This window comes from uncultured Virgibacillus sp., from assembly GCF_947495635.1.
GTDB classification, from domain to species: Bacteria; Bacillota; Bacilli; order Bacillales; family Amphibacillaceae; genus Virgibacillus; species Virgibacillus salarius.
This window is the reverse complement of the sequence record NZ_CANMAB010000003.1, coordinates 1-97,922: the sequence shown is the minus strand read 5'-3', so window position 1 is coordinate 97,922 and position 97,922 is coordinate 1. Positions and strand designations below refer to the sequence as shown.

Below are 97,922 nucleotides of genomic sequence, written 5' to 3'. Positions count from 1 at the left end.
GCCAATATACATCAAACATTTCAAAATAACTACTTGGCTTAACGCAGTCATTGCACTGATTTTATACTTTCTTAACTAAGAACAAAAGCGCAAGTGCCCGATTAGAAACGTAGCTACTGGAGCAAGTCAACGGAGATAAAGAAATCATGGTGTGCTTGCGAGCCGATGGTGACTTATCGTGTAGGGAAATTCGTGAAGTCGCCTCATTTCTGGGCGTTGGAGTTGGACACGGCTCAACAACCCCCTATTTATCCACATGGGCATTTCCTAGACTATAAAAAAGCTATTGCTTTACTACAACAGCTTTTATTTCATTTATTTAGTTGTTTTAATCTGTATCCACTATAATTTCCAATAGTTGATCCTCTATTACCTTTCCTTCCTCTTCATCAATTAGATTGTTAATCATAATGGAGAATATTAGCTTTTCTTTATTGCTTTTTTCAGCATAGCCCGATAATGTACTAACACCGTAAATTGTCCCTGTTTTAGCTTGCACAACTAAATCAGGCATTCGATAACGTAACGTCCCTCCTATTTGCCGATCAGAATCCCCAGCTACTGGAAGTGACTTTATAAAGCTTGGAAACCACGCTTCTTTTTGAACAGCGTATAATAATTGGGTAATTGCGGTTGGTGGTATTAATGTTACATGTGATATTCCTGAACCATCACGAATAAGTAGTTTTTCTTGATTCAAACCAAACCGCTTTAATTGTCTCTTTAGCGCCTCGATTCCTTGCTCCCAGCTTCCTTCTCCGTATACTTTTTTTCCCATTTCCTTTACTAAAATCTCTCCAAGACTGTTGTTACTATGTTTCATAAATGGAATAAGCAGCTCTGCTAACGTCATAGATGAATGCGTGAAAAGCAATTTCGATTCTATAGGTGCCTCGCCACTTTTCACTACTCCATGCCATGTTATATTCTGCTTGACTAAAGCCTGCTTAAGTAAGTCCAGTGCATAGCCAGTGGGTTCCCAGACAGCTATCCACTCTTTGATCGGCTCTTTGGCTTTAGGGATTATTCCTGACACTGATACGATATTTGTCCCGTGCTCACGTTCTATGATGAGGTCTTCTTCTTGCTCAGCTTTTACCGTTATTGCTTCATTTTTTATTTCTATATAATTGTTTTTTGGTGACATGGATACTTGTGGCTTTTCACCAATTCCACCTGATTGTATTTCTAAACGGACAGTTCCCGCGTCATAATCCTTGTCTGGAGAAACTGTTAATGCAGATACTTGTGCACCATAATAATAATGCTCATCACTCCAAATCATATCTGGTGAGAGGCGAACTGCATCATACCATGTATCGTCACCGATTATATCTCCAGAAATATGATCAATATCCATTGCTTTTAACTTTGCTGCGAACATGTCAAAGGTTTCTGGCAACAAGGTAGGGTCCCCTTTTCCAACTAAATACAGATTTCCATTCAACCTCCCCTGCTTTATCGTCCCATTAGTACGTAATTCTGTAGAAAATTGATAATCCTTTCCCAACACGGATATACTCGTCGCTGCAGTTAACAACTTCATATTAGAGGCAGGTCGAAACCGAGTATTTCCCATATGCTCATAAATTATTTTGCCTGTATCCGCTTGTCGAATACTTACCCCAATTAATCCGCCCTTTAATTTTGGTTCTTTATAGATATATGAATCTAGCTCTTGCTTCATACTATAGCTCTCTCCTTTTCCATTAGCCGCTGTTGCAGTGCAAGACACAGAAGAAGCTATACATACAGTAACGATCAATCCTAAAATAACCAGCCACCCTATACCCTTAGGATGTACAAACATAAGAACACACCTCAAAATAGCTTAAGTTTATGGCCTTATTCATTATTTCCACAAGACTGTCTTTCATTCCTGTTTTTTTAAGATTTCGCGCTTCTATATATACAACCTATCCACTCATTTCCTTTATAGCAAACTACAGCATAGTAAATAACGGATGCAAACATTACTCCACCTTTCTCTCAAGTTGTGGTAGATGCTTATGTTCAATACGATAATTAATATGTAAAAATGGTATAGAGAACAGCCACATTCGATGTCTGGCTTTAAGTAAACCTTCCTCTACTTCTTCTACATCAAAGGTTTCTTCAATCGGCAACCTAAATAACCGATTTCTAATCACTAAATAAATACCCGAATCCGCTTTAGTTGTACGTACTTTTTTGCTGGTTAACTGCAAATGCTCTCCTTGTTGATTTAATTCCAAAATTCCAATCATGGATGTACGAGGCAATGGTAAAGCAATATTCATATAAGTACGCTCCCCACTTTGGTGATGGGAATATAACGCTACAAAAACAGTCTCTTGACTGATTTTTCTGACCCATGCTCTTGTATTGCTTCGGCCATCTATATGATCGGCGATCCCGTGTATATCTCCTGTCATTTCGTTATATCTACTGGATAAAGGTAAATTCAATTGCTTTATAAAGCGGCTTATTTGTCGATAGATAATTGCCAGGGGTAGAAACCAGTGATGCCAATATACTTCGGCAAATAATCGATAACTTTTTGTATTTTCATAGAAATCGATAATCGTATTGGATAACGTCTCTGTATCGATATCATATGCAAATTGTTTCATAGAGTCTATAAGCCCGTTATAACTTTGTTCATCCGTCTTTCCATTTAGAATTGCTTCGTCTACTACGACTGATCCTCTGATCTTACTAATTGGAAAGACTATCTCCCTTTGCTTACTTAATGGTGGAGCAACTAACCAGCCTATTGTACCTATTCCTGCAAACAGTATGATATTTATCAAGCCATGAAACAGTATCATGAAGTCAATGGAAATAAAGAATCGCTCTGAAAGATTCCCAAGTGCATATATAAGTGAGAAAAGTATTGAAATTCCTAATGCACTGTATGAAATACGGACAAACCATTTTTGGAACGTGTTTTGGAACGAAGTTTGAAATGATAAGCCAATTAAACCATATATTCCAATGATATAAAGTATGACAGACACGAATTCCAAAATAACCGAGAACGTAATTCCTAACGCGACAACCATAGGTGAAATGATAATAATGGTTGCGACTAATGGATACCATTTCGATTGATGGACTCTTCCTAAAAGCCCGACAGAAACAGGTAATAGAAATGCAGAATAGTGAAAATGATTTGCTGTTAACCATGTAATAATAGGTGAAAAGCCTGTATCAATCTGTGCTTCATGCGCCACAAACCAAGCTCCACCTATAACCATATAAATAAGTCCAATATCAATTAAAAACTCCTCGACATGTACAAAACCTCTATGTAGAAAACGGTTGACCCCAAGGATTGCCAACATGATTGTAAACATGAAATAGATGGTTGCCAGTATTGTATCAATTGGAGAATCTTGTGTTATTTGCAGTACAAAAATGGCTATAGATGCGACAATTCCAAAATATGGATAAAAAGTGGGGATCCAGCCTCTTTGTTCTTTTAAAATGATGTGCAGCATGTATGGCACAAAAATTAATTGTGCTGCAGATAATATTAATAAGTACCAAGAATCTTCTCCATACAAGATAATCAGAATGAATAAGACACTATTCATACAGGCTACTTTAAAAAATGTCATTGCTTTTAAACTCCCCTTCATATGAGAAAACCGTTCCAATTATAGGATTTTTAACCTGAACCTGTATATAGTACACCGCTTTCGTTTCCATATATGTTTCCGTTACAGTAGCCAATCCCTGAAATATTTTGGGTAATGGAATTTCTATAAATGGTAATACGAGTCTCTGTTTTTTAGAATCAATTCGCAATCCTCCTTCTTTCGTTATTGACAGTGCTAAATCGGAATAAAACTTAGCAGGTTCACCTAGATAATCTTGGATAAGGTTTTGTTCGGAATTTAGATACATACGTGCATTAAAAAAGCGCTTTTTATGATTAAAATAAAATACTCTTTCCCAGTGAACCTGTTCGGTTCCATCGCTTGCTATTATTTGCGAATTTACAATTTCAAATGGAATATTCTTTCCAGATTCAGGAAAGAATAATTTATACTTTTTACCTAGCCAAAAGATAGGAAATAACCACATTGGTCCCCCTCTTACACATTTCATCACTCCCGTTGCTTTAAAGATACTATTTCTTTTAAATTCATATCGTCTTTGTAACATAGGGTGAAGATCATAAAATTGGTTTTCTAATACCTTTTTATAAATAGACATTTGCAACTCCTTCTTACTTACGCTTACAGCTTCTTGCTGTAGGAATATTCTTAGTAGTGTGTAACCCTACGATAGAAACCACTAGCAAAGCCAAATTAAACGTTACGGGATTAAATGGATGAAAGAGCTGATCTGGAGTTGTTAAACTGGCTATGATTCCTAATAACGGAAAAATTGCAATTTGTATTATGTATAACCATCTTCTATTTTCGTAGAATAGCCACATCAACCCAAACATAACTTCTATCGCTCCAGTGATCATAATTAGCACAGATGCTTGTTTTACATTGATTGAAAGTGCCGTTTGTACCATTGATAATTCAACAGGATGTTGGTGTATCAACTTAGAAGCTAATCCATGATAGAGCCAAATAAAGCTAAATAACAAGGTGAATAACCAACTACTAAAGAAACGTAAATACTGTGTTGTTGGCATCTCTCCTTCTTCTATCCACCTTTTTAACACAGCAAAACTGATTGCTGTGGCCCATCCCATCAATGGACGAAAAATGAAAAAATCAAACAGTTTACCTAAGTACCCAAACCTTGTTTTATAGTTATATTTTGTAAGAAACAGTGTAGAATCTTGTTGCGGTATGTATTTCCAATACCCTCCACCTTCCTTAATAATGGATACTGTCTGATCTGAACCAAACTGCAGGGAGGATACCTTAGATCCATCCTTTGTATTGGAGCTTCCGGAACTTCTCCCCCAGCCTTTTATTTGTAAACCAAAGCCAATTCTCGTTTTATACGAGAATTTTTGTTGCTGCTTCACTTCATCCTTTGGTAAATACGAGATAGATGAAAAACGTAAATCCCACTTTTCATGTAAGTCCGGTGTTTGTGTGAATTTCCATATTGTTTCTGTATCCGATTGAATGGGTATTTCTACATAAATTGGTTTGTTCTTCATAGTATCACCTCCTCTTATTCTTCCAATATAACATATATTTTTAGGGAATAATCACAATTATCCGGCAAGCATACGATTCGTTTGATAATAAGTACCTATATGTGCATATATTTCCATTGAATAAAATAGGGCTATCAGCATACAATAAGAACAAACGTTCTTTTTTCGGAGGTGGATTAATATGAACTATGCTTCTTATCCACGCAACGATGTACTTTGCATTGATATGCGCTCCTTTTATGCAAGTGTCGAAGCAATTAAATTAGGAAAAGATCCAATGAAGGTCCTGCTTGCAGTTGTAGGGGATCCGAACCGATCAGGAAGTATTGTACTGGCAGCATCGCCAGCTTTAAAGAAAAAATATGGAATTAGCAATGTCAGCCGCTTTTTTGAGCTACCGGATGATCCAGATTTATATATTGTCCGTGCACATATGGCTGATTACTTATATGTGTCTGCTGAAATAACCAAATTAATTAATCAGTATGTGCCTAAGGAAGCTATTCATCCATACTCTGTTGATGAAGTCTGGGTTACCGTTAATGGATTAACAAAATTGTTTGGCAGTCGTTGGGAAGTGGCAAAACGGATGAAGCACGACATCCTTGAATGCTTTGGAATTACGAGCTCTATTGGTATCGGTGATAATAAATTCCTTGCAAAAGTTGTTATGGATCTTCATGCCAAAAAGCAAGGAATTGCGGAATGCAAATATGAGGATGTCGAAGCAAAGTTATGGTCATTTCCGATAGAAGCAATATGGGGAATTGGCAGTAGAATGAAGAATAATTTAAACAAGATGGGGATTGTCACACTGGGACAGCTTGCACGCTATGATTTAAATCACTTAAAAAAACGTTTTGGGGTGATGGGAGAACAGCTTTATTGGCATGCTTGGGGAATCGATTTAAGCCCAGTCCTCGGTGATTTTGTTAAAACGGAACAAAAGGGATTTGGTCATGGTATTTCCTTACTACGTGATTACTCTATGCAAGAAACAGAAGTTTGTCTACTTGACCTTTGTGAAGAAGTATGTCGTAGAGCTCGCACTGCTAACATGGCTGGTAAAACGATTCATCTAGCAATCGGCTATTCTAAAGCTACAGGAGGTGGTTTTTCCCGTTCTCGCTCTATCCAAATCCCGACAAATGTGACGATGGATGTTTACCATGTTTGTATGGATTTGTTTTTACAGTTTTATGATGGAGTAAGCAGCGTTCGTCGTGCCTATGTTACATTAGATAATTTATATAAAAAACAAGAAACACAGCTCAATTTGTTTGAAGACAGGGCAAAGAAAAATGATATTGGTTATACGATGGACGCTATCCGTGCCAAATATGGTTCTACTTCTATTCTCCGTGCCATCAGTTACACAGACGCTGGAATTACCCTAGAAAGAAGCCAAAAAATTGGTGGTCATTACGCTTAAAACAAACTCCCCTTTTTAAAAAGAGCACCATTTGCTTACAGCAAAAAGTGCTCGGAAACTAACAGCTATGCAAATATATCACTAATTTTTTGTACATCTGCTTGCGAAAGAGAAATCTCAGCAGCTCTTTTATTGCTAAGTACTTGATCAGGACGCTTAGCTCCAGGAATAAGAACATTAACCGAAGGCTGTGTCAAATACCAGGCCAGTACAATATGCACTACCTCTTCGCCATATGCTTCAGCTATCATGTTAACCTGTTTTACTTTCGCAAGATTTTCTTCGAATTTCTCACCTTGAAAATTAGGGTTCTGTGCTCGCAAATCAGTGAAAGTACTATTTATATTATATTTCCCAGCTAATAAACCTGATTCTAATGGAAAATAAGGAATGAACGTAATATTTTCTTTTTCGGTATAAGGAAAATATTTCGTTTCCGCATCACGTTTTAATAGATTGTATTCTGCTTGCAGTACGTCAACGTATCCATCTTTATTCGCTTCCTTTAATTGTTCCGGAGAAAAATTAGAAACACCAATGGATCGAATTTTCCCTTCATCTTTTAACTCTTTTAATGCGCCTACAGCTTCATCTTTTGGCGTATCTTCATCTGGAAAATGAATGTAAAATAAATCAATATAGTCTGTTTGCAGACGACGCAAACTATCCTCTACTGATCGTTTTAAAAATGCTGGTGAATTATCCATCACAATATCATCACCGATAAATTTATGTGCACCTTTGGTTGCGATGATAATATCTTCTCGCTTATATTCCTTCATTACTTCACCAATTAGCTCTTCAGAACGCTCTGGTCCATAGATAAAGGCTGTATCTAGCATATTAATCCCATTATTCAGCGCCTTACGCACAACATCCTGGCCCTCACGTTCATCTAACAAATTCGGATAAATATTATGTCCACCAACAGCATTTGTCCCTAGCCCAATTGGGTAGACCGAAATATCAGATTTCCCTAAATACGTTTGCTTAGCCATAAAGTAAAAACTCCTTTCCCGATAGGATTAATGCAATATTAACATGTTTTCTAAATTCAAGATACGATATTGCTTATAGCTTAAAAACAAAGTATGCAATTAGTCATTGCACATAAAATGAAACTTCAATCCGTGGGGGTTACTGCTAGTTATATGTGGGATAAAGCAAAGAGGCTGAGACAAAAGAATGGAAAAACAGTAAAAAACGAACAATAATTAGTTTAAATTAATTATCGTTCGTTTTTTGATTAAAATCATTCGTTGAACATCTAAAACAAGCGAGACTCCAGCGGGAACAGCACGAGTCCGAAGATCCACGTGGTAACGTGTTTTTCTTTACCCAGTTAGCTGAGGCCGTTCCCGCGGAAAGAGCGTATAGTTTCACGGTACGGCAATGCTACTCCTATTGATAATATGATTATTCGTATTTTGAGTAAGAAGTTGTGTTTTGTCCAGCCTCTTTATATGAAATCTATCGGTCTATTATTTCAGATAAGAAGCTTTTTCCTTCTGCCGTTGATGGTAGCTGAAAGAAATCGCAGAATGTAGCACCAACATCAGCCATTGTATCCCGGAGGCCAATATTCGCCTGTTTTACCTTCTTACCAAGAATCAAAATCGGCACATATTCCCTTGTATGATTAGCATGGCCAATTGTTGGATCATTTCCATGGTCAGCCATAACAATTAGCAAATCATCGTCTGCCATTAGAGGAAGAAACGAATCAGATAACCACTTATCAGTTTCATTTAATAGCTGACAATACCAATTAACATCCTCAGCATGTCCTGCCAAGTCTGTTTCCTGTACATTTATGAGAAAAGCTGCGTCTGCTTCTTCCTGTTCATAAACATGACTCACAGTATGGAGGAGATCGGTAGTGTTAACAATCGGATCAGATGGTCCCTCACCATGCAATACATCTGCAGTTTTTCCTAAGCGATGAACCTTCAAACCATGGTGCGCAGCAATCATCGGGAATTGCTGGTCAATTTCAACACCATAGCCCATGTGATACACATTATAGCCCTCTCCATAAACCTTGGCTTTCGGCGTATTCACTCCCCATTGTCCTTTATGCTTTTCTTCTACACAGGACAAAATATGCTCGATCGACGTATATGGTCCACCAAAAGCAATCACTCGAGTAGTATCTACGTTCTCACGGACGACACGACCAAGCTTTTTAACTTCTGAAAAAGGCATCTTCTTGAAATCAGCTGTTACATTAATAATATTTCCATATGCTGATTCTAAATTATCAGCAACAACTGCTGCATCGTTCACTAATAATATGGGACAATCTGCAATTGGATACGTCACACGATATCCAGCGTTCTCTAGTACAACTTTCATTGTTAAATGAATGTCCTTCATTAGACGCTTATGCGATTTTTTGGGGCAACTTCCAGCTATTTCTTGATGTCCCAAATACGTATCTGCGCCATGGTGAGCTAATTTGGAACGACCATAGGCATTTGGTGGTGGAACTTGATTGTCAACCAAAGCCCCAAGACCAGATTGATACATAAAGGGAATTTGTAAATCATCTTTTTTCACATCACGAATATGCTTATACGTGTTAGCCGTGCAATCGGATGGTTGATAATCAACACAATCATCCATTGCGCCAATTCCAAAGCTGTCAATGACAAGTAATGTCATTTTCGCCATGATCACCACTTCCTTTCTAGATGTACAAGCTTGGGTGTTCCAGACTGTATCCCTTCAACAAGTGCTACATGAGCTCTGGTTACAAATATTTGTGTACGGAAGGAAAAAATAGCTGTATCGCCAATCTTTACTTTAAAACAATCTGGTTTTGCAATGGAACCGTAATAGTCAATAGCTTCTGGGCTACTTTGCCTTGCCGCCACATACTGTTGAAGAATGGATTCTTTGTGACTTCCTACTAAACAGCCTTCCATATTCGATCTCCCATAAAAACCACCAGCAATAACCTGATAATGATCTTTCGTTTCGTGTGATACTTCAGAAACATAGATCATTGCAGGAATTTCTGGCAACCTCTTAAACGCATGTATTGGTGTTGTCCCTGTTAATCCATGTCCTGGCTCACCATGAGTTACTCCGTGAGTAGCTAGATACGGAATCGTGTCAACACTCGTCCCACTCGGACCATTGACCTGTTTTACTGTAATTCCTTTCTCTTCTAGTAATTGCTTTCCTTTTAATAACGTTGTGAGATTAGCAGTTGCAACCATTTCCTGCTTATTATCCGCTAATTGTAAATTAGGAAAAGTAGTTACACCTATTATCCGAACACCAGGTAAGGTTAGTATTCGATCAAGTTCTCGATGTAGCTCACCTAGTGGAATCCCACCCTCCTGCGATTCATAAATACTGTCTTCAGGGCCAACGACTTTCAATAAAATATCCTGCTTTGTACCAATATCTACTGCTGCATCTGATAATTGTTTTGCACGCTCATATGAAAATATCGTAACAACCTCTGGGCTCCAGCTAAGTATCTCCTTCCACTGATGCTTTCCAGGTTGAACCAAATGTCCAATATTACCTATCGCGATACCGTGATCTGCGAGTACTTTACCTTCATCAAAGTCAACAGCTACTGCTTTTTTTATTCCACTTTCTACGATATAATTTACAACCTCCGGAAATCGGCCTAGCTGCTTACTCATAAAATATAATTCCATTCCATGCTTTTTAGCAGTATCTGCTAACATGCTGGCATTTGCTTTTAGAGCATCTACATCGATAATATACGTATTTGGAGGAATCTCTCCGTTTTGATGTAACGAAAGCCCGGCATATATCAGCTCTGGATTTCTTTGTATTGTTGTATGCAAAAACATGGAAGCACCCCTCCTTCATAAAAATCTAGTTGACCATTTTTATTGCTTTATTTAAGATATGAATAACTGTGGATGCTCCCGATTTCATCGGGTTAATGCGTAATCCATATTGTTTTAAGTGTGGCTGTGCTTCAATAAAACTGCCTGAAACACGATAAATCATTGGAATAATTTCATATTTTGATTCTGCGCCTACTGGATGAGTAGCAGCACCAAGTCCATTACTGTTTTGAATAACTTCTTGCGCAATTGGCTGCTCTAGCTCAACAATGACATTTTTTGATTGCGCATTTGTCATATAGGCTGCTGCAATTCCTTCGATGACACCCTCATTTAATTGTTTACAAACCTCTTCAACCTGTTCATTCTGCGTTGCTAGTGATACTGGAGCAAATGTCATCATACGTAAAAGTTCCATCGCTTCATATCCCTGTACTTGTCCACCACCAGAATAATTTCGTTGCTGTAGTGTCTCTATACCGTCTTTTTTCCCTACAATTACTCCAATACCTTCTGGCCCAAGCAGCTTGAATCCGGAAAACGTAGAATAATCAGCACCATATTCTACACCAATCCCATAAGCTTTCATCGCACAATAATTATCGTCAACAACGATTGGAAGGTCTGGACGAATATTCTTCACCGTTTGAATAACCTCTTTTAGATGGTAGATATCTGTCGGCTGTTGCCTTGCATGCTGAATATAAAAAAGCTTACAGGATTGATTCTGTTGCACAGCTTCCTTTACAGCATTCAAATCATTGTAATTTATTGATTCTGTCTGAATACCTAGAATACGAATCGTATCCTTCGTCGTTGTATAAACAGGAGCAGTATGAATGAACATGCTATCACCAGCTTCAAGGAGCGTGCTCAGAATGATTCGAATCGCACTTGTACCTGCACCTCGAACGAGAGCAGACTTTTCAGCTTCAAAAAAATCGGCAATAACACGCTCTACCCTTTCCGTTTGTTCTGGTTTCTGATAACGAGGAGCGACACCAAGGTCACCCATAGATAAGAATTGATCACCTGTAAAATATTTACTCATACTATGGGTTAATTTAAATTGAAGCTGTTGAGCCTCCTCAACTGTCAACGTTGGAAGTACAGATGAAGCATATTTTAATTTTTCCGGATTGTAAGCCATATTACCGCTCCTTTACTGAAAATGCATTTGCTGGATTTTTTACAAGCAGGTCTGTAATTACCGTCTCCGTTACACCACGTTTTTTTAATGCAGGGATAAAATCGTTTAACACAAGATCATATCCCGGACCACCAAATTTATGCCAATGGGATTTTCGTGTTAAGTCTGCTGACAAAACAATTTGTTTATGGAAACCTCTCTCAATAAAATCTAATAGAAAGTCCAAACGCTCCTCATCCGGTCTGTAATTATTCTTACCAATCGTATCAAATCCAATATATACACCAGATTGAAGTACGTCTAAAACCTCTTCCTTATTAGGATTTAAATCCTGATGACCAATGATTATTTGTTCCTTCGGTAATCCCAATGCAAAAAACATGTCCACTTGCTTACTACCTAGCGTCCCTAAAGATGTATGGGTGGAAATCGGTAAGCCTGTCTCTAGACCAGCCATGCCAGCTCCAATAATGAGCTCTTTTTCCACTGGTTTTATCTCATTAACACTTGTCCCTACCTCCCCGATAATTCCAGGAAGAACACCTGTATCCTCAATTCCTTCTTTACTTTCTTTTATGAAATGAGTAGCAAATTGTTCACGATCCCACCCCTGGGCAAATTCAGGTATGAATGGATCTTTATAAAAACCAGTACATGTAACAATGTGTACACCAGATGCTTCACTTAAACGAACTAGCCTTTTGACATCTCTTCCCATTCCATCATTCGTCAGTTCTATCAAGGATCGTCCACCTGCTTGATAAAAATAAGCAAGTTCTTCCATCATCCCTTGTTCATCATCCAAAATTGTATCTGGATCCCCTTTTACTCTAGATAAGTCAATGGAGAGGTGCTCATGCGCCGCACAAACACCAAATGCTTCTTTCTCAATTTTTCCCTTTACAGTCTGTATCATTTGCTAATCACTCCTATGCTGTTTGTACTTAAGATACTGACATAATTCCTAGTAGTACCAATATGTTTGCAATAACACCAACTGCGATTGCTCCAACAGGCCCAACCGCCATTCGGACGATTGGTCTTCCAGCAACCTCATTCAATAAATAGAAGCCTGCGATAAAGAAGAATCCAAAACCAGGTGCAATGATATTTGCTGCATTTGCCCCTCCAATTAATAAGGCAACTTCTAATAATTTTGTCATTGCACTACGAATATTTTCCCCTGAGTTCCTTACACCAGGGTATTTGTCTAAGAACTTAGCAATCGAACTTAATAACATTACTTCTAAAAAGATAACAATAGCCCCAACAATTACTGCCACCCAAACATTTGGTACGAATAGACCAACTACAAATATCAAGGTGAATCCAACAGGACTGTAGACACCAGTAGCTATTGCTGTACTGGCAACTAAAGGAATGAAACCAATGGCTCTAGCTGCAGCAGCAATTCCAGCATCTGTTTGCTTTCCTTCAGCTAATAGATTAAGAGAAATTGGGTCTCCGGCCATTAGTAATAGATTCGTCGCACCAGCAATTAGTGCACCAATAATCATAAAGAAGACAACATTCTTTTTAATTGATTTAACTTTCTCACTAAATATGGATGCTAAGTCAACAGATGAACCTTCTTCCGTCTTTTCCCTCATAGCAAAAGCAAATAAGAAAATCATACCAGCGATAAGAGCCATACCCTCTTGATTTAACGTGATCACGTTATCACCGATACTTAGGAAGCCACTATCATTGACAAACACCGCTAGCTGCCTAACTAGTGCCGCTACAATAAACGTAACAATCCCTTTCTTAACACTAAATTGCATCGCAACTGCTAATGCTGGGAAAGCCATAAATGTTACAACTACTGGTGTTCCTACCTCTCCCATCGGTTCAAGGAAGTTAACAGGTAAGTATTCAAATAGCTTTACAAAGCCTTCCAATCCCATCAATAGTCCCCAACCATATAAACCACCAATTACTGCGGCAACGGGTGTACCCCACTTATTCTTCGGTGTCATCAAGCCAATAATATCTGTTCCAAGTAAAATACTATGAATCAAAATAATACTTGCTGTAATGGTAAAAGGTATTCCAAATCCTACTACTAAACCAAAACTCATGGCAAATGCCGTTAGCCCTAGCTCTCTACGCTTCAATCGTCCCTCTAAATGCTCCGATACAATTGGCCGTAACCCATCATTGAAAACGGCTATGTTCATGTTGGCTAGTACAGCGGCAATTGCCCCAATCAAAATTACAAATATCATTTCCATCTAATAGTCCCCCTTTATTTGTGATTATCCTTTATTTTTTAAAGCTTGAAGGATCATAGGAACCGCTGCTTCCATATGATCACCAGTAAAACCGAAAGCTATTTTCCCCTCTTTTACAGCCTCTTCTACTCTGGAAGCGTCAGGCTTCTTCCCTGGCATAGACACCGTTTCACATTTATCTTTTCCTATCATCGCAATTGCCATTGCAAGTGCACCGCCACCACCAGTATGGCAAGCACCTAAATAATAATCGGCTTGACCTGTTTTCATGGCCATTGCTGCATCTAAATCTGACTTCACAACAGTCTCAACAGCGGGATCCACATCTTTAATTAACGCTTCAATCGCTTTTTTCTCTACTTGTCCACCTATAACAATTTTCATTTTTTATTTCCTCCTTTATTCATAGCTAATACGTTTGTATAATGCATGTATAAAAATTCCTTTTCTTCCTGAGGAAGCTCTTTCTCCCAGCTCTGTTGTACCTTATTCACATGTCTTTCTGCATCTAGATAATAAGCAGATTGCTTCACTTCTTCCATAATAGCAGGAGATGGGGCCTCAAGAGCTTCACCTCTTTCAATTCTTGTCAATGCAGAAGGTAAGTGAGTAAATAACATTTCTGCCTGATCCACCTCTTCTAGCTCTAATTCATTCACTAATTCTTGAAAAGCAGCTAAAGTAATATGACATGCTTCTTTCGTTATTACCTCCCCTAAGACTAAAATGTGGAGTCTATCTTCTAATTCAGCTACATTCATACATATACCCCCTAGATAAAATACAGTTTTCTGTATATTGATGATAAAAAACTGCCTCACACTAATAGTGTGGGAGCTTTTCCTTATTCACAACCTGTTGCTGAATTCGTAGTATTTTTTCTTTATCCAGCTTTGTAATGTATTCCTTTACATCTTTTCGATCTTTTTCAATAAGAATGACCGAAGTAGATGCATTTTTCACGACTTGCCGTGTAGACGCTGACTGAAATTCGCCTACTTGGAAGGTTTCTCTTGCTCGATTTTCATCAGCATTCCAAACTGCTGCATCGAGATCTCCCTTTAAAAGCATTTCAAAGAGCTGCATATAGTTAACAGGTATTAACTCAACATCAAGGCCTCTGCATTCCATGAGTGTAATTTTCGATTGATCTATTGAAGTATAATCTATCCCGACACGCATACCATCTTTTATTTTTTGTTCACCATGGTTAGAAAAAAAGATTTGGTGTGCTGTAACATACGTATGGGCTCCAAAATTCAGCGCTATCTCTAGATTCTCATCCTCAGAAACTTCTTGTTCAGCTGCAAGCTGGGACATAATTACAAAATCAGACCTTCTTGCCTTTAACGACTCAAGCCGTTGTTTAGATCCTCTCATGTAAGCAAGGTCGATATGATTTAACATCGCTTCCGATGCCTCAATTAATCCTGTTGCCAACCCTTCATACTTAGGTGAATATGGCAGCGGCATAGCACCTATTAACGAGCCAACACCTGCTATTTCTTTCAGTAATACAACATCTTTCTTTCGTAAAAACGTTCCAAGATGTCCCCTTGCTTCCAAATGAATAGCGTGCAAGTTTTCTAAAACCTTTAAAGCACCTTGAACGGTTCCATTTCCAATCTCTAATGTTTTCGCTAAGTCGCTTACTCTAGGAATTCTATCCCCCTCTTGAATATGCAGCATTTTTCCAGCTATCTCTTTTGCCGCTAAACCATTTTTTGAAAATAAACTTTCCCAAATTCTGCTCATATCGACTCCTTCATAATATACAAAATATTGTATATTGCAATTATACCGCTTACATAAATGAATTGCAATAATAATTTTATTGATTTTGTTAATGTTTTCACCCTAATATCGATTGCCATACAGACAGGATGGTTTTGCCTTGCTGTCCACTCTACATTACCTAAAAAACAGCAAACAATGAACATTTGATGAACGGATCGATATAATACTACAAGGATTATTTTGTTACGCGCATACAAGGAGGTACTATTTCGGATGAAACAACACAGTGTCTTAATCGGGTCACCCATTCATCAGGAATACCCTATTCTAAAAGAATTTTTAACATCTTTATCTGAGCTGAAGCAAACAAATATTACTATCCATTATATGTTCGTTGATGATAATACTGATAAAGCTTCAAAGCAACTATTGAGGAACTTCGCTCAAGATAATGAAGGCAGTACAGAAATTATTGCTCCCTCTCCCTATGACCATCAGGGGTATTCTCGTAATGGTAATACGCATATTTGGAATCATCAAGCTATCTGGAAAGTAGCTGAATTTAAGAATCAAATTATCAAACATGCAAGGGATAAAGGGTATGATTATTTATTCTTAATTGATTCAGACCTTCTTATTCATCCAAACACCATTGAATATTTAATTCGAATAGACAAGAACATTATTTCTACCATCTTTTGGACAAAATGGCAGATAAACGCAGACCCACTTCCACAAGTATGGGTTCAAGATGAATATACTTTATATCACGCTACACATGGAGAACGATTATCAGATGAAGAAAAAAAACGCAGAACTATGGAATTCATTAATCAATTAAAGGTACCTGGAACGTATGAAGTTGGTGGATTAGGTGCATGTACGTTACTTAGTGCACACGCATTAAATACTGGTGTAAACTTTAGTCCAATTCCGAATCTTTCTTTTTGGGGGGAGGATCGTCACTTTTGTATTAGAGCACAGGCATTAGGATTATTATTATATGTTGACACACACTATCCAGCTTACCATATTTACCGTAGCTCGGATCTTGAAGCTGTAGAGGATTACAAGGACGATAATCAAGAACGTATCTCTCCTCTAGAAGTATCTGATATCTTAGCTAAGCGTATTAGTAAAGACAATAACAATAAAATAACATTATCCATGATTATGAAAAATGAAGCCTCACGATATTTAAAAAAAGTATTACTTCAGCATAGGGACTTCATTGATTCGGCGGTTATTATTGATGATGGCAGTGAGGACAATAGTATAGAGGTGTGTAAACAAATTTTAGCTGGCATTCCGACGCATATCGTCCAAAACAAAAGATCTACATTTGCAAATGAAGTAGAACTAAGAAAACAACAATGGGAGGAAACAATAAAAACAAAACCAGACTGGATTTTGAATCTAGATGCTGATGAACTGTTAGAAGATAAAGCGACAAATGAGATTCGTGAATTAATCAATCAATCGGATATCGATCTCTATAGCTTCAGACTCTATGATATGTGGGATGAAGAACATTATAGAGATGATAATTACTGGCAATCCCATTTGTGCTATCGGCCATTTTTATTACGATATCAACCAAACTTTGATTATCAATGGAAGAAGAAAAGGTTTCATTGTGGTAGATTTCCTGCGAATATTTATCATCTGCCAAATGCAATTTCCCGACTACGAATTAAACATTTTGGCTGGACAAATGCTAAGGAGCGTCAGCAAAAATATAACCGATATTTAGAGCTTGATCCAGATAGTGAATTTGGCTGGAACGAACAATATCAATCTATTTTAGATGCGCACCCTAGATTAATTAAATGGCAAGACTAGTCAACTGAGCCATAGAGTCTCAATCTATCAAATTGGGACTTTTTTTATAGTCTAGGAAATCATAACATTTTCCCCATATGGATAAATATCGGCGCGTTAAGCCACTTCCAGCTTCAGCGCCCAGAAACGAGGCGACTTCACAAATCACCTTACGATAAGTCATCATTGGCTCGCAAGCTCACCGTGATTCCTTTACCTCCGTTGACTCGCTCCAATCGTTACGTTTCTAATCGGACGCTTATGCTTTTGTACTTAAGTTGGTCTTCTTTTGTGATCTAACTACTTTATTCAAACCCTCGTATACTTATATTCTCCTCATAATAAGAAAATTGTCATAAGAGACAAGCAATGTATTGTAAAATAAAAAAGTGAGTTTTGTTTGCTCCATCGTTTCTTATTTATGTTATGCAATATTATTCTTTAATAAAGTAATTAGCTCTTGTACGAATGAATGTATTTACCTGAAGGGAGATGTTTTATTTGCAAAATAATTTACATGTATTGATAATGGGTGGAGATGCTCGATATCTACATGTGATCCGCATGTTAGCGCAGGAAAACATAACCGTCTACGTGATTGGATATGATCATATTCATTTTAATGAAATAAATGTTCAGCATGTCGAGTTAGAAAGTATTGACCACTCCATTTTAAATGCTATTATACTTCCTGTTGCTGGTACTGATACAAAAGGAAAAGTAGAAGTAACTTATTCAGACAAGTCAATATATTTAACCGAACAGCTTTTATCTTGTACACCATCAAATTGTGTTATTTACACCGGTACTTCCAATAATTACTTAGATCATGCAACAGCTGCTACGAATCGTAAATTAGTTAAACTCTTTGCTCGTGATGATATTGCTATTTATAATTCTATTCCAACCGCTGAAGGTGCACTTAAAATAGCCATAGAAGAAACAGATGTAACAATACATGGCTCTAATGTTAGTATACTTGGATTTGGAAGAGTAGGCATGACGGTCGCAAGATTATTTCAATCGGTTGGTGCACATGTATCTGTCGCAGTTAGAAGCTCCACCGCAATCGCTCGCATTACAGAGATGGGCTTTACGCCCGTTCAGTTGCGTAATTTAAAGCAAGCAATTGAAACAATGGATATTTGTATTAATACCATACCAGATAACGTAGTTGATAAAACCATCATTTCAGCAATGAAGCCAAGTATGTTTATCATTGATTTAGCATCAAAACCCGGAGGAACAGACTTTAACTTTGCAGCAAAACAGGGTATTAAAGCTTCGCATGCACTTGGTCTACCAGGTAAGGTTGCATCAAAGTCCGCTGGGTTAATCATTGCTAATGTTTTATTGAGCTTATTAGAAGAAAGAGCTTAACAATTGTACCATATTACAATGATCACCTTTACGATTCGTATTAAATACTCACGGTTGAAGCGATCGTTTCGTTCATCATGAACTATGAAGCAAATGAGATAGAGACAAAAGTAATCTATATATGGAACAACTAGAAATGATGGTTTGTGTAACTAACTCGCTCCAGAAATATCTTCGCTTTCCACGAGCGAATGGTGAGTCTCTCCTCTTACTGACGCACTTTGGCAGCTCACTGCTACCTTTCCTTTGGAAAGATAAGGAAGGCTTGTAGCAACGTTACTCCACGTAGAAAAAGAGCGCTCTTCTTTCCAAGGAGTCTACGTATATTTCTGGTGATAGAATAGTGTATTGTTCATCATTAGACCTTAAAATGCTGTTTTAAATATGTCCCAACCTCATCCTCATTTCTTTATCTCCATCTCAGGAATATCGTAATTTTGCAACAGTCCCGATTAGAATGAACCGTTTTTTTACTGAAATTTAAACGCAATTCATCTGGCGTAAACCCAACCTCGATGGTAGAAGTAATATTTAATGATTGAATTAAGCGCTTCACTTCTTCATGATCAGACTGTTGAGCAGCACTCATTATCTGCCTATCAAATTCTTTTGAGGTAGATAACTTATTCAGAACGACACGTACGTCATTCATAAGCCTTACCGTTTCATTTGCTGATTCATAGAAAAACTCTATATTAACAGGAGGAAGTTGCTCCCGAACCGGTATATACACAGGATATAAGGTGGTGGGATAATAACTCGGAACATAATAATACATCATACTTCAGCCCCTTTCACAAGGAGATTTACCTATATACTCTTTATATGCAGTAAGTTTCATTTTTGGGACCTCCTTTTATGGAAAGAAAAAGAGAGCAACCTATACTTCAGAAAATTATTTATGTCATTCATACAGGTTTCTACTAGCGGTATCTTGTTAACTTCCATATAGACGAACTACCACTAGTTCCTTTCAAATACGACAATCAAAAAATTTCGCCTTTTAAAGGATACAGTTCAAACTTTACCTGAGTAAACAACATTCTATGAGGAGAATATTTTACATGCTACTACGCTTAAACCACTTGAAAAAGCACTAGATCAAACGAGTAGTTAATAAAAGCTAAACCCGCCCCCAGGTAGATTTTTTACTCTAACAGGGGGGCGATACCTTTATGAATGCGGTCGGCTTTTTTGTTCTAAACGATTTGTAATAATTTTAATAAACTTTCTGCATAGCACTTTTCTACGTTACGCACCTTATTTTGCAACCACGCCACCATCAACTGGTAATTCCACCCCTGTGATATGATAGGCAGCATCTGATGCTAAGAACAACACAGCTTCTGCTACCTCGATTGGCTTACCTAATTGCGGCAATGCAGTTTGTGCAAGGAACCATTGCTTCATATCTTCTCGTTCAAAGAATTCCTCACTCATCGGTGTCTTTATAAATCCTGGATGAACAGAATTCACGCGAATATTGTCTTTTCCATAATCAACGGCAGCAGCTTTCGTTAACATACGTACTCCACCCTTAGATGCGGTGTAAGCACCAGCACCTGAACTACCAGTCAATCCTGCAATGGAAGAAATATTTATGATCGATCCACCTTTATTTTCACGCATATGCGGAATAGCTAATTTTATACCAAGAAATGTACTAGTTAAATTAATATTAATAATTTGATTCCAGCGTGCAAGCGTCAATTCTTCCATTGGTTCTGGCTGAGAAATTCCAGCATTATTTACAAGAATATCTAATTTTCCATGCGTATCAATGGTCGTTTGCATAACACTCTTCCAATCATCCTCTGAGGTAACATCATGTGCTAAAGCTAGCGCCTCACCACCAGCTGCTTTTATTTCATCAACTACCTCTTGAACAGCATTCACTTGAATATCTGTTGCAACTACTTTTGCACCTTCTTTTGCAAAAAGCAATGCTTCTTCTTTTCCCATACCACTACCAGATCCTGTTATAATTGCAACTTTATTTGTAAGCCTTGTCATGCTAATTAGCCCCTTTCAATTTGTGAATTAATCTTAATGATAGTTTCACTATCATTATAACATTATCATTATAGTATTGTTTAAGAAATAGTTCCAATAGAATTGCTCAAAAACGATTCAAATTGACGAATATGAATTAGTTTGCTAGGATTTTTAGATGATATTCATTTATAATTATCATCTTTTCCAAATTTTTTATCCCACATATATTGGTAAATGGGGGATAAACACCCCCCAACTGATTGAAGTTTCACTTTATCCCGCATATAACTGGCAGTAAGACCCCAATTTAAGCAATAAAGCGAAACCAATATGGATAAGTGGGGGATAACCCCCCCTCCAACTGATTGAAGTTTCACTTTATATACATAAAACTTTTATCATTTAAAAAGGAGAAAGATCAATGAATCCGCAGGATAGATGGAAACAAGAAAGAATGGAAGGGAAAATGAAGCGAAGAAATAGTATTATCCTAGCTGCAGAAAAAGTATTTGCTAAAAAAGGTTTTGACAATACGACCATGCAGGAAATTGCCGATGAAGAAAATATTGGAATTGCTACTGTCTTCCGATACTTTCCTAAAAAGGAGAAGCTAATTGTAGCAGTAGCGATTAATATTGTGGAAAAATATATACCTATTTTTCAATCTATTGCTGATATGAATGGTAGTTGTTTAGATAAAATGGAAAGAATGTTTGATTTCTTTATCTCAGAAATAAATGAAGAGAAACTGGAAAATATGCAGCTTCTTGAGGTTTTTAAAAGTTATGCTTCTCTACAAACAGAGCCGTTGGAAGATATTGAAGCATATAATAGGTCGCAAAATAAAATATCAGTGATACTTGCATCCATTATAGAAGATGGGAAACAAGATGGATCTATACGATCTGACATCGATATAAAAAAGGTTCTAACCACTATTACGAATTCGTTTGGGCTCTTTTCTAGAAAGCTGTTGCTTTATGAACGAATCCCTATGCTTAAAGGAGATTTAGAGGCTGAAGAACAATTAAAAATCCTAAAAAATATTTTTATCGATTACTTACAACCAAGCTAACAAACGAAGGAGACTAGTACAGTCGTATTTTACTTAAGAAAATCAGAATGGCTGCAAATGTTCTCAACTAGCATTTGCAGCCATCCGTTTTTTTCTGGTTTTAAATTATTTATTGCGATTTTGATAAATGTTATTCAGCGTTGCCCGCCCTTTTCTTACAAGCTTTTTAAGATCGTACAAACAGAATCTCCTACTTCCGTAGTTGACGCCGTCCCTCCCATATCGGCAGTTAAATTAACCTTGTTAATGAATAAGGCTTCAATAGTTGTTATTACCTTATCATGGATATCCTTTCTACCTAATTGTTCATACAAAAGTGCCAACGACCAGATTTGAGCAATCGGGTTGGCAATACCTTTTCCAGCAATATCTGGAGCTGAACCATGAACTGGCTCAAACATAGAAGGAAACTCACCTGCAGGATTTATGTTTGCAGAAGGGGATATCCCTAAACCTCCTACAATTGCAGATCCTAAATCAGAAAGGATATCACCAAATAAATTCGTTGCTAATACGACTTGAAAATCTTGAGGACGCTGTACAAAGTATGTAGCCAATGCATCTATATAATATTTTTCATATGAAATATCTAGATATTCCCCAGCAACACCCTCTATAATTCTGTCCCAAAATTTCATAGAGTGAATAATCGCATTTGATTTAGTTGCATTCGTAACCTTTGTTAAATTTTGCTTTTGCGCATAGGAAAATGCGAATTCTGCTATTTGTGTAACACCTTGTTTTGTCATTATATTATTTTGGATCGCCAATTCCCTGTGCTCTCCCGCAAACATTATTCCTCCAGCATTAGAGTATTCTCCTTCTGCGTTTTCTCTTATTAGCACAAAATCAATCGGTTTAGTGGATTGGTTACGTATCGGAGTATCCATACCTTTAAGTAATTTAATTGGTCGAAAGTTAACATACTGTTGAAATGATTTTCGAATTGGCATAATTAGTTCCCATAATGTAACATCATCTGGTACTCTTTCATCTCCGATTGCTCCGAAAAGAATCGCATCATATTCCTTAAGCTGCTTTAATCCATTTTCTGGCATCATACGACTGGTTTGTAAATAATAATCCGAATTCCAATTAAATATATCATATGTAATATGAATTGATTCTTTGGTATTAATAATTTCCAATACTTTTAACGCTTCATTCATCACTTCAACACCGATTCCATCACCAGGAATAACAGCTATTTTATAGTCCATATACTGTCCCCTTTCCTTTACAGCCTCTTTGTTAACGTATATGAAAATGAAGGTAGTAAATATGCTACTAAGCAAAACACCAAAGGATCAGAAAACTATACATGAATGAAGGTACTACAATTATCTAAGGTGCATCATCATGATATAAAAAAGTTGACCTTTCATTATTGTAAGGCTAACGTCACATAAATACATAGGTAATACTTCCTTTAGATACTATAATCAAAATTGTAATACTAAACAGTAGGGAGGTTAATCATCATGAAACAATTTATTTCGATATTCATAACGATATTGGAAACTTTTATTAATGGAAAACAGGTTGCTATGAAAATTAATAATGAGTAGCTTTTCATTTAGGAGGGATTGCTCGGTGAAAATAATTGCTGGATTAAGTATAGCAATCATTTTCGTTACCATTTTAACTGGAAGTCAAGGTAACGAAATAGATAATTACCCAAATGATATGATTTTTCATGATCACCATTTCAATAAAACTGGTCCATTTAACATAATAGAAGATGGAGATAAATCATTTCTAATTTTTAATGAGTATATATCTAATAACGACATAAAGAAACGATTAATCGAAAAACTTACAATCGATACTTCTAACCATGTGAACAAAGTTGATCCATCATAAAAATCAGTACGTTTTCAACAATACTCTTCACTTAATTAAACTTGCCTTTCTTTATTAGCTCTTTTAGCGTGTACATGTTATCAGGGACATCAAAATGATGCTCTGATATTATACATACTAGCAGATACAAGGCCACATCCTGGATAGTACTAGGAAGTCCCATAATAAACTAGCCTTATAATTTACATCTAAATACTCTAAATCCTAGTTTTTCTTTGAACCTTTCCATTAATTCTTCATGTAAAACTAATACTTCAAACGTATCTTCATCAACCTTTTCAGATAGATCGAAATCATTTGTATCCTCTAATGTCATTTCTTCCTTTTTTAACTTCGGTTTTTCCACCCGCACGTGATGAAACCCTTCTCGGTACAATTGTTGCTTCCATGCTTCTTCTGTTTGTATTTCCGTAAATCCATAAAATGATGTTAGCATCCTCTTTTCATGATCCCTTAATGTGCGTTCACATACTATTTCTATCGCAATAAAGACTCCACCTGGCTTTAAGATACGAGTGATTTCTGAAAGGGCACGAGTAATTTCTGTAAAGGAAATAACAGATTCTGAAATAACCATATCGTATTCCTCTGATTTCAGTGGCAGCTGCGTGATATCTGCTTTCATGGTTTGAACTGGAAGCTTGCGCAGCTTAAATCGATTTATCGCTTTATCCACCATCATTTGATTATAATCTACGGCAGTAACGGCACATTGGTAAAACCCTGCAAGATATGCCGCCGTTTGACCAGTCCCACATCCTACATCCAAAATCACTGTTGATTCATTAATGCTTTCCTTTTTCAACAGCTCTTTTGTCAACTTCAATCCCCCTGGATGTGCACCTCCAACTCCAAGTTCGGCTAATCCTTCAAGATAATTCACGTTAAAGTCCTCCTTTCATTGTCAGACTATGACAATACAACAATTTCGGTCACAAAAATACATATAGTCTGGAAACGTCTATAAAAAAAGCGCATATGCTATCAAAATAATGATGTAAGGGTGGGGAAAAATGGGAGTTATACGGACAGATCAATGGTTGTTAAAGCACTATAAAACCCCTTTGAAAATCACGGAAAAGATGGAGGATTATTTTGAGCATGCTTACGCTGATGAAATATATGCCCACTTAACCCAATTCGGTATGTACCTGCCACCACTACAAAAACAACGAGTCAGGCAACTTATAAAAAAACAAGTTTGGCAAACCGTAGAGGAAGACTATCAACAGCTAAAAAGACTCTGGAATGGCCCTAGTGTTCCTATTTTCATTTTCCCATCTGATACCACCAACCGTAAGTTAAAAGATGATTATAATAGTAAGGCTGGGCTAACTTTTAAAGATAAACTTTTTTTATTTTTATCCGACACAAATACACCAAATGAAATAAAAGCATTACTTACGCATGAATATAATCATGCCTGTCGATTAACGAACTATTCCAAGGAAGAAGCAGATTATACTTTACTAGACACGATTATTTTAGAGGGGTTGGCAGAAAATGCTGTACGTGAACGGCTAGGTGAAAAATATACAGCATTCTATACAAGTAAATATTCAGATGATATGTTAAACGTTTTTTGGGAAAAACATATTCTACCTCATAACCAACTATCAAAAAAAAGTAGAAAACATCATCACATTCTTTATGGACTTCAATTTTATCCATTCATGATGGGTTATTCCGTTGGCAATTATCTAGTTAAAAAATACCTGGAAAAACATCGAGCTACTAGTCAGGAATTGCTAACATTAACTAGTGAAAAGATAGCAGAGCTAGATAATGTTGATATTAGGGGTTGAGTCGATTAAATAAATACAATCCCATAAAATTAATTATGGGATTGCTTGTACTTTGGAATAATCAGCAAAAACATTGCAGCAATAATAATGACCACAGTAACTATCAATACAGTTAAGATATTGGACGGACTTTCCGTTGGCTGTATCTCTTGTTTTCGGATAGTATTTCGATCTTGCTTTGAAAAAAGTGCTAATTGATCTGCTTTTGCTATAATCGTATTTGCTTCTAGTCGAGAAATTTGGAATAATTGCTCCCTTAACTGCATACTATCTGTTTGATCCTGCTTTTGGAATGTTAAATGTTTTTGTTCCTCTGGTAATTCTCCTCTTTTGCTTACATCATTTTGATATGATTTTTTTATTTCTATTTCCTTTTCTTTGTATTCATTAGGTTCCGGTGTATCGCTTCCTTCAGCAAAAACGGGACTACACCAGAAATAAGCTACTAGAACGAGTAAACTAAAGTGCTTCTTCTTCATCCTCATCCACCTTAGACTTATTTTTAAACTGCTGAATCGTGTAAATAAGAGCTGACATGAGTAACGATATTAAGGCTAGTATGAACATAGCTAAATAGGTGGATTCGCCTGTACCATATTGTAAAGAAATATATACATCCGTTATCGGATTATTAAATCGAAACTCCGGTACAATTAGATCTACTAAAGGTGAAATAAAAAACACGATCATCATCATACTTGTTATCCAACCGACAAATTGACCAATAAATAATCCCCCACGAACTATGTTTGCACAGGTAACCAACAACAATATAGTAAATAGCGACCATTGCATAGCTCTAGCATTATCTAATGAATACATGTTCAATCCATAAATACTAATAATCAACCCTACAGCTATATTTAAGAGCAAGAACAGTCCGCCTTGAACAAGATAGGATGTATTGGAATAGTAATTACTTAAAAAACCAATTAATAAACCACTTAATAAAATAATGATAAACATTATTACTGGTGGAATCCTATCTTCTGTTTCTGCTTTTACTTGACCATTCAGCTGTCCTTCCACTTGTACAGGATTTGATAAATAATTGAAAACAAGTGGATTTACTTGTCCATCCACAATTGTATTTCCTAGGATATCATAGATTTCATTCCGTACCTTTTCAGATGAAGCAACGTTTTGTGACCATTTATTATTTAATTCATCTGATTGCTGCTGAACCGTATTTACTTGTTCCTGTAGCTCTTCTGTGGAGGAAGTTATTTGATTTTGGTTTTCATTTAGTTTATTTAACAGTTCAGCCATATGCTCTAAATCAGACATGGTACCTTGCTGAATTTCGACCATCATTTCTCCATCTAATTGTTCTAGGACAGGAGATATCTTCCATTCAAAGGTATGATCGTTAATTTTCTGTAGTTTCTCTGTAATATTAGCTGAACCAAGCTCCATTTCTTCTATAATACTTTTAATATTTGTTTTTCCTTGATTCAGTTTATCATTATAAGAAGCAAATAAATCTTCTGTGTTTTTAATTAATTCACTAAGACCTATCCTTTCTTCTCCTACTGATTTTGATGAATTAATAGCGTTTAAATTCTTGCCAAATACATCATTGAGTTTTGTATAATAATTTGAATTTAAAGTAGTTAATGTATGTAATTCCTTCTCAAAAACGCTCAAAATGTCATTATTTACTTTTTTCTTTTGATTTAATGTATTCATGTAGACTGATAACTCTTCTGAATACACAATTAAAGAAATAAGTGGTTTATTATCCAATTTTAATTTTTCAAACTCACCCTTTAAAAACTCCCTTCTTTCATCAGATATTTCTTTACTTACTAATATTTTGTTTTGTTTCTCTTCAATGTTGTTAACTAATTTCAAAATGGGCTCTTCTATCTGATCCATCAGTTTTTTATAAGTTTTATTCCATTCATTGACGTGTTCTTCCCATACATCAATAATTTCATTAGGATTTGGATTGTTAGATTGCAATTCTACTAAAGCATTTAACTCCGTATCTAATTTTGCGAAGTTATTGACTATATTATTCCAGTCAGCCTTATCTTCTTTAGGAATTTCCGGCTCTTCCTCACTTGCGGCTGAAAACTGATCAATAGCCTTACCCAACTCTGCCATATGTTCACTCAGTTTTGCTAAATCAATTGTAATAACTTCATTCACATTAGGAGCTGTTGGAATATCAATGATATCTCTTTTTAAACCTTTTAAATTACGTATAGCTTTGTCTAGTTTAGTATTTGGTTCGTTTAAAAATTTATCTTTATACGTATTTATTTTTAATAAAAGTAATTCATATTTTTTTGCTTGTATTTCATTCCACTTATCCACATAGTTTCTACCGTGTACTACATTATTCTTTAAATGTTCAAAATTACCCAATAATTGATTTCGATTTTCTTTAAATAGCACCGATTGCTGCTTAAACTGTTCTTCAATTGAAGTTATACTTTCTTCAAGAGCCTGATGATATCTCGTCAATCCTTCATGAAATGCCTCTTGGTTTTCATCTAGATATATTTCTAATAAACGCTGTTGTTTCTTTTGCGTTTCTTTATATTCATTTAATGCTTTGGCAAAGGACTTCATTTTGTTTTCGACTTTTTCAGCAGTATGAACATTGCTTGATGATATCTCATCAACTTGACTCGTATCCTTTAATATGTTTTTCAAGTTAGATTTATGTACATCTATTTCATACGCTAATGTTTTTGACGAAGGTGTATAGAAGGAATACATTGCATCTTGAAAAGCAATTTCTTTTTCAACAATTAAATCAAACTGATCCCGAATATGATTGACCTGCTGAGAAACATAATTCCAATATAACGATATCATTTCTTGATTAATTATATTTTTAGCATTCGCCATTTGCCTATGGATTCGTTGTCGTTCCTTCGCTTCCAAATTAGGCTGAATTACATAATGAAGTGATGCCTTTGTCGGCTGATTCTCTTTAAAGGTCATTATATTTTTGGAGTAATTGGAAGGGATATACATAATCGCATCGTAATTTTTATTAGCAAGCCCCTGCTCTGCTGTACTTCGATTAACTACGGTCCATGAGTAATCCTCCTGATCTTTTAATAGGATAGGTATTTCATGCCCAAGATTAATCGACTGTAATTCACTTTCATATCCAGTATCTTCATTAACAATTGCCACACTTCGAATACTTGACTCTTCTTCCAGAATAATTCTAGGTTGACTATCCACATAACGAAATAATAGAAGTGGTAATAGTAATATAATTAGTACCTTCATGCTTAACCCTATGGATGCTTTCATTCCCTTGTCCATTTAATAGGTCACCCCTTCAAGGTCATAGCGTGGAATCTGAATTTTTATTGGGTTACCGTTTTTTACATAATAGCCAAAACCTGCTTTAATTTCTTGTTCATTACGTGTATATGGTAATGAAAGCAAGTTTTGCTCAGATTTTTTCATGAGTAAGATTGCTTGTTTCACTTGTTTGACTTCATTTGTAAATGGATCAAACCCTTTGGAAAATTCATTCGCACCACCAGAGACGATAACACTAAACCCAAGATGACTATTATGCTTCATAAAATTTGCTAATTTTGTTTGGAGCATAGTATCCAATTTCTGCTGAAAATTACTCATTCCGTCAATCATAAGTATATATGGAGAAAATAAGATTTTTGCTGTTTTTCTTTCCATCAAAGCTTCCCTATATGTTTGCTCTCGACGTTCAAACTCTCGTTCAATTTCTTTCAACCATGTTATTAATTCTTCCTTCGTTTCCATATAATTAACGGAATCTTCCTCTACATAGTTTGCTAATGAATGGTTAATAGAATCAAATAATCCAATTGTAGCTTTCTCCTTCATTCGATGGATAATAACTTTGCACACATTTGATTTACCTTTTTGTGCATCGCCAAGAATCAGGCAATGTCGATTTGTTTGCCAGTCCAGATACACAGGTTTTACATTTGCTTCATCCAAGCCAATTGCCGGGGTTTGTCCAGACAATTGAACATCTGAACGATTAAGAAATGATTGATATGATAACTTATGTGGTAACATCGGAATCGACTTTGGCTTCGGAGCATCTACATAGGTTTTATTTAGTAGTTGAATTATTCCTTTAATGCCTGTTAATACCTCAACATCACTTTCGCCACTTGAAGGCAGATAAATTTGCGCAAGAAATGGCTCTTCATTCTTAATATAAACTCTTCCAGGAATTTCCTCTGTTTCATATGCGGTTTTTCCAAGGATCGCATATTTATCCGACGTATCCATCAAGTAATGCACAATTTTTGTTTTCAGATTACTCATCAACGCATGCTTTACCGCGTTGGTTCGTGAAGCAGTCAGAATTGTATAAATACCAAGCGATTGACCATCTCTAGCAATTTGGATAAAGCGATTTTCTATTTCCTGCAATTCTTCTTTTACTAAATCATAGTTATCAATCACGATAAAGATAATTGGTAACTCCTCTTCTACTAAAGCATTATACATTTTAATATTACTAACTTCCTGATCCCTAAATAACTGCTTTCGCTCTTCCATCTGTGCTGACATAAAAGTGAAGAACTTCTCAATCTTTCTATGGTCATCTGACCGAAAATAATCTCCAGTTTGTGGCAGTTGTTGTAGTGGTAGAAGTGCTCCATTTCCAAAATCAAAAATATAATAGTTCATCTTTTCAGGGCTATTCTTCATTGAGAAACGAAGTAAAAATGTAAGTAGTGTCGTTGATTTCCCATAGCCTGAAGAGCCGAAAATACCAATGTTTCCATCGTCCATGACACGATAAAGATAACTAGTCTGTCTTTGTTGATCAGGTTCATCTACCAAACCTATCTCGTACGCATTATCTGCTACAATGTTGTCCTCTGTTTTTGTAATTCTCTGTGGGAGAGGAGGTAGCCAAGGACTTTGTAATTTGCGGATTTGCAATTCCTCTTGCACCTTGGAGATTTCCTCTACCACTGCATCTATTTCCGTTTTCTTATGCCTTGCTCCACTTTCTTCTGTTGAAACCTCTGATAAAGGAATAAGACCTAAGTCTGTAACCAACGCAACTTCATCCTCCGTACCAAACGCATCCTTTGTATATGGTCCCCCACTCCACGCGGATTGAAAAAGTTCATATACCTCATTATTTCCAACTTGTAAATATCCTCGTCCAGTGGTTGTGATTTTTGACGCATCACCATTCTTCAGAACCTCTTTGCTATCACTTTCCTCTTGAACTTTTAAAGCAATCTTGAACCGTGCATTGCTCCAAATTTGGTCATCAATAATACCACCAGGTTTTTGCGTAGCAAGAATTAAGTGTACTCCCAAACTTCTTCCAATTCGTGCAGCACTAACTAATTCTCTAATAAATTCCGGTTCTTCTCTCTTTAGCTCTGCAAATTCATCAGAGATTAAAAAGAGATGCGGCATTGGTTCCACGGCATCCCCTCGCTTATATAGAAGCATATAATCATGAATATGATTTACTTCATGGAGATCAAATAAACGCTGCCGTCTTCTCAATTCACTTTTAATTGAAGCAAGTGCTCGTTTACTAAAATTATTACTCCCTTCAATGTTTGTGATTGTACCTAATAAATGCGGAATGTGTTTAAATGGCTGAGCCATCCCACCACCCTTATAATCTATTAATAGAAAAGCTACCTCGTAAGGATGAAAATGAACAGCTAAAGATAAAATATAGGTTTGTAGAAATTCACTTTTTCCTGAGCCCGTTGTACCAGCTAACAAACCATGTGGTCCATGTGCTTTTTCATGTAGGTTTAATAATACGTGATCATCTTTTCCTTTAAGACCAACTGGTACAGCAAGTGATTTGGCGGACTGATTCTCTCGCCACTTATTGGCAATGTCTAAACAACGAATATCTGCTGATTGAAATAATTGTAAGAAGGTTACTTTCTCTGGAATTGAATTGTTCATCCCTAATTGATGATCCAAAGATCTCAGCGTTCGCGCAAAGGTTTCATTATCCTGTTTTTGATGCCCGTCAAGTTTAAATGGTATATGTACGGCTTTTTGATGTTGAATCAAGATATCTCCTTGCTGATCATCAATGTATCTTACCAAGGTGTGTATATGCTCCGATAAGCTTTCTTTCGTATCTGCTGCAAAAATAGTTGAGATGCCAATTGAAGCGTGTTCACCTTCTAAATATTCTAATATAGCATGTTCAGAAATTAACTGACGGTTCGTAATGATAAACACAAAATGCGGAGAAAAGGTTATTTTACCCTTTTCTTCGTCTAAATCTCGTTCCTTTAACATTTCATAAATGGAAGAAAGTAGTTGATCACGTGTCTGTTCATTATAAATGAATCCTTTAGCGTATGTATGTGGTAACTGAAAATGTGGCAACCATTTCATCCACTCCCATTGCTTATACTCTTCCTCATGAAATATAGTTACAAATCGAATATCATGATAGCTTTGGGAAAAACTTAATTGACCAACAATTTGCTGAATTTCCTTCTTTACGATTGAATCTTTACCAACCATTCCCATTGAACCTTGGGATAGATCAATAACTAATGGTACATTATTGACATACTTATAATGGGCAACAAGCTCCTGTGATTTTTCCAATAAATCATCCATTTCTTGGTTGGACATATCACTTCGTTGGACAGAAACATCGTAGGTAGATGGCACTCTTGCTCTACCAATACGAAACCGCAAAAAGTCATTACTTACTAATGTTCGTTCCCAGATACGATCACTAATTTCTTTTGTCAAATACTTCATGCGTTCAAATGAAGGGAAATGATAATAAAGTACCTCACGCTGTTTATTCGATAACTGGTAAAGTTCTTCACGCTTATTTTTTAAATAGCGTGTATATAACCTTTTTCGCTTTTCCTGCTTCTTAAGCTGATTTTTCTTTTCTTTAAAATATTGTACAGTAGAAGTTATTAGCGATGTACCAAACATTGCTAGAGAAATCAAAATAAAAATACCTCGTGGACGTAACAAGGCTACAACCCCCATAACAATAAGCATCATGAGCGGAGGTAAAATAATTAGCCAGATTCCTCGTCTTTCATCATCAATTTCCTCAGAAGGAAACGAAAAAGCAACTTTATCATCGGGCATTTCATAAATCATACGAGGTGTTCTACGAAACGATGGATACTTTTCCTTCATAACCGATGTTGGCTCTTTCATTTCTGTTAATTCTATAGAAAATTGATTATGCGCGTAAACGGTTAAGATATCGTTTTTCTTAATAGAAAAGAATATATATTGATGTAACAATTTATCGCCATACTGTATGGGTGTTACTCCTTTGACAATTTCACCATTTCGAAAAACAGAATCGTTAGTAGGTTGTAATATCCACGAACCATCATGCCTTACTAAGGAAAAATCACGTATGATCAGCTCCGAATGGTTGCCAATGTAATAGTCTTTTTCTTGATACTCCTGGTATCGATAAACAAGCTTTATCATTTGATTGTTTATGTTTAATTCATGCGGCTTGTCGGGTTCAATTTCACCTTTAAAATGCCCGCCATGAAATACTTCCAACTTTTGAACGCCCGTTTTACGAATTAAGATCTTTGATGAGTCTAAGGAGATGGATTGAATCGTAATTGTGTCGCTTAAACTATTCCCTATTAAAATATCTTGTAATCCGCTAAGTGATTGGTATTGATAGGACCCATTATAAAATAACCACAGATGCTCCATAAGATCACCTCCTGTTGTAAACTGTGTTTAATCGCCATTGTTTGATTTCGCTTCTTCATCAATTGGTGGTTCGTCTTGCCCTGAGCTACCCTCCTGGACTTGATCCATTGTTTCTTGATAGTCATCTATTTCTCGTTCAATTTTATTTAGTCTTTCCTCTCTTTCATCTCCACTAAGCTCTTGATCTATTTTTAATGCTTCACGTTGTTTTAATAGACCATACACGATTAAATCTCGGTCCTCCAATAACCTAGCGGTGTCAATTGCTTCTTGATAGTTACCACGTCCAATATTAATCCAATAAGAGAAATATCGCTCATCAGACTGTAAAGTAATGGTATTTTGAACATTTTGTTTTTGATTTTCTGTTAATGATTCATTAACAATGTAAGAGGAAGCAAGCTGATATTTCACTCCATAAGGCATAGATGCTTCATCATAGTTTTCAAGCGTTGTTACCACAGAACTATACTGTTCTTCCATAAATGACCGGTTACTATCTATATAAGCGTTTGTCTGCGGGATTTTGAAAAACAGTGCAAATAAACTATAGAAAAGCGTTGGGATTAATAATAGAGATACAGCGATCAAAGTGTAGCGTTGTACTTTCCATTTTTTTGCTGGCACATGTAATACAGACTGCTCATCTTTCTCTTTATTTTGTAATTGATGAGTGATAATCGACTGTAACTGTTCATAAGTTTCTGCATCCATAATTTGCTTTGCAATTGGCGACAGATCAAGTGTTTCATGGTGTTTTACATAGGAAGCGAAATCAATTTTATTATCTGCTATCTCCGCAATAACTGCCCTAACTTCTCTCCATAACCTTTCATCATTATCTTCATAAGGTGGTATGCTTTCACTTACACCATAATGTAAAAAATGGGGATTCAATCCATAGTCAAACAATATATTCTCAGGACAAACAATAATTTTTAATCGTTTTAAGGCATGTTTTTGTATATGTTGAACTAAGTTATATGCAAACTGCCACTGTGCCTGTTCACTCTTGGAGTATAGTTTATGAAAAGCATGATAAGATTTAGGTGGCGACAGATAGATTTTTAATTCGTCTTCCGTTCGAACTATTTCTTTACGGATCTCTTGATTAATGGACTTTAACCATTCAATTTCTAATTGATCGTTAAGTTTTACTTTTGCACGGTGAAAACTGATTTCTATTTTTCCATGTTCATACGAAATAGCTGCGTCTGTTTGTTTCTCTAAATATGTAAGCTCCTCAGACATTTCTTTGCTCCTTTAAACTATCAATTCCATCTAGTATCTTTATAGGATTTCGATACAGTCTCCTGTTGTAATGCCACATGCTTGTAAGGTTAACCCACCATTATAAACACGTTCCTTATTTTTTACGCGTATCCAATGTCCTTCTCTTGGTTTTCCTTCTATTTGTTTCGCCTGCCATGTGATATCAATCAGCTGTTTAATCATAAATTGATCAGATAATCGCAGTTCTATATTTTCTTGATGATAGCGTTCAATATTAACCGTGACATGTATATACATGTTTTTCTCCCCTATTATTTTCTATTTCGTAAAAAATAGTGCCGGCAATTTACATACTGCGGCACTATGACAAACTTACTATTTCTGTTATTATCCGCATAAAAAAGAAACAAAATAACTACAACTTAGAGTCTTATTTACGCATTTGACTAGCAATAGTTGCATCCGTATCATGGAGTGTTTGTGCCGTTGAAGCTAATTGTCTCTGCACATCCTCTAACAATTCAACCATTTGCATGAATGAAGGACGTAATTCTTCATATTGTCCCGCAAACGCATCTTTTGCATTACCTTCCCAGATTTCCTCTAATTTTTCCATTAGCCCATCCAAATTACCCACAATATTTAGTACATTTCCGCTTTCCATACCATACTGTTGAGCAATAGTTGCTAATTCTTCAGGACTTATACGCATCATGCCAGACATACAAACTTCCTCCAACTTTAATATCTATCGTTCTTTAGTGCCATTATAAAAGAAAATATTGGTAGTAGCTACCACTTAAATAGAATCTTTTCAAAAATAAGTATTTATAACCATGAAATTGAATGCCTTTAAAGTCTCTTACCACTCATAAGTACTATAATACTAGATGTTGACATTACTAATTTCCTACAAAACTATAATAGTTAACCCAAAATTTGCTGGATCAATGATAGAACCTAATAATCCGAAATGATTCAACTGAAATCGTTCGGATTATTAGGTGAATAAAATACGTTTGTCTCATCCTTTCTCTTACTACCAGAAGAAAAATGGCAATACCGCCAACGTTGCAATGGCTCCAAGTGCGACACCAAATCCGAAACCATAACCCGGTCCATAAAATCCAATTCCAAATCCGCCTAAGCCTTGCTGACCAAGTGGTCGTAAATATACTCGATTGGAGCTAACACGGTCAATTATCCCTCGATGAACTCTCCCATTGTGTGTTTTAATTTCGACAGCTTTACCTTTATGTCGTTGACAAACGGAATAGTAATGTGATCCTGACATATCATTCACCCCCCATTTGTAGTACAGATACAACATTTTATGTATAAAATATTGCATTGTAAAAGACAGATGTATCAGGTGAATAGCGGAAATAAAGAGATTTTCCAGAGAAATAGCGCCCAAATTCTGATGATCTGGGTGATAACCTATATCAATTCTTATCTGTGCTCATACATTATTAATGTAAACGGACTGGAGGTGTTAGCAACATGGGTGAAGCAGTAGGCGGATATGGCTACGGCAGTGGCTTTGCTTTAATTGTAGTCTTATTTATCCTGTTGATTATCGTAGGTGCAGCTTACGTTTGTTAATAGGCTATATAAATTAGTAGGAGGGGTTTAAATGGGATTCGGTTATGGATCTAGTTGTGGCTGCGGAGGCTATGGTTATGGAGCTCCAGCAGGTGGTGGATATGGTTACGGTGTTGGCGGATTTGCCTTGATTGTAGTCTTATTCATTCTTCTTATTATCGTTGGCGCAGCTTGGTTGTAATACCTTTCTTATAAAAAATTAGTTTTTTGGTGTTCTTCGTTATTTCAGTATAAAAGAACAACCTATACAATCAGGGCGCTATCATAGCGCCCTGACTTCCTTTTTCTATAAAAGAATATAAAGTTTAACTTATTTTACGTCATCTAACTTATTCTCAATGCTTGTCATTATTTTTGCTGCCTCTTCCCAATTTCCAGCCGATAATGCCGCTTGATAAGCATCAAACAACTCTGCTATTTCTTGCAGTTTTTGTTCAGAAGAATCAGTAATCCCTTCATCTTCCTTGGATTTTTTATCATTTTGACCTTCTTCCACTACCCGATTTGGATCAATATATTGAAGTATCTTATCCAATGCTTTATCAAAGGTTGCTTCCATAACAATATGGTCATCATATGCCATTACAATTTGCTTCACTTCAGGTAAAGAAGTAGCATTTGAGGATTCAATATAAATTGGCTCTACATACAACATTGTATCTTCAATCGGAATTGCTAATAGGTTTCCTCGAATGACTTCTGATCCTCCCTGCGACCATAAATTCAATTTTTGGGAAATGGTGCTATCTTGATTAATTCTATTCTCGATTTGTTGTGGCCCATAGCTGTTTTTCTGCTTAGGGAAACGATACACAAGCATTTCTCCATAGTTTTCTCCATCGTTTCGTACACCCATCCACGCAATCATATTTTGCCGATTCTTTGGAGTATATGGCATCATAAGCATGAACTCTTCTTCTTCATACTCTGGCAATTTCATCGTGATATAATAGGGCTCTATTTCAATATCTTCATTGTAATATTTCTCCGTTGGAAATTGCCAATAATCCTCCCTGTTGTAAAATACTTCTAAATTAGTCATATGATATGTTCCATACATTTTTGCTTGAATGGTAAATAATCTTTCTGGATATCGAAAATGCGAACGAACGTCTTCTGGTATTTCCTCTGTAAATAGATCTGGAAACATCTTCGCATATGTTTGTAATAATGGATCTTCTTTATCAACCATATAAAAATTAACTTCTCCAGTATACGCGTCAATTACTACTTTTACTGCATTCCGAATATAATTTTCATTTCCTACATGTGGTTTGGCATACGGATAATTTTCCGCAGTTATATAAGCATCAATCATCCATGCAAGACTACCATTCTCTCTCACAAAAATATAGGGATCCTTGTCGTATTGAAAGAATGGAGCAATCCGTTCAACACGATCCATAATATTTCTCGTTTGTAAAATCTGACTTTCACTTGTTATCTGGTCAGAAACAAACATACGAAATGATCCTTCTTGTAACGAAAATAGAAGTCGATTGATTCCAGATAAAGAGATACCGCTATTGGCAGCAAATCGATTGGATACATTCTCATCGCCGGAAGGATAATCAAATTCATCCTTCTTACTATTCACGATGACATTATCGTAATCTTGTTCCCCAAAATAAATTTGCGGACGAGTAATATCTATATCTCCTTTTGGAGGAAGGTTTTTCACCATATACTCAGGCTGACCTTGTTCGGTAACTTGATTTACCTGACTCATAGCAACACCATAACCATGTGTATACCGGAGTTTTTGATTTACCCATGTTTTAGCCTGTGAAGGTAAGTCTACCGTACTCAATTCCCTCGCTCCGATAAACACTTGCTGGTACTCCCCGTTAATCTCATACCGATCAATGTCGATATTATTAAATTTATAGTAAGTCCTAAATGTTTGTAATTGATTATAAATATCTAGTAATGGTCTTGAATCATTGACTCTGACATTGTCTAGCGTTAACTTATTCCTATCAACCATTGCTTCAGTCAATGATTGATTAGCTGGATGCTCTCGCTCATCAATTCTTTCTAATTGATAGGCTGCTCTGGTATATTCCAAATTATGCTTTAGATATGGTGACTCCTTAGAGAATTCGTTTGGAGACACAATAAATTGTTGAACACCGACAGAAGCTAACTGCGCTACAATGACGAGCCCTAGATAACCAGCTATGGGGATTATCATCTGATAATATTTCCGACGATATAAAGCACTAACCATCCATACTGTTCCAATTACAGCAGTACCAGCTAAAATATAAGATGCCGGAATGTTTACGAGTTTATCGGTATAACTTAACCCATGTACAGCACTTTCTTGAAACAAATTAACTTGATTGGTTAACATGGATTCATAAGGCTGCAATAAATGGTGACTTGCCAAAAGAAGTCCGATCATACCTAATGTAATCCCCATATGAAGCTGTGCTGAACGGCTCATTTGATATAAATGAAAAAAGGAATAGAAACCAATCTCAATTACTAAATAGAAAATACTTAACCCTAGTAAAATGTATACAATCATTTTAATGAATGGCAAGACAAACATATAAAAGGAAATATCCATGTTAAAATACGGGTCATTTAATCCAAATGAGGATTGATTTACCATTTTCAGTAAAGGCTCCCACCCTATTCCTTGTACAATCATACTACCTATCGCACCGAATACAAGTGATATGGACGCCATTAATAATCTGCTCTGCTTCAGGTTTTCGATCATCGATGGTAGCTGATTATCGTGGAAATGACTAAGGTAGGAATTTCTTATCCATGAAATAGTAATATATGTAAGTATAAAGAAGAGGATAAATCCAAGAATACCGAGTATGACTTTACTGCCAATAATGGTTGTAAAAATACTACCAAATTGAAGTGAATCCATCCATATATAGTCAATAATCCATTGAAAGCTTATTAAACCAAGTGATAGGAGGATAATGATTATACCAAGAAATATCGCAAATCCAGTCCCAACACGTCTCCACTTTTTTGATTTTACTGTTTCCTTTTGTTCGTTATATTCCAAGTGCTAACCCCCTGAGAAAACTATTTCTTATATTGTAGCAAACTTCACAAGCACTATCTTCTTTTACGTGAATAATTGCTAAATGTTTCATTATTTTTATGCTAAAGCAAAAAAAGCACAAGTCCAAAAAGACTTCGTGCTATTTATCCCTAGCTACTTGTTGTTCAAGGCTGATAAACATGAGATTCCATCCATGTTTATACTGCTCTTTATATGATTTTTTCTCCTTCTCCATATCCTCAGCTTCCCGGCCTATCTCATGTGGAATATTTATAAATTGCGTGAATATCATTTCACAACCAGACTCAACTTCTTTCAGCTCTACCTTAATTTTATCCACTGATTCACTAAATTGCGGCATCTGAAATGTAAATACAATTTTTTTCGGCTCTTCAATCTCTAAGTACTTACCTATCGCTCGATAGTCCTTACCATCCCGGTGATCAACAATTTCCCATGTCCCACCGACAACTGAATGATTTGTACATACTTTATTTGACCCAGAAGTAGTAAACAGCCATCTTTTCATACAGTTTGGATCAAGCCAAGCATCGAATACCCTTTCTGGCCGTACAGAAAATTGACGCTTCATTTGTAATGTAACTTGTGATTCACTCGCCATTTCTCCCCTCCTAACACTCATCGTTATTTAGTTCTATTTCCAATTTATCAAATTGACTGTTCCACAGGTCCTCATAGAAACGCAGCCATTCTCTAGCTACAGAAAGTCCTTCTAACTGAATACTACAGCTATGAATACGGCCTTTGACATGACGATTTACTAACCCTGCCTTTTCCAATACCTTGATATGCTTGGAAATAGCTGCCAAAGAAATAGGAAAAGGTTTAGATAACTCCGATATGGTACAAGGATGGGCTGCTATTAAACGTATTATCTTCCGTCGAGTAGGATCAGCCAATGCGTGAAAAACATGATCTAATTTTGCTTCCTGCTGCTTAACGACCATCGTAATCCCTCATTCATTTACTATTTAAGTTTAGTTGCCAAGATACCCCAAATTTATCGTCTATCCAAGCAAACTTCTCACTAAACGGATAGCTGTCAAGTGGCATAAGCACTTGCCCTTCCTTAGAAAGTTCGTGAAAAGCATTCTCTATTTCTTGGTTTGACTCACACGCTACAAACAAAGAGATACCAGGTGTAAAAGACCATTCATGTTTAACAACACTATCACTACACATAAACGTTTGATCATTAATGATAAAAGTCGCTTGATGTACAGTTCCTTTTCTGCCAACTTCGCCCTTTCCATAGCGTATAATTTCCTTAATTTCTGATTGTCTAAATATAGACGTATAAATATTCATTGCCTCTTCTGCATTACCTGAAAATGTTAAAAAGGGGGTTACTTTTCCCATGTTTCCTTCATTCCTTTCTTTATTATTTAACCAATTAGTTAAATAATAAAGAATAGCCATCAAATAGTCAACCGAATGGTTAAACATTATTTTTTACACCTTAAATAGTGATTTTGATACCTTTTTTGAATTATAGTTCTATTAAAAACGATATCTAGCATAGAATCTAGAAAGAATAGGAAAGGCTGATTTCTATCATGAATCTAAAAAACACACTACTAACATCGGTTATTAGTACAGTCATATTACTTCTGCTTGTGGCTTTTATAACTCTACCAAAAATTCATGCTGATCTCTTTCATGTACCATTGATAAGTAAAATCACGGAGTCAACTATTTTTTCAGATGCCTTGCTTTTTATAATGAGTACGGAAATACCTCAATTGGATAATCATTTGGAGGAAAATGGTATGGAAACTCCAAAGTTTTCACGATTACTTTTTGAAGGAACATCAGGGATTACACCTAACAATTTTAACAGCCTGCTAAACCTAGAGTTGCCGGGATTAACTGCTTATTCCAATAATATTTATACGGCAGGAGCAGACAAAAATAGCACAAATATACCAATGGAATCTCCACCTCCTGATTTTGAAGATTTGCTAAAGGAAGATTCAAATAATAAAAAAACGGAGCAACCCAACGAGGAAAGTGATGATAAAGATAACGCGGAAATATTTATCTATCATAGTCATAGTTGGGAAGCTTTCCTACCTTTATTAGGAGATTCAAAGAAAAAACCTAGTGATGCATCAAGTACCGATAATAGTAAAAATATTGTAATGGTGGGCTCTTTATTAACAGAGCAATTAGAAAAACAGGGAATAACTACATTTCACGATACAACGAATGTAACAGCAGAATTACACAAAAAAGGGTGGGATTATTATGATTCGTATAAATATTCACGTCAAACCATCGAAGAAGTAATGGCATCCAACAATCATGTAAATTATCTAATCGATATTCATCGTGATGCACAACGAAAAGAAAAAACTACTATTAATGTTCATGGAAAAAATTACGCCAAACTCTATTTCATTGTAGGGGTAGAACACAATAAATACAAAGAAAACTTAAAATTTGTTGAAGCATTAAACGATCGTCTAAAAGAAAAATATCCAGGAATTAGTCGCGGTATCTATTTAAAAGATAAGTCAGAAGGAAATGGTATTTATAACCAAGATCTCTCTGCAAAATCTATTCTAATTGAGGTCGGCGGCGTCGATAATAACAAGGAAGAACTTAGCAATACAACAGAAGCATTAGCTAAAGTTATCAGTGATTATCATATGAATGCAGAAAAGGTAAATGCTGACGGTTAGTAGAAATGTATTTTCTATAAGGGGCTCTTCACGTTTCTCAGGCTATCGAAAATCTCGATAGCCTATTTTTGCAGGTTTTCCTACTTTTCTATCCCTTAGCATCTCGCTTAAAAGCAAAGGAAGATTTCTTCAATAGAAACAAGCGTTCCTCCATCTATTTTTATCAAGCGAATAATTCCCGCTACATATTTTATAATTTAATAAAATTACGAAACTTTTCCTTATTTTACTACGTATTACTATTAAAGAAAAAGTTGCATAACAACTTTATGAAGGATGTGATTCGAATGTCCCTATTTGGTGCACCAATTGAGACAGTCTATTTATATGTACTTATCATAGCAGGACTCTTAACTGTTCTTTACATTTTTTTCGGAGACTTTCTCGAGGGGATTGGTGAAATTTTTCCATTCATAAATCCCGTGCTCATCTTAGCATTTATTACTTTTTTTTCAGCAGCAGGATATATCCTAGAGTCCACTACTACATTATCTAGTCTTTTTATTATAGGTTTATCTCTAGTTATAAGTCTTATTTTAGATACACTATTAAATATTTTTATTCTTATTCCCTTATCTACAGCTGAGGAATCGTTAAGTTACACAGAAGAATCGTTAATTGGAAGAGTTGGTAAAATCATTATTCCAATTCCTGATGAAGGATATGGGGAAGTTGTTATTGAAAGTAAAAGCGGAATGATATCAAAACCTGCAACACAATATACAACAAAAGGTATTCATGAAGGCACTCAAGTATTAGTACTTGAGGTGAAAAATGGTGTGCTCTATGTAGAACCTTATGAAGATGAATTGGAAGTCTATGAATCTGATTAACCCTACAAATCCAATTTGGAATTGTACGTTAATAATATACATGTTGGAGGAGGAAATTTATGTTTGAAGGATTTTGGATTGTTATCGGAGTTGCGGTTTTCTTATTATTAGCATTAATTGGAGTCTTTATCACAAAATACCGAACCGCTGGTCCAGACGAAGCATTAATCGTAACTGGGAGCTACCTAGGTGGGAAAAATGTTCATGTAGATGAATCAGGTAATAAGATTAAGATCATTCGAGGAGGGGGTGCCTTTGTACTACCTGTTTTCCAACAGGCGGAACCACTCAGCTTGCTTTCTAGTAAATTAGAAGTAACCACACCAGAAGTTTATACTGAACAGGGAGTTCCTGTTATGGCAGATGGGACAGCAATTATTAAAATCGGTGGATCGATTGGAGAGATTGCAACTGCCGCAGAACAGTTTTTAGGCAAATCAAAAGAAGACAGAGAAAATGAAGCACGAGAGGTCTTAGAAGGACACTTGCGCTCCATTCTCGGGTCAATGACTGTCGAAGAAATTTACAAAAACCGTGATAAATTCTCACAGGAAGTACAGCGTGTTGCATCTCAAGATTTAGCAAAAATGGGCTTAATCATTGTCTCATTTACTATAAAGGATGTTAAGGATAAAAATGGTTATCTTGAATCACTTGGTAAGCCCAGAATTGCGCAAGTAAAGAGAGATGCTGATATAGCTACAGCAGAAGCGGATAAGGAAACACGTATAAAACGCGCTGAAGCAGCGAAAGACGCGAAAAAGGCTGAATTAGAAAGATCTACAGAAATCGCCGAGGCAGAAAAAGTGAATCAATTGAAAACTGCTGATTATCGTAGAGAACAGGATATTGCAAAAGCCCGAGCTGACCAAGCCTATGATTTAGAAACAGCCCGAGCAAAGCAGGAAGTAACCGAACATGAAATGGAAATAAAAATCATTGAACGTCAAAAGCAAATTGAATTGGAAGAAAAAGAAATTCAAAGACGAGAAAGACAATATGATTCTGAGGTTAAGAAGAAAGCAGACGCAGATCGTTATGCGGTAGAGCAATCAGCTATCGCCGATAAGACAAAACAAATAGCTGAGGCAGAAGCAAATCAATACCGAATTGAAGCTGAAGCCAGAGCAGATGCAGAGCGTGTAAGGGTTGATGGTCTTGCCAAGGCTGAATCTCAACGAGCACAAGGAGAATCTGAAGCAGAGGTCATCCGACTTACTGGATTAGCAGAGGCTGAGGCAAAACGTGAAATTGCAGAGGCATTTGAACAATATGGTCAAGCAGCCATATTAGATATGATAATGAAAATGCTACCAGAATATGCAAAAGAAATTGCCGCTCCACTTTCAAATATTGATAAGCTTACGGTTGTAGATACTGGAAGCAGTGGAAGTGACGGTGGTGCTAATAAGGTATCTGGATATGCTACAAACTTAATGGCAAGCTTGCAGGAATCCCTCAAAGCTTCCTCAGGTATTGATGTAAAAGAGCTATTAGAAAATATAACCGGAAAAAACAATCTTTCAGATAATACTGACTTCGAACAAATAAGGTATAGAAAAAATGACACCGAACAACAATTAGCAGAGATAGATCACAATAAGTAATCATGTGGATATACTTAATGGATAGGAGCTTTCGCTGTTCAAAGATGGGACAAAATTAACATAATTAACCCAAGAGCCAAACGATAAGATACCAACCCCCGGAAGTTAGAGAGAAAATCTAATTTATGGAAGCGATGTATCGTTGCTGAAGCCTTATCCGCAGAAAGCGTAGTATTTTGTTCGACTGATGAAAGAACCTGGTTTGTGTAAACAAAGGGGTCAGAACAAACCTTGATCAGTGGGGATTTTGTTTATTCCCCACTGATTGAGGTTTCACTTTATTGCTTGAACTGGCAGTCTTACTGCCAGTTATATACAAGATAAAACACATTTGTCTCAGCCCACTAATTTTAGTATGTTTATTTCTCATCTTTTATCGTTTCGTGCCTTTACGATTAAGAAATGTGGTTGCTTCATTAATGTTTCATAACCTGTTGGATTCTGTTCTTTAAACTTTCGTGTTGGTTGGGGTTCAATTACTTGTTCAAGTGAGAAATAAGAAAGTGTATCGTTTAAAATAGATTGCATTGACCTACTATATGAGTAAACATCGACGGATACCCCCGCTTTTTTCCATTTATCCTTCATTAGTTCTACTTTAAAATAATTAGTCATATGGTCTAATAAGAATTTCATCTGTGGGTGATGTACAGAAAATAATAGTAAGCCAGATGGTTTTAATATACGTTTAAATTCAACGAAGGTCTTGTGCCAATCTTTTAAGTAGTGAAGCGTTAAAGAACTAACAATGATATCATAGGAATTATCCGTAAATGGAAGTACTTCTTCTAAATCAACACAATAAGCCTGTATTGTTTCTCCCATTCTTCTCTTTGTAGCAGCTACCATTTTGGGGCTGAGATCAACTGCTGTTAGCCTCCCCCCTCTTTTCACCAATTGTTCTGTATACCAACCCGCTGCACAGCCTGCATCCAAAACTGATTTCCCTGTTAAATCCTCAGGTACTTGCTTCAGCATAGCTGGTCTTTCATATTGGCTATTGTATAAGCTTACTTTGTCAACCTCTTGTTCATACGCGTAGGATAATTGATCAAACGATTGTTTTATTTTGGATTTCATTAGCACTACCCCTTTCATAACAGCCCAATGTTATAGTTAACGCGAAAAATGGAAACTATCCTTGCTTGTTTATATGAACTAGTCTACGTCAATTTTTTGTATTTCTTGAAGCTCTTTCTCCCTAAAAACGAGCTTGTAGATTGCTGGCATTTCAAGCTTTTCCCAAAACGAAAAATCATAGCGACGATCAAAATAGTTCATGATGAGTACCATAATATTTCCATGTGTTCCAATTACAATATTCTCATTCTGATGAATTTCCAATAGTTCAAAAATGGACTTAACTCCTCTATGTTGTGCCTCATAATTGGACTCACCACCTGTGAAAGCAAAATCATAATTGCCCCAAACCTTGGTAATGGCTGTTTGAAAATCCTTTACCGGTTTATCTGACAAAATCCGCTCTTTAACATTTTCAATCAGACCTATCGTTTTGTCCAACTGTCTAGCCGTCCCTTCAATAGTTTGAATAGCTCGTCGATAAGGGCTCGAATAGACATGGTGAATGTTTTCTTTTGTGAGTTTATCTGTTACTTGACTAGCAGCAATTACACCTTGTGCTGATAAGGTTCTATTGTACTCATCAGGTGTATACGTTGAATGAGCATGCCTTACCAAATAAATTGTTGTTACCATCAACTATCCTCCTTCCCTCATTTAGATTTCCAATTGCCATTAGCTTCTATCGTATTATCTAACACAGTTTGAATACGCTTCTTCATTTGCAAAGGTAAATTTTCTTCGATTGCAGCTAATAGAATACTAGGATAACAGATACCATTACCCAGGAAATAATTTTCTAATTGTTTTACTTTTCGCTCTCTTCCCGGGATTAACTGGTAGAGGATAAACCAATCCTCTAATTTACAAAAAGGAACCTTTTTACCCTTGATTTGATGCTCAACAATAGAATTTTTGGTGAATGCATACGTATATACCCCATCTGAATGCCCGATCTTAAATTCACTCATTACATCTACTTCTAGCTGATCCACACAAAATTTAAAGAAATACGTAGTTAAAAAGGGATGTTTCTTTTGTACGTCCTTTTCTGTCCCAATACATCTCATAGCCCCCGTGAAAAGCTGTACCTCATTATCAGGAATGATTAAGTCTAAATCATGGACTTCATCTACAATGCCGTATTGATATAAAAGTTGGGAACCCCCAATCCCCCATGTCCCTTTTGTTGCATTTAAAGTGTCGGTTATGTACATTACTAATGAAGAAATCATTCTGCACGCCTCCTCTTCGACTTATTATACCGAATCCATAATACTCTGACAAAAGAAACTCAACGCGTAACGTTTTATTTACGCTAAATTGATAGTAGTCCTCGAATAAGTAGGTATCATCCTAGACGTGTACACAAAATTAAGACATTGAAAAACCGTTATACGTCGTGTATGAGAAGGATCGAAAAAACAGGTCGATGAAACGGCGAGCGGCTTTCTAATGAAGGTAAGTAGATCTACAGAACACGGAAGATTGTCTTCCCCTATATAAGATGGCGTTAGATAAGGGGGATTCTTTTCCGTATAAAGACAGAGAATACTGGAGACTTCCGCATTCGTCCCACACACACAACAAAAGCGCAAGCACCCGATTAGAAACGTAGAGAGTTAACGGAGATAAAGGAATCACGGTGTGGTTGCGCGCGAACCGATGATGGCGTATCGTAGGGCAATTCGCGAGACTGCCTAGTTTCTAGACGCTGGAGCTTGACGCGGTTCAACACTCCCATAGTTATCCATAGTGCTCAAATTTTATAGTTTCCTAGACAACAAAAAAAGCTTGTAGAAAACATAAAGGTTCTCTACAAGCTGCAAGGAACGTTCCTCTATGAACATTCCTTTTTCCATTTCATAATATGTGAACAAATTCACCATGTAATTGTTACCCATTCTTTATTTAGCTACTTCTATTTGATATTCCTCGTGTTCGTGTAAACCTTCATCATTTTCAACATGGATGATAGCATGATAAGTACCCTGTTCCCCAAAAGAATGGTTTGCAGTATATTCACCAGCCTTTTTCTCTTCTGCATCTACCCATTCATGTTTTTCTTCGCCTTCTTTCCATACCTCATAGCGCACAGCTGCTTGTTCAAGTGCTTGTTCATCCATCTGTAGATGAACGGTCATTTCCACATCCTGATCTATTTTTACATTTTCTAGTTTATTAAAGTGCATGGAGAATCCTTCTGCATGTGTACCATGATCGTGCTCTCCTGAGTCATGTTCATGATTTTCAGCCTCCTGCTCCTCATGACTTTTGCCATCTCCAACTATTATTGCTTTTTTCGGCATGGTATGAAGCGCCCTTGCGGTAGTATGAGCATACATTTCATATTCTCCGTCGTGATCAAATGTTGTTTCTGCAGTGTATGTACCATCTTGATTGTTTGTAGATTCAACTTTAATACTGTCATCTTTTTTGTCTTTTTCCCAGATTTCGAAAACCACTTCTTCGGCATCTGTAACCTTTTCATCACCATAAGTCACTGTTGCTTTTAATTCCACCGGATCACCAGGATCAACTGTTTCAGGTACTTCAAAATCTACATTTAATGACTTAACCTCTTCATCTTCAGCCTTTTTTGTCGTATCATCTTTTTCATTCTCGCCACAAGCGGCAAGAACCATCATCAAAATCATTCCTAAAATCAGCAACAAATATTTCTTGTGCATCTGACATTCTCCTCTTTTAATGGACTCAAAGACTAGTGCTTCCCACCACAAGTTGTATTACCATTCATTTTTTCAAATAAAGCTTTTTTAGCTGCTTGGAAGGCATATACTTCCCCTCCAAAACCCTTGACAAATTTTTCGGCATGCTCTTTCCATTCAAAAGTTAAAACCTGCGGTTGACAGCATCCCATATGTAATGTTGTATCCATTACAAACCAAGCTGAGGGTGCACTTATAGTTGTCTGTCTAAAAAAGTCTGGGCAAATCGCTTGAATTACCTTATCTCCCAATTGTTGATGTCGCAATAATCCGCAGTGAGCACAGCAGGCCATTTCGATTTTATCATTAGATAAGATTAAACGATAAGCTAGCCTATCATTATTTTTCCGGCTACAAAATACACAAGCATCATGACTAGTGTTCGTTTCCTGATGCTCCGTATGTACTAAAGAAATTCCTCCAAATGTTTTCTTAACAATCCCCTGATCTAATAGTCCCTTCACATCACGATGTATTGTCATTTCTGAGACACCAAATGTTTTACTTAATTCAGCTATTTTTAGATTCTTTTTTTCATAGATAAGTTTTTTTATGCGATTTTGACGCTCCAACGGCAGCATTATTTACCTCCCCCCTTACATAACATCATTTAACATCTTATAACAAAATATATCATGTGTAATCGGAATCATCAATGTAATTTCTTTGAATTATTTGTGAATAATTTATGTACTTTATGAATAGAATTATCTATTAGTCAATTCACGAATTCATTGCAAACTTAACACATTCTACTATAGTTTTCCTTCCTTTATCTGTGAGTATTTGTTAATTTATAATAAATGCCTTACGAATCTAAAGGAGAGATAAAATGAGTATCGAGATGTTACTTGTTGGCCAGCAGTGGAATATACCATTATTATGCGCACTCATATTAATAGTCATTGGATATATTCTATTATTCATAAAGAAAAGGTTAACAATAAATACGAAGTCTCAGCCTATATTATTAATCTTCTCCCTATGCCTCTTCTATCTAACCATAGGTAGTCCATTATCAGCAATTAGCCATTTTAACTTTAGTTTTCATATGATTCAAATGAGTATCGTCTATTTTATTATCCCGCCGTTGTTTATACGAAGTAGTCCTAAACTACACGTCCGTACTAGGAATAGCTTTTTAGGTATCCAAATTCGACTAAACATGAAATTGCTAACGATATCAGCACTTCTCCTTTTTGCTATCTTATTTTTTCTGTATCACTTACCTGTTGTCATGCAGTTTATATTCAAATACCCTATGATTCGTATACCATATTTAGTTGCACTTTTCATTTTAGCTTTTTTCATGTGGTGGCCATTAGCTAGTACCAAAGCTAAGATTTACTTTGACCAAAAGCAAAAGCGGAAATTCGTATTATTAAGTGCTATGATCCTAATGCCTGCATGTATGATATTTATTATTAGTGCATTATTTAATGGGATGCATCATCCATTTCTAAATCATGTTATCACCCAACTATGTATTCCTCCAACAGTGGAGCAAACAAGTGTGGTACCTTTCTCTTTCGATACACGCATAGATCAAGGAATCGCAGGATTTTCGATGCTTGGAATTCACAAAATTGGGTTAAAGTTGTCCACTCATTTGAATAAGCACTGTAGTTAATCAAATCCCATCGCTTCATTGTTGCCCTACCATCTCTGCTTAAACCTATGGAACTGGTTTTCCTAACAATGTCGTTCTCTCTACAATTTCGAACAATGTTGACATTAGGTGTCATATTTAACCGTTACACTAACAGTATATCAATTTGAAAGGAGTAATAAGATGGGAAATTTGACAGGGAAAGTTGCCATTGTTGCTGGCGGAACAAGAGGAGCAGGACGTGGTATTGCTATCCAGTTAGGGGAAGCAGGAGCTACAGTTTATGTAACAGGAAGGACTACGAATAACCATACTTCACCTATGCAACGATCAGAAACTATCGAGCAAACAGCAGCGTTAGTTAGCCAAGCGGGTGGCTGCGGCATCGCTGTTAAAACTGATCATACAAAGGAAAAACAAGTCAAATCCTTATTTCAAAGAATTGAACATGAACAGGGTCAACTGGACATTCTTGTGAATGACATTTGGGGCGGAGATCCGTTAACAGAATGGGGGAAAACTATAGGAGATCATGATTTGTCCGATGGGTTACAGTTGCTGCAACAAGCAGTACAATCACATATTATTACTTCACATTATGCTATTCCACTATTAAAGAAAGCACCTCAAGGAATAATGATCGAAATCACTGATGGGACAGATTATTCCTATCGAGGGAACTTCTATTATAGTCTAGCTAAGATCTCAAACATTCATATGGCACAAGCGATGGCCACTGACTTAAAGGAAGATTCGATTATAGCACTGGCTGTTACTCCAGGGTTTCTGCGCTCCGAGGCAATGCTAGATTTATTTCAGGTTACGGAAGATAATTGGCAGGATGGTGTTAAAAGCGATAAACACTTTATAGCATCTGAAACACCTTTTTACATCGGTAAAGCGATTAGGCATTTAGCAACAGATCCTGATGTTGGTCGTTTTTCGGGTAAAACACTATCTACCTGGCAATTATCCGATATTTACAATTTTACGGACAGGGATGGCAGTAAACCACATTGGGGTAACTATTATCATAAGCATATAAAATGATAAGGGGAAACTTCAATCAATGGAAGTATTACTGCCAGTTATATGCGGATAAAAATGCCAAGCTAGTAGTTAACTACTGGTTTGGCATTTTAGCATGAATAAACTTTGCTAATATCCTCACAATATGATTATCATCATTAACACGGGTTGGGGGATTATAGATGGGTAATATTACAATTTCACAATTAATGGCTATTTTCTTGTTAAGCACAGGCTTAAGCAACCATGTTATTGTGATACCAATCTTAATTAACGCGACTGGCCGAGACGCTTGGATTAGTGTGCTAATTGGTTATAGCCTCCTTCTAGCCCTTTCCCCATTGTTCCTTTATGTTACAAAGCAGTTTCAAGATCAATCGCTATTTCAATGGTTATCTTCTACCTATTCTAAAACGCTAAGTTATGGTATTGCTGTTTTAATTGTTATATTTCTTCTAATTATGGGCTGGATAACCTTAAAGGAAACCGTTATGTGGACAGATGAAACGTATTTGTTTTTTACACCAATCCTTGTTATCACCTTGTTTACTTTAGGCGCATCGCTCTATATATCTTATTGTAAGCTAAACGTTATTGGTATCTGCGCAGGCGTTCTGCTACCTCTAGTAATTCTTTTCGGTATGTTCGTAGCAATTGGTACTATTCCCGATAAAAACTACCGACTTGTGGCACCAGTACTGGTTGAAAATGGATGGGGAGACGTCCTCCACGGTGCTTTGTTCGCATTTGGTTCCGTTATTGAATTATTTTTATTGTATTTACTTCAACATCAGGTTACAAAATCAATCCAATTCAAGCATTTAGTTTTTCTTATCTTATTTTTATCTATCTTAACTACCGGCCCCTTACTTGGGACAATAGCTACTTTTGGCGTTGAAGAGGCAGCAAAAATTCGTTATCCAGCCTTTTTTCAATGGAGAATTGTTGGTATTGGAAACTATTTTAACCATCTGGATTTTTTATCTATTTACCAATGGTTATCTGGCGCTTTTATCCGTTTAGCTATCATCTTATATCTCATTACCCAAGCCTTTAACATTACTAATAAAAAGAAACGGCTATTTATACAAGCTTTTATCTGCTTCATCTATTTACTGTTTATGTTAGCCCCTATTTCGGATGAGGCATTTTTGAAGTTTTTATCTAACTATTATTACTTGGGAAGCAGTATCTTTGGTGTTGTAATCACTTGCACGATCGCACTCCTGATTAAATTATCGAAGAATAGGATGTCTATACATGCGAAAAAATAAAAAGCAATCAAAAGAAAACTATATACGAGACTTATTTCGAGATTCTTCGGATGTCTCCATTGAAAACCATCTCTTATATAATCCAAAGCAAAAAGAACCGATGTTAGTGATTTACTGCAACGGTATGATTGAACATAGTTTATTAATAAACAGTATTTTACCTGAAATACAAGAAAATTATTATCATAATGGTCTAAAGGGTGTAGAACATATAAACTGCTCAAAAAAAATAAAGTGGTCTAAAGATGAGGTCAATATCGGTCAAACCCTTCCAGAAAAAATATTTAACGGCTATTCAGCATTCATAATATCAGACCATATTTATTTCTTTGATACTTCGAATCCACCAAAGCGTTCACCTGAAGAGTCGAATGCAGAAGTATCTTTACGTGGACCTAGAGATGCATTTATTGAGGACATAAGCTCTAACGTAGCACTAGTTCGCAAGCGCTTAAAGACCAACTCGCTTACTTCAAAATCATTTGTAATCGGAAAAAGAAGTAATACGAAGGTAGAATTAGTTTATTTTAGCGATATCCAAAATAAAGATATGATAAATGAAGTTACAAAAAGGCTCAATCATATAGATATTGATATCTTGTTAAGTGATAATCAGTTATTAGGTATTCTTGGTGAATCTCATTATTCCTTATTTCCCCTTATGCAATCAATATCTCGTCCAGATGGTGTTGTAAGTAGCTTAGCAATAGGTAGGTTCGCCATTTTTATTGATAATGTACCAAATGTAATTATTGCTCCTGGCAACTTAGGATTATTTTTAAATACTTCTGAGGATGAGCATACACCGTATTATTATGCTACGTTTGAATTGTTTCTTAGACTTGTTGGGTTTATGCTGTCTATCTTCTTACCAGCTTTTTGGGTATCGCTATCTGCTTATAATGTTGACCAGATACCATTTCCACTATTAGCTACAATTGCTGCTTCAAGATTAGGTATTCCATTCAATACGACAGTAGAGTTACTCTTAATGCTTGGATTATTTGAATTATTTAGAGAAGCAGGAGTAAGATTACCGAAACCAGTTGGTCAAACCGTAGCCGTAGTAGGTGGTCTCATCGTAGGAGATGCAGCCATTCGTGCCGGTTTAACCTCTCCAACGATGCTAGTTATTTCATCTATTACGGCAGTTGCTACGTTTACATTAGGAAATCAGGCACTCTTTGGCACTGTTTCCATAATTAGAATCGGATCGATTCTTCTATCATCCTTATTTGGTATGTTTGGATTTTTCATTAGTGTTTTCCTTACACTTGGCTACCTTGCAAAACTCGAATCATTTGGTGTTCCTTATTTAAGCCCAGTTTCTCCTTTCTCTAAAAAAGATTTTGTGAAAGCCGTCGTAAAAGACCCTGTTGTTAAACAAAATGAACGAGCATTAATTTTGGATACGAATGATGCAGACAGGCAGGCTGATAAATAATGAAGCGTATCAAAAAATTACTTTTAATTAGTTTCTTATTACTTGTTTTAAGTGGTTGTTGGGATGAAAAAGAAATTGGCGAGGTTAATTACGCAACCGCTATGGCAATTGACTATCAAGATGAAAACTATATTATTTATGTGCAAATTTTAGACTTTTCCAATGTAGCAAAGCAAGATGTTAATAAACCCGCTCAGCAAGTTCCTCTTTACATTGGTAGGGCTAAAGGGAAAACAGTTAATGATGCTGTTAATAATTTATATCATACGTCACAGCAAATGATTAATTGGGCACATGTTGGTGCTGTTATTTATACGCAATCTGTAATTGAGAAAGGAGTTACGCGTGCGGAGCAGTCATTACGAAAAAACGGGCAATTTCGTTACACTCCTTGGATGTTTGGAACAAAAGAATCGATTGACGATATCCTAAGTGCTACAGGATTTTTTCAACTACCACCTGTCTACACCATTTTATATAAGCCCACGGATACGTATACTATTAACTCCTACATTAGGCCGATCCGCATGCATAAATTTGTTTCCATCTACAAAGAGCCTGGAGGAACGGCATTATTACCTGCTCTTTCTATCGATGAAACAGATTGGAAGGAATCTGTCGTAGAACCTAAGCCTAAAAAGACATTAAAGGTGAATGGTGTATTTCCCATTCATAATGGGAAGGGCAAGGAATGGTTATCCCATGATGAACTACCAGGACTTCGCTGGACCAATAATGATACGAAAAATACAACAATAGATGTTGTAGAAGATGATCAAATTAAAGGAACAGTTCGAATTATGAAGCCCCATGTGGAATTTAGTGTAGAGAAAAAGGGAAGCGATTTTCAATTTTCCATCCATGTGAAAGCTGTAGGGTCACTTTCTGACATGGAGGAGCAACTTTCAGTCAAGAAAATTGAAAAATTAGTAAAGAAACAAATAAAAAAAGAAATAACCGAAACATACTTAAATGGTATTAATAAAGGAGTTGACGTATATAACATTAAGAATAAGCTATTCCATCAACGAGTTAAACCAAAAGATTTAGCCAAGTATCCATTAAAAGCTGAATCACTTCATAAGATTACGGTTGATTTCCATCTAGAGACAAAGGGAGTATATGAATAAGGTAAGCCAATGATAATGTATTGCTATTGCTATTTTAACGAAGTTAAAAAACTGTAATCTATTGGGAAGTGTTTATGTTGTATAATATTTTTTAATTGCTCTCCATAAGCACTCCCGCTTGTATATGCCTTTTCTTTGTATTTCTTTTCTACATTAGTGGTAAGCATTTACGTTATGTTCTCCAATTGTCTATCAATAGCACGAAGCATATATGCAGCAAATAACTGTAATGCAGAAACATCCCATGCATGTTTTTGCTTATTTAAAGAATAATCAGCTAAGGAATGAGCTACTACCATATGTAAATCCTCTCTTTCATCAGCTAGCTGTGCTAGCATCCATTCACCTGCTTCTTGCTTAGACGATACAACACTTTCCCTCAAGTAATAAAGTACACGACATAAATTCAGACTATAATAAACAGGTGCGTTACGAATTTCAATATAGGCATCTTCGATATCCTTCATAATGGAAGAAAGGTATATTGTATGATCAATGGCAGGAAAAGCTAGCTGCTTAGCTTCACCAAATAATGTAACTCCTCGTTCAAGGGTTACGACAATGTGCGCTGCTAAATCATAGTCTTTACCATTAGCACATAGGTAGTTTTCATTCTGTAAATAATAATGTTTATGGTCCATGGAATAATGTAATTCAAAAGGAGTTGGATATAAAAAAGGGTATAAGGTGGATTGCAACATCATACTCATTTCTATACGTACAGCAAACCTATCTTCTAAGTCGATCAATTGTTTAATTATATGCTTCTTTTCATCCAACGATAGTTGTTTTCCCACAAGAACTAATAGATCTATATCGCTATGAAGCGGATTATAACACCCCATAGCTAACGAACCATGTAAATAAATACCATCTAGTTTTTCCCCTAAACATGTTTGGAAAGCATGAACAATGTTTTGCAACGTTTCATCCATATTCATAAAGATCTCCCCCTAACTGCCATCCATTCCGTTACAATAGAAGTAGTTAAAGCTTAGCATGCAGAGCATGTTAGGTAAATAGGAAAGGAGAAAGCGACTATGTTTTATCATCAGCTGAGCCCTGAAGCAGGTTTACAATTGTTAGAACACCGTCATGCAAACCAATTATTTTATTTAACCGATCAATCAAGAAATCATCTTCGAAAATGGCTACCATGGATTGATCAAACACAGACTGTCGAACATTCCTTAGCCTTCATTGACAGTGCACTGAAACAGTTCAGCAATAATACGGGGTTACACTTAGGAATATGGTATAAGGGAGAATTAGCTGGAGTGATTGGCCTTCATCATATTGATTGGGGAAATCGCTCTACATCAATTGGTTACTGGCTAGGGGAAAAGTTTCAAGGAAAAGGATTAATTACAAGTGCATGCAAAGCTATAATCAACTATTGCTTCTTAGAGTTACAATTAAATAGAATCGAAGTTCGGGTAGCAACGAAGAATATTAGAAGTGCCGCTATTCCGCAGCGACTTGGTTTTCATAGAGAAGGACAATTAAGAAAAGCAGAGTGGCTGTATGATACATATGTGGATCATTATGTATATAGTTTGATTAAAGATGATCTCTCGTCTCATTAACTATATAACCTTTTGTCCGTAAGCCGGCTGTTCTTTATAATTAATTGTGTTATTAGGCAGAAGGAAACGATACATTTCCTTCTACGGAGTATAAGCATGCATATTGGATAATTCTAAAAGAATCGGTGAGAACGTTCATCGATTCTTTTATGAGTATATATTATTTATTTTACTGCCTTCCAGATCGTCCAATAATCTACTTCCGTAATTTCTCCTGCTGTTTTTAAAGTTGTATTTAAATAGGATATAAATTTTTCAATTTCTTGATCAGACAGTTGATAAAGAATACTTTTCCCATTTCTTCTTCTAATATCCGTAAATAAAAGTTCTTTAGAAGGGTATATTTTTCTAGTTTCCTTCAATTGTAGCTCTTCGATATCTTTAAATCCCGCATCTTTTAATGAATTTATAATCACATCACTCGAGAATCGTCTTTTTTCTTCATAATTAATTAACCGGGGAAATAGCGAATATAACCACCCTCTAATATGTTTAGTATCGCCATCTCTCAAGCAATCGCTTATCGTCCTATCTTGAATAAGGTACACTCCATCTTTTTGTAAAATTCGATATGCCTCACGAAAGCAAGCCGGTAAATCCTTCAAATGATGAATGAGCGCTCTTTGTAGAACGAGGTCAACGCTACTTTCTTGTAAACCTGTACTATACGCATTACCTTTTTTAAATGATAGTTGTGAATAATTCTGACAATTCTGCTTGGCAGCTGTTAACATTACATCTGAAAAATCAATACCAATAACGGTGGGTATGCCCATTTCTGCCAACGCTTTGGCATAAATTCCGCCACCACAACCAATATCAGCAGCACGAATACGTGAAGCAGGTTGATTCATTAAAGTTGTTACAATATTTATCCATGAAGAATCTGCTTCTCTCGTTGCATACATCTCTTTGTGCTCTAACTCATGAAAATTCATAGTAAACAGCTCCTTATCATCTGCATGTTAATTCAATTGTAGCGTAATAGTCACGATAAATATAATCGTATATTTCTATTTAAATATATAAGAGATAATAATCACCATGCATGTAAATGTGTATATAGAGAGTGTGAAACTTCAATCCGTGGAAGGGCGTTTATCCCCCACGGATTGGTAGTACCACAAGGGTATGACCTAAAGTCCTTTAAACCAATCGGACATTTACTGGCAGTTGATCCACACTTACCCATATTGCATTCACTATTGCTTGATGTGAGGATTTTACTGCCAGTTATATGCGGGATAAAATGAAAATGACGAATTAGGAAGAACGCCCAACCTTTACACCATTACTTTACATCTACTGTATTATCACCCAAATTTTGCGAAGGGGGTTCTTATTTGAAGCTAACAAAATTTGTTGATAAATTGCCTATTATGAAATCAATAAAAGGATTATTCTTATTTAGAAATAAGGATGGAAGAATTCAGACAAAAACTACATCGTGATTTAAGACCGACAACATTATGGGGATATAACAGACAATTTCCTGGACCTACGATTGATACTGATCAAGGTAATCAAATGCATATTAAGTGGATAAACAACCTTCCTGATAAACATTTACTGCCAGTTGATAAATCCATTCATCATTTAGCTCATCAACCAGAAGTTCGAACAGTAACTCATTTACACGGTAGTGTAACTACCCCAGAAAGTGATGGTTACCCTGAAGCTTGGTTTACAAAGGATTTTAAGAAAGTAGGGCCTGCATTCCAACAGCAAGTGTATCATTATCCAAACAAACAGCGTGCTACAACACTTTGGTATCATGACCATGCTATGGGGATTACGAGATTAAATGTGTATGCAGGACTTGCCGGAATGTACATTATTCGAGGTACTCAGGAGAGAGAAATGAATATTCCAAACGATCCTTATGAAATTCCACTCATTATCATGGATCGTACCACTAATGAAGATGGATCTCTTTACTATCCAGCACAGCCTAATAATCCCACTACGAACACACCAAATCCATCTATTTCACCTGCATTTATTGGTGATAAAATACTCGTTAATGGTAAAATATGGCCGTATTTTGAAGTAGAACCAAGGAAATATCGTTTTCGGATTCTTAACGCGTCGAATACAAGGGGATATCAATTATACCTTAGTTCTGGTGCCCCCCTATATCAAATTGGTTCAGACGGAGGTTTTCTCCCCAATACGGTTAAGGCAAATACGATAAATATCGAGCCAGCTGAACGTGTTGATGTAATTGTTGATTTCAGCAAGTATAAAGAGAACTCTATTATTTTGAAAAATGACCTTGGACCCAATGCTGATCCAGATGATGAAACAAACGAGATCATGCAATTTAGAGTGCAACTACCACTAAAACAACGAGACCATACTATTATTCCAACCTACTTATCAACCATACCCTCTCTCAAACAAAATAAAATTAAAGCGGTTCGTAATCTAAAACTCATAGGATTAAATGATGACTACGGGCGACCACTGCTACTATTAGATAATAAAAAGTGGGGAGATCCAATTACTGAGACACCAGAATTAGGCTCAACAGAAATCTGGTCAATCATAAATGTTACCGGTTTCAGCCACCCTATCCATATACACCTTGTTCAATTTCAATTATTAGATAGGAGAGCTTTTGATTTGGCGCACTATAATAAGGATGGAAGGATTATCTACACGGACTCACCTGCTCCTCCTCAGCCAAACGAAAAAGGATGGAAAGATACAATTTCAGCTCCCTCAGCACAGATTACAAGAGTAATAAGTAAATTCGCACCTTATACTGGAAAATACGTTTGGCATTGCCATATTTTAGAGCATGAGGACTATGATATGATGCGGCCATTTAAAGTAATAGATCCTAACAACCAATAGGACGCTTAGAAAACCAGCATATTAATCTATAAAAAAACAAACAGGTTGAAAATAGTTCGTGCTACGAGCTGCTGGGAAAATATTCTTTGCTATCCATGGTAGATAGTGAGCCTTCTTGCGCTAACGTACGAAGAAGGCTCACGAATTCTTTCTACGTTGGAATACCCGTGAATATCTTGAAATTGTCTTACTGCCTGTTAACGTGAGGTAAGCATAGATAATTTAAAACGCCAGTTCCACTTTCTTTCCCTTTTCTATTGCTTGTTGTTTATTGTCTTCATACACATCACTTGTCGTTATTGAAATGGAGTTTAACTGTTCTGGATCTGATTTCTCAAGAATATATGCAAGTTCACCTGTTTTCACCTGTCCAGGTGATAGCTTTCCATGAAGTTCTTGTAGATAAAAATCATCTTCAAAACCCTTTAGTTCCCCTTCACTCGTCTCCAATACCGATACAGGTGCAACATTAATCGTTTGTTCACTTTTGTTCTGAATCTTTACTTGTAGCTTCAAGTAATTAAATCTATCTTCATGATGAGTGAATTGATGGAAGTAATCTATCAAATGAAGAGCAGGTCTATATTCCATCACCTTCAAATTCTTATATGTGAGCTCAATTGGTCCAATTTCTAGTCTTTTACTATCGTCTGTGCTTGCTACTAAAGTAACCTTGCCATCTTCATCTTCATATGTATCACCAATTTCTTTCAATGACCTCGTATCAGGTGCCTGTGGATTATTTATATATTGATCAACTTCTTTCTCTTCCTCTTTTATTGCTTGCATCCCTTTTCCTTTTTGTTCAGAATTTACAGCACCATTTTCTGCTTCCGCGTTTTCATCATGCCTAGCACAACCAAATACAACTAGAATAGCTATCAGCATAAGTAACCATTTAATCATTAATCTAAGCCCCTCCTGCCTCCATTTATGTAAATGATCCCGCTGCTTAAGTAACGGGATCATGGTATACATAGTTATTTAGGTTATGGCTTGGCGCTTCGAATATTTTTTAATATATCCATCACCTTGCGCCCAACCTCATGGTTATCATTTAAGCCAATAAACTGATCTGCCTGTGGACCATAAGCATATACATTTACATCTACACCATCATGTCCGCCAGTTGTCCATCCAGTACCAGAACGCACATCAAAAATTCGTTCAATCGCATTATCAATTTCTGTTGTATCGTCAGTTTCAACCGCTTTTTTTACAGATTCTATTTCTTCCGCTGTTAGATCCAAGTCAATATATTGATCCAAAACCTCTTTAACATCCTTGCCGTCACTAATCTCAGCTGCCATAAAATCAGGAGTACGTTTAGCTGCTCTCAAGGGTGTTGGATCCCATTTATATTCTCCATCGACCCCCATCACTAAACCACCAGTAGAATGGTCAGCAGTAGTGATTACTAACGTCTGCTTGTCTTTTTCTGCAAAATCAATCGCTCTTTCATAAGCTTTCTCAAAGTCTTTCATTTCACTCATCGCACCAACGATATCATTATCATGACCCGCCCAATCTATTTGACTGCCTTCTACCATTAAAAAGAAACCATCTTTGTTTGTGCTCAAGCGATCTATTGCTGTATCCGTCATTTCTTCTAGAGATGGCTGCTCTTGTGGTCGATCAATTGCTTTATCTAGCCCAACCGGAGCAAACAAACCTAAGATTTGCTTATTCGTATCAGCTACTAATTCTTCTCTTGTATTTACATAGCTATATCCGGCATCTTGAAATTCTTCTGCTAGATTGCGATCCTTTCTTTCAAAATAGGAGATACCCCCTCCTAAAATAACATCCACTTTATGCTTACCATCTACTTTTTCATCTATATAATCATCAGCAATATCATTATAATTATGACGTGACTTATCATGAGCTCCAAAAGAGGCTGGAGTAGCATGATTTACTTGTGATGTAGAAACAAGTCCTGTTCTTTTTCCTCTATCTTTTGCTTCTTCTAATACTGTCTTTACTTCATTCTTTTTCATATTAACGGCAATTGCACCATTATATGTTTTAATCCCAGAGGATAACGAAGTTGCAGCTGCCGCTGAATCTGTAATACTCTCTTCTGAATCCCAAGAATAGGTTTGCTGCATTCCCACTAAATGCTGATCAAAAGCAGTTTCCTCCAGATAAGGCGATGGATTATTCTTAAATGACCGATATGCTGTATTGTATGTTGGCCCCATGCCGTCTCCTATCATAAAGATGACATTTTTGACTTTTGCTTGACTAGGATAATGCCTCTTCGCTTCCACCTCTTGACCTGCAGCTATAAAACTACCAAGTACTAAAGAAGTGATAACTGTTAAGGTTAGTAATCTTTTCCCACACCTTTTGTTGATCAAAACAATTCCTCCTCATTTGTATTTGGACTCCATTACAGATTTTACAGAGAAACTATTAATCTATGGTTAAGAGTATATAAGAATAGAGTAAAAATAAAAGGGAAAAAATTCCTGGTCAAAAAGCCACATCACTTTAAGTTTTCTTCTAAGTTCTCTTCAGAAAACAACAAACTGCCGCTTGTAGTGATATCCTATCAAGCGACAGTTTTTAACTTTTACACCATTCATTTAGCAAAAGGAATCCTTTGATTTTGGGACTGATAATCCAAATAATGGTCGAAGGTATAGGGCTAAAAATGTACCAGCTAATGCTAAGATCCCCCAGACATAACCGTGTAGGCTAAAAGAAGCTATCCCTCCAAAATAAGCGCCAATATTACAGCCAAATGCAAGGCGAGCTCCATAGCCCATTAATAGCCCTCCAAGCATAGAAGCTACTACGTTTTTGAAGTTTAATTTTGTAAATTTAAATAACCCACCAGCTGCTGAGGCAAGAAACGCACCAAGAATAACACCTAAATTTAGTACAGTGGTAGAGTCTGTGAATATAGACGATTTTAGTACCTGAGCATTTGCTCCCTGCCAATAGCCCCAACTAGCAACGTCGACACCAAAGAATTGTGCTACCTTAGAACCCCATAGCGCAAATGCTGATGTAATTCCCCATGGAGCTCCACGCGTAAGTAGTGTAAGAGCATTTAATATAGCTAATATGCTAGCTGCTACAAATAATGGCCAAGAACCTCGTAAGATACGTTTCCAACCGTTTGTTGAAGGAACAGGTGCCATCTTAGGTGCTTTTCTTTTTCTTTCCACTTTAAACGTAATCCAAGCGATTAATCCAAATAATGCAATGGATACAATCCAAGCACCACCATACCCAAGTCCTGTTGAGGTTGCTAATGAAATAGGTTCAAAAGCTGGTAATTCTTCTGTCCAAAACAGGAGATGCTTCGCTCCAATGGTGGAACCGATAATAAAGAAAAGTAAGGTTACAAACATGACGGATCGTCCCCCACCAACAGCATATAATGTTCCTGAAGCACAACCACCACCAAGTTGCATCCCTATTCCAAACATGAAGGCGCCTACTAATAGACTTATACCTACTGGTGATACGTAGCCAGCGACTTCTCCACCAAAGAAGGAATGACCAAACGCTAAAATAGGTGCAAATAATGTCACTGCAATTGCTAGCATGAGCATATGTGAACGTAGTGCTTGCCCATTACCTACTGACATAAATCTTCTAAAAGCGGAAGTAAAGCCAAAACGCGCATGGAATAACGTATAACCAAGCAATAGCCCGATTATTAACAGTAACGGCTGAGTAATAGGTTGCTTAGCGAATAAGTAGATTAGCAGAATCGCTCCTACCAGTATCCCCCCAATAATTAAAGAAATTTGTGGTTTATTTAACTTCGTTGTATTTTTAGGAATTGGATCTTTTACTTCTCTGATTGGTTGAATCTTTGTCGACATCCAAAACACCCTTTTCTGATGAAATTAGTCAGATTTATTTCATTATGATAACTGCTATGCAGATTACTGTCAATAATTCGCTATGCATATTGGTCCGAATTTAACGGAGAAGATCTGGATAATAGACCTATTTATTGGTACGATCGAAATAATGAACCTCCATGTAGTAACAGCTTCTCAAATGGCAAAACGTTTATATCACACGAAGAGATTCACTAGCTTTGACTAGAGGAAAAAGCTTAAAAATTAATTCAACATAGTATAATAAAGCGTTATTACGTTATCGTTATCGTTATTTCGTATAGTGATACATAATTTTTTATGCTTTGGGCATCGCTAAACTATCTAAACGAATAAGGAGGTTTTTACATGTCTGAGGAAAACAAAAATCGCAATAAAGATAAGAATAAGCAAAATAACAGAAACAAACATAATAAACAACAGGATCACGTAGAATTTGCAAGCGAGAATGAATTTAATACAATTGAACAGAAAAAACGAAAGTAAATAGAAAAATCGCTATCTGTGGCTGTGACGCAAGAATAAGCGATGAATAACCCAAACTTCATCTGAATATTTTAGATAAGGTTGGGTTTTTGTTTTGGATCTCGGTAGTTTATTCATCGCTTAGTCAAAATGCTTCGCTTTCCTGTAGGATCTTCAGTCGTACTTTTGCCGTAAGATAAGGAAGCCTTCAGAAGCGATACATCGCAGGCAGAAAAGCGCTCTTCTTTTTCAAGGAGTCTACGTATTTTGACTGCGCATCGTATGAACATTTTTTATCGTTCGGCTTTTGGTTTAGCTATTTTAGTTTCGTCCCAGCCTACTTCTGTTTGTATCATCCTGTAATACGTCAATAGAACTAATTTACTTACGAAATGAATATTTTAGGCTGAAATTACAGCATATCCTTTTGTCCATCTCCAGTTTAAATACGGTGCATATTTATATCTATTTTATAAGATATAAAGTACACTCAACATGCATGATTAATGCGCTATTTATCCAGTAAAGGAGATACGAAAATGAAGACCGTCTTTAGTGACGTTGTAGAATACCGCGGTAGCCATTATGACTTCGGGTATTATCAAGGTGAAATTCTTAAACAAACACCTATTTTAGTTAATCGAAAAAAACAGTGGGAATCACAGAAGCGACGCCATTTCATTATTCAACTTGATACAGTGAAAGAAATGCTCCTTTATTTTGCACCTAGAATATGGGATGAGCTACAAGGTTTAGCCGATGCGTTACAACTGACGATCAAGGAAGCCGTCCAAGATTTTGGTGGCTACTATTTGGAATTTATTAGAAGTGGCTGTTCTATTTTCACAGGATCACATTATATGATTCGCAACTATGATAATGACCCTTCTACTTATGAGGGGCGTTATGTTATGTATCAGCCAAATGATAATGGCTACGCTACCATAGGACCAACTATGCAAATTACTGGGCGCACAGATGGAATTAATGAGAAAGGTCTTGCTATGGGTTATAATTTCATTAATCGAAAAAAATCTGCAGATGGTTTTCTTTGTAATATGATTGGCAGAATTGTGTTAGAAAGCTGCGCTAATCTGGAAGAGGCAATAACATTACTAAAAGAAATACCGCACCGCCACTCCTTTAGTTATGTTTTAATGGATGGGCTCGGGAAGTCCAGCATTGTTGAAGCATCTCCGCGAGCAGTCGCAATACGACAATCCAATATTTGTACAAACCACTTTGAGCACTTAGTAGAAGAGAACCGTTATCGAATGGATGACTCATATCAACGTTATGAAGCAATCTATTCACAGCAGCAGCATGCTGTTGATCCTTATCATGCCTTTCGAATGTTAAATGATACTGATAAAGGCGTGTTTTCTAAGAAATATGGAGCATGGGCAGGAACATTACATACCGCTGCTTATTTTTCTAATGATTTAAAAGCATGGTTTGCGCTTGGCGGAGACAGAAAACCGCTTATTATAGATTTTCAAAAATGGCTGTATGGAAAAGACCTAAACGCAAAGCGAATTAAAGGAGAACTCGATGCCAAAGATCCCTTTGTAAATATGGAATATCTATAGCTATGAAAATGGGACATTGTACATAATCTCGTTCCCTATCATATGGTATAGCATAAAGACGATATGGATGGAGGTATGCAATGGAACGTTTACCAGCTATTGATCTTGGATTAATGTCTGAACATTTAGCTGCACACGAAGGGGAACTTTGTAAATTAAACATGTACTTTGCCATCGCTAATAGTAGCCAGTTAAAAAATATTCTTAAGCTACAATCAAATGTGATGTATGCTCATGTTTTAGTAATGCTTGCATTAATAAATCCTTATCACCAGCAGCCAGTTAAATTACCATCAATGGATAATACCCATTCTGATCAAAATGTAAAACATAGTACAGCCACTAAAAATGATAAATGGATTGCCACTGAAGCCCATACTTCAGCAAAAAGTATGGCAAATGATAATTTTATATCTGCTCTGATGATGCAAGACCAACATGTAAGAGATATTCATGTAGAAATGGCTTTACAACAGTTAAAAATACAAGAAAACTATGAAGATTTTTTAAAGAATATGGGGTGGACATTTGTTCCCTACACCACCAGTGAGGAACAATTAAACACATATTATCATTTCCAACAACTTTTTAATAGGTAACGAAAGATTGCGAGAACAAAATTTTAATTATTGAAAAAATAATTCACAAAATAAAAACCTGTTTGCAAAAAGCAACAGGTTTTTATATAGAAAGAGCGAATTCTCCTATTCACCTAGACAAACCTCGATTACCGGTACAGTTACTTTAGGTTTTATAACAGGTAACTCCAACACTGTCTCGTTTTTAGCAACTACAGGCATATCATGATGGAATATGTTCGAATCTTGATAAACTACTACAGGTACCTCACTATGATCATGAAGAAATCTAGCATATTTCACATTGCCTAAATTTTTCAGATGAATCGTACGAAACGGCCACGAGAATATATGAATAAACAAACGATTCCCCTTTTGAGTAAGTCTACAATCCTGCGGACATTCCATATAGCTTGCACCTGTACCATAAATAGCATCGTGATGATCATTCATCCATGTTTGCAACGCATTCAAAATATCCGTGGAGGCTGAGTCAAAATTCCCCCTTGCTGTAGGTCCAAAATTTAACAGTAAATTACCATCCTTCGAGACGGTATCGATCAAAAGCTTTATGAGCATTTCTGCGGATTTATAATGTAAATTAGTTGGATTGTAACACCAGGTGCCATTTAACGTTTGACATGCTTCCCAAATACGTTTCTTCCCATTATCTGTATATAATGGTTCTGTTGGTTGATATTGCTCTGGTGTATACACTCCTCGATCTAGCCCTAATCGATTATTAAATAGAATATGAGGCTGATAGTTAAGAATCATATTCTCCAATTTTTCAGCTTGCCAATCAGCTGGTCCTTTGCCCTTTGACCAACCCCAATCTCGATCATCGTAGGAAAAATCAAACCAAAAATAATCAATTCTACCATACTTAGTAACAAGCTCTTCTATTTGATTATATAAATACGTTTGATATACAACCATATCTCTTTCTCTCGATCGCTCAGCCTCATCATCACGTTGTGGATGTAGTCCATCAATTGTATAATGTTCATGATGCCAATCAATAAGTGAATGATAAAAACCAATTTTTATATTTTCGTTACGACATGCCGCTACAAATTCAGCTACGATATCTTTCCCATAGGCTGTATTCGTAATTTTATAATCTGTATACGCGCTATCCCATAAACAAAAGCCATCGTGATGCTTCGTTGTTAATACAATGTACTTCATCCCACTTTGTTTTGCCTGAGCAACCCACTCATATGGATCCGCTAAATCTGGATTAAATTGATTTGCAAGCTTTTCATATTCTTTTTTTGCTATTTTATCTTGTGTCATTACCCATTCGTCTTTTGCTTTTAGTGCATATAATCCCCAATGTATAAACATACCAAAACGATCCTGAAGAAACCATGATGGATCCCCGTATCTGTCTGGCCAATCCAACGTAGATGTCATTCATTTTCCTCCCTACCCTTTTACTATTTGTTTTATTTGCTCCATACTTGCTTTATCAAATCCATACTTAAAATCATTGTCTATTCTTACAGCTTTACCAAAATGATAATTATCAGCCTGTACGGCATCATGTATCTCTTTGATATTATATGGCGTTAAACCTGAACCAGGCATAATTTTTGGTCCATTCAAATCTGCTTCCATTTCAACCAATTTTTTTAGCATTTCTTTACCGTTATCGCAATTAGCTGCTCCACCTGACGTTAATACCCTTTTCACATTCTTATAATTGTTCAGCGTGCGGTATGCATCGGTTAACGAAGCTGTTTCATCAAAGGCTCTATGAAATGTAATATCCAAACTAGAATCAATGGTAATTACTTTCTCAAGTATAGTCGTATCCACTTTGTTATCTTCCGTTAACGCACCGAACACTATTCTATTTCCTCCTAAATCCAGTAATTGTTCAATATCAGCACAAATTATTTCCATATCATTGTTTGAATAACAAAAATGATAGCTATGCGGACGTATCATTACTTGGACAGGGATGGATACACTGTTTAACACCTGTTTGATCGTACCGTAGCTGGGAGTCAGTCCTCCTTCATTTATAGCTGATACTAACTCTAATCGATCAGCACCTAATGCTTCTGCTTGGATTGCTTCTATACCGTTATTTACTATTACTTCAAGTTTCATGTCTTATTACCAACCTCTTCTAGAATTAATTCTGTTAACAGGCGTACGCCAAAGCCAGATGCTCCAGAAACATAATAACCTATTTCTCTCCATGGTCTAACTGTATTTGCCATATCTATATGAATCCATTTTTTCTCCTCTTGAATAAAGTTGTTCAGGTACAACGCTGCAGTAATCGCACCGCCGAATTTCGAAGTGCTCATATTCGAAAAATCAGCAGTATTGCTTTGTAAATAATACTGATAATCATTAATAACCGGCATTGGCCACACGTGATCACCAGTTTTGTCACCTAATTCTTTATACTTCCAAAGCTCATTTTCTCGATTACTAAATATACCTGCTACCTTTAGCCCAAGCGCTTGGCCGATGGTACCAGTAAGTGTAGCAATATCAATGATTGTATCTGCACCTAAGTCTTGAACATATAAGATTCCATCTGCTACTATTAGTCTTCCTTCTGCATCTGTATTTCCTACTTCAACAGTAAGCCCATTTCTGTACTTTATCACATCAGAAGGTAAAAAAGCATCTTTACCACAAACATTTTCCACGATCGGTACTGCAGCAGTTACATGAACAGGGCTCTCCATATCAGCTAATAGTTTCATTGCTCCAATGACAGCAGCTGCCCCCCCCATATCCATTTTCATTTCCCCAATATCACTTGCAATCTTACTATTTGTTCCCCCAGAATCAAAAGTAACTCCCTTTCCAACTAACCCTATATGTGATACGTTACTATTCTTTAAAGTGAGAACAGCAAACTTCGGCGAACGAGAACTTCCTTTACCTACTATTGCAGTTGCCTCTAATCCATGCTTTAATAAATCCTCTTCTGATTCTAATATTTCCACATGGACGGGTGAATCATGAAAGATCGATCTAATTTTCTTAACATATGTATTTGGGGTTAATTTATTCGCAGGTTCATTACATAAATCTCTAGCAATACAGACGGCATTGGCACGTACTCTTGCAACTTCAGCGTAATACTCGTAAGCTTGTGTTCCCAGTTGCAGAGAGACTTCGTGCTCTGGTTCACGCATTTGATAGGTGAGGAACGAATACCCAGCTAAATACCACCCCTCCATAAATGAGACGACAATGTCTTTATTCGAATATGAGGTATAATGCTTAAACAGCCTATCAAAGTTTATGGATACACTTGTAATATCATAGGTGTCAATTGCCTTTCTAGTTTCTCCCCCTAAAAAACGGATGTCTTCCATAGTTTTCTCCGTCTTATTCATACCTACAGTTAAATAAAACGTATTATTCACTTGAATTAAATGCGTTCGTCCATAAAAAATCATTTGTTTTTGAATAATGAATGGGGCTTTTTCATCCAGATTTTCGATCATAACAACATTTATATTCAACACAAAAACTCCTTTTACTCCACAATAAATTTACCTTCCATTTTCCTGCTCCATTCCGTTTAATCAAATAGATGACAAGCAACTTGCTGCTCTTGTTCAATTTGTTTTAATTCAGGCACTTTTTGTTTACAAATATCCATCGCCAACGGACATCTTGTATGAAATTTGCAGCCTACTGGAGGATTGGAGGCGCTTGGAATTTCTCCCTCCAACATGATAGGTTCCCTTTTTTCTTTTGGATCTGGCTTTGGTATGGATGACAATAATGCTTGGGTATAGGGATGCTTGGGGTCTGCAAATATTTGCTTCTTCGTGGCAATCTCTACTAAGCTTCCTAAATACATAACACCAACTCGATCGCTGATATGCTCTACAACACCTAAATCGTGTGAGATAAATAAATACGTAAGCCCAAACTCCTCCTGTAGATCTTTCATCAGATTAAGAATTTGCGATTGAATGGAGACATCTAGTGCTGACACAGGCTCATCCGCAATAATTAGCTCTGGTTTCAGAATGAGAGAACGAGCTATGCCTATTCTTTGACGTTGCCCGCCACTGAATTCATGTGGATATTTTGACAAATGAAATTCACTAATTCCACACTTTTCAAGTAAATCTTTTACTAGTATTTCTTTTTCTTGCTTTGACATTTTTGGATAATGAATCGTTAAAGGTTCCATTAATATATCTTTAACCTTCATTCTTGGACTAAGGGAAGCGTACGGATCCTGAAAGACCATTTGCATCGGTTTTCGATATCGCTTCCATAATTTTTCCGATATATTTGCTACGTTCGTTCCCTGAAAATTTATTTCTCCGGTATCAGCTTTTATCAATCCATTAATAAGTCGGCCAGTCGTAGATTTACCACAACCAGATTCACCTACCAACCCAAATGTTTCCCCCTTTTTAATAAAAAACGATACATCATCTACTGCCTTGACATACTTTTTTTCAACAAACCATTTCTTAGAAAGAGGAAAGTATTTCTTAACATGCTTTACATTTAATAAAATCTCGTTATTCATTATATGTTCACCTCTTTCTGCTGGTCATGATAGAGCCAGCATCGACAAGAATGTCCTTTTTCCTCTAATAAATTTGGTTCCTCCCTTGTACAAATGTCCATAACATCATTACACCTTGCAGCAAATTTGCAGCCTATTGGCATATTTTTTGGATTAGGTACCGTACCTGGAATAGAATACAAGCGTTGATTTCCACTGCCAATTTTAGGAACAGAGTCGATTAATCCCTTTGTATAAGGATGCTTGGGGCTAGCAAATAACGCCTCAACTGTCGAATCCTCTACAACTCTTCCAGCATACATGACAATCACTCGATCACATACTTCCGCGACAACCCCCAAATCATGTGTAATCATTAGTATCCCCATATCGCTTTTTTGCTGAATATCTTTCATTAGATTCAATATTTGAGCCTGAATGGTTACGTCTAATGCCGTTGTTGGTTCATCTGCTATCAGTAAGGACGGTTCACATGAGATGGCCATCGCAATCATCACGCGCTGCCTCATGCCTCCAGACAATTGATGCGGATACTCAGTCATCAGGTCACTTGCACGCGGTATGCCGACAGATTTTAATATATTTATTGCATGTTCATGTGCTTGTTGCTTTGATAGCTTTAGATGTAATTGAATAGATTCTCTTAATTGTTTACCAATTTTCAATACCGGATTTAACGAAGTCATCGGTTCCTGAAAAATCATGGATAACTCCTTTCCACGATACTTTTTCATTTGCTTTTCCGGCAATTGCGTCAAATTTTCCCCTTTATATATAATTTCTCCGTTAATTATTTCACCTGGCGTATCATGTAATAGTCGCATAATGGATAAGGATGTAACGCTCTTTCCGCACCCTGATTCTCCCACTATTCCAACTATTTCACCTTTATTCACATGAAAACTAATTCCATGAACAACAGTTTGCAGCCTGCCTTCATTTTGAAAAGCTGTTTGTAAATTATTCACTTGAAGTAGGCGTTCCATTATACCCCTCCTTTCATTAATCCTTTGTCTTTGGATCCAATACATCACGAAGTCCGTCACCCAATACGTTGAATGCAAGTACGGTAAGAAAAATAATCAACCCAGGAAAGAAGACTAAATGAAATGCTGAATCAATATAATCTCGAGATTTACTCAGCATTGCACCCCAATCAGGTGATGATGGCTCTGCACCCAGTCCTAGAAAACTTAAGCTAGCTGCTGCTAGAATAGCGGTACCTACCTTCATCGTGAAATAAACAATAATTGTTGGAATAGTTTCCGGAAAAATATGCTTCCATATAATACGGCGATTGCTGGCTCCAATAGATCTTGTAGCTTCTACAAACAGCATTTCCTTCGACTCCAACGTTGCACTTCTTACGATTCGAGCAAACGATGGGATACTAAAAAAGGACACGGCTATAACAACATTTTTTAAACCTGGTCCTAAAATGGCTACAATCCCAATTGCCAAAATCAGATCTGGAAAAGCAAATAATACATCACATATTCGCATAATTAAACGATCCATCCATTTACCAAAATAACCACTTATTAAGCCAAGCACTGTCCCTACTATGGCTCCTAATAAAACTGCAGAAATACTTACTGTTAACGAAATTCTTGCTCCTACCGCAAGTCTGCTTAAGATATCTCTCCCAAATGCATCCGTTCCAAATAGATGCTGTAATGATGGTGATTCTAGTAATTTATTATAATCTGGAGCAGCAGGATCATAGGGGACAACATAGGGACCAATTATCATAACAATAACTAAAAATCCAATAAAAAATAGGGAAAACAGCGCTGGCTTCTTTTTACGAAATTCTTTCCAAAAGCTGTATAGACGTCCTTGCCTTTGCTTATCTAACTGTTCCTGTGTTATAGCTTCTGTTTGTATCATACGTACCATATCCCTCCAATCACTTACTCATATCGAATTTTCGGATTCAAAAAGCTATAAATGATATCAACAAGCAGATTCACCAAAATAAACTGTAAGGAAAAAAGTAAAATTTCCGCTTGTACTACTGGGTAATCTCGTATTTGGATGGAATCGATTAGTAGTCGACCTAGTCCAGGAAAACTAAAAACGGTTTCTACTACTACTGAACCGCCTAATAAAAATCCAAACTGTAGACCAGCAATTGTTACCACAGGAATCAGAGAATTTTTTAACGCATGCCCAAATATAATTGCATTACCGCCTAGCCCTTTTGCTCTACCTGTTCGGATATAATCTTGTTTCAAGGTATTTACCAATGAAGACCGCGTAAATCTAGCAATCATAGCCATAATTCCTGCACCTAACGCAAACGATGGCATGAGATAACTTTGCCAGCCATCAGCCCCCCCTGTCGGAAGCAGCCCCAATTGTACAGAGAATAGTTGAATAAGAACTAGCCCCACCCAAAAGTTAGGAAGGGAAATACCAGATACTGCTGTAAGCATCCCTAAATAATCCGGCCACTTATTTCGAAAAACAGCAGAAATAATCCCTAATAAAATTCCGACGACAAGTGCCCATCCAATACTCAGAAAGGTCAAACCAAGCGTAGGCATAATTCTTTCTCCTATTAATTCACTGACAGGAGCACCAGACTGGATTGAATAACCTAAATCACCAGATAAAAGACTTTTAAGATAATCAAAATATTGAACGAATAGAGGTTTTTCTAAGCCCAAACTTTCACGAATCTGCTGTACCTCTTCATATGTTGCTTCTTTACCAGCAATTAATCGAGCTGGATCACCAGGTATTAAATGAATAAACATAAAGATAACAAATGAGACGACAAGGACAAGTGGTATTAGTCCAAGCACTCGTTTAATTATGTATTGCCACATATGCTTTAACACCTCCAATAAAGGGAGCTGATAACAACCAGCTCCCGCAGCCTATTTATTTGAATTGCGCGTTTTTAATGCTCACAGAACCGTCAGGTAAAACATAAACACCTTCAAGGTTTATACGGTGACCTGATAGAATCGTATCTGTTGCTAAAAAGATCCAAGGTGCTTCACGATAAACAGTACTTTGAATATTGGCATAAATTTCCTCCTGTTCATCAATATTGGAAGTTTCATTTGCTGCATGAATCCATGTATTTACATCGCTGTTGTTGTAATATGCTGTATTTGCGCCATTTGGTGGGAAGTATTCACTACTAAACAACGAGCGAGTTGCTCCATCAGCATCTCCAGATGAAGGAGACCAGCTTACATACCACATTTGTACCTTTGCATCCTTTGGTGTTTCTGGCGTGTATATTTCATCAGATAGCGTCCCCTCTTCCATTGACTTAATCGTTACATCAATGCCAATCTCGGCCAGCTGTTGTTTAATAAATTCCATGCCTTGAAGTGTTTCTGAGCTTGTATTCCCCCAGATCTCTGCCTCAAACCCATTCTCATAGCCTGCTTCAGTCAATAAGTCCTTCGCTTTTTCTAAATTGAATTCATATGGTTCTTGCTTTGTATAGTATTGTGTTTCCGTTGACATGGTTGAGTCTAATATATTGCCATACCCATTCTTTACTACTTTTATATATGCATCCTTATTCACTGCATAATTCATTGCTTTTCGCACTTTTTCATTATTAAATGGTTCCTTAAATGTATTAATAGAAACGTATCTGGCTATTGTAGATGGTGTTTTTTCAATCACAACATCGCTATTCGATTCTAATTCTTTTATATCTTGTTGAGGAACAGGATAAACAAAATCCGCCTCTCCTGTTTTTAACATAGCAGCTCTAGAGCCGTTTTCCGGGACCGGCTTAAATGTAACCTTCTCTGCATCGGAATTGGCAGCATTCCAATAATCATTATATTTTTCTAAAACAAGTGAGTCTCCTTGATTCCATTCAACAAATTTAAAGGGCCCTGTTCCAACAGGATGTAACGCGATGTCTTTTTCATCATCCTCAAGTGCTTTTGGACTTATAAAGGGCACCATTGCAAATTTATTTAACATGGCACTGAATGGTTGATTTAATATAAACGCAACTTCATACTCATTTATAACTTCAAGTTTTTCCACATACTGAAGGTTTCTTTTAGCACGTAAATCATTATCCTCATCTATAATACGCTCATAATTAGCTTTTACTGCGTCAGCATTAAAAGGTTCTCCATCATGAAATGTCACGTCTTTTCTTAACTGAAATGTATAGGTTAAAGCATCATCACTCACTTGATAATCTTCAGCTAGAACAGGTTCAATCTCCATATGTTCATTAAAACCTACTAGCCCTTCATACATTGCTCTTGTACCAAAAATTGAAACGGTATCTCCAGCATTTTGCGGATCCAATGTAACAAAATTTTGATCAATTGCAATGGTTAATTCCTTATCGCCTTCACCTTTATTTCCTTGATCATTATCACTATTTGCATCTGAAGAACACGCTGATACAACTACTATTATTCCTAGTAATATCATTAGACGTATCCATTTATTTGTCATTGATTGCTCCCCCTCTTATAATCGAATTTTTGTTTCTCCAACCACTTTCCCATTATCATTGAAGATTTCGTTTGATCGAATATTAAGCAAACGATCAATCGTTTCTTTATTATGATAATTTAACTTTTGTAGTAGCTTAGCTACTAATAGTGGCCAAATTAATTCAGAACCAGTTAACACCTTTAAGGAAATGCTTATTTTTTCTCTCTTTAACGCCAAGCAATAGACTCCTTGAGCTCCTCCTTTTGCAATAATATTTTCATCCTCAAGCAGAGCTGTACAAATAAAGTTATGTGAAGCGACAATTCTAGGGTGTTTGTTCATAACTTCTCCTATTCTTTTTACAGCCGTTGCAACCCGACTATCATGTATCATCGAAGGCTGAATGAACTTTAAGAATGAAATAGCCATGTTTTTTAGCGGAACGCTATGAACAGGAACTCCACAACCATCAATTGCGGTTTTTATTTCTTTCTTCGGGGTTTCCGACAAATCTGCTACATAGTTTAAAACTTCTTGTTGAAGCGGATGACCCAACCATTCATAGTTTGATAGATCATAGTTTTTCTCTCTGGAATAAGCAAGAAACCCCAAATGCTTACCAGAACAATTATGCAAAAGTTTACGTTTAGGTAAATGTTCCCGGATATAGGAAATCTTTGGTTGTTCATTTAAGGGATAGCTCTGTTGGCAGACCAGCATGTCTTCTGACAATTGCAGTTTATTCATTAAACGTTCTAAAGCCTCTTGATGATAGGATTCACCTCTTTGAGATGCCGTAAATAAAGCTGCTTCTTCTGTTGTTAAATCATACTTTTCCATAATATCTGTGGTGAATAAGGGAATTGCTTGTAATGGTTTCATCGCTGACCGATAAAAAACGGACTGCTTTACATCACCGTATTCATAAAGTATTTCCTTCTTTTCATTTAAAACACAAATCAATCCCTGATAAACATTTTCTAATGTTCCTCCTCTATATTCTTCAGCAATAATAGGTGTTGATATCATAGGTTAAACCCCACTCTTTTCATGAATATTTTTTATAAAATGCTGTAGTACAATCATGGCAGCTCCTATCACAACGCCATCTTCTCCCGTTTTTGTAGTGCGTAATTGAAATGTCTTCATGACAGGTGCCCACATCTGATTCTCACACTTTTCAATAATTTGATCTTTAATTTGCGGAAACCTTTCAATTAAACTACCAGCAAGAACGACGGAATCTGGATTGTATACGCAAACAACATTATTAATCGTAATTGCTGCATAGGTAATTGCTTTATCAACTATATTTCTTGCCCACTTTTCTCCATTTTCATATTCAATGATTAAGGCCTGAATATTTTCAATCTCTTTTGTTTTAGATGCTTCATCTAACAAAAACTTTTCAGCAATATACGTTTGGAGACAGCCAAAATTCCCACATGGACAATAAATTCCATAAGGATCAACGATAGTATGTCCGATTTCTCCTGAGAAGTTTCCTTCACCTCGATAGATTTCTCCTTTCTTTATTAACGCAGAACCTACCCCACTACCAAAACCAATCATTGCCATATACGCTTTTTTTGGTTCAGGATCACTAATATACTCAGCAAGCGCTTTCAATTTTAATTCATTGTCCACGAATACGGTAAAGCCTACTTTCTCTTCAACCATCTCTTGTAAAGGGATATTTTTCCAATCAAATTGCGCAGATAATTTCACCTCACCTTTGTCATTCTCAATAAGTCCTGGTAAGCCAATACAAACTCCAGCAATTTGATCCGATGTAAGATTTTCGTCGTCAATCATTTGTAATATATGGTCTGCTATAAATTGAACTGTTGCCACTGGATCTATTGATTGATAGTCAAAGTACTTCAGAATGGTTAACTTTCCTATAAAATTCATTAAACCGATCCGAATAACTTTCTGGTCAATTTCAACACCAATTGAGAATACAGAATGTTCATTTGGAATAAAATAAGTGGCCTTCCTGCCAATTCCTTCGCTAGACATATTCATCTCTCTTATTAGCTTATTTTCTTGTAATGATGCAACAATTCGAGAAGCAGAAGTAGGACTCATCGACGTTTGTTTGGCAATTTCGGCACGTGAGATCGGACCTTGATTAAGAATTATTTCTAAGACTAAACTTCTATTTTCTTTTTTTAAAAAATCTTGATTCTTAATTTTCATTTGATCACCTATTAACATCATGTAATTAATAACCAGAATTAAATGGCTTTTTCCATTGATTTTTTACTATTTATTATATTTTTCCAGTATTTAACCAAATAGTTTCTCCTGTGAAGTTATTAATAGTATAGATTAGCGAGAAAAATTAGTCAACTAATTTTTAGAATGTTTTAACTAATTTATTTCTTGCGATATTCGTATCTGCTTTTATTTTCCACTTATCTTCAGATGAAACCATGTTATCTAAATGCTGTAAACTGTACATTGGAGTAAATCCCTAAGTTTCCCTTGACAAATAGCAAAAACAACTGTAATCTATTTTAAAAATTACATAAACTATTTTCTTATCCAGAGAGGTGGAGGGACTGGCCCTTTGAAGCCTCGGCAACAGACTTATAAAGAGAACTGTGCCAATTCCAGATGCTCGAAAGCATGCAGATAGGAAGAGTAACCGAATGATGTAAGCCTCTTCTTATTTAATTAGAAGAGGCTTTTTTCATCGAATGAAGGGATGGATATTATGTCACGAAGAAGCATTGAAACAGAATTAGTACAATTAGGAAATAAGAGTGATAAAGCTACTGGAGCAGTTAGCGCACCTATTTATTTGTCAACTGCCTACCAGCACCACGGACTGGGACAATCATCAGGCTATGATTACTCAAGAACGAAAAATCCTACAAGAACCTTACTAGAGGAAGGAATCGCTAAATTGGAATCCGCTGACAGTGGGTATGCTTGCAGTTCTGGAATGGCAGCCATTCAATTAGTATTCTCTCTTTTTAATGCTGGGGATGAACTCATTGTAACGAGTGATGTATACGGAGGAACGTACCGATTATTAGAGCATTACGCCGCTGCATATCAAATTCAGACAACATATACAGATTTCAAGAATGACGGAGAAACGCGGCGACTGATATCCTCGAAAACAAGAGCAATCTTTATTGAAACACCTACAAATCCCCTAATGCAAGAGATAGATATTGTAAAAGTTGCGGAATTAGCGCACCAATATAATGTACTATTAATTGTTGACAATACTTTTCTGACCCCGCTACTTCAACGGCCAATTGAGTCAGGGGCTGATATCGTCATTCATAGTGGCACGAAATACATTGGTGGTCATAACGATGTACTCGCTGGATTAGTAGTGGCAAAAGGTAAATCCTTGTCTGAAAAATTAGCCAATTACCACAATGCTTCAGGTGCTGTGCTATCACCTTTTGACTCTTGGCTATTAATTCGAGGATTAAAAACACTTGCGCTTCGGGTGGAAAAACATGAAGCCAATGCAAAGCTTATCGTATCCTTTTTGCAAGAGCATCCAATGGTTGATAATGTTCTATATCCAGGAAGAGGTGGTATGTTATCTTTTCGCTTACGAAAAAGTAAATGGATAGATCCTTTCCTTCAAAGTTTGAAGCTTATCATTTTTGCTGAAAGTTTAGGAGGGGTGGAAAGTTTTATTACTTATCCAGCAACACAAACTCACGCTGACATACCTAGAGATGAAAGAATAAAGCGTGGTGTTGACGACCAACTGCTACGGTTTTCAGTTGGAATTGAACAACCAAATGAATTAATAGAGGATTTAAAACAAGCATTAATTGAAGTGGATACATATGCTTATTAACCTACATTTGCTATAATAACGCATGAAGTGTTTATAAGAGAGTAGGTAACTACATGATATTAGTCATCGATAATTATGATTCATTCACATTTAATCTTGTACAATATATGAAGCAGCTAAACCAGCAAGTATATGTCGCTCGCAATGATGAAATCTCAATAGCAGACATTAAACGATTAAACCCATCTAGCATATTGCTCTCTCCTGGACCTGGAAACCCGGCTTCTGCAGGTATATGTCTAGAGATTGTAAGAAAACTGTATACGCTATATCCAATAATTGGAATTTGTTTAGGGCATCAAACGATTGCTCAAGCCTTTGGTGCTAGTATTGTAAAAGCCAAACAACCAATGCATGGTAAGGTTTCAATGATTACCCATGATCATAAAGGTATATTCAAAAAGCTTAAAAATCCGTTAGCTGTCACAAGGTATCATTCACTTATTGTTCAGGAGGCTACCCTACCTTCTTGCTTTGAAATAAGCGCAAAATCAGTTACAGGTGAGATTATGGCAATTCGCCATAAAACTTATCCAATAGAAGGAATTCAAGCTCATCCTGAAGCAATACTATCCGAACAAGGGCTACAGTTATTAGAGAACTTTTTCACACGAAAGGTTGGACAAATAGATGCATTCGCCAAAAAAACCACTCCTATTCTTTGACTTTGCCAATCATTTAGGTAATAAACAGCCCATGACCTTTAAAGATCCCATTACTATTATAACCACTACAAAGTTAGAAGAAGTAATACCTTGTATGCAATCTATTCAACAGTATATCGAAGCTGGTTACTATGCAGCTGGATACCTTGCATATGAAGCAGCGCCTGCCTTTGATCCGGCTCAGCAAGTAAACAACTGTAGTACCTTGCCACTATTGTGGTTCGGTATTTTCGCTCAGCCATCAGATGAAATAATGGCTGATACTAAAGCCTTTCATTTAACAGAGTGGAAACCTACAACTTCCCTTGAAGATTATCAACAAAATTTGAAAATGATAAAGCAACATATCGAGAACGGAGACACCTATCAGGTTAATTACACAGTCCGGCTACAGAGCCAATTTAACGGTGATACTCGAAGTTATTTTCAACAATTGGCACAAGCGCAATCAGCTAATTATGCAGCCTATCTGGACATTGGAGACCATTCAATTCTGTCTGCATCCCCTGAATTATTTTTCCATTTAAGGGATGGCAAGATAACGACAAAACCAATGAAAGGTACCGTTAAACGAGGCAATTCACAGCAGGAGGATAAGCAACTTGCAGATTGGCTTTACCATTCTGATAAAAACAGAGCAGAGAATGTAATGATCGTAGATTTATTACGAAATGATTTAGGGTTAATTGCAAAACCTGGTACTGTTAAGGTTCCGAAGCTTTTTGCAATTGAACGTTATCCAACCGTTTTTCAGATGACATCTACTGTAGAAGCTGAAGTTGATAGTGATATTACTACCATTTTTAGAGCATTATTCCCTTGCGGCTCGATTACTGGAGCACCTAAGATTAACACGATGAAAATAATTAATCAGCTAGAAGATTCGGCAAGAGAGGTATACTGTGGAACAGTAGGTTATATTACCCCGGAAAAAGAGGCAATTTTTAATGTACCGATACGTACTGTCCTAGTAAATAATACAACCGGTAATGCACTATACGGGGTAGGCGGTGGTATTACTTGGGATTCGACTGATGATGAAGAATATACCGAGATTTTAACGAAAGCATTATTTCTTAGTAAGGCTCAATCATCAGTGGAACTTTTAGAAACTATTTCCCTTATAGATAGTGAATATTATCTAATCGATTACCATATGAACAGATTAGAAAAATCTGCAGCATACTTTTCAATACCACTTCATCGGGACAAGCTTTATAAACTACTGGTAGAAACCGCCAATCAACATAGTATCGGTTCCTTTAGAGTACGATTGGTTATTTCTAACCTAGGAGATATAACCATATCTGCTGAGAAGGATGTAACGACGTTGCCTGCTTCTCCTGCTAAGGTGGAGCTTGCGAAATACCCAATTAACAAGAAGGATGTCTTTTATTATCATAAGACAACCCATCGATCCATATATCAGGTTTTCCTTAATGAATTCCCTGAAGCTTTTGATGTGCTTTTGTGGAATGAACAGCGCGAGTTAACTGAATTTACAATCGGAAATTTAGTTGTTGAAATAAATGGTGGTCTTTATACACCCCCCCTTGAATGTGGCTTATTACCGGGGACATTTCGTCAAAAACTTTTAGATGATAACATTATTTCAGAACGAAAAATTAGAATAGAAGAAATTAAAAATTGCGCAAATATATGGTTGATTAATAGTATACGTAAATGGGTACCAGTTGTGGTTCACATAAAGGATTAGTGGACATGCACAAACAAGGCAAATATGGTAGATATAGTATGGCTAAAAAAAAGAACCTGCTAGCCATTTAGTTAAGGCTGAGGCGCCGATAATAGAGGCTTTCAGCCACAGAGCAAACCACCAGTTCTAACTACTCTGGTGGTTTTGATTTGGAATTAACCAAGGGCCACATCTAAAATCATCATTATAGTAAAACCAATCATTAAACTCATGGAAGCAAGGTCTTTGTTCCCTTCCTCCTGCGAACCAGGAATTACTTCTTCTGCTACCACAAATATCATTGCCCCGGCTGCAAAGCTCAGAGCATATGGTAACAATGGTTGAATAAAGGTAACAGCAACTGCACCAATTATTCCTGCAATCGGTTCCACCATACCTGAAAATTGCCCGTACATAAAGCTCTTCCTTCTTGACATACCTTCTCTGCGAAGTGGCATAGAAACAGCTAAACCTTCCGGGAAGTTTTGAATACCAATACCTATTGCTAGAGCAATTGCACCTGTGATAGTCGATGTTGATAAATCTGCTGCAATTGCCCCAAATGCAACCCCTACTGCTAAGCCTTCTGGAATATTATGCAACGTAATTGCCAAAACTAAAAGCGTACTTCGCTTTTTTCTAGTGGGATGTATGCCTTCCGCATCCTTCATTGGAGAGGTTGGATGTAAATGTGGCAGTACTTTATCAATGCTCCAAAGAAATAGCCCTCCTAGCATAAATCCAACAGCTGCTGGAATCCATGCAATTGTTCCGCTAGCTTCTGCCATATCCAATGCAGGCGAAAGAAGGGACCAAAAACTAGCCGCTATCATTACTCCTCCTGCAAATCCGAGCATAGCATCCATCAGTCGTTGATTAAAGTTCTTTGTAGTGAAGACTAGCGCCGCACCAAGTGCTGTCATTCCCCAAGTAAATAATGTCGCAATTGTAGCTTGTACTACTGGATGTAACGATAAAAAGTAATCCATCACATTCAACTCCCCTTTCTCAACAGCAACATAAACAAATATTATTACAATTCCTCTTATAGCATACGTTTAATTAACAACATATATTTTTAAAATTACTACGTGAATAGCTTACTCCTTTTCATTCTGGTTATTCAAGTAAGCTGTTTTAAGCTTATGGATTTATGTTGTCCGAGATTTTTTTATTCCTAGGGAATGAAATCATAATTATCTAAAAATCTACATACATAATAATGTAACATCGAGAATGAACATGCAAACACGGGAGGTACGACAATGGATCGTAATAATGGTTGGTTTAATCAAGAACATAATAATTCTCTAAATAAGTCTAATTCGAATCAATCACCTGTCCATAAACAGAAATCGAATCAGCAGGATAAACATTCTAAAACATCTCACAAAGCTCAAAAGTGGGCAGAGGATTTACCTGCAAAGCTACACTCACAGACTGTTGGTAAAAGAGGTCCTGTTCTAGAACAAGATAATATTGTTCATGAAACCCTTGAATCATTTGTACATGAAAAAATGATAGAGCGACCAGTACATGTAAAAGGCTTCGGAGCATTTGGCTATTTTGAGACAATAAATGCAATGTCTGAGTATACAAAACTCTCCTTTTTACAATCCCCTGGTCATAAAGTTCCCGTTGCAGTAAGGTTTTCGCTTGCTGTAAGCACAAAAGGCACACCAGATACATCCCGAAACGTTCGCGGATTTTCTACGAAATTCTATACAACGAACGGCATTTTTGATTTAATTTGTAATCATATTCCGGTCTTCTCTGTCCGGGATGCGATTCGTTTTCCAGAATCCATCAAAGCTTTTTTGCCATCGCCCAAAAATAATCTACTTGATCCTGAAAGATTCTGGAGCTTTGTAGCTCGAGCACCTGAGTCCACCCATTTTGTTGTTAGAATTTATTCTGACGCAGGAACGGTAAAAAGTCTTCGCCATCTACCGGGACATAGTGTGAACACTTATGTGTGGAAAAACGCTAAAGGAGTAAGACATTACATAAAATACCATTGGATTCCTTTTGAGGGAGTAGAATATATAGATAGCTGTGAAGCAACAAAGCTTGCGGGTGAAAACCCGGATATCGCTGGTCAAGATTTATATGATACAATCGCTGCTGGAAAGACTGTAGAATATGGTCTATACGTGCAGCTAATGGACCCTGCTGATACAGATAAGCTTCCCTTCGATCCGTTAGATGATACAAAGGTCTGGGATGAGCAGCAATATCCAATGTTGCCTGTTGGAAAAATGGTATTAAATCGAAATCCTGATAACTATATGGAGCAAGTGGAAAAGATCGCTTTTTCACCTTCTAACCTTTTAGAAGGTGCGGAGTTATCGGACGATAAAATGCTACAGGGTCGAGCCAATATTTACTGGGATTCACAGCGCAGACGAATCGGACCCGATTTCCGTAAAATTCCGATCAACCATCAAGAAAATTGGTGGCCAGGCGACCTTGTTACGAGTGGCAGTGACAGGTATGTGGAAGGTAGGCTTGCCAGGTCGGGAACCCCCAAGCAAGATGACTTTGCACAGGCTGGAGCGTATTATAACTCTCTCCCAGTGCAACAACAAAAACATTTAGTAACTAATCTCGCTAGGGATCTCACTGGAATTTCTCCTGAAATACGTAGCATTGTTTTAAAATATTTATATAATGCTGCATCGGAATTAGGAGAGCAGACTTCTCATCAAATTGAAAGACTAACCAAATAAAGTGAGACTTCAATCAGTTGGGAGATTTTGTTTATCTCCCACTTATCCATATTGGTTTCACTTTTTTGCTGGAAATGGGTCTATACTGCCAATTATATGTGGGATAAATCAGTAATTATATCGATTCAATAACGTATCGCGTAAACTAATTTATGATCCGAGAATATCCAACCAAATTTTAATGGCTGTTCCTAAGATAAGAATTGCTAATATCCACTGTAAAAGCTTTGTATTTACCTTTTTCCCAAAATTAGCTCCCAATGGTGAAGCAATCAAGCTTGCCACAATCATAAGAATTGCTGGAATGAATAAAACTTGTCCTGTCAACAACTTTCCTGTCGTTGCACCAATAGAAGAAATGAAGGTGATAGCTAAGGAAGTAGCAATTGTCATTCTTGTCGGTATCTTTAATACAAGTAGCATAATCGGGACCAAGATAAATGCTCCAGCAGCACCAACGATACCAGCACCGATACCTACTAAAAAGGCGAGAAATGCTGCAAGCCATTTATTAAATTTCACTTGATCCATCGGAATATCATCAATTCCCTTTTTAGGTACGAACATCATGACAGCTGCTATGGTAGCAAGAATACCGTAAACAAGGTTTACTCCGCCATTACTCATAAATTGCGATCCATAGCCACCAATAAAACTACCAAGTAAGATGCTAATACCCATATAGATGATTAAGATTACATTTAAATACCCACCTTTACGATAGGCCCAAACACCACCTATAGTGGCAAATAATACTTGTACCGCACTTATTCCTGATACTTCGTGGGCAGTAAACGCCGTTAATCCGACCAATGATGGTATATATAAAAGCATTGGATACTTTATAATAGATCCACCAATACCAACCATACCAGAAATAAATGACCCAATAAATCCAATTAAGAAAATGGTAACGATAAACAATAGACTATATTCCATATCTAAATCCCCCTAAATAGAGAGGGCTCACCTAAGTGAGCCTCCTTTATCCTTTTTTAACCCAAAATTTTAATATATTATCCTCTTCTGTATCCTTCAGCAATTCATGTCCCCCTGCCTTAGCCCATGCCGTAAGATCACTCTTTGAGCCCTGATCAGTTGTATGAACCTCCAGTATATCTCCAGAATTCAATTCTTCCATTGCTTTCTTTGTACGTACAATTGGCATTGGACAAGCCAACCCTTTTGCATCTAATACTTTTGTTGATTTCATCATAACTTCCTCCTTTAAAATTAACCTTCAACCGCACAACGGTTAGGGCCAGTTTCCATTTCTTTTTGTTTCTCTTGATCTGGGTCAATTTTACCCATGTTGGTTCTCCGAATATCCTGATAATCATTTGGTTGTGGTGGTAAATTTTCCGTCACCATTTTACGGAACTCTTGTTCACCCTCTACCTGTAATCCTTCATTTCTTGCATAAAGATCACCTAATCGTGCTGATACTTCTCCACCTTCTCCTAATTCCTCAGCAAAAGAGTAGTGAGCTGGAAGAACAATTAAATTATTAGAAAGCTCTTTATAGCGAGAATAAAGTGTTTCACGTAGATCACCTACCCAATCTTCCGCTAAACCCGCTAAATCTGGACGACCAATTGATCGAACAAATAGAATATCACCAGTTAATAGATAGGTATCGTCAATAATGAATGACGTACTTCCAATGGTATGGCCAGGTGAATAGATAGGCTGTACCTTTACCTCCGTATTCCCAACGATGATATCGTTACCTTCTTGTAAAGGTGTAAAATCAAATGTTACCTCTTCTGCATCCTTTGGAGGAAGGTAATACGTACCTCCAACTTTTTCAGCGAGTTTTCGACCACCAGAAATATGATCTGCATGAAGGTGAGTATCAAGTAAGTGTTTTATTCGTACTTCCTTTTCGTTTGCAAACTCCTCATAAACATCTGTCATACGTGCAGTATCGATAATTGCGGCTTCTCCATTTGATTGGACAAAGTAAGAAAGACAGCCTTTTCCTAAACGTACGAATTGGTATAATGACCCACCCTCTTTTAGATCACCGATTTTAATAGGCTCTAAGTGCTCGCTCCAGGCCTTCATACCTCCTTCTAAGCTATACACAGTAATATATCCTTCTTCCTCTAGGAGATCGGCTACCATCTCAGATGAACCACCTTTAGCACAAACAACAATTATTTCTTGGTCTTTTGATAGCTTATTAGCCACAGGATCAACACTATCTAATAAGTTGAAGTATGGTTCATTAATAACTTCAACTTGTCCCCCTTCTATTTTCCAATTATCAAATTCATCTGTATTTCGCACATCTAAAATAATAATTTTCGTATGATTAATAATTTTCTGAGCTATTTCTTTAGTTGAAATTGTTTTTGCCATTACTCTTCCTCCTAACTAAAATGATAATGAAATATTGGCATCTTTGGCATATTCAATAAAGGTAGCTGCTCCACCAACTTCTATACCTTCAACAAAGGCTTTCTTTTCTAACTTCATAACATCCATTGTCATCTGGCAAGCTATCATTTTCACTCCCATTTCTTGAGCAATAGCTACAAGCTCCTTAATGGATGGAACATTCGCTTGTTCAAAGCCTGTTTTAAAATCCTTTTTTCCTTCTGGAAGTGGCAAATTTTTATACTTATCTTGATGAATGAGGTTCAATCCCTCAAACGTAAAGAATATCCCTACCTCAGCATTAGACGCAGCTGCTGCTGTTGCTATATTAAAAACTTTATATGCATCAAATAACGTCCCATTTGCTGCGATAATTGCTACTTTTGTATTTGACATTTTACTTCCTCCTTAACGTTCATTTGCTAATGGACCATCCCATTTGGACATACCTGGTACAACATTCCATATATTGGTGAATCCTGCTTCTGTTAACTTTTGGGCAGCTAAATCACTTCTGCTCCCGGTACGGCAAATAATATATAATTCTTTTTTCTTATCTAGTTCTTCGAAGCGTTCTACCAATTCACCAAACGGAATATTTACTGCCCCAGGTATATGACCAAAGGCAAATTCGGCTGGCTCACGTACATCTAAAACAGTAATAGTTGCACCCTCTTTGTATTTAGCTTGCAAGGTAGATAGTTCAGCTATTTTCTCATATTTCTTTTCTTCTTTAGCTTCAGCAACACTTGCTTTGCGTACATAGTGCTTTAATATATCATCTTCTTCAACAGTGCCTAAATATTGATGACCTGTACTTTCTGCCCATGCTTTTAAATCAGCTGTCGAACCTTTGTCAGTTGCCTGCACCTCCATTACCTGACCTGGATCTAATTCTTTAATAGCTTTTTTTGTTTTTACAATTGGCATTGGACAAGCCAATCCTTTTGCATCCAAGACATCATTTGCTTGTATACTCATGTAATCCCTCCTATTTTTCTAGTTCTTCTTCCCAATTGAGCATGCCGCCAGCAACATTCGTAACATCAAATCCTTTATCTTCTAAAAATGTAGCTGCTTTTCCACTTCTACCACCGGATCGACACACCATATAATAGTGTCTCTTTTGATCTAATTCTCCTAATTTATCAGGAATATCACCCAATTTAATGTGATTAGCTCCAGGTATTTTTCCTTGAGCTACTTCATTATCTTCGCGGACATCTATAATATATAGTTTTTCTCCCGCCAAAACCTTTTGAGCTAATTCCTTGGTAGTAATCTCCTTCATTACACTTTCCTCCTATTCATTCACAGTTGGTAAAACACATATACAGGTACAGGTATATAAACCCGAAAAAAATTAGATAAATAGATTTACATTCCCATCCTGAGCATCACCAATATAAGCAGCAACACCACCATACTCAATTTCATCTAATAATTCCTCTTTTTGTAATCCAAGTAGATCCATTGTCATTGTACAGGCAATTAATTTTACATCTTGTTCTTGAGCCATTTCTACTAACTGAGGAAGTGGTATAGCATTATGCTTTTTCATAACACTTTTTATCATTTTGGGACCCATCCCTAAATAGTTCATTTTAGATAATCCCATTTTATCAGTACCTTTTGGCATCATTTTCCCAAACATCATTTCCATAAAACCTTTTTTTACTGGAACTTGATTTTCTTTACGTAATGCATTTAACCCCCAAAAGGTATGAAAAATAGTCACCTCATGGTCATATGCAGCAGCACCGTTAGCAATAATATAAGCGGCCATTGCTTTATCATAGTCCCCGCTAAATAATACAATTGTTGTTTTCTTTTTTTCAGTCATCTTCACAGCACCTTCTTTCGGATTTTACTAATACCCGAATGGGTATTATATCGTTTATAAAAAATAGGGTTAAGTTAACCCCTTCTACATGGTAGTAGTTTGCTACTAGTTTGTCAATGTGTTACCTGCTCTTAACCAGTAATTGTACTGCTTCCTGTATAATTTCCTCTGAGCTTTCACCATTTTCTTTTTCTTCTCGAATACACTGTTCTAAGTTTGTACTTACAATCAGTGCAGCCGTACGATCAATTGCACTTCTTACAGCAGACATTTGCGTAACAATATCACGGCAATCTTTTTCGTCTTCCATCATCTTTAACAAGCCTCTAATCTGCCCCTCAACCCGCTTCATTCTATTTTTCACATTCGAATTGTACTTCATTTCTCCAGCCCTCCTTTCCTTTATTCATTAGCAGCTACATGATAGCCTATAACGTGCTTTCCTTTTTTTCGTAAAAAACGAGAGCTTAAATTTTTATCAACCCGATCCTTTGCTACAATGATGAGTTTATGATTTGGTAATTCATTATAATAACGATGAAGGTACGGCATTGGTAAACAACACGCATTATCAATCATGTCCTGTGATGATATTTGGTAGTCTCTCGTATCTACAATGGTTATCTTATCATTACATGAGGAGACACGATCAATATTTATTTTTCCAATACCCCAAACGGGTATATATCGTCGATAAAGGACAAGCAATAATAAACTAATCATAACTAATAGTAAGACAGTCATATTTCCCTCCTTGTTTCCTGTAATCTACATCCATATTATACCCCTATAGGTATAATGTCAAGGAGGTATTTTATTTATTATGGAGAAGCAAATAAGCCGAAGACAGCAAAAAGCAGTAGGTATTGAGCCAAAACAAGTAAATAAGCAGTCCGCCAATCCCTTCGTTCCATTGAGGCTATTTGCAGAAAATTGTTAAGTCGTTTTTCAAGTTTAATAATTTGATAGATATATATATTTAGACCTAATGGGAAAAGAATGCCAATAACTTTCCAAATTTTTGCTTGCTCATACTTATGAAATAGATATGTAATATAGCATTGCGAAATAATCACAACTGCTGCTAGTAGTAATAGAACAATATATAATTCTGTCCATAGATTATGTACCATTTTTAACACCTACTTCATCTAAAAACAACCAGCATATAATTATCTGCAATATCGTCATCCAACCTATAAATAGAACAGAAGAATAGTCTAGTGAATGAACAATTTGAAAAACTACAGTTAATGGCTCTGTAAAAATGTGAATAGAATGGAAGCGTAAAAACCTACCAATATATACACCAATACTTGATAATATAATCATTAATAGTAATATCAAATTCATCCACTTTGACCTTCCTAAAAAGGCTCGGACTTGGTCCATCATTAGCACATAATAAAATAAAGCCAAAAATACGCCACTAACTAATATCGTAAAATTCCACCATTCCTTCAACTCTAGTCCTTCCATAAAATCAAAATCAAAAAAAGTTAGGTGAATTAAATCTGTTACTACATAAATAGCATTTGGAGATAGCAAAATAAAAGTAACAACAAAAAACATACTCATCACTATTTCTTTATTATTTCTTATTCGAAATAGAGGAAGTAAAAAAGAAAGCTCTAATGCAGCAAAAGCAAGAAATAAATTAAAAATCATAAACGAATAGGTTGTATCAAAACATAATAACACTAAAATATAAAGGAAAAAGATAATTCTTGCCTTTGATCGCTTGCTCATAATTAAGCTCCCCTTCATTTGTACATTTATCTATATTACAATGAGAAGATACGATGTGCAACGATATCGTTTATTTATGAGATAGATATAGTAAGGAGGTTTTTTCAATGCGTCTTTGGCACGAATCCCTAATTAAAGCTTTGCCACGTCAACAATTACTAGGACAACACCGTGAATGCTGTGCGTTACGAGGCAAGGGATGGGGGAAAAAACATGCTACGGTAAATTATGTGTTCCACTACTCCCCATATCGACTTTTTTTATATCATAAACGCATTATGATTGAAATGAAGAAGAGAGAATATAATATTGATCCATCATGGGAAGATCCATATTACCGGGGGAAAAATTCAGAACCACATGATGCCGAAAGTTTTTACGGTATGGATGCAAATCGTAACATCGATCATCCCATATACCCCGAGCATAATAATTCATATTTGCAGGAATGTATCGATAACTTAAGGGAAAAAGGGGTTATTCTTAGTAACCGTTGATTAAAAAGCTTGGCAATACTATACCCTATCCTCTAAAAAAGAATGGTCTATTACGGAATGTTGAGATTTTGTACTGCATTGTGGGAGATTACTTCACTGTCAAACTTTTGGATCCCTTCAGGGGCATTATTGGGGCCCACTCTCGCTAGGAGAGCCATTGTATTTTACCTACGCTACTTAGTTTAGATAATCTAACATCAAATAAAGCCGAGCCAATTCAAAGACAAGCTAAAGCTTTTCGAATAGGCTTGGCATTCACATATGATGTCACGGTCTAACATTACGTAAAATATTCTATGTTAGACTCTGGAAAATATTTATGAATATATCCACCTAACGTATCCTTCATATCTTCTTGCTCCTCATCCATATAAACGTATTTTCCTATTCCGTACCTTCCCCACTTCCACTTCCGTTTCGATTCATCTAATTCCAATTTTGTCATTGGATAATTTTCTTGAATGACTCGTTTAGCTGGCTTGGTAAATCGATGCTGAATCATTTCAAACGTTAGATCCTTTTTCGCTTTTGTTGATAAAGCTGCTTCTAATTTTTCAAACATTTCATGATACCCTTGCTTCCAACCATCATGTAGATAAATCGGGGCAACGATAAACCCTAATGGGTATCCAGCCTCTGCTACCTTTACAGCAGCTTCAATACGTTCATTCAACCGAGATGTGCCAGGTTCAAAATATTTAATGATGTAGTCATCATTTATACTAAAACGAAATCGAGTTCGACCATTATGTTTTGCATCTAATAAATGATCAACATGTGCAAATTTGGTCACAAACCGTAATTGGCCATATTCCGATTCGCCAAAGTATTCAATGGCCCGTTTTAAAGTATGTGTTAGGTGGTCTACTCCAACTATATCTGACGTACATGATGCCTCAAATCGTGTTGTTTCAGGCGCTCTTTCGTCCATATATTGCTCTGCGGCTTCGAATATCTCATCTACATTGACGTAGGTCCGAATATACGGTTTACTTCCCATCGTTGTTTGTAAATAGCAATAATGACAATGCCCCATACATCCAGTAGCAAAAGGAATAGCATATTCAGCTGATGGCTTTGAGGTATCGAACTTTAAGGTCTTACGCAGTCCAACAACTAGTGTAGACTTAGCTACTCGATATCTTTGAAAATGATTATCCCCCGGCAAATTTCTAACTTGATTATGAGATGTTGTTTCTCTAATCTCAATACCCATATCCTCAAACTTCGTGATTAATTTTTTACCTAGTGGATATGTCAATGCATTAGGTTCAACATAGACAAGCTGTGGAACAAATGGTTTAACCATTGTAGTCTCCTTGTTCTGGTAAGCCAAAAGCTGCCTGATATGCCTCTTCGGCTTCATTAGCAGACTTATATACGGCAATCTCGTCCGTTAATGGATAATAGGTTTCATATATAAACAGGGCTAATTCTTGTGGCAGTTCAGGATTTTCTACCACCGCCGCCTGTTGAACCTGGGCAACATCCTGTGCGTGCGGATTGCGAATGATAACATAAACTACTTCACCAGGTTGATACATATTATTAATCTCCATCTAATCACCAAACTTCTACAATTATTATCCTTATTATGTGCAATCACCATTGATTTAAAACTAACAATCGTATTAATTTGCTATACTTTGCGCTATACGCTATATATAAATAAAAATGAAGCGAACAAGCTATTCGCTTCATTTTTATTTATAGTTATGGAAAATACTATTCAGCCATTTTTACAATAGGCTTAATCGTCACACCATTCTTTGAATCTGCAAAGGCTTCATTAATTTGCTCGAACTCATAAAACTTAACTAATTTATCAAACGGAAATTGTCCATTTTTATAATACTCAACTAGCTGAGGAATAAATACTTTAGGTATGGCGTCCCCTTCAATTACTCCCATAATCGTTTTGCCTTCTGCCATGATATCATTATGCACATCAAACGTTATTTCTGGTGTAACACCAACAATTGCACATTGTCCTAAAGGGCGAAGCGCATGTATGGATTGTTTTACCACAGGAGGAACTCCAGTTGTATCAATGGCATAGTGCGTTCCCCCATTGGTTATTTCTTTTATTTCTTTCACAACATCCTCTGTCGTTTTACTATTTATAGCATGAGTTGCACCTAATTCTTTTGCCAATTCTAGACGACTCTCATGAATATCTACAGCTATAATTTGCTTACATCCTTGAATCTTAGCAGCCATAACTGCGCTTAATCCAACAGCACCACTACCGTATATTGCAATTGATGAACCAAATTCGGGTTTTAATTTATTTAAAACGGTACCGCTGCCAGTTTGGATTCCACATCCAAGTGGTCCTAATAATGCTAAGTCAACATCTTTATCGACTTTCACAACATTTTTCTCATTAGCAACAGCAAATGTTCCAAAAGAAGATTGTCCAAAGAAAGTGGATAATGCTTGTCCATTCTGATGAATTCTATATGTTCCATCCTCCATCTTTCCTCCGAAATTCAAATCATTGAATGCTAGACAAACAGATGGATGCCCTGTTAAACAGTTTTCACAATGCCCGCATGAAGCAAATGCAATGACGACATGGTCGCCAGGCTCAATTGTAGTGACTGCATCTCCAATCTCTTGAACAACACCTGACCCCTCATGACCCAGTACGGCGGGGAATGGTGCAAGGCCCGCATCTCTTGCTACTGCATCGGTATGACATACACCAGAAGCTACAATTTTAATAACAACCTCATTGGGTTTAGGTTCAGAAAGCTCCACCTCTTCTAGTTTAAAATCATCACCTTGACTATGTGTAACAGCTGCTTGAACCTTCAAACATATACAACTCCTATCTTTTAGTTATTTATAATTATTTAGTTACTATATATTATTATACACTGATATATCGGAACTAACGATAAATGTGCTTGAGACAAGACAAAATACTGCATCATACCAAAACAAGTAAGCTTCATACCATATGTCCATCTAGAATATGTTACCCATCAAAACGCTAAAATAGTAAAAAGGTAAACAAGTTACGGTAAACTCGTTCACCTTTTTAAACTGTATAACAGCCAAGAACAAATGAATCACATCGTGTTAACAATTAGTCCGATATGGGTAAAATAATTCATCACACCAAATAAAACAAAAACCCATCCTGCAATAGTCCAAGCCATTTTAATAATGATTAATAAGCTTTTATTAGGCTTTGGCTTTAGGATAAATGGAAATAACACTGCCCCCAGCCCTGTAATCGCGTATAATCCTGAAATAAACATTGCCTCGATTAGCGGATAATCTGCAAATGCACCCGAAATCGGTTCTTCTGGTGGAGCAGCAAATAACTGATAAGTTACTCCAGCAATCGCCACTGAAAAAAGTGCTAGCCCCATTGCTGCAGCAAAATAAGCTAATGGTTTTAACAAATAAGGTAGCTCCTGTTGTAACTTTTCAGAAACCGTCTTATTATGGTTCATATTTATACCTTCAGCCATATATACGTTTGACTTTCTCCATAATAAAATAGCAGCTGCCAACAACATTACCCCAAAAGCTAAGGATGGTTCTCCAAAGATGATATCATCGAAGGGAAATCCAATTTTAGACAACGGCCATGTTAAGCTCATATGCGTACCAGTTATTGTAAGGATAAAACCAGGGATAGCAAAGCCAATGGCCCACCCCTCCAGCTGTCCAACGCGCCCTCTGTTCACATGTGATGCAAATCGCAGAATTAATAATAAACCTACACCAGTTGCTACCGCCATAATCGTATTATACACCTGCGTTACTGACCAATCGATAACCATTTGTACTCCCCCTTGTTTAAACATTTCTTCCCATTATAGCTAAATTAATTACGTTAGTTTCGAATATCTTTAAAAGCTTCTGCTTGCTCTTTGATACCTTTTTCAGCAGCAAACCTTTCAATACTTGATGCTCCAAAGAATCCTACAATACCATCTACTCTTTCAATTACATATGCTGCATCTTCCGGTTCGGCTATCGGTCCACCATGACAAATAGCTGTAATATCTGGATTTACGGACTTCCCAGCATCGATGATTTTTTGAATTCTTTCTACACAGTCATCTAAAGTTAACGCAGTTTTAGCTCCAATCGTTCCTTTTGTTGTGAGTCCCATATGCGCAACCAATATGTCTGCTCCAGCTTCCGCCATTTTTCTCGCTTGCTCCTCATCAAACACATACGGAGTTGTGAGCATATCTAATTCATGCGCTTTTTTAATCATATCAACCTCAAGATCATATCCCATGCCCGTTTCCTCTAGATTTTGTCTGAACACCCCATCAATCAAACCAACCGTAGGGAAATTCTGTACACCACTAAAGCCTTGTGACTTTAATTGCTTTAGAAATACATCCATCACTCTAAATGGATCTGTACCATTCACCCCTGCAAGTACAGGTGTGTGATGAACAACTGGTAACACTTCGCTCCCCATTTCTACAACAATTTGGTTTGCATCACCATACGAAAGTAATCCTGCTAATGATCCACGACCAGCCATCCGATATCGACCAGAATTATAAACAATTAGCATATCCGCACCACCAGCTTCACTACTTTTAGCAGTTATACCTGTGCCAGCTCCCACACCTAATAATATTTTCCCTTCATTGACCTCTTCTTTAAATCGATTTAAAATTTCTTCGCGTGAATACAATTTAGTTCTCTCCTTTTTTAGCTTCCATTAATTGAATTAACTTTTCAGCTGCCGCTTCAGCAAAAGCTTTGTCATTAATAACATTATCAAGCTCTATCAATTGTACTTTTGAACGATCTACTTTTTCCTTTAACGTATCAAATAACATCGTATCCTCTTCAGGACCATAAAAGTCCTGTCCCTTTACATCTAGTCCAGAAAGCCCTTTTAGCGGTAATATAAGAGCAGTATCTCCCTCAGCCTTATTTAATTTGGCTGCAATAGCTTCACCGATTTGCTTATTTTCTTCAACGCTCGTACGCATTAATGTAACGGTAGGGTTATGCCTATAAAAATTTCGACCCGCGTAATGCTTTGGAACAGTATCATACGGTCCGAAGTTCACCATGTCCATTGCACCAACAGATACAACCTGAGGAATACGATGTTTCGCCGCTGCTTCTAATCGATGTGGGCCAGCTGCTAATACACCACCAAATAGCTCATCTGCCCATTCTGTTGTTGTTAAATCAAGCACACCCTTAATAAAACCATTCTCAATAAGGTTTTCCATTGTACGGCCACCAACTCCTGTAGCATGGAAAATTAATGTTTCATATCCCTGTTTTTCCAAATATGCTTTTGCATAGTTAATACAGGGAGTCGTTAACCCAAACATTGTCGCAGCGATTAAAGGTTTTTTTTCAATCGTTGTTTTGTTTTCATATGTCAGCATTCCAGCAATTGCAAAGACTGCATTTGTGAAGATTTTGGTAGAAATAGAGTTTAATCCAGCTACATCAACAATAGAAGGGTACATCATAATATCACTTGTCCCAACATATGGCTCCGTATTTCCGGATGCAACTGTTGATACCATAACTTTTGGTACACCGATAGGCAGTGCTCTCATGCCAGGTGTAACGATAGAAGTACCTCCTGTTCCACCAAAAGATAGAATGCCGTCAAATTTTCCTTCATCATATAGTTTTGGCAGTAGTAGTTCCATACCTTTAGAGAGGACGAGCGTAGCATGAGCTCGATCCTTTGCCGCTACGATTTGTTGTTTATCTTCCCCAGCCGCAACAAATACCTCTGTATTAGATACATCTGGAGGAAAAACAGGGTCGAAAACACCTGTATGAATAGTCAATGTTTGAAACCCAAGTGATTCAATCAACTCTTTAACGTATTGAAACTCTTTACCCTTTGAATCAAAAGTACCTGCTAATGCAATTGTTTTCGACATTTCCAACTCCCCTTTTCTTTTAATAATTTAAAAACGTAACATCTACCTTTGCTAGCTGGCTACACATTCAATTTTGGTTAGGTTAAATCTGTTATTTAGTCTACAATGTCCTGTCCTGCTTTAAAGGTAGCTGGAGGAAAAGTTAAAATTGCTCCAGAAAACTTCGCACGAAAAAAGCGATATCTTTTCAAGGATGTGATGACATTAGCAATGACCCATTGCTTCAGTGCGGGGTAATCTCTATCTTTTTGCAATTTCAATTTATCCCTCTATCCCAATGATATCGCTTTCTCCGCGGAAAATTAATGTATTTATGTTCGTTTATTTTGTCCTAATGTTTGTTTTTTATATTGCTTGGGTGATAATCCATATCTTTTTTTAAATATCTTACTAAATTGCGTATAGTTTGGATAACCAACCATTTCTGAAATTGTCGAAAAAGGAAGATCTTTTTCGTACATAATTTCAATGGCCCTATTTAATCGAAAGTTAATTAAATAGTTAACGAATGAAATCCCCATCTCTCCTTTAAACAATGTGCTTAAATAAGTCCTAGATAGGTTTAAGATACTCGCAAGATCATTCAAGGTAATTTGCTCCATATAATGTGTACTTATATAATCTTTAATAAACGCAATATAATCTTGTTTACTACTAAAGCCGTTTATAATTTTTTGCATAAATTCTTCATACTTCACATCATACGTTTGCTTAAATGACTTGGTTATTTTCATAATAAGTTGCTCTGCTGGTATCCTTTCAAAGACAGAACCACCGATATAACCATTTATATCCGTTCCATCATACATAAACTGTACATCAATTGGCTTGTTAACTGGCCCCCCGTAAACCATCTTAATGACAGGCCGATTAAATTGATTACATACACTAAATATGGCTATTGCTATTCGTTTGGCTGATTGCAAGGATTGTATTTGTTTTGCGCCTAGTATCCCACCTGTTGTTAAACCAAGGTGGACACATATGATATCTGCGCCAGCTTGTAGCATGGCTTTTGCTTGGCTTTCATTAAAGACAAAGGCAACAGTAAACAGGCCACGTTGACTTGCAATACGAATTGCCTCAACTTCCCTTTGATACGATATTCCTTGCTCCTCGAGTGCTTCGCGAAAATCACCATCAATTAATCCTAGTGTTGGATAGTTATTTATTCCAGCAAAACCATGATCCTGAATCTTTTTTATGTAAGCCTCTAAATTAATCGTTGGATCAGTTGCAAACAAACCAAAAATGGTGGGTATTTTTTTAATTACAGGCAATAATTCCTTTAGAGCAAAATCCATAACGACGCTATTACTATTTGCATATGGCATAAACCCAGCAAGTGAGCTAACACCCATTTGACGAAATCGACCCGAACTTAACGCCAGTATAAAATCTGCACCACCTTGTTCCGCATATTTTGCTGTTAAACCAGATCCAGTAGCTACACCAATGATATGATTTTTAGTTTTTAGTTGTTTATATAAATTATCTAAAATCTTTTCTTTAACCGATTCCATTTTTATTCTCCATGAAACATTATTTACGTGCAGTGGTGCCACTCCGCGTATTGTTCTTATTTAATCCATCATAGCATATAGAGACAGATTACTATAATGAAAATAAAATATGTAGGAAAACGAAACTACCTAATAATCTAGCCTTGACTATGCTACTTAGCAAACATGTGCCCTTTCATTTACAATATAAAAGGTTTTCCATACAATATTGATAACATAGGGCACTCTTTTATATACTAGTTCACTTTTATGGAAGAAGATAATAAACCATACTTCCTAAATAATTCCCAATCACATAACCTAATGTACCAACTAACATAATCGGAACAATTAATTTCGTCCAACCTTTAGCAATTGCAAAAGCAGCAGCGGTTGTAGGGCCACCAATATTAGCATTACTAGCAACTATCATTTCTTCAAGACTGAATTTAAACAGCTTGCCAACTGTAAATGTTACTAGCATGTTGAATAGAACCATAATAGCTAAAAACAACAATAATAAAGGTGCGTTACTAATAAGTAGTGGAAGTGATGCCGGACTCCAATTACTACAAAGAAAATATAAATTAAATGAGTTAATTTCATAATATAGAGCCCTTGGGGCTCAAGACTTTAAAGACATAAAGATTAGAGCACCTCCCCAAATCCTGTATAATGTTAGTTACCACACAAACATAAACAGAGAGGTGAGATGCCCCTATGTCTATTATACGACAACAAAGC

The 97,922-nt window shown here is 36.6% G+C and carries 94 protein-coding genes, 2 pseudogenes and 1 riboswitch; of the genes and pseudogenes, 27 read left to right on the top strand and 69 right to left on the bottom strand.

Features of this window, described 5'->3' with window-relative positions:
• Window positions 1-328: 328 nt before the first annotated feature.
• The 4 genes from dacB to Q1A47_RS01650 form a co-directional block, all read right to left on the bottom strand.
• On the bottom strand, window positions 329-1,810 hold the full coding sequence (dacB, locus tag Q1A47_RS01665; protein WP_051388378.1) for a D-alanyl-D-alanine carboxypeptidase/D-alanyl-D-alanine-endopeptidase: 1,482 nt from the start codon (window positions 1,808-1,810) through the stop codon (window positions 329-331).
• A 163-nt stretch (window positions 1,811-1,973) separates the two neighbouring features.
• A complete protein-coding gene (locus Q1A47_RS01660; protein ID WP_246484556.1) occupies window positions 1,974-3,602 on the bottom strand; it encodes a YndJ family protein in 1,629 nt (542 codons plus the stop codon).
• The gene (locus Q1A47_RS01655) at window positions 3,589-4,203 is read right to left on the bottom strand and encodes a DUF4166 domain-containing protein (protein ID WP_026682152.1); all 615 of its coding nucleotides are present in this window, start codon (window positions 4,201-4,203) and stop codon (window positions 3,589-3,591) included. The genes Q1A47_RS01660 and Q1A47_RS01655 overlap by 14 nt, the downstream gene beginning before the upstream one ends.
• A 13-nt stretch (window positions 4,204-4,216) precedes the next feature.
• Window positions 4,217-5,119 carry a DoxX-like family protein gene (locus tag Q1A47_RS01650; protein WP_026682153.1) on the bottom strand — a complete coding sequence of 301 codons (903 nt, stop codon included), beginning with the start codon at window positions 5,117-5,119 and terminating at the stop codon, window positions 4,217-4,219.
• Window positions 5,120-5,300: 181 nt separating this feature from the next.
• Here Q1A47_RS01650 and Q1A47_RS01645 point away from each other — a divergent pair, with 181 nt between their 5' ends.
• On the top strand, window positions 5,301-6,551 hold the full coding sequence (locus Q1A47_RS01645) for a DNA polymerase IV (protein WP_166529961.1): 1,251 nt from the start codon (window positions 5,301-5,303) through the stop codon (window positions 6,549-6,551).
• Between the two features lie 65 nt (window positions 6,552-6,616).
• On the opposite strand, the gene Q1A47_RS01640 is transcribed toward Q1A47_RS01645, so the two are convergent.
• The 9 genes from Q1A47_RS01640 to yhfZ all read right to left on the bottom strand — a co-directional run bounded on the left by Q1A47_RS01640 (window position 6,617) and on the right by yhfZ (window position 15,526).
• Complete coding sequence (locus tag Q1A47_RS01640; RefSeq protein ID WP_121605008.1) at window positions 6,617-7,549, bottom strand: aldo/keto reductase; 933 nt, start codon at window positions 7,547-7,549, stop codon at window positions 6,617-6,619.
• Window positions 7,550-8,021: 472 nt separating this feature from the next.
• The gene (locus tag Q1A47_RS01635; RefSeq protein ID WP_026682156.1) at window positions 8,022-9,224 is read right to left on the bottom strand and encodes a phosphopentomutase; all 1,203 of its coding nucleotides are present in this window, start codon (window positions 9,222-9,224) and stop codon (window positions 8,022-8,024) included.
• A gap of 2 nt (window positions 9,225-9,226) precedes the next feature.
• The gene (locus Q1A47_RS01630) at window positions 9,227-10,387 is read right to left on the bottom strand and encodes an alanine racemase (RefSeq protein ID WP_026682157.1); all 1,161 of its coding nucleotides are present in this window, start codon (window positions 10,385-10,387) and stop codon (window positions 9,227-9,229) included.
• A gap of 25 nt (window positions 10,388-10,412) precedes the next feature.
• Complete coding sequence (locus tag Q1A47_RS01625; RefSeq protein ID WP_026682158.1) at window positions 10,413-11,537, bottom strand: aminotransferase class V-fold PLP-dependent enzyme; 1,125 nt, start codon at window positions 11,535-11,537, stop codon at window positions 10,413-10,415.
• A gap of 1 nt (window position 11,538) precedes the next feature.
• Window positions 11,539-12,453 carry a phosphotriesterase gene (locus Q1A47_RS01620; RefSeq protein ID WP_026682159.1) on the bottom strand — a complete coding sequence of 305 codons (915 nt, stop codon included), beginning with the start codon at window positions 12,451-12,453 and terminating at the stop codon, window positions 11,539-11,541.
• Between the two features lie 28 nt (window positions 12,454-12,481).
• The gene (locus tag Q1A47_RS01615; RefSeq protein WP_166529960.1) at window positions 12,482-13,771 is read right to left on the bottom strand and encodes a YhfT family protein; all 1,290 of its coding nucleotides are present in this window, start codon (window positions 13,769-13,771) and stop codon (window positions 12,482-12,484) included.
• A gap of 24 nt (window positions 13,772-13,795) precedes the next feature.
• Window positions 13,796-14,155 carry a DUF2620 domain-containing protein gene (locus Q1A47_RS01610; protein ID WP_026682160.1) on the bottom strand — a complete coding sequence of 120 codons (360 nt, stop codon included), beginning with the start codon at window positions 14,153-14,155 and terminating at the stop codon, window positions 13,796-13,798.
• On the bottom strand, window positions 14,152-14,532 hold the full coding sequence (locus Q1A47_RS01605) for a PRD domain-containing protein (RefSeq protein ID WP_026682161.1): 381 nt from the start codon (window positions 14,530-14,532) through the stop codon (window positions 14,152-14,154). Before Q1A47_RS01605 ends, Q1A47_RS01610 begins: the two co-directional genes overlap by 4 nt.
• Before the next feature lie 61 nt (window positions 14,533-14,593).
• On the bottom strand, window positions 14,594-15,526 hold the full coding sequence (gene yhfZ / locus Q1A47_RS01600) for a GntR family transcriptional regulator YhfZ (RefSeq protein ID WP_034679368.1): 933 nt from the start codon (window positions 15,524-15,526) through the stop codon (window positions 14,594-14,596).
• Window positions 15,527-15,781: 255 nt separating this feature from the next.
• Here yhfZ and Q1A47_RS01595 point away from each other — a divergent pair, with 255 nt between their 5' ends.
• Together Q1A47_RS01595 and dpsA are read left to right on the top strand one after the other, a co-directional pair.
• Window positions 15,782-17,350: a glycosyltransferase gene (locus tag Q1A47_RS01595; RefSeq protein WP_166529959.1), complete on the top strand. Its 1,569-nt coding sequence runs from the start codon at window positions 15,782-15,784 to the stop codon at window positions 17,348-17,350.
• Window positions 17,351-17,830: 480 nt separating this feature from the next.
• Complete coding sequence (gene dpsA, locus Q1A47_RS01590) at window positions 17,831-18,709, top strand: dipicolinate synthase subunit DpsA (RefSeq protein WP_166529958.1); 879 nt, start codon at window positions 17,831-17,833, stop codon at window positions 18,707-18,709.
• 409 nt (window positions 18,710-19,118) lie between these two features.
• Here the strand turns inward: dpsA and Q1A47_RS01585 are convergent, their stop codons facing one another.
• Together Q1A47_RS01585 and Q1A47_RS01580 are read right to left on the bottom strand one after the other, a co-directional pair.
• Window positions 19,119-19,490 (bottom strand): hypothetical protein, encoded by a 372-nt coding sequence (locus tag Q1A47_RS01585; RefSeq protein WP_121605003.1) that lies wholly within the window; start codon window positions 19,488-19,490, stop codon window positions 19,119-19,121.
• Window positions 19,491-19,969: 479 nt separating this feature from the next.
• Window positions 19,970-20,722, bottom strand: a complete 753-nt coding sequence (locus tag Q1A47_RS01580) for an SDR family NAD(P)-dependent oxidoreductase (RefSeq protein WP_026682166.1) — start codon at window positions 20,720-20,722, stop codon at window positions 19,970-19,972.
• Between the two features lie 403 nt (window positions 20,723-21,125).
• Here Q1A47_RS01580 and Q1A47_RS01575 point away from each other — a divergent pair, with 403 nt between their 5' ends.
• Entirely contained in the window at window positions 21,126-21,779 is a 654-nt protein-coding gene (locus Q1A47_RS01575; protein WP_026682167.1) for a TetR/AcrR family transcriptional regulator, read from the top strand.
• A gap of 155 nt (window positions 21,780-21,934) precedes the next feature.
• On the opposite strand, the gene Q1A47_RS01570 is transcribed toward Q1A47_RS01575, so the two are convergent.
• Window positions 21,935-22,999, bottom strand: coding sequence for an isocitrate/isopropylmalate dehydrogenase family protein (locus tag Q1A47_RS01570; protein ID WP_166529957.1), 1,065 nt, complete (start codon window positions 22,997-22,999; stop codon window positions 21,935-21,937).
• A 340-nt stretch (window positions 23,000-23,339) separates the two neighbouring features.
• On the opposite strand from Q1A47_RS01570, the gene Q1A47_RS01565 reads away from it, so the two are divergent.
• The gene (locus Q1A47_RS01565) at window positions 23,340-23,642 is read left to right on the top strand and encodes a hypothetical protein (protein WP_166529956.1); all 303 of its coding nucleotides are present in this window, start codon (window positions 23,340-23,342) and stop codon (window positions 23,640-23,642) included.
• A 175-nt stretch (window positions 23,643-23,817) separates the two neighbouring features.
• Here Q1A47_RS01565 and Q1A47_RS01560 read toward each other — a convergent pair whose 3' ends face one another.
• Entirely contained in the window at window positions 23,818-24,525 is a 708-nt protein-coding gene (locus Q1A47_RS01560) for a class I SAM-dependent methyltransferase (RefSeq protein ID WP_166529955.1), read from the bottom strand.
• Window positions 24,526-24,655: 130 nt separating this feature from the next.
• Here Q1A47_RS01560 and Q1A47_RS01555 point away from each other — a divergent pair, with 130 nt between their 5' ends.
• Complete coding sequence (locus Q1A47_RS01555) at window positions 24,656-25,447, top strand: DUF2268 domain-containing protein (RefSeq protein ID WP_026682171.1); 792 nt, start codon at window positions 24,656-24,658, stop codon at window positions 25,445-25,447.
• A 29-nt stretch (window positions 25,448-25,476) separates the two neighbouring features.
• Here Q1A47_RS01555 and essA read toward each other — a convergent pair whose 3' ends face one another.
• The 7 genes from essA to Q1A47_RS01520 form a co-directional block, all read right to left on the bottom strand.
• Window positions 25,477-25,926 carry a type VII secretion protein EssA gene (gene essA, locus Q1A47_RS01550; protein ID WP_026682172.1) on the bottom strand — a complete coding sequence of 150 codons (450 nt, stop codon included), beginning with the start codon at window positions 25,924-25,926 and terminating at the stop codon, window positions 25,477-25,479.
• Window positions 25,907-28,738: a type VII secretion protein EsaA gene (esaA, locus tag Q1A47_RS01545; RefSeq protein ID WP_026682173.1), complete on the bottom strand. Its 2,832-nt coding sequence runs from the start codon at window positions 28,736-28,738 to the stop codon at window positions 25,907-25,909. Before esaA ends, essA begins: the two co-directional genes overlap by 20 nt.
• The gene (gene essC / locus Q1A47_RS01540) at window positions 28,739-33,142 is read right to left on the bottom strand and encodes a type VII secretion protein EssC (RefSeq protein WP_166529954.1); all 4,404 of its coding nucleotides are present in this window, start codon (window positions 33,140-33,142) and stop codon (window positions 28,739-28,741) included.
• 27 nt (window positions 33,143-33,169) lie between these two features.
• Window positions 33,170-34,393, bottom strand: a complete 1,224-nt coding sequence (gene essB, locus Q1A47_RS01535) for a type VII secretion protein EssB (RefSeq protein ID WP_026682175.1) — start codon at window positions 34,391-34,393, stop codon at window positions 33,170-33,172.
• 39 nt (window positions 34,394-34,432) lie between these two features.
• Window positions 34,433-34,672, bottom strand: a complete 240-nt coding sequence (locus Q1A47_RS01530) for an EsaB/YukD family protein (protein WP_026682176.1) — start codon at window positions 34,670-34,672, stop codon at window positions 34,433-34,435.
• A gap of 133 nt (window positions 34,673-34,805) precedes the next feature.
• Window positions 34,806-35,099 (bottom strand): WXG100 family type VII secretion target, encoded by a 294-nt coding sequence (locus Q1A47_RS01525; protein WP_026682177.1) that lies wholly within the window; start codon window positions 35,097-35,099, stop codon window positions 34,806-34,808.
• Between the two features lie 315 nt (window positions 35,100-35,414).
• Window positions 35,415-35,669, bottom strand: coding sequence for a hypothetical protein (locus Q1A47_RS01520; protein WP_026682178.1), 255 nt, complete (start codon window positions 35,667-35,669; stop codon window positions 35,415-35,417).
• A gap of 209 nt (window positions 35,670-35,878) precedes the next feature.
• On the opposite strand from Q1A47_RS01520, the gene Q1A47_RS01515 reads away from it, so the two are divergent.
• Both Q1A47_RS01515 and Q1A47_RS01510 read left to right on the top strand, forming a co-directional pair.
• Window positions 35,879-35,980, top strand: a complete 102-nt coding sequence (locus Q1A47_RS01515) for a YjcZ family sporulation protein (RefSeq protein WP_080668726.1) — start codon at window positions 35,879-35,881, stop codon at window positions 35,978-35,980.
• Between the two features lie 31 nt (window positions 35,981-36,011).
• Window positions 36,012-36,161, top strand: coding sequence for a YjcZ family sporulation protein (locus tag Q1A47_RS01510; RefSeq protein ID WP_034679373.1), 150 nt, complete (start codon window positions 36,012-36,014; stop codon window positions 36,159-36,161).
• Between the two features lie 129 nt (window positions 36,162-36,290).
• On the opposite strand, the gene Q1A47_RS01505 is transcribed toward Q1A47_RS01510, so the two are convergent.
• The 4 genes from Q1A47_RS01505 to Q1A47_RS01490 all read right to left on the bottom strand — a co-directional run bounded on the left by Q1A47_RS01505 (window position 36,291) and on the right by Q1A47_RS01490 (window position 40,397).
• The gene (locus Q1A47_RS01505) at window positions 36,291-39,017 is read right to left on the bottom strand and encodes a UPF0182 family protein (protein WP_166529953.1); all 2,727 of its coding nucleotides are present in this window, start codon (window positions 39,015-39,017) and stop codon (window positions 36,291-36,293) included.
• A 139-nt stretch (window positions 39,018-39,156) separates the two neighbouring features.
• On the bottom strand, window positions 39,157-39,639 hold the full coding sequence (locus tag Q1A47_RS01500) for an SRPBCC domain-containing protein (RefSeq protein ID WP_121604996.1): 483 nt from the start codon (window positions 39,637-39,639) through the stop codon (window positions 39,157-39,159).
• Window positions 39,640-39,649: 10 nt separating this feature from the next.
• Complete coding sequence (locus Q1A47_RS01495) at window positions 39,650-39,985, bottom strand: helix-turn-helix transcriptional regulator (RefSeq protein WP_026682180.1); 336 nt, start codon at window positions 39,983-39,985, stop codon at window positions 39,650-39,652.
• A gap of 13 nt (window positions 39,986-39,998) precedes the next feature.
• Window positions 39,999-40,397, bottom strand: a complete 399-nt coding sequence (locus Q1A47_RS01490; protein ID WP_166529963.1) for a VOC family protein — start codon at window positions 40,395-40,397, stop codon at window positions 39,999-40,001.
• A 197-nt stretch (window positions 40,398-40,594) separates the two neighbouring features.
• Between Q1A47_RS01490 and Q1A47_RS01485 the strand changes: the two genes are divergently transcribed.
• The 3 genes from Q1A47_RS01485 (at window position 40,595) to Q1A47_RS01475 (ending at window position 44,162) form a co-directional block, all read left to right on the top strand.
• A complete protein-coding gene (locus Q1A47_RS01485; RefSeq protein WP_166529952.1) occupies window positions 40,595-41,722 on the top strand; it encodes a stage II sporulation protein P in 1,128 nt (375 codons plus the stop codon).
• A gap of 287 nt (window positions 41,723-42,009) precedes the next feature.
• Window positions 42,010-42,555 (top strand): NfeD family protein, encoded by a 546-nt coding sequence (locus tag Q1A47_RS01480; protein WP_121604994.1) that lies wholly within the window; start codon window positions 42,010-42,012, stop codon window positions 42,553-42,555.
• 59 nt (window positions 42,556-42,614) lie between these two features.
• Window positions 42,615-44,162: a flotillin family protein gene (locus Q1A47_RS01475; RefSeq protein ID WP_121604993.1), complete on the top strand. Its 1,548-nt coding sequence runs from the start codon at window positions 42,615-42,617 to the stop codon at window positions 44,160-44,162.
• A gap of 366 nt (window positions 44,163-44,528) precedes the next feature.
• On the opposite strand, the gene Q1A47_RS01470 is transcribed toward Q1A47_RS01475, so the two are convergent.
• The 5 genes from Q1A47_RS01470 to Q1A47_RS01450 all read right to left on the bottom strand — a co-directional run bounded on the left by Q1A47_RS01470 (window position 44,529) and on the right by Q1A47_RS01450 (window position 48,552).
• On the bottom strand, window positions 44,529-45,242 hold the full coding sequence (locus Q1A47_RS01470; RefSeq protein WP_166529951.1) for a class I SAM-dependent methyltransferase: 714 nt from the start codon (window positions 45,240-45,242) through the stop codon (window positions 44,529-44,531).
• 78 nt (window positions 45,243-45,320) lie between these two features.
• Window positions 45,321-45,878 (bottom strand): histidine phosphatase family protein, encoded by a 558-nt coding sequence (locus Q1A47_RS01465; RefSeq protein ID WP_121604991.1) that lies wholly within the window; start codon window positions 45,876-45,878, stop codon window positions 45,321-45,323.
• A gap of 17 nt (window positions 45,879-45,895) precedes the next feature.
• On the bottom strand, window positions 45,896-46,477 hold the full coding sequence (locus Q1A47_RS01460; RefSeq protein WP_121604990.1) for a hypothetical protein: 582 nt from the start codon (window positions 46,475-46,477) through the stop codon (window positions 45,896-45,898).
• A gap of 672 nt (window positions 46,478-47,149) precedes the next feature.
• The gene (locus Q1A47_RS01455; RefSeq protein ID WP_026682187.1) at window positions 47,150-47,932 is read right to left on the bottom strand and encodes a FixH family protein; all 783 of its coding nucleotides are present in this window, start codon (window positions 47,930-47,932) and stop codon (window positions 47,150-47,152) included.
• Between the two features lie 32 nt (window positions 47,933-47,964).
• Window positions 47,965-48,552, bottom strand: a complete 588-nt coding sequence (locus tag Q1A47_RS01450) for a DeoR family transcriptional regulator (RefSeq protein WP_026682188.1) — start codon at window positions 48,550-48,552, stop codon at window positions 47,965-47,967.
• 251 nt (window positions 48,553-48,803) lie between these two features.
• Between Q1A47_RS01450 and Q1A47_RS01445 the strand changes: the two genes are divergently transcribed.
• The 5 genes from Q1A47_RS01445 (at window position 48,804) to Q1A47_RS01425 (ending at window position 54,457) form a co-directional block, all read left to right on the top strand.
• The gene (locus Q1A47_RS01445; RefSeq protein ID WP_121604989.1) at window positions 48,804-49,601 is read left to right on the top strand and encodes a cytochrome c oxidase assembly protein; all 798 of its coding nucleotides are present in this window, start codon (window positions 48,804-48,806) and stop codon (window positions 49,599-49,601) included.
• Window positions 49,602-49,763: 162 nt separating this feature from the next.
• The gene (locus tag Q1A47_RS01440) at window positions 49,764-50,630 is read left to right on the top strand and encodes an SDR family oxidoreductase (protein ID WP_026682190.1); all 867 of its coding nucleotides are present in this window, start codon (window positions 49,764-49,766) and stop codon (window positions 50,628-50,630) included.
• A 161-nt stretch (window positions 50,631-50,791) separates the two neighbouring features.
• Entirely contained in the window at window positions 50,792-51,883 is a 1,092-nt protein-coding gene (locus tag Q1A47_RS01435) for an endospore germination permease (protein ID WP_121604987.1), read from the top strand.
• A complete protein-coding gene (locus Q1A47_RS01430; protein WP_121604986.1) occupies window positions 51,870-53,327 on the top strand; it encodes a spore germination protein in 1,458 nt (485 codons plus the stop codon). Before Q1A47_RS01435 ends, Q1A47_RS01430 begins: the two co-directional genes overlap by 14 nt.
• Complete coding sequence (locus Q1A47_RS01425; RefSeq protein WP_121604985.1) at window positions 53,327-54,457, top strand: Ger(x)C family spore germination protein; 1,131 nt, start codon at window positions 53,327-53,329, stop codon at window positions 54,455-54,457. The genes Q1A47_RS01430 and Q1A47_RS01425 overlap by 1 nt, the downstream gene beginning before the upstream one ends.
• A 167-nt stretch (window positions 54,458-54,624) precedes the next feature.
• On the opposite strand, the gene Q1A47_RS01420 is transcribed toward Q1A47_RS01425, so the two are convergent.
• Window positions 54,625-55,398 carry an aminoglycoside adenylyltransferase domain-containing protein gene (locus tag Q1A47_RS01420; protein ID WP_121604984.1) on the bottom strand — a complete coding sequence of 258 codons (774 nt, stop codon included), beginning with the start codon at window positions 55,396-55,398 and terminating at the stop codon, window positions 54,625-54,627.
• A 99-nt stretch (window positions 55,399-55,497) separates the two neighbouring features.
• Between Q1A47_RS01420 and Q1A47_RS01415 the strand changes: the two genes are divergently transcribed.
• A complete protein-coding gene (locus Q1A47_RS01415; protein WP_026682195.1) occupies window positions 55,498-56,043 on the top strand; it encodes a GNAT family N-acetyltransferase in 546 nt (181 codons plus the stop codon).
• A 164-nt stretch (window positions 56,044-56,207) separates the two neighbouring features.
• On the opposite strand, the gene Q1A47_RS01410 is transcribed toward Q1A47_RS01415, so the two are convergent.
• Window positions 56,208-56,981 carry a class I SAM-dependent methyltransferase gene (locus Q1A47_RS01410; protein ID WP_121604983.1) on the bottom strand — a complete coding sequence of 258 codons (774 nt, stop codon included), beginning with the start codon at window positions 56,979-56,981 and terminating at the stop codon, window positions 56,208-56,210.
• 174 nt (window positions 56,982-57,155) lie between these two features.
• Here Q1A47_RS01410 and Q1A47_RS01405 point away from each other — a divergent pair, with 174 nt between their 5' ends.
• Window positions 57,156-57,296: a hypothetical protein gene (locus Q1A47_RS01405; protein ID WP_205388471.1), complete on the top strand. Its 141-nt coding sequence runs from the start codon at window positions 57,156-57,158 to the stop codon at window positions 57,294-57,296.
• Window positions 57,297-57,386: 90 nt separating this feature from the next.
• A pseudogene (locus Q1A47_RS01400) lies at window positions 57,387-58,902 on the top strand (multicopper oxidase).
• Between the two features lie 222 nt (window positions 58,903-59,124).
• On the opposite strand, the gene Q1A47_RS01395 reads toward Q1A47_RS01400, so the two are convergent.
• The 3 genes from Q1A47_RS01395 to Q1A47_RS01385 form a co-directional block, all read right to left on the bottom strand.
• On the bottom strand, window positions 59,125-59,808 hold the full coding sequence (locus Q1A47_RS01395; RefSeq protein WP_051388383.1) for a hypothetical protein: 684 nt from the start codon (window positions 59,806-59,808) through the stop codon (window positions 59,125-59,127).
• Between the two features lie 83 nt (window positions 59,809-59,891).
• On the bottom strand, window positions 59,892-61,265 hold the full coding sequence (locus Q1A47_RS01390) for an alkaline phosphatase (RefSeq protein WP_240455738.1): 1,374 nt from the start codon (window positions 61,263-61,265) through the stop codon (window positions 59,892-59,894).
• Between the two features lie 228 nt (window positions 61,266-61,493).
• Window positions 61,494-62,747, bottom strand: a complete 1,254-nt coding sequence (locus tag Q1A47_RS01385; protein WP_166529950.1) for a YeeE/YedE family protein — start codon at window positions 62,745-62,747, stop codon at window positions 61,494-61,496.
• 369 nt (window positions 62,748-63,116) lie between these two features.
• Here Q1A47_RS01385 and Q1A47_RS01380 point away from each other — a divergent pair, with 369 nt between their 5' ends.
• The 3 genes from Q1A47_RS01380 to Q1A47_RS01370 all read left to right on the top strand — a co-directional run bounded on the left by Q1A47_RS01380 (window position 63,117) and on the right by Q1A47_RS01370 (window position 65,421).
• Entirely contained in the window at window positions 63,117-63,254 is a 138-nt protein-coding gene (locus Q1A47_RS01380; RefSeq protein ID WP_162986396.1) for a hypothetical protein, read from the top strand.
• A 518-nt stretch (window positions 63,255-63,772) separates the two neighbouring features.
• Window positions 63,773-64,822: a C45 family peptidase gene (locus Q1A47_RS01375; protein WP_166529949.1), complete on the top strand. Its 1,050-nt coding sequence runs from the start codon at window positions 63,773-63,775 to the stop codon at window positions 64,820-64,822.
• 80 nt (window positions 64,823-64,902) lie between these two features.
• Window positions 64,903-65,421, top strand: a complete 519-nt coding sequence (locus Q1A47_RS01370; protein WP_026682201.1) for a spore coat protein — start codon at window positions 64,903-64,905, stop codon at window positions 65,419-65,421.
• Between the two features lie 105 nt (window positions 65,422-65,526).
• On the opposite strand, the gene Q1A47_RS01365 is transcribed toward Q1A47_RS01370, so the two are convergent.
• Genes Q1A47_RS01365 through Q1A47_RS01320 form a run of 10 tightly spaced genes read right to left on the bottom strand, consistent with a single transcriptional unit; the run spans window position 65,527 to window position 76,573 of the window.
• On the bottom strand, window positions 65,527-66,819 hold the full coding sequence (locus Q1A47_RS01365) for an alpha-L-fucosidase (RefSeq protein ID WP_121604981.1): 1,293 nt from the start codon (window positions 66,817-66,819) through the stop codon (window positions 65,527-65,529).
• A gap of 12 nt (window positions 66,820-66,831) precedes the next feature.
• Window positions 66,832-67,521 carry a copper homeostasis protein CutC gene (locus Q1A47_RS01360; protein WP_026682203.1) on the bottom strand — a complete coding sequence of 230 codons (690 nt, stop codon included), beginning with the start codon at window positions 67,519-67,521 and terminating at the stop codon, window positions 66,832-66,834.
• On the bottom strand, window positions 67,518-68,903 hold the full coding sequence (locus Q1A47_RS01355) for a M17 family metallopeptidase (RefSeq protein ID WP_166529948.1): 1,386 nt from the start codon (window positions 68,901-68,903) through the stop codon (window positions 67,518-67,520). The genes Q1A47_RS01360 and Q1A47_RS01355 overlap by 4 nt, the downstream gene beginning before the upstream one ends.
• Before the next feature lie 59 nt (window positions 68,904-68,962).
• Window positions 68,963-69,934, bottom strand: coding sequence for an ABC transporter ATP-binding protein (locus tag Q1A47_RS01350; protein WP_026682204.1), 972 nt, complete (start codon window positions 69,932-69,934; stop codon window positions 68,963-68,965).
• A complete protein-coding gene (locus Q1A47_RS01345; RefSeq protein ID WP_200862567.1) occupies window positions 69,934-70,920 on the bottom strand; it encodes an ABC transporter ATP-binding protein in 987 nt (328 codons plus the stop codon). Before Q1A47_RS01345 ends, Q1A47_RS01350 begins: the two co-directional genes overlap by 1 nt.
• 16 nt (window positions 70,921-70,936) lie before the next feature.
• Complete coding sequence (locus Q1A47_RS01340) at window positions 70,937-71,824, bottom strand: ABC transporter permease (RefSeq protein ID WP_034679379.1); 888 nt, start codon at window positions 71,822-71,824, stop codon at window positions 70,937-70,939.
• A 23-nt stretch (window positions 71,825-71,847) separates the two neighbouring features.
• Window positions 71,848-72,768, bottom strand: coding sequence for an ABC transporter permease subunit (locus Q1A47_RS01335; protein ID WP_166529947.1), 921 nt, complete (start codon window positions 72,766-72,768; stop codon window positions 71,848-71,850).
• Window positions 72,769-72,823: 55 nt separating this feature from the next.
• Window positions 72,824-74,389 carry a glutathione ABC transporter substrate-binding protein gene (locus tag Q1A47_RS01330; protein WP_166529946.1) on the bottom strand — a complete coding sequence of 522 codons (1,566 nt, stop codon included), beginning with the start codon at window positions 74,387-74,389 and terminating at the stop codon, window positions 72,824-72,826.
• Between the two features lie 15 nt (window positions 74,390-74,404).
• Window positions 74,405-75,400 carry an asparaginase gene (locus Q1A47_RS01325; RefSeq protein WP_166529945.1) on the bottom strand — a complete coding sequence of 332 codons (996 nt, stop codon included), beginning with the start codon at window positions 75,398-75,400 and terminating at the stop codon, window positions 74,405-74,407.
• Between the two features lie 3 nt (window positions 75,401-75,403).
• Window positions 75,404-76,573, bottom strand: a complete 1,170-nt coding sequence (locus Q1A47_RS01320) for an ROK family transcriptional regulator (protein WP_026682210.1) — start codon at window positions 76,571-76,573, stop codon at window positions 75,404-75,406.
• Between the two features lie 341 nt (window positions 76,574-76,914).
• Window positions 76,915-77,018: riboswitch (SAM riboswitch) on the top strand.
• A 75-nt stretch (window positions 77,019-77,093) separates the two neighbouring features.
• On the opposite strand from Q1A47_RS01320, the gene Q1A47_RS01315 reads away from it, so the two are divergent.
• Genes Q1A47_RS01315 through pabB form a run of 3 tightly spaced genes read left to right on the top strand, consistent with a single transcriptional unit; the run spans window position 77,094 to window position 80,591 of the window.
• The gene (locus Q1A47_RS01315) at window positions 77,094-78,209 is read left to right on the top strand and encodes a methionine biosynthesis PLP-dependent protein (RefSeq protein WP_026682211.1); all 1,116 of its coding nucleotides are present in this window, start codon (window positions 77,094-77,096) and stop codon (window positions 78,207-78,209) included.
• Between the two features lie 53 nt (window positions 78,210-78,262).
• Complete coding sequence (locus tag Q1A47_RS01310) at window positions 78,263-78,874, top strand: aminodeoxychorismate/anthranilate synthase component II (RefSeq protein ID WP_026682212.1); 612 nt, start codon at window positions 78,263-78,265, stop codon at window positions 78,872-78,874.
• Window positions 78,840-80,591 carry an aminodeoxychorismate synthase component I gene (pabB, locus tag Q1A47_RS01305; protein WP_026682213.1) on the top strand — a complete coding sequence of 584 codons (1,752 nt, stop codon included), beginning with the start codon at window positions 78,840-78,842 and terminating at the stop codon, window positions 80,589-80,591. Before Q1A47_RS01310 ends, pabB begins: the two co-directional genes overlap by 35 nt.
• Before the next feature lie 155 nt (window positions 80,592-80,746).
• Here pabB and Q1A47_RS01300 read toward each other — a convergent pair whose 3' ends face one another.
• On the bottom strand, window positions 80,747-81,562 hold the full coding sequence (locus tag Q1A47_RS01300; protein ID WP_026682214.1) for a ZIP family metal transporter: 816 nt from the start codon (window positions 81,560-81,562) through the stop codon (window positions 80,747-80,749).
• A gap of 273 nt (window positions 81,563-81,835) precedes the next feature.
• On the opposite strand from Q1A47_RS01300, the gene Q1A47_RS01295 reads away from it, so the two are divergent.
• Window positions 81,836-83,299 (top strand): catalase, encoded by a 1,464-nt coding sequence (locus tag Q1A47_RS01295; RefSeq protein WP_051388385.1) that lies wholly within the window; start codon window positions 81,836-81,838, stop codon window positions 83,297-83,299.
• A 150-nt stretch (window positions 83,300-83,449) separates the two neighbouring features.
• Here Q1A47_RS01295 and Q1A47_RS01290 read toward each other — a convergent pair whose 3' ends face one another.
• The 11 genes from Q1A47_RS01290 to Q1A47_RS01240 form a co-directional block, all read right to left on the bottom strand.
• Entirely contained in the window at window positions 83,450-84,238 is a 789-nt protein-coding gene (locus Q1A47_RS01290) for a sulfite exporter TauE/SafE family protein (protein WP_026682215.1), read from the bottom strand.
• A 46-nt stretch (window positions 84,239-84,284) separates the two neighbouring features.
• Complete coding sequence (locus Q1A47_RS01285; protein ID WP_026682216.1) at window positions 84,285-84,512, bottom strand: sulfurtransferase TusA family protein; 228 nt, start codon at window positions 84,510-84,512, stop codon at window positions 84,285-84,287.
• 20 nt (window positions 84,513-84,532) lie between these two features.
• Window positions 84,533-85,663 (bottom strand): MBL fold metallo-hydrolase, encoded by a 1,131-nt coding sequence (locus Q1A47_RS01280; RefSeq protein WP_166529944.1) that lies wholly within the window; start codon window positions 85,661-85,663, stop codon window positions 84,533-84,535.
• Window positions 85,664-85,678: 15 nt separating this feature from the next.
• Window positions 85,679-86,077, bottom strand: coding sequence for a DsrE/DsrF/DrsH-like family protein (locus Q1A47_RS01275; protein WP_026682218.1), 399 nt, complete (start codon window positions 86,075-86,077; stop codon window positions 85,679-85,681).
• Between the two features lie 12 nt (window positions 86,078-86,089).
• Window positions 86,090-86,662 (bottom strand): sulfurtransferase TusA family protein, encoded by a 573-nt coding sequence (locus Q1A47_RS01270; protein ID WP_121604972.1) that lies wholly within the window; start codon window positions 86,660-86,662, stop codon window positions 86,090-86,092.
• A 10-nt stretch (window positions 86,663-86,672) separates the two neighbouring features.
• Window positions 86,673-86,972, bottom strand: coding sequence for a rhodanese-like domain-containing protein (locus Q1A47_RS01265; RefSeq protein ID WP_026682220.1), 300 nt, complete (start codon window positions 86,970-86,972; stop codon window positions 86,673-86,675).
• A 72-nt stretch (window positions 86,973-87,044) separates the two neighbouring features.
• Window positions 87,045-87,524 (bottom strand): DsrE/DsrF/DrsH-like family protein, encoded by a 480-nt coding sequence (locus Q1A47_RS01260; RefSeq protein WP_026682221.1) that lies wholly within the window; start codon window positions 87,522-87,524, stop codon window positions 87,045-87,047.
• 121 nt (window positions 87,525-87,645) lie between these two features.
• Window positions 87,646-87,906 (bottom strand): metal-sensitive transcriptional regulator, encoded by a 261-nt coding sequence (locus Q1A47_RS01255; RefSeq protein ID WP_026682222.1) that lies wholly within the window; start codon window positions 87,904-87,906, stop codon window positions 87,646-87,648.
• 20 nt (window positions 87,907-87,926) lie between these two features.
• Window positions 87,927-88,268, bottom strand: coding sequence for a hypothetical protein (locus Q1A47_RS01250; protein WP_034679384.1), 342 nt, complete (start codon window positions 88,266-88,268; stop codon window positions 87,927-87,929).
• Window positions 88,269-88,345: 77 nt separating this feature from the next.
• Window positions 88,346-88,657, bottom strand: a complete 312-nt coding sequence (locus tag Q1A47_RS01245; protein ID WP_034679386.1) for a hypothetical protein — start codon at window positions 88,655-88,657, stop codon at window positions 88,346-88,348.
• Window positions 88,647-89,273 carry a DUF1361 domain-containing protein gene (locus Q1A47_RS01240; protein WP_026682225.1) on the bottom strand — a complete coding sequence of 209 codons (627 nt, stop codon included), beginning with the start codon at window positions 89,271-89,273 and terminating at the stop codon, window positions 88,647-88,649. Before Q1A47_RS01240 ends, Q1A47_RS01245 begins: the two co-directional genes overlap by 11 nt.
• Window positions 89,274-89,380: 107 nt before the next feature.
• On the opposite strand from Q1A47_RS01240, the gene Q1A47_RS01235 reads away from it, so the two are divergent.
• Entirely contained in the window at window positions 89,381-89,770 is a 390-nt protein-coding gene (locus Q1A47_RS01235) for a TIGR02328 family protein (protein WP_026682226.1), read from the top strand.
• 280 nt (window positions 89,771-90,050) lie between these two features.
• Here Q1A47_RS01235 and splB read toward each other — a convergent pair whose 3' ends face one another.
• The 9 genes and pseudogenes from splB to Q1A47_RS01190 all read right to left on the bottom strand — a co-directional run.
• The gene (gene splB / locus Q1A47_RS01230; RefSeq protein WP_026682227.1) at window positions 90,051-91,079 is read right to left on the bottom strand and encodes a spore photoproduct lyase; all 1,029 of its coding nucleotides are present in this window, start codon (window positions 91,077-91,079) and stop codon (window positions 90,051-90,053) included.
• On the bottom strand, window positions 91,072-91,329 hold the full coding sequence (locus Q1A47_RS01225; RefSeq protein ID WP_026682228.1) for a transcriptional regulator SplA domain-containing protein: 258 nt from the start codon (window positions 91,327-91,329) through the stop codon (window positions 91,072-91,074). The genes splB and Q1A47_RS01225 overlap by 8 nt, the downstream gene beginning before the upstream one ends.
• 166 nt (window positions 91,330-91,495) lie before the next feature.
• Entirely contained in the window at window positions 91,496-92,590 is a 1,095-nt protein-coding gene (locus Q1A47_RS01220) for an NAD(P)-dependent alcohol dehydrogenase (protein ID WP_166529943.1), read from the bottom strand.
• 257 nt (window positions 92,591-92,847) lie between these two features.
• A complete protein-coding gene (locus Q1A47_RS01215) occupies window positions 92,848-93,570 on the bottom strand; it encodes a DUF981 family protein (protein WP_121604965.1) in 723 nt (240 codons plus the stop codon).
• Between the two features lie 53 nt (window positions 93,571-93,623).
• Window positions 93,624-94,448, bottom strand: coding sequence for a phosphoenolpyruvate hydrolase family protein (locus Q1A47_RS01210; protein ID WP_026682231.1), 825 nt, complete (start codon window positions 94,446-94,448; stop codon window positions 93,624-93,626).
• A gap of 1 nt (window position 94,449) precedes the next feature.
• Window positions 94,450-95,676 carry a Tm-1-like ATP-binding domain-containing protein gene (locus Q1A47_RS01205; protein WP_121604964.1) on the bottom strand — a complete coding sequence of 409 codons (1,227 nt, stop codon included), beginning with the start codon at window positions 95,674-95,676 and terminating at the stop codon, window positions 94,450-94,452.
• A 95-nt stretch (window positions 95,677-95,771) separates the two neighbouring features.
• Window positions 95,772-95,936 carry a hypothetical protein gene (locus tag Q1A47_RS01200; RefSeq protein ID WP_161629282.1) on the bottom strand — a complete coding sequence of 55 codons (165 nt, stop codon included), beginning with the start codon at window positions 95,934-95,936 and terminating at the stop codon, window positions 95,772-95,774.
• Between the two features lie 51 nt (window positions 95,937-95,987).
• Complete coding sequence (locus Q1A47_RS01195) at window positions 95,988-97,199, bottom strand: phosphoenolpyruvate hydrolase family protein (RefSeq protein WP_026682233.1); 1,212 nt, start codon at window positions 97,197-97,199, stop codon at window positions 95,988-95,990.
• A gap of 247 nt (window positions 97,200-97,446) precedes the next feature.
• Window positions 97,447-97,775, bottom strand: a pseudogene (locus Q1A47_RS01190) (DUF819 family protein); the annotation flags it as partial.
• Window positions 97,776-97,922 lie beyond the last annotated feature (147 nt).

Bases quoted from the DNA above. Each gene is read 5' to 3' on its own strand.
- dacB (WP_051388378.1), bottom strand. From the start codon at position 1,810: ATGTTTGTACATCCTAAGGGTATAGGGTGGCTGGTTATTTTAGGATTG.
- Q1A47_RS01660 (WP_246484556.1), bottom strand. From the start codon at position 3,602: ATGACATTTTTTAAAGTAGCCTGTATGAATAGTGTCTTATTCATTCTG.
- Q1A47_RS01655 (WP_026682152.1), bottom strand. From the start codon at position 4,203: ATGTCTATTTATAAAAAGGTATTAGAAAACCAATTTTATGATCTTCAC.
- Q1A47_RS01650 (WP_026682153.1), bottom strand. From the start codon at position 5,119: ATGAAGAACAAACCAATTTATGTAGAAATACCCATTCAATCGGATACA.
- Q1A47_RS01645 (WP_166529961.1), top strand. From the start codon at position 5,301: ATGAACTATGCTTCTTATCCACGCAACGATGTACTTTGCATTGATATG.
- Q1A47_RS01640 (WP_121605008.1), bottom strand. From the start codon at position 7,549: ATGGCTAAGCAAACGTATTTAGGGAAATCTGATATTTCGGTCTACCCA.
- Q1A47_RS01635 (WP_026682156.1), bottom strand. From the start codon at position 9,224: ATGGCGAAAATGACATTACTTGTCATTGACAGCTTTGGAATTGGCGCA.
- Q1A47_RS01630 (WP_026682157.1), bottom strand. From the start codon at position 10,387: ATGTTTTTGCATACAACAATACAAAGAAATCCAGAGCTGATATATGCC.
- Q1A47_RS01625 (WP_026682158.1), bottom strand. From the start codon at position 11,537: ATGGCTTACAATCCGGAAAAATTAAAATATGCTTCATCTGTACTTCCA.
- Q1A47_RS01620 (WP_026682159.1), bottom strand. From the start codon at position 12,453: ATGATACAGACTGTAAAGGGAAAAATTGAGAAAGAAGCATTTGGTGTT.
- Q1A47_RS01615 (WP_166529960.1), bottom strand. From the start codon at position 13,771: ATGGAAATGATATTTGTAATTTTGATTGGGGCAATTGCCGCTGTACTA.
- Q1A47_RS01610 (WP_026682160.1), bottom strand. From the start codon at position 14,155: ATGAAAATTGTTATAGGTGGACAAGTAGAGAAAAAAGCGATTGAAGCG.
- Q1A47_RS01605 (WP_026682161.1), bottom strand. From the start codon at position 14,532: ATGAATGTAGCTGAATTAGAAGATAGACTCCACATTTTAGTCTTAGGG.
- yhfZ (WP_034679368.1), bottom strand. From the start codon at position 15,526: ATGAGCAGAATTTGGGAAAGTTTATTTTCAAAAAATGGTTTAGCGGCA.
- Q1A47_RS01595 (WP_166529959.1), top strand. From the start codon at position 15,782: ATGAAACAACACAGTGTCTTAATCGGGTCACCCATTCATCAGGAATAC.
- Q1A47_RS01585 (WP_121605003.1), bottom strand. From the start codon at position 19,490: ATGATGTATTATTATGTTCCGAGTTATTATCCCACCACCTTATATCCT.
- Q1A47_RS01580 (WP_026682166.1), bottom strand. From the start codon at position 20,722: ATGACAAGGCTTACAAATAAAGTTGCAATTATAACAGGATCTGGTAGT.
- Q1A47_RS01575 (WP_026682167.1), top strand. From the start codon at position 21,126: ATGAATCCGCAGGATAGATGGAAACAAGAAAGAATGGAAGGGAAAATG.
- Q1A47_RS01570 (WP_166529957.1), bottom strand. From the start codon at position 22,999: ATGGACTATAAAATAGCTGTTATTCCTGGTGATGGAATCGGTGTTGAA.
- Q1A47_RS01565 (WP_166529956.1), top strand. From the start codon at position 23,340: ATGAGTAGCTTTTCATTTAGGAGGGATTGCTCGGTGAAAATAATTGCT.
- Q1A47_RS01555 (WP_026682171.1), top strand. From the start codon at position 24,656: ATGGGAGTTATACGGACAGATCAATGGTTGTTAAAGCACTATAAAACC.
- essA (WP_026682172.1), bottom strand. From the start codon at position 25,926: ATGAAGAAGAAGCACTTTAGTTTACTCGTTCTAGTAGCTTATTTCTGG.
- esaA (WP_026682173.1), bottom strand. From the start codon at position 28,738: ATGGACAAGGGAATGAAAGCATCCATAGGGTTAAGCATGAAGGTACTA.
- essC (WP_166529954.1), bottom strand. From the start codon at position 33,142: ATGGAGCATCTGTGGTTATTTTATAATGGGTCCTATCAATACCAATCA.
- essB (WP_026682175.1), bottom strand. From the start codon at position 34,393: ATGTCTGAGGAGCTTACATATTTAGAGAAACAAACAGACGCAGCTATT.
- Q1A47_RS01530 (WP_026682176.1), bottom strand. From the start codon at position 34,672: ATGTATATACATGTCACGGTTAATATTGAACGCTATCATCAAGAAAAT.
- Q1A47_RS01525 (WP_026682177.1), bottom strand. From the start codon at position 35,099: ATGTCTGGCATGATGCGTATAAGTCCTGAAGAATTAGCAACTATTGCT.
- Q1A47_RS01520 (WP_026682178.1), bottom strand. From the start codon at position 35,669: ATGTCAGGATCACATTACTATTCCGTTTGTCAACGACATAAAGGTAAA.
- Q1A47_RS01515 (WP_080668726.1), top strand. From the start codon at position 35,879: ATGGGTGAAGCAGTAGGCGGATATGGCTACGGCAGTGGCTTTGCTTTA.
- Q1A47_RS01510 (WP_034679373.1), top strand. From the start codon at position 36,012: ATGGGATTCGGTTATGGATCTAGTTGTGGCTGCGGAGGCTATGGTTAT.
- Q1A47_RS01500 (WP_121604996.1), bottom strand. From the start codon at position 39,639: ATGGCGAGTGAATCACAAGTTACATTACAAATGAAGCGTCAATTTTCT.
- Q1A47_RS01495 (WP_026682180.1), bottom strand. From the start codon at position 39,985: ATGGTCGTTAAGCAGCAGGAAGCAAAATTAGATCATGTTTTTCACGCA.
- Q1A47_RS01490 (WP_166529963.1), bottom strand. From the start codon at position 40,397: ATGGGAAAAGTAACCCCCTTTTTAACATTTTCAGGTAATGCAGAAGAG.
- Q1A47_RS01485 (WP_166529952.1), top strand. From the start codon at position 40,595: ATGAATCTAAAAAACACACTACTAACATCGGTTATTAGTACAGTCATA.
- Q1A47_RS01480 (WP_121604994.1), top strand. From the start codon at position 42,010: ATGTCCCTATTTGGTGCACCAATTGAGACAGTCTATTTATATGTACTT.
- Q1A47_RS01475 (WP_121604993.1), top strand. From the start codon at position 42,615: ATGTTTGAAGGATTTTGGATTGTTATCGGAGTTGCGGTTTTCTTATTA.
- Q1A47_RS01470 (WP_166529951.1), bottom strand. From the start codon at position 45,242: ATGAAATCCAAAATAAAACAATCGTTTGATCAATTATCCTACGCGTAT.
- Q1A47_RS01465 (WP_121604991.1), bottom strand. From the start codon at position 45,878: ATGGTAACAACAATTTATTTGGTAAGGCATGCTCATTCAACGTATACA.
- Q1A47_RS01460 (WP_121604990.1), bottom strand. From the start codon at position 46,477: ATGATTTCTTCATTAGTAATGTACATAACCGACACTTTAAATGCAACA.
- Q1A47_RS01455 (WP_026682187.1), bottom strand. From the start codon at position 47,932: ATGCACAAGAAATATTTGTTGCTGATTTTAGGAATGATTTTGATGATG.
- Q1A47_RS01450 (WP_026682188.1), bottom strand. From the start codon at position 48,552: ATGCTGCCGTTGGAGCGTCAAAATCGCATAAAAAAACTTATCTATGAA.
- Q1A47_RS01445 (WP_121604989.1), top strand. From the start codon at position 48,804: ATGAGTATCGAGATGTTACTTGTTGGCCAGCAGTGGAATATACCATTA.
- Q1A47_RS01440 (WP_026682190.1), top strand. From the start codon at position 49,764: ATGGGAAATTTGACAGGGAAAGTTGCCATTGTTGCTGGCGGAACAAGA.
- Q1A47_RS01435 (WP_121604987.1), top strand. From the start codon at position 50,792: ATGGGTAATATTACAATTTCACAATTAATGGCTATTTTCTTGTTAAGC.
- Q1A47_RS01430 (WP_121604986.1), top strand. From the start codon at position 51,870: ATGCGAAAAAATAAAAAGCAATCAAAAGAAAACTATATACGAGACTTA.
- Q1A47_RS01425 (WP_121604985.1), top strand. From the start codon at position 53,327: ATGAAGCGTATCAAAAAATTACTTTTAATTAGTTTCTTATTACTTGTT.
- Q1A47_RS01420 (WP_121604984.1), bottom strand. From the start codon at position 55,398: ATGAATATGGATGAAACGTTGCAAAACATTGTTCATGCTTTCCAAACA.
- Q1A47_RS01415 (WP_026682195.1), top strand. From the start codon at position 55,498: ATGTTTTATCATCAGCTGAGCCCTGAAGCAGGTTTACAATTGTTAGAA.
- Q1A47_RS01410 (WP_121604983.1), bottom strand. From the start codon at position 56,981: ATGAATTTTCATGAGTTAGAGCACAAAGAGATGTATGCAACGAGAGAA.
- Q1A47_RS01395 (WP_051388383.1), bottom strand. From the start codon at position 59,808: ATGATTAAATGGTTACTTATGCTGATAGCTATTCTAGTTGTATTTGGT.
- Q1A47_RS01385 (WP_166529950.1), bottom strand. From the start codon at position 62,747: ATGTCGACAAAGATTCAACCAATCAGAGAAGTAAAAGATCCAATTCCT.
- Q1A47_RS01380 (WP_162986396.1), top strand. From the start codon at position 63,117: ATGTCTGAGGAAAACAAAAATCGCAATAAAGATAAGAATAAGCAAAAT.
- Q1A47_RS01375 (WP_166529949.1), top strand. From the start codon at position 63,773: ATGAAGACCGTCTTTAGTGACGTTGTAGAATACCGCGGTAGCCATTAT.
- Q1A47_RS01370 (WP_026682201.1), top strand. From the start codon at position 64,903: ATGGAACGTTTACCAGCTATTGATCTTGGATTAATGTCTGAACATTTA.
- Q1A47_RS01365 (WP_121604981.1), bottom strand. From the start codon at position 66,819: ATGACATCTACGTTGGATTGGCCAGACAGATACGGGGATCCATCATGG.
- Q1A47_RS01360 (WP_026682203.1), bottom strand. From the start codon at position 67,521: ATGAAACTTGAAGTAATAGTAAATAACGGTATAGAAGCAATCCAAGCA.
- Q1A47_RS01350 (WP_026682204.1), bottom strand. From the start codon at position 69,934: ATGAATAACGAGATTTTATTAAATGTAAAGCATGTTAAGAAATACTTT.
- Q1A47_RS01345 (WP_200862567.1), bottom strand. From the start codon at position 70,920: ATGGAACGCCTACTTCAAGTGAATAATTTACAAACAGCTTTTCAAAAT.
- Q1A47_RS01340 (WP_034679379.1), bottom strand. From the start codon at position 71,824: ATGATACAAACAGAAGCTATAACACAGGAACAGTTAGATAAGCAAAGG.
- Q1A47_RS01335 (WP_166529947.1), bottom strand. From the start codon at position 72,768: ATGTGGCAATACATAATTAAACGAGTGCTTGGACTAATACCACTTGTC.
- Q1A47_RS01330 (WP_166529946.1), bottom strand. From the start codon at position 74,389: ATGACAAATAAATGGATACGTCTAATGATATTACTAGGAATAATAGTA.
- Q1A47_RS01325 (WP_166529945.1), bottom strand. From the start codon at position 75,400: ATGATATCAACACCTATTATTGCTGAAGAATATAGAGGAGGAACATTA.
- Q1A47_RS01320 (WP_026682210.1), bottom strand. From the start codon at position 76,573: ATGAAAATTAAGAATCAAGATTTTTTAAAAAAAGAAAATAGAAGTTTA.
- Q1A47_RS01315 (WP_026682211.1), top strand. From the start codon at position 77,094: ATGTCACGAAGAAGCATTGAAACAGAATTAGTACAATTAGGAAATAAG.
- Q1A47_RS01310 (WP_026682212.1), top strand. From the start codon at position 78,263: ATGATATTAGTCATCGATAATTATGATTCATTCACATTTAATCTTGTA.
- pabB (WP_026682213.1), top strand. From the start codon at position 78,840: ATGCATTCGCCAAAAAAACCACTCCTATTCTTTGACTTTGCCAATCAT.
- Q1A47_RS01295 (WP_051388385.1), top strand. From the start codon at position 81,836: ATGGATCGTAATAATGGTTGGTTTAATCAAGAACATAATAATTCTCTA.
- Q1A47_RS01290 (WP_026682215.1), bottom strand. From the start codon at position 84,238: ATGGAATATAGTCTATTGTTTATCGTTACCATTTTCTTAATTGGATTT.
- Q1A47_RS01285 (WP_026682216.1), bottom strand. From the start codon at position 84,512: ATGAAATCAACAAAAGTATTAGATGCAAAAGGGTTGGCTTGTCCAATG.
- Q1A47_RS01280 (WP_166529944.1), bottom strand. From the start codon at position 85,663: ATGGCAAAAACAATTTCAACTAAAGAAATAGCTCAGAAAATTATTAAT.
- Q1A47_RS01275 (WP_026682218.1), bottom strand. From the start codon at position 86,077: ATGTCAAATACAAAAGTAGCAATTATCGCAGCAAATGGGACGTTATTT.
- Q1A47_RS01270 (WP_121604972.1), bottom strand. From the start codon at position 86,662: ATGAGTATACAAGCAAATGATGTCTTGGATGCAAAAGGATTGGCTTGT.
- Q1A47_RS01265 (WP_026682220.1), bottom strand. From the start codon at position 86,972: ATGAAGGAGATTACTACCAAGGAATTAGCTCAAAAGGTTTTGGCGGGA.
- Q1A47_RS01260 (WP_026682221.1), bottom strand. From the start codon at position 87,524: ATGACTGAAAAAAAGAAAACAACAATTGTATTATTTAGCGGGGACTAT.
- Q1A47_RS01255 (WP_026682222.1), bottom strand. From the start codon at position 87,906: ATGAAGTACAATTCGAATGTGAAAAATAGAATGAAGCGGGTTGAGGGG.
- Q1A47_RS01250 (WP_034679384.1), bottom strand. From the start codon at position 88,268: ATGACTGTCTTACTATTAGTTATGATTAGTTTATTATTGCTTGTCCTT.
- Q1A47_RS01245 (WP_034679386.1), bottom strand. From the start codon at position 88,657: ATGGTACATAATCTATGGACAGAATTATATATTGTTCTATTACTACTA.
- Q1A47_RS01240 (WP_026682225.1), bottom strand. From the start codon at position 89,273: ATGAGCAAGCGATCAAAGGCAAGAATTATCTTTTTCCTTTATATTTTA.
- Q1A47_RS01235 (WP_026682226.1), top strand. From the start codon at position 89,381: ATGCGTCTTTGGCACGAATCCCTAATTAAAGCTTTGCCACGTCAACAA.
- splB (WP_026682227.1), bottom strand. From the start codon at position 91,079: ATGGTTAAACCATTTGTTCCACAGCTTGTCTATGTTGAACCTAATGCA.
- Q1A47_RS01225 (WP_026682228.1), bottom strand. From the start codon at position 91,329: ATGGAGATTAATAATATGTATCAACCTGGTGAAGTAGTTTATGTTATC.
- Q1A47_RS01215 (WP_121604965.1), bottom strand. From the start codon at position 93,570: ATGGTTATCGATTGGTCAGTAACGCAGGTGTATAATACGATTATGGCG.
- Q1A47_RS01205 (WP_121604964.1), bottom strand. From the start codon at position 95,676: ATGTCGAAAACAATTGCATTAGCAGGTACTTTTGATTCAAAGGGTAAA.
- Q1A47_RS01195 (WP_026682233.1), bottom strand. From the start codon at position 97,199: ATGGAATCGGTTAAAGAAAAGATTTTAGATAATTTATATAAACAACTA.